This is a genomic window from Aquimarina callyspongiae (assembly GCF_034322225.1).
Lineage (GTDB): Bacteria > Bacteroidota > Bacteroidia > Flavobacteriales > Flavobacteriaceae > Aquimarina.
This window is the reverse complement of record NZ_JAXLPA010000002.1, coordinates 1-115,343: the sequence shown is the minus strand read 5'-3', so window position 1 is coordinate 115,343 and position 115,343 is coordinate 1. Positions and strand designations below refer to the sequence as shown.

Annotated in this window: 119 protein-coding genes, 1 other RNA gene and 1 pseudogene (1 of these 121 running past the window's edge); 100 read left to right on the top strand and 21 right to left on the bottom strand. The window is 30.8% G+C overall.

All coding sequences use genetic code 11. From position 1 onward, the window contains the following. The 10 genes from U0D62_RS07570 to U0D62_RS07525 all read left to right on the top strand — a co-directional run. Window positions 1-609, top strand: the final stretch of a protein-coding gene (locus U0D62_RS07570; protein WP_322195113.1) for a M20 metallopeptidase family protein. The gene continues 696 nt to the left of window position 1, outside the view; 609 of the gene's 1,305 nt are visible here — the last part of the coding sequence; its start codon lies off the left edge, out of view; its stop codon occupies window positions 607-609. A gap of 188 nt (window positions 610-797) precedes the next feature. Further along, entirely contained in the window at window positions 798-1,253 is a 456-nt protein-coding gene (locus U0D62_RS07565) for a hypothetical protein (protein ID WP_322195111.1), read from the top strand. A 193-nt stretch (window positions 1,254-1,446) separates the two neighbouring features. After that, window positions 1,447-1,860 (top strand): hypothetical protein, encoded by a 414-nt coding sequence (locus U0D62_RS07560; RefSeq protein WP_322195109.1) that lies wholly within the window; start codon window positions 1,447-1,449, stop codon window positions 1,858-1,860. A gap of 191 nt (window positions 1,861-2,051) precedes the next feature. Further along, window positions 2,052-3,140: a hypothetical protein gene (locus U0D62_RS07555; RefSeq protein WP_322195107.1), complete on the top strand. Its 1,089-nt coding sequence runs from the start codon at window positions 2,052-2,054 to the stop codon at window positions 3,138-3,140. Window positions 3,141-3,651: 511 nt separating this feature from the next. Next, the gene (locus U0D62_RS07550; RefSeq protein WP_322195106.1) at window positions 3,652-3,834 is read left to right on the top strand and encodes a hypothetical protein; all 183 of its coding nucleotides are present in this window, start codon (window positions 3,652-3,654) and stop codon (window positions 3,832-3,834) included. A 190-nt stretch (window positions 3,835-4,024) separates the two neighbouring features. Continuing rightward, complete coding sequence (locus U0D62_RS07545) at window positions 4,025-4,453, top strand: hypothetical protein (protein ID WP_322195104.1); 429 nt, start codon at window positions 4,025-4,027, stop codon at window positions 4,451-4,453. A 182-nt stretch (window positions 4,454-4,635) separates the two neighbouring features. Beyond that, window positions 4,636-5,025, top strand: coding sequence for a hypothetical protein (locus U0D62_RS07540; protein WP_322195102.1), 390 nt, complete (start codon window positions 4,636-4,638; stop codon window positions 5,023-5,025). Window positions 5,026-5,109: 84 nt separating this feature from the next. Then, on the top strand, window positions 5,110-5,904 hold the full coding sequence (locus tag U0D62_RS07535; RefSeq protein ID WP_322195100.1) for a hypothetical protein: 795 nt from the start codon (window positions 5,110-5,112) through the stop codon (window positions 5,902-5,904). Between the two features lie 80 nt (window positions 5,905-5,984). Next, window positions 5,985-6,845 carry an SH3 domain-containing protein gene (locus tag U0D62_RS07530; protein ID WP_322195099.1) on the top strand — a complete coding sequence of 287 codons (861 nt, stop codon included), beginning with the start codon at window positions 5,985-5,987 and terminating at the stop codon, window positions 6,843-6,845. Window positions 6,846-6,940: 95 nt separating this feature from the next. Next, the gene (locus tag U0D62_RS07525; protein ID WP_322195097.1) at window positions 6,941-7,729 is read left to right on the top strand and encodes a hypothetical protein; all 789 of its coding nucleotides are present in this window, start codon (window positions 6,941-6,943) and stop codon (window positions 7,727-7,729) included. Between the two features lie 848 nt (window positions 7,730-8,577). Here U0D62_RS07525 and U0D62_RS07520 read toward each other — a convergent pair. Further along, window positions 8,578-8,709 (bottom strand): hypothetical protein, encoded by a 132-nt coding sequence (locus U0D62_RS07520; RefSeq protein WP_322195095.1) that lies wholly within the window; start codon window positions 8,707-8,709, stop codon window positions 8,578-8,580. Between U0D62_RS07520 and U0D62_RS07515 the strand changes: the two genes are divergently transcribed. From U0D62_RS07515 to U0D62_RS07280, 49 genes and pseudogenes are all read left to right on the top strand, one after another. Then, complete coding sequence (locus tag U0D62_RS07515) at window positions 8,708-9,346, top strand: sensor histidine kinase (RefSeq protein ID WP_322195093.1); 639 nt, start codon at window positions 8,708-8,710, stop codon at window positions 9,344-9,346. The genes U0D62_RS07520 and U0D62_RS07515 overlap by 2 nt on opposite strands. Then, window positions 9,339-10,016, top strand: a complete 678-nt coding sequence (locus U0D62_RS07510) for a LytR/AlgR family response regulator transcription factor (protein WP_322195091.1) — start codon at window positions 9,339-9,341, stop codon at window positions 10,014-10,016. Before U0D62_RS07515 ends, U0D62_RS07510 begins: the two co-directional genes overlap by 8 nt. 239 nt (window positions 10,017-10,255) lie before the next feature. Next, on the top strand, window positions 10,256-11,050 hold the full coding sequence (locus tag U0D62_RS07505) for an alpha/beta hydrolase (protein WP_322195090.1): 795 nt from the start codon (window positions 10,256-10,258) through the stop codon (window positions 11,048-11,050). Between the two features lie 280 nt (window positions 11,051-11,330). After that, window positions 11,331-11,804, top strand: coding sequence for a CPBP family intramembrane glutamic endopeptidase (locus tag U0D62_RS07500; protein WP_322195088.1), 474 nt, complete (start codon window positions 11,331-11,333; stop codon window positions 11,802-11,804). A 209-nt stretch (window positions 11,805-12,013) separates the two neighbouring features. Beyond that, window positions 12,014-12,559 carry a hypothetical protein gene (locus U0D62_RS07495; RefSeq protein WP_322195086.1) on the top strand — a complete coding sequence of 182 codons (546 nt, stop codon included), beginning with the start codon at window positions 12,014-12,016 and terminating at the stop codon, window positions 12,557-12,559. Window positions 12,560-12,681: 122 nt separating this feature from the next. Next, entirely contained in the window at window positions 12,682-13,356 is a 675-nt protein-coding gene (locus tag U0D62_RS07490) for a hypothetical protein (RefSeq protein ID WP_322195084.1), read from the top strand. A gap of 142 nt (window positions 13,357-13,498) precedes the next feature. Continuing rightward, window positions 13,499-14,257, top strand: coding sequence for a nuclear transport factor 2 family protein (locus U0D62_RS07485; protein ID WP_322195081.1), 759 nt, complete (start codon window positions 13,499-13,501; stop codon window positions 14,255-14,257). A 154-nt stretch (window positions 14,258-14,411) separates the two neighbouring features. Further along, window positions 14,412-14,996: a Crp/Fnr family transcriptional regulator gene (locus U0D62_RS07480; RefSeq protein WP_322195079.1), complete on the top strand. Its 585-nt coding sequence runs from the start codon at window positions 14,412-14,414 to the stop codon at window positions 14,994-14,996. 95 nt (window positions 14,997-15,091) lie between these two features. Continuing rightward, entirely contained in the window at window positions 15,092-15,445 is a 354-nt protein-coding gene (locus U0D62_RS07475; protein ID WP_322195078.1) for a SnoaL-like domain-containing protein, read from the top strand. 10 nt (window positions 15,446-15,455) lie between these two features. Further along, on the top strand, window positions 15,456-16,340 hold the full coding sequence (locus U0D62_RS07470; protein ID WP_322195076.1) for an MBL fold metallo-hydrolase: 885 nt from the start codon (window positions 15,456-15,458) through the stop codon (window positions 16,338-16,340). Between the two features lie 44 nt (window positions 16,341-16,384). Further along, on the top strand, window positions 16,385-17,356 hold the full coding sequence (locus U0D62_RS07465; protein ID WP_322195075.1) for an MBL fold metallo-hydrolase: 972 nt from the start codon (window positions 16,385-16,387) through the stop codon (window positions 17,354-17,356). A gap of 162 nt (window positions 17,357-17,518) precedes the next feature. Further along, the gene (locus U0D62_RS07460) at window positions 17,519-18,103 is read left to right on the top strand and encodes a Crp/Fnr family transcriptional regulator (RefSeq protein WP_322195073.1); all 585 of its coding nucleotides are present in this window, start codon (window positions 17,519-17,521) and stop codon (window positions 18,101-18,103) included. A 76-nt stretch (window positions 18,104-18,179) separates the two neighbouring features. After that, entirely contained in the window at window positions 18,180-19,073 is an 894-nt protein-coding gene (locus U0D62_RS07455; RefSeq protein WP_322195071.1) for an MBL fold metallo-hydrolase, read from the top strand. Between the two features lie 30 nt (window positions 19,074-19,103). Next, window positions 19,104-19,649 (top strand): putative antibiotic biosynthesis monooxygenase, encoded by a 546-nt coding sequence (locus U0D62_RS07450; RefSeq protein WP_322195069.1) that lies wholly within the window; start codon window positions 19,104-19,106, stop codon window positions 19,647-19,649. Window positions 19,650-19,865: 216 nt separating this feature from the next. Beyond that, the gene (locus U0D62_RS07445; protein ID WP_416135537.1) at window positions 19,866-20,570 is read left to right on the top strand and encodes a M949_RS01915 family surface polysaccharide biosynthesis protein; all 705 of its coding nucleotides are present in this window, start codon (window positions 19,866-19,868) and stop codon (window positions 20,568-20,570) included. 77 nt (window positions 20,571-20,647) lie between these two features. Next, window positions 20,648-21,121 carry a hypothetical protein gene (locus U0D62_RS07440; RefSeq protein WP_322195065.1) on the top strand — a complete coding sequence of 158 codons (474 nt, stop codon included), beginning with the start codon at window positions 20,648-20,650 and terminating at the stop codon, window positions 21,119-21,121. A gap of 109 nt (window positions 21,122-21,230) precedes the next feature. Further along, window positions 21,231-21,698, top strand: a complete 468-nt coding sequence (locus U0D62_RS07435; protein ID WP_322195063.1) for a type II secretion system protein GspG — start codon at window positions 21,231-21,233, stop codon at window positions 21,696-21,698. 191 nt (window positions 21,699-21,889) lie between these two features. Next, the gene (locus U0D62_RS07430; RefSeq protein WP_322195061.1) at window positions 21,890-22,897 is read left to right on the top strand and encodes a hypothetical protein; all 1,008 of its coding nucleotides are present in this window, start codon (window positions 21,890-21,892) and stop codon (window positions 22,895-22,897) included. Window positions 22,898-22,964: 67 nt separating this feature from the next. Then, a complete protein-coding gene (locus tag U0D62_RS07425; RefSeq protein WP_322195059.1) occupies window positions 22,965-23,522 on the top strand; it encodes a hypothetical protein in 558 nt (185 codons plus the stop codon). 190 nt (window positions 23,523-23,712) lie between these two features. Beyond that, a complete protein-coding gene (locus U0D62_RS07420; RefSeq protein ID WP_322195058.1) occupies window positions 23,713-25,455 on the top strand; it encodes a CocE/NonD family hydrolase in 1,743 nt (580 codons plus the stop codon). A 152-nt stretch (window positions 25,456-25,607) separates the two neighbouring features. Continuing rightward, the gene (locus U0D62_RS07415; protein WP_322195056.1) at window positions 25,608-26,186 is read left to right on the top strand and encodes a nuclear transport factor 2-like protein; all 579 of its coding nucleotides are present in this window, start codon (window positions 25,608-25,610) and stop codon (window positions 26,184-26,186) included. A gap of 172 nt (window positions 26,187-26,358) precedes the next feature. Then, the gene (locus U0D62_RS07410) at window positions 26,359-27,186 is read left to right on the top strand and encodes a LytR/AlgR family response regulator transcription factor (protein WP_322195054.1); all 828 of its coding nucleotides are present in this window, start codon (window positions 26,359-26,361) and stop codon (window positions 27,184-27,186) included. A gap of 115 nt (window positions 27,187-27,301) precedes the next feature. Continuing rightward, window positions 27,302-27,952, top strand: coding sequence for a CPBP family intramembrane glutamic endopeptidase (locus U0D62_RS07405; protein WP_322195052.1), 651 nt, complete (start codon window positions 27,302-27,304; stop codon window positions 27,950-27,952). 616 nt (window positions 27,953-28,568) lie between these two features. Next, window positions 28,569-29,138 (top strand): imm11 family protein, encoded by a 570-nt coding sequence (locus U0D62_RS07400; protein ID WP_322195050.1) that lies wholly within the window; start codon window positions 28,569-28,571, stop codon window positions 29,136-29,138. Between the two features lie 98 nt (window positions 29,139-29,236). After that, the gene (locus tag U0D62_RS07395; protein WP_322195048.1) at window positions 29,237-29,671 is read left to right on the top strand and encodes a DUF1801 domain-containing protein; all 435 of its coding nucleotides are present in this window, start codon (window positions 29,237-29,239) and stop codon (window positions 29,669-29,671) included. Between the two features lie 192 nt (window positions 29,672-29,863). Further along, on the top strand, window positions 29,864-30,400 hold the full coding sequence (locus U0D62_RS07390; RefSeq protein ID WP_322195047.1) for a GNAT family N-acetyltransferase: 537 nt from the start codon (window positions 29,864-29,866) through the stop codon (window positions 30,398-30,400). Window positions 30,401-30,521: 121 nt separating this feature from the next. Further along, window positions 30,522-31,421 carry a polysaccharide deacetylase family protein gene (locus U0D62_RS07385; RefSeq protein ID WP_322195045.1) on the top strand — a complete coding sequence of 300 codons (900 nt, stop codon included), beginning with the start codon at window positions 30,522-30,524 and terminating at the stop codon, window positions 31,419-31,421. Between the two features lie 140 nt (window positions 31,422-31,561). Next, the gene (locus U0D62_RS07380) at window positions 31,562-32,650 is read left to right on the top strand and encodes a ligand-binding sensor domain-containing protein (RefSeq protein ID WP_322195043.1); all 1,089 of its coding nucleotides are present in this window, start codon (window positions 31,562-31,564) and stop codon (window positions 32,648-32,650) included. 81 nt (window positions 32,651-32,731) lie between these two features. Beyond that, on the top strand, window positions 32,732-33,460 hold the full coding sequence (locus tag U0D62_RS07375) for a hypothetical protein (RefSeq protein ID WP_322195041.1): 729 nt from the start codon (window positions 32,732-32,734) through the stop codon (window positions 33,458-33,460). Beyond that, entirely contained in the window at window positions 33,451-34,332 is an 882-nt protein-coding gene (locus U0D62_RS07370; RefSeq protein ID WP_322195039.1) for a hypothetical protein, read from the top strand. The genes U0D62_RS07375 and U0D62_RS07370 overlap by 10 nt, the downstream gene beginning before the upstream one ends. A 47-nt stretch (window positions 34,333-34,379) precedes the next feature. After that, on the top strand, window positions 34,380-34,670 hold the full coding sequence (locus U0D62_RS07365; protein ID WP_322195037.1) for a DUF7716 domain-containing protein: 291 nt from the start codon (window positions 34,380-34,382) through the stop codon (window positions 34,668-34,670). Beyond that, entirely contained in the window at window positions 34,671-35,123 is a 453-nt protein-coding gene (locus U0D62_RS07360; protein WP_322195035.1) for a hypothetical protein, read from the top strand. Between the two features lie 369 nt (window positions 35,124-35,492). Continuing rightward, window positions 35,493-35,720 (top strand): annotated as a pseudogene (locus U0D62_RS25525) (helix-turn-helix domain-containing protein); the annotation flags it as partial. 45 nt (window positions 35,721-35,765) lie between these two features. Beyond that, a complete protein-coding gene (locus tag U0D62_RS07355; RefSeq protein ID WP_322195034.1) occupies window positions 35,766-36,161 on the top strand; it encodes a VOC family protein in 396 nt (131 codons plus the stop codon). Window positions 36,162-36,219: 58 nt separating this feature from the next. Further along, window positions 36,220-36,786, top strand: a complete 567-nt coding sequence (locus U0D62_RS07350; protein WP_322195033.1) for a hypothetical protein — start codon at window positions 36,220-36,222, stop codon at window positions 36,784-36,786. Between the two features lie 226 nt (window positions 36,787-37,012). Next, window positions 37,013-38,197, top strand: coding sequence for a mechanosensitive ion channel family protein (locus tag U0D62_RS07345; protein WP_322195031.1), 1,185 nt, complete (start codon window positions 37,013-37,015; stop codon window positions 38,195-38,197). Between the two features lie 355 nt (window positions 38,198-38,552). Then, window positions 38,553-41,747: an AsmA-like C-terminal region-containing protein gene (locus U0D62_RS07340; protein ID WP_322195030.1), complete on the top strand. Its 3,195-nt coding sequence runs from the start codon at window positions 38,553-38,555 to the stop codon at window positions 41,745-41,747. A 590-nt stretch (window positions 41,748-42,337) separates the two neighbouring features. Further along, entirely contained in the window at window positions 42,338-42,580 is a 243-nt protein-coding gene (locus U0D62_RS07335; protein ID WP_322195029.1) for a hypothetical protein, read from the top strand. A gap of 351 nt (window positions 42,581-42,931) precedes the next feature. Beyond that, window positions 42,932-43,075, top strand: a complete 144-nt coding sequence (locus U0D62_RS07330; protein ID WP_322195027.1) for a DUF7151 family protein — start codon at window positions 42,932-42,934, stop codon at window positions 43,073-43,075. Between the two features lie 112 nt (window positions 43,076-43,187). After that, complete coding sequence (locus U0D62_RS07325) at window positions 43,188-43,460, top strand: hypothetical protein (RefSeq protein ID WP_322195025.1); 273 nt, start codon at window positions 43,188-43,190, stop codon at window positions 43,458-43,460. A gap of 97 nt (window positions 43,461-43,557) precedes the next feature. Beyond that, window positions 43,558-45,240 carry an SBBP repeat-containing protein gene (locus U0D62_RS07320; protein ID WP_322195023.1) on the top strand — a complete coding sequence of 561 codons (1,683 nt, stop codon included), beginning with the start codon at window positions 43,558-43,560 and terminating at the stop codon, window positions 45,238-45,240. A gap of 141 nt (window positions 45,241-45,381) precedes the next feature. Next, a complete protein-coding gene (locus tag U0D62_RS07315) occupies window positions 45,382-46,200 on the top strand; it encodes a hypothetical protein (protein ID WP_322195021.1) in 819 nt (272 codons plus the stop codon). Between the two features lie 156 nt (window positions 46,201-46,356). Further along, window positions 46,357-46,986, top strand: coding sequence for a hypothetical protein (locus U0D62_RS07310; protein ID WP_322195019.1), 630 nt, complete (start codon window positions 46,357-46,359; stop codon window positions 46,984-46,986). A gap of 61 nt (window positions 46,987-47,047) precedes the next feature. Continuing rightward, window positions 47,048-47,773: a hypothetical protein gene (locus tag U0D62_RS07305; protein WP_322195017.1), complete on the top strand. Its 726-nt coding sequence runs from the start codon at window positions 47,048-47,050 to the stop codon at window positions 47,771-47,773. 302 nt (window positions 47,774-48,075) lie between these two features. After that, window positions 48,076-48,777: a helix-turn-helix transcriptional regulator gene (locus U0D62_RS07300; RefSeq protein ID WP_322195016.1), complete on the top strand. Its 702-nt coding sequence runs from the start codon at window positions 48,076-48,078 to the stop codon at window positions 48,775-48,777. Between the two features lie 69 nt (window positions 48,778-48,846). Further along, window positions 48,847-49,233 (top strand): DUF4345 domain-containing protein, encoded by a 387-nt coding sequence (locus U0D62_RS07295; RefSeq protein WP_322195014.1) that lies wholly within the window; start codon window positions 48,847-48,849, stop codon window positions 49,231-49,233. Between the two features lie 204 nt (window positions 49,234-49,437). Further along, window positions 49,438-49,839 (top strand): ACT domain-containing protein, encoded by a 402-nt coding sequence (locus tag U0D62_RS07290; protein ID WP_322195012.1) that lies wholly within the window; start codon window positions 49,438-49,440, stop codon window positions 49,837-49,839. 130 nt (window positions 49,840-49,969) lie between these two features. After that, a complete protein-coding gene (locus tag U0D62_RS07285) occupies window positions 49,970-50,785 on the top strand; it encodes an AraC family transcriptional regulator (protein WP_322195010.1) in 816 nt (271 codons plus the stop codon). Between the two features lie 76 nt (window positions 50,786-50,861). Then, entirely contained in the window at window positions 50,862-51,359 is a 498-nt protein-coding gene (locus tag U0D62_RS07280; protein ID WP_322195008.1) for a VOC family protein, read from the top strand. A 50-nt stretch (window positions 51,360-51,409) separates the two neighbouring features. On the opposite strand, the gene U0D62_RS07275 is transcribed toward U0D62_RS07280, so the two are convergent. Continuing rightward, on the bottom strand, window positions 51,410-52,108 hold the full coding sequence (locus tag U0D62_RS07275) for a CPBP family intramembrane glutamic endopeptidase (protein WP_322195006.1): 699 nt from the start codon (window positions 52,106-52,108) through the stop codon (window positions 51,410-51,412). 245 nt (window positions 52,109-52,353) lie between these two features. Between U0D62_RS07275 and U0D62_RS07270 the strand changes: the two genes are divergently transcribed. The 10 genes from U0D62_RS07270 (at window position 52,354) to U0D62_RS07225 (ending at window position 60,615) form a co-directional block, all read left to right on the top strand. Beyond that, the gene (locus tag U0D62_RS07270; RefSeq protein ID WP_322195004.1) at window positions 52,354-52,500 is read left to right on the top strand and encodes a hypothetical protein; all 147 of its coding nucleotides are present in this window, start codon (window positions 52,354-52,356) and stop codon (window positions 52,498-52,500) included. Window positions 52,501-52,702: 202 nt separating this feature from the next. Further along, the gene (locus U0D62_RS07265; RefSeq protein WP_322195001.1) at window positions 52,703-53,278 is read left to right on the top strand and encodes a pyridoxine/pyridoxamine 5'-phosphate oxidase; all 576 of its coding nucleotides are present in this window, start codon (window positions 52,703-52,705) and stop codon (window positions 53,276-53,278) included. 137 nt (window positions 53,279-53,415) lie between these two features. Then, complete coding sequence (locus U0D62_RS07260; RefSeq protein WP_322195000.1) at window positions 53,416-53,859, top strand: hypothetical protein; 444 nt, start codon at window positions 53,416-53,418, stop codon at window positions 53,857-53,859. Between the two features lie 3 nt (window positions 53,860-53,862). Continuing rightward, window positions 53,863-54,612 (top strand): DUF1835 domain-containing protein, encoded by a 750-nt coding sequence (locus U0D62_RS07255; RefSeq protein ID WP_322194998.1) that lies wholly within the window; start codon window positions 53,863-53,865, stop codon window positions 54,610-54,612. Window positions 54,613-54,736: 124 nt separating this feature from the next. Further along, complete coding sequence (locus U0D62_RS07250) at window positions 54,737-55,441, top strand: CPBP family intramembrane glutamic endopeptidase (protein ID WP_322194996.1); 705 nt, start codon at window positions 54,737-54,739, stop codon at window positions 55,439-55,441. Between the two features lie 249 nt (window positions 55,442-55,690). Beyond that, window positions 55,691-56,098, top strand: a complete 408-nt coding sequence (locus U0D62_RS07245; RefSeq protein ID WP_322194995.1) for a GNAT family N-acetyltransferase — start codon at window positions 55,691-55,693, stop codon at window positions 56,096-56,098. Between the two features lie 60 nt (window positions 56,099-56,158). Beyond that, on the top strand, window positions 56,159-57,025 hold the full coding sequence (locus U0D62_RS07240) for a YihY/virulence factor BrkB family protein (RefSeq protein ID WP_322194993.1): 867 nt from the start codon (window positions 56,159-56,161) through the stop codon (window positions 57,023-57,025). A gap of 269 nt (window positions 57,026-57,294) precedes the next feature. Beyond that, on the top strand, window positions 57,295-58,416 hold the full coding sequence (locus tag U0D62_RS07235; protein WP_322194991.1) for a DUF418 domain-containing protein: 1,122 nt from the start codon (window positions 57,295-57,297) through the stop codon (window positions 58,414-58,416). 96 nt (window positions 58,417-58,512) lie between these two features. Next, window positions 58,513-58,704, top strand: a complete 192-nt coding sequence (locus tag U0D62_RS07230) for a hypothetical protein (protein ID WP_322194989.1) — start codon at window positions 58,513-58,515, stop codon at window positions 58,702-58,704. A gap of 426 nt (window positions 58,705-59,130) precedes the next feature. After that, window positions 59,131-60,615: a serine hydrolase domain-containing protein gene (locus U0D62_RS07225; RefSeq protein WP_322194987.1), complete on the top strand. Its 1,485-nt coding sequence runs from the start codon at window positions 59,131-59,133 to the stop codon at window positions 60,613-60,615. 230 nt (window positions 60,616-60,845) lie between these two features. On the opposite strand, the gene U0D62_RS07220 is transcribed toward U0D62_RS07225, so the two are convergent. Further along, window positions 60,846-61,307 (bottom strand): hypothetical protein, encoded by a 462-nt coding sequence (locus tag U0D62_RS07220; RefSeq protein ID WP_322194985.1) that lies wholly within the window; start codon window positions 61,305-61,307, stop codon window positions 60,846-60,848. Window positions 61,308-61,412: 105 nt separating this feature from the next. On the opposite strand from U0D62_RS07220, the gene U0D62_RS07215 reads away from it, so the two are divergent. From U0D62_RS07215 to U0D62_RS07155, 13 genes are all read left to right on the top strand, one after another. Next, on the top strand, window positions 61,413-62,258 hold the full coding sequence (locus U0D62_RS07215; RefSeq protein ID WP_322194983.1) for a helix-turn-helix domain-containing protein: 846 nt from the start codon (window positions 61,413-61,415) through the stop codon (window positions 62,256-62,258). 85 nt (window positions 62,259-62,343) lie between these two features. Continuing rightward, entirely contained in the window at window positions 62,344-62,781 is a 438-nt protein-coding gene (locus tag U0D62_RS07210) for an acetyltransferase (protein ID WP_322194981.1), read from the top strand. Window positions 62,782-62,891: 110 nt separating this feature from the next. Continuing rightward, window positions 62,892-64,019, top strand: coding sequence for a ligand-binding sensor domain-containing protein (locus U0D62_RS07205; protein ID WP_322194979.1), 1,128 nt, complete (start codon window positions 62,892-62,894; stop codon window positions 64,017-64,019). Between the two features lie 151 nt (window positions 64,020-64,170). Beyond that, complete coding sequence (locus tag U0D62_RS07200; protein ID WP_322194977.1) at window positions 64,171-64,602, top strand: PH domain-containing protein; 432 nt, start codon at window positions 64,171-64,173, stop codon at window positions 64,600-64,602. A 124-nt stretch (window positions 64,603-64,726) separates the two neighbouring features. Continuing rightward, complete coding sequence (locus tag U0D62_RS07195) at window positions 64,727-65,272, top strand: GNAT family N-acetyltransferase (RefSeq protein WP_322194975.1); 546 nt, start codon at window positions 64,727-64,729, stop codon at window positions 65,270-65,272. Between the two features lie 34 nt (window positions 65,273-65,306). Then, window positions 65,307-66,047: a hypothetical protein gene (locus U0D62_RS07190; protein ID WP_322194973.1), complete on the top strand. Its 741-nt coding sequence runs from the start codon at window positions 65,307-65,309 to the stop codon at window positions 66,045-66,047. A gap of 626 nt (window positions 66,048-66,673) precedes the next feature. Next, entirely contained in the window at window positions 66,674-67,183 is a 510-nt protein-coding gene (locus tag U0D62_RS07185; RefSeq protein WP_322194971.1) for a hypothetical protein, read from the top strand. A 138-nt stretch (window positions 67,184-67,321) separates the two neighbouring features. Continuing rightward, window positions 67,322-67,666 (top strand): 5-carboxymethyl-2-hydroxymuconate Delta-isomerase, encoded by a 345-nt coding sequence (locus U0D62_RS07180; RefSeq protein WP_322194970.1) that lies wholly within the window; start codon window positions 67,322-67,324, stop codon window positions 67,664-67,666. A 98-nt stretch (window positions 67,667-67,764) separates the two neighbouring features. Next, window positions 67,765-68,304 carry a dihydrofolate reductase family protein gene (locus U0D62_RS07175; protein WP_322194968.1) on the top strand — a complete coding sequence of 180 codons (540 nt, stop codon included), beginning with the start codon at window positions 67,765-67,767 and terminating at the stop codon, window positions 68,302-68,304. Window positions 68,305-68,416: 112 nt separating this feature from the next. After that, complete coding sequence (locus U0D62_RS07170) at window positions 68,417-68,965, top strand: AAA family ATPase (protein WP_322194966.1); 549 nt, start codon at window positions 68,417-68,419, stop codon at window positions 68,963-68,965. Window positions 68,966-69,118: 153 nt separating this feature from the next. Further along, window positions 69,119-70,522: an alpha/beta hydrolase gene (locus U0D62_RS07165; RefSeq protein WP_322194964.1), complete on the top strand. Its 1,404-nt coding sequence runs from the start codon at window positions 69,119-69,121 to the stop codon at window positions 70,520-70,522. Between the two features lie 144 nt (window positions 70,523-70,666). Next, the gene (locus tag U0D62_RS07160; protein WP_322194962.1) at window positions 70,667-71,371 is read left to right on the top strand and encodes a cupin domain-containing protein; all 705 of its coding nucleotides are present in this window, start codon (window positions 70,667-70,669) and stop codon (window positions 71,369-71,371) included. Between the two features lie 41 nt (window positions 71,372-71,412). After that, window positions 71,413-71,841 carry a DUF1801 domain-containing protein gene (locus U0D62_RS07155; RefSeq protein WP_322194960.1) on the top strand — a complete coding sequence of 143 codons (429 nt, stop codon included), beginning with the start codon at window positions 71,413-71,415 and terminating at the stop codon, window positions 71,839-71,841. A gap of 88 nt (window positions 71,842-71,929) precedes the next feature. Here the strand turns inward: U0D62_RS07155 and katG are convergent, their stop codons facing one another. Next, window positions 71,930-74,179 (bottom strand): catalase/peroxidase HPI, encoded by a 2,250-nt coding sequence (katG, locus tag U0D62_RS07150; RefSeq protein ID WP_322194958.1) that lies wholly within the window; start codon window positions 74,177-74,179, stop codon window positions 71,930-71,932. A gap of 634 nt (window positions 74,180-74,813) precedes the next feature. Between katG and U0D62_RS07145 the strand changes: the two genes are divergently transcribed. From U0D62_RS07145 to speB, 3 genes are all read left to right on the top strand, one after another. Further along, window positions 74,814-75,140, top strand: a complete 327-nt coding sequence (locus tag U0D62_RS07145) for a hypothetical protein (protein WP_322194956.1) — start codon at window positions 74,814-74,816, stop codon at window positions 75,138-75,140. 67 nt (window positions 75,141-75,207) lie between these two features. Next, a complete protein-coding gene (locus tag U0D62_RS07140) occupies window positions 75,208-76,047 on the top strand; it encodes a hypothetical protein (RefSeq protein ID WP_322194954.1) in 840 nt (279 codons plus the stop codon). 147 nt (window positions 76,048-76,194) lie between these two features. Beyond that, window positions 76,195-76,971, top strand: coding sequence for an agmatinase (gene speB, locus U0D62_RS07135; RefSeq protein ID WP_322194952.1), 777 nt, complete (start codon window positions 76,195-76,197; stop codon window positions 76,969-76,971). A 110-nt stretch (window positions 76,972-77,081) separates the two neighbouring features. On the opposite strand, the gene U0D62_RS07130 is transcribed toward speB, so the two are convergent. The 4 genes from U0D62_RS07130 to U0D62_RS07115 form a co-directional block, all read right to left on the bottom strand. After that, window positions 77,082-77,414 carry a pYEATS domain-containing protein gene (locus tag U0D62_RS07130; protein WP_322194950.1) on the bottom strand — a complete coding sequence of 111 codons (333 nt, stop codon included), beginning with the start codon at window positions 77,412-77,414 and terminating at the stop codon, window positions 77,082-77,084. 9 nt (window positions 77,415-77,423) lie between these two features. Beyond that, window positions 77,424-77,795 carry a hypothetical protein gene (locus U0D62_RS07125; RefSeq protein ID WP_322194947.1) on the bottom strand — a complete coding sequence of 124 codons (372 nt, stop codon included), beginning with the start codon at window positions 77,793-77,795 and terminating at the stop codon, window positions 77,424-77,426. 225 nt (window positions 77,796-78,020) lie between these two features. Beyond that, on the bottom strand, window positions 78,021-79,490 hold the full coding sequence (locus U0D62_RS07120) for an SMODS domain-containing nucleotidyltransferase (RefSeq protein WP_322194945.1): 1,470 nt from the start codon (window positions 79,488-79,490) through the stop codon (window positions 78,021-78,023). Window positions 79,491-80,197: 707 nt separating this feature from the next. Further along, on the bottom strand, window positions 80,198-82,390 hold the full coding sequence (locus U0D62_RS07115) for an endonuclease (protein ID WP_322194943.1): 2,193 nt from the start codon (window positions 82,388-82,390) through the stop codon (window positions 80,198-80,200). A 370-nt stretch (window positions 82,391-82,760) separates the two neighbouring features. Between U0D62_RS07115 and U0D62_RS07110 the strand changes: the two genes are divergently transcribed. The 5 genes from U0D62_RS07110 to U0D62_RS07090 all read left to right on the top strand — a co-directional run bounded on the left by U0D62_RS07110 (window position 82,761) and on the right by U0D62_RS07090 (window position 84,176). Further along, window positions 82,761-82,946, top strand: a complete 186-nt coding sequence (locus U0D62_RS07110; protein ID WP_322194941.1) for a hypothetical protein — start codon at window positions 82,761-82,763, stop codon at window positions 82,944-82,946. A 94-nt stretch (window positions 82,947-83,040) separates the two neighbouring features. Continuing rightward, complete coding sequence (locus U0D62_RS07105; RefSeq protein WP_322194938.1) at window positions 83,041-83,232, top strand: hypothetical protein; 192 nt, start codon at window positions 83,041-83,043, stop codon at window positions 83,230-83,232. A gap of 140 nt (window positions 83,233-83,372) precedes the next feature. Then, on the top strand, window positions 83,373-83,555 hold the full coding sequence (locus tag U0D62_RS07100) for a hypothetical protein (protein WP_322194936.1): 183 nt from the start codon (window positions 83,373-83,375) through the stop codon (window positions 83,553-83,555). A 157-nt stretch (window positions 83,556-83,712) separates the two neighbouring features. Further along, on the top strand, window positions 83,713-83,889 hold the full coding sequence (locus tag U0D62_RS07095) for a hypothetical protein (RefSeq protein WP_322194934.1): 177 nt from the start codon (window positions 83,713-83,715) through the stop codon (window positions 83,887-83,889). A gap of 101 nt (window positions 83,890-83,990) precedes the next feature. Then, entirely contained in the window at window positions 83,991-84,176 is a 186-nt protein-coding gene (locus U0D62_RS07090) for a hypothetical protein (protein WP_322194931.1), read from the top strand. 53 nt (window positions 84,177-84,229) lie between these two features. On the opposite strand, the gene U0D62_RS07085 is transcribed toward U0D62_RS07090, so the two are convergent. The 4 genes from U0D62_RS07085 to U0D62_RS07070 all read right to left on the bottom strand — a co-directional run bounded on the left by U0D62_RS07085 (window position 84,230) and on the right by U0D62_RS07070 (window position 90,222). Further along, the gene (locus tag U0D62_RS07085; protein WP_322194929.1) at window positions 84,230-85,411 is read right to left on the bottom strand and encodes an acetate/propionate family kinase; all 1,182 of its coding nucleotides are present in this window, start codon (window positions 85,409-85,411) and stop codon (window positions 84,230-84,232) included. A gap of 69 nt (window positions 85,412-85,480) precedes the next feature. Continuing rightward, window positions 85,481-87,574 carry a phosphate acetyltransferase gene (gene pta, locus U0D62_RS07080; protein ID WP_322194927.1) on the bottom strand — a complete coding sequence of 698 codons (2,094 nt, stop codon included), beginning with the start codon at window positions 87,572-87,574 and terminating at the stop codon, window positions 85,481-85,483. A 176-nt stretch (window positions 87,575-87,750) separates the two neighbouring features. Then, complete coding sequence (locus tag U0D62_RS07075) at window positions 87,751-88,851, bottom strand: DUF2911 domain-containing protein (RefSeq protein ID WP_322194926.1); 1,101 nt, start codon at window positions 88,849-88,851, stop codon at window positions 87,751-87,753. Between the two features lie 144 nt (window positions 88,852-88,995). Beyond that, entirely contained in the window at window positions 88,996-90,222 is a 1,227-nt protein-coding gene (locus tag U0D62_RS07070; protein ID WP_322194924.1) for a peroxiredoxin family protein, read from the bottom strand. A 251-nt stretch (window positions 90,223-90,473) separates the two neighbouring features. Between U0D62_RS07070 and pheT the strand changes: the two genes are divergently transcribed. The 6 genes from pheT (at window position 90,474) to U0D62_RS07040 (ending at window position 97,233) form a co-directional block, all read left to right on the top strand. Beyond that, window positions 90,474-92,900 (top strand): phenylalanine--tRNA ligase subunit beta, encoded by a 2,427-nt coding sequence (gene pheT / locus U0D62_RS07065; RefSeq protein WP_322194922.1) that lies wholly within the window; start codon window positions 90,474-90,476, stop codon window positions 92,898-92,900. 252 nt (window positions 92,901-93,152) lie between these two features. Further along, complete coding sequence (locus tag U0D62_RS07060; RefSeq protein WP_322194920.1) at window positions 93,153-95,012, top strand: outer membrane protein assembly factor BamB family protein; 1,860 nt, start codon at window positions 93,153-93,155, stop codon at window positions 95,010-95,012. Window positions 95,013-95,147: 135 nt separating this feature from the next. After that, window positions 95,148-95,867, top strand: coding sequence for a hypothetical protein (locus U0D62_RS07055; protein ID WP_322194918.1), 720 nt, complete (start codon window positions 95,148-95,150; stop codon window positions 95,865-95,867). Between the two features lie 9 nt (window positions 95,868-95,876). Beyond that, complete coding sequence (locus U0D62_RS07050; protein WP_322194916.1) at window positions 95,877-96,104, top strand: putative signal transducing protein; 228 nt, start codon at window positions 95,877-95,879, stop codon at window positions 96,102-96,104. Between the two features lie 5 nt (window positions 96,105-96,109). Beyond that, on the top strand, window positions 96,110-96,322 hold the full coding sequence (locus U0D62_RS07045; RefSeq protein WP_322194915.1) for a hypothetical protein: 213 nt from the start codon (window positions 96,110-96,112) through the stop codon (window positions 96,320-96,322). A gap of 311 nt (window positions 96,323-96,633) precedes the next feature. After that, complete coding sequence (locus tag U0D62_RS07040; RefSeq protein ID WP_322194913.1) at window positions 96,634-97,233, top strand: TetR/AcrR family transcriptional regulator; 600 nt, start codon at window positions 96,634-96,636, stop codon at window positions 97,231-97,233. A gap of 54 nt (window positions 97,234-97,287) precedes the next feature. Here the strand turns inward: U0D62_RS07040 and U0D62_RS07035 are convergent, their stop codons facing one another. Further along, window positions 97,288-98,913, bottom strand: a complete 1,626-nt coding sequence (locus tag U0D62_RS07035) for an ABC-F family ATP-binding cassette domain-containing protein (protein WP_322194912.1) — start codon at window positions 98,911-98,913, stop codon at window positions 97,288-97,290. Between the two features lie 163 nt (window positions 98,914-99,076). Here U0D62_RS07035 and U0D62_RS07030 point away from each other — a divergent pair, with 163 nt between their 5' ends. After that, complete coding sequence (locus tag U0D62_RS07030) at window positions 99,077-100,522, top strand: hypothetical protein (RefSeq protein WP_322194910.1); 1,446 nt, start codon at window positions 99,077-99,079, stop codon at window positions 100,520-100,522. A 107-nt stretch (window positions 100,523-100,629) separates the two neighbouring features. On the opposite strand, the gene fsa is transcribed toward U0D62_RS07030, so the two are convergent. From fsa to ffs, 3 genes are all read right to left on the bottom strand, one after another. Further along, window positions 100,630-101,283, bottom strand: coding sequence for a fructose-6-phosphate aldolase (gene fsa, locus U0D62_RS07025; protein ID WP_322194908.1), 654 nt, complete (start codon window positions 101,281-101,283; stop codon window positions 100,630-100,632). A gap of 79 nt (window positions 101,284-101,362) precedes the next feature. Beyond that, on the bottom strand, window positions 101,363-102,184 hold the full coding sequence (locus U0D62_RS07020; protein ID WP_322194907.1) for an SDR family oxidoreductase: 822 nt from the start codon (window positions 102,182-102,184) through the stop codon (window positions 101,363-101,365). Window positions 102,185-102,280: 96 nt separating this feature from the next. Continuing rightward, an RNA gene (gene ffs, locus U0D62_RS07015) (signal recognition particle sRNA small type) lies at window positions 102,281-102,379 on the bottom strand. Window positions 102,380-102,473: 94 nt separating this feature from the next. On the opposite strand from ffs, the gene U0D62_RS07010 reads away from it, so the two are divergent. The 3 genes from U0D62_RS07010 (at window position 102,474) to U0D62_RS07000 (ending at window position 106,334) form a co-directional block, all read left to right on the top strand. After that, entirely contained in the window at window positions 102,474-103,532 is a 1,059-nt protein-coding gene (locus U0D62_RS07010; protein WP_322194905.1) for a glutaminyl-peptide cyclotransferase, read from the top strand. Window positions 103,533-103,731: 199 nt separating this feature from the next. After that, a complete protein-coding gene (locus U0D62_RS07005; protein WP_322194903.1) occupies window positions 103,732-105,489 on the top strand; it encodes a DEAD/DEAH box helicase in 1,758 nt (585 codons plus the stop codon). Between the two features lie 80 nt (window positions 105,490-105,569). Further along, window positions 105,570-106,334 (top strand): carboxypeptidase-like regulatory domain-containing protein, encoded by a 765-nt coding sequence (locus tag U0D62_RS07000; protein WP_322194901.1) that lies wholly within the window; start codon window positions 105,570-105,572, stop codon window positions 106,332-106,334. A gap of 32 nt (window positions 106,335-106,366) precedes the next feature. Here U0D62_RS07000 and U0D62_RS06995 read toward each other — a convergent pair whose 3' ends face one another. The 5 genes from U0D62_RS06995 to U0D62_RS06975 all read right to left on the bottom strand — a co-directional run. Then, entirely contained in the window at window positions 106,367-106,732 is a 366-nt protein-coding gene (locus tag U0D62_RS06995; RefSeq protein WP_322194899.1) for a VOC family protein, read from the bottom strand. A gap of 504 nt (window positions 106,733-107,236) precedes the next feature. After that, on the bottom strand, window positions 107,237-107,899 hold the full coding sequence (locus U0D62_RS06990) for a TrmH family RNA methyltransferase (protein WP_322194897.1): 663 nt from the start codon (window positions 107,897-107,899) through the stop codon (window positions 107,237-107,239). 1,545 nt (window positions 107,900-109,444) lie between these two features. After that, the gene (locus U0D62_RS06985) at window positions 109,445-111,412 is read right to left on the bottom strand and encodes an OmpA family protein (protein ID WP_322194895.1); all 1,968 of its coding nucleotides are present in this window, start codon (window positions 111,410-111,412) and stop codon (window positions 109,445-109,447) included. Between the two features lie 113 nt (window positions 111,413-111,525). After that, the gene (locus tag U0D62_RS06980; protein ID WP_322194894.1) at window positions 111,526-112,482 is read right to left on the bottom strand and encodes a PorP/SprF family type IX secretion system membrane protein; all 957 of its coding nucleotides are present in this window, start codon (window positions 112,480-112,482) and stop codon (window positions 111,526-111,528) included. Between the two features lie 68 nt (window positions 112,483-112,550). Continuing rightward, the coding region (locus U0D62_RS06975; RefSeq protein ID WP_322194892.1) for a DUF7507 domain-containing protein at window positions 112,551-115,343 on the bottom strand (2,793 nt) is incomplete at its 5' end.

The window sequence follows — 115,343 nt, the reverse complement described above, 5'->3', positions numbered from 1 at the left end:
GCAATTATTGCATATGGCAAAAAAATTATTATGGAACTTCAAAATGTAACGCCCGAAAGTGAGTTTTGGAATCCTAATAGTTTAGGAAATCCTAACATTGGACTTGCAAACCCTAACACTATATTTAAAGATTTTCTTTTTGTAAATCAAAGAAGCTTTGATATCAAAAAAACCGAAAAGGGAGTAACAATTTCAGCGTATTTTGGCGCAAGTACAAAAGAAAAAATAAACTCAGTAATACCACAATTGAAAGATAAAATCAATCATTCAAAATATGCGAAAGAGTTAATTGATGTAGCTTACACTTACGAAAGAGCAAATCTATATAACGATAAAAAGCTTACTGAAAAGTCTTTAGCACATATTTCTAAAACTTTCGGTTCAGAAAACATCATATTATTATACGGAGAAATGCCTGATTATAGAGGAGATGATTTCGCTTATTATCAGGAACATGTACCAGGTGTTTATTTTTATTTAGGGGGGTCAAATTTCGAAAAAGGAATCGTTTCAATGCCACATGCACCTAATTTTCAAGTTGATGAAACTTGTATTAAGACAGGTGTTAATTACTTCTCTTCACTAATAGTAGAAAGACTTTTTAATTAAAGAAAAGGCCAGTTGCCAACAACATATATTTGATCATAGCAGTTAAATGCTGAATCGAATGGTTGTTGTATTTTTGGTAAGGTGCAATGCTTGCAAAAGTAAAAGTTAGCAACCAATGCACAGAAAGATCGAAAAGCAAGGTAACATTTTGCCCTGCTACGACACATATATTAAACGTTAGCAACAAGATGAAAAACCAAATTACTAATCAGAATAATTTGAATAATTTTAATAGAACGTTAATATCTATTTTTGTTATTATCTTGACAATTAGCTGCCAGACTAAGAACAAAAAAGCACCTAAAACCAAAAGTAGTTTTTATACAATAAAAGGAATTGGGAAGGTAAAAAAAGGCACCTACACCTTTTGTGGAACTGTTCCTACTCAAGTAGATTACTCATATCGCAAGGGAAAGTGGATATTTATAACCGATGACAAAATTAAAATTGCAGAGGGTGAATATGATATCACACTTATAAAAGATAATAGTGGCGGAGGTTGTGAGATTGAATATTTTGAAAATACAATTGATCTAAAAAAATGGAAGTTTTGGGGTATTGATGGAAAAGATATTAAACCAAACGAACGACTAATTAGTTTAATTGAATCGAAAAAAATAACCAACATTATTAGTCTGAATTAATAAACCAGTTGCTAACACGATATATGTGATCATAGCAGCTAAGTGATCAATCGATTGGTTCTAGTATTTTTGGTAAGGCGCAATGCTTGCAGAAAGTAAAAGTTAGCAACCAATGCGCAGATTTATCCAAAATTAGGGTAACATTTTGTTCTGCTACGACACATATATTAAACGTTGGCAACAATAAAAAATAATGAAAATACATTTTTTAATACTTTTTGTTTTTATCCAATTTTCTAGCTTCTCACAAAACTTTGAAGAAAGAGAAAAAATTACTTCTGAATTCGAAAAATCAGACGATATAAAAATCGAACTCTTTAATATAAAGTTAGCAACGAACAAACTTGACTCTATTCAACTAAATTCGAACTTTTTAAAAAGAAAGAATATTAAGTTTAAAATATTAGCATTTAAGATTTCTGGAATTGATAAAAATGATAAAACTTTATTCTCTATGAAATTTTGGAATAATAAAATTCCAGAAGAATTTAGAATGAAATTAAATGATTGTGCAGAGTGCAAGAGTATTAAAGTGAATGAAATAACAATAAACTGGTTTACTGGAACGTACACTTTGAACTCTAGCCAGATATGGAATATAAAATAATTACTGTTGCCAACAACATATATGTTGCTCATAGCAGCTAGGTGATCAATCGATCGGTTGTTGTACATTTGTGAAGGCGCAATGCTTGCAGAATAAAAAAGTTAGCAACCAATGCGCAGAAAAATCAAAAAACAAGGTAACATTTTGCTCTGCTACGACACATATATTAAACGTTACCAGTAATACCGAAAATGAACTTAGAATTAGAAAACCTGCAATCCACTATAAAAAGGAAATACAGTTTTAAATATAAACCTGAATTTTCAGAATCTTTTAAAACAGATATAGAAGATAACCAAATAATCCCATTAACAATTAAGGTTTTTGAGAAATTAGAATGGCCAATTGTATTTAGAGACAACAAGTCTGTAGAAGCCAAAAGAAAAGGTGATTGGAATAAGTTAACTGAAAAAATAACAATCACTAAAAAGGCTTCTGGGCGAATTGAAGTTCATAGCAAAACCATAGAAGGCAATTTCATTGATTTTGGAAAAAACTCTAAAAGAACAGGACTGTTCATTGTTCTTTTTCAAAAGTTAGCATCTGAATATCAAGAAAGCGGAAAACTTGCTGAATTAGAAACTGAATTTGAAAAAGAAAATAGTTGGGCTGATTATGAAATTCCATCAGAATTACCAAAACCAAAAGAATTTGGAAAACCGAATTTAGTTCTTTCAATAATTGGCGGCTTAATTATCGCAATTCTATTCGGACTATTAATTGCATTTTTAACTGTTAAATTCACGTATTTTATTGGAGTTTACGAACTCGGAATTGGATTCGGAATTGGATACTCATTTGGACAAATTTTAAAGAAAACAAACTATATTGAATTTAGATCAATCCAATTTATTATTGGAGGGATTATGATTGTTGTGTTTCTCTCTAACCTATTCACACAGTATCAATTAATAATCACAGAAAGTAATATTTCAGAACTTAGCTTTTTTGAATTTATGAAATTGCGTTTTGAAAGTGGATTAACTATAAAAAACTTAAATACTGGTTGGATAGGACTTACTTTGAGTTGGGTTTTTCAAATTGTTTTTCCGTTCTTCTTGGCTCAAGCCAAAGTTGCTGGAATTACAATGAACTATATGATTGAAAAGATTCCAGAGAAAGTTCTTGAATACACAATTTATCTTTTTGAAATGGATAAGTCTGAAAGTGAAATTAGAGCTGAATTAGCACAAAAAGGTTGGAATAAAAAATCTGACCAAGATGAAGTTTTTGAAGCTATCGGAGCAATAAGCGGATTTCATCAAAACAATCGTGAATAAAAAAAGTACTACTGGTAACATTATATATGAAATCAGAGCAAAAGTTTAGTGTTAGATCGAAAGGTCATTTCCTTTTTGCGGAGGCGCTAGATTTTTATAAATTGATTAAGAAATAAAAATGCGCAGATAGATCGGTTCAGGCTTGTTTGCCTTGCTCCGATTCATATATTTGGCGTTACCATATATTATGAGAAACTTATTATTAATGCTCTTAATTGGAAATTTTATGACTTTATATGGTCAAGATAAATTTGAAAATGCATTAGTTTCTCTAAAAACTGAATTGAAATTTGAACGAACAACAGATTCTTACCTAATTTCTGACAAATTAAACGAAAAATTACTTCAACGATTCAAAAAGTGTATCGAGTTTGAAAAGCTAGATATACTTTCTGAGTTAAATTTCTAGACGATTTCTAAAGTCAAATCTGTCGAACTTTTTACTTCCAAATGGAAAGGGAAATGGCAAATTGAATTTCAAGAATGGGAATTTGAGAACGAAAATTGCGCAATGGAGTTTATCAAAATCCTCAATGGACCAAAACGAAATCGAATTCAATTTTGTGTAAATAAAGGCGGGATTATGAGCTGGAAAGAAGGTAATAAAATTTATTTTGTAACTAGTCAAGCATATTTTGTGACATATCATTATGAAGAAATTAAAACCGCAATAAAAAGTGGTCTAAAAAAGTAACATATGGTAACAACATATATGTGCTCATAGCAGCAAAGTGATCAATCGATTGGTTGTTGTATTTTTTGTAAGGCACAATGCTTGCTGAAAGAAAAAGTTAGCAACCAATGCGCAGAAAAACCGAAAAACAAGGTAACATTTTGCCCTGCTACGACACATATATTAAACGTTGTAGATAATTAGAAAAAAGTTGAAGAAAAAGCTACTAATTTTTATATCGATTATTATAGTTCTATATATTATTGGAGGAAACTTCCCAAGAGGAACTTTTAAAATTGAGGACAAAAATGTCAAAATTAAAATGTCAATAACTGACAATTTTTGGGTCTTTCGAGATCCCGAATGTACGAAAAGAATTGAAATTCTGGATGGGAACGAAAAACTTAATATTAAATTCTGGTCTGAAGTATATGAAGTGAAAATTTTTAAGAGAGTTAACGGAGAAGAAACGTTTTGGGTAATTGACGAATATTATCGTGGAGCAACTCGATCTATAAACGGGGAATTTACCAGATTTACCTGTGCGGAACCTGAATGTTGGACTGTAAATACAATAGAAGGTAAAAACATTTTAAGTTTCGAATTCAAAAATGGAGAGTGGACTAAAATAAACTTATAAAACAGGCTACAACACTATATATGTGTTCATAGCAGTTATGTCATGAATTGAATGGCTGTTGTATTTTTGGTAAGGCGCAATGTTTGCAGGAAGTAAAAGTTTGCAATCACTGTGCAGAAAAATCAAAAAGCAGGGTAACATTTTGCTTTGCTACGACACATATATTAAACGTTGTGTACAATATGAAGAAAAATCTAGTTTTGATACTGATATTTTTACCGCTCACTATAATCGGACAACATCTCAAATGCTGTGAATCTGAAAAAGAAGTGGAATCTTATCTTAGTGGAATATGGAAAATTAAAGATTCCGATTCCAAAACCTGCTACAAATATTGGTTTGAAAAAGGGCAAGGTAATCTGACAGAAATTGAACTTACTGAGAATAAAGGTGAATATCTAATAATTGACAATCACCCTTTTGTGGATATTATTAAATATGATATGGGATTCAAATTAAGGTTTACAAATCTTGCTGGGAATTGGATTTCTGAATTGAAATATCTGAATTCAAAAAAAATGATTCTTGTGACGGATAAAAAAGAAGTGGAATATATTAAAGTATCTGAATAAAAAACTGTACACAACAACATATATGTGCCATAGCAGCTAAATGATCAATCGAATGGTTGTTGTATTTTTGGTAAGGCGCAATGCTTGCAGAAAGGAAAAGTTGGCAATCAATGCGCAGTTTTTGTCGAAAATGGGGTAACATTTTGCCCTGCTACTACACATATATTAAACGTTGGCAGTAATTTGCCCAAACTAATGAACAAAAAATTGATTTTAATATTTCTAATTACAATTGTCCAAAATTCTAGGGCTCAAGATTGTGATTTTAAAATACGAAATTTGTCAGATATTCTAAGTGTAAAATCGGAACTTATTAATAAATCGGAATACGATAAAGTTGATATGGTTTCTGAAAAATTTATTGAGCTTAGTTCAAAATCTGAAATTGAACTGACAAAAGAATACCCAAAAATTTTCAATCTTAAAGATTCTTGCTATACGTTTTTGGCAAATAAAAATATTGGAATTGGAATAAAAATACCTGAATTAAAAGCGTGTAAAAATAGAATTCAAACAAAAGAAAATTCCGATTATAAATTCCTAGGAACTTATTGCCATAATGCTCTAATTGAAATCAATGGCTACGAAAGTTGGGGTTTTTTATCAGTTGACTTGAAAAATGGACTGGCTTGTTTTACAATGGGAGAACCTTTGACTTCAGGCGGAGAAACGGCTATTTCTCACTCAAACTATTATGGAGAAGAAGAAATTGCATTAACGAATTTAAAAACTAAAGAACAGTATGTTATCAGAATTGAAGGTTGGAGAACTATGGAATCTATAGTTTCAAAAAATAACTACTATTTAAAACTTGAATCTGAATTTCAAACTGACTGTAAAAAAGAAGTTAGATATTTGAAAATAGAACCAAAAAACTAACCACAACAATTTGTATAGTTCATTTGCTCCCTTCGGGAAGCAAACGCAACATACAAGGAACGTTAGTATTATTAATGAGAATGAAGAAAATAATATTAATTATACTACTAATAATAACATATAGCCCTTTTTATGGACAAGAAATTCTATATGTTAGTGCGGACAACGGTTTAATAGTTAGAGAAGAACCTAATAAAAGTTCAAAAAGATTAGGCAAATTCAAATATGCTGAGAAAATTGAAGTTCAAGAAAAAACCGGCATTAAATTTTCGATTGTTGACAATGGAAAAATAATAAATGGTTCGTGGCTAAAAGTTCAGGGAATTGTGGATAAAAAACCAATAAATGGTTATGTTTTTAGCGGATTTTTGATAGATCGAGTTCTAAAGAAACGTTTAGAAATAAAATTTGATAATTTTATAGTTGAGATAGATAACATTCAACTTATGGGAGATTTAGTTGCTTTAACAAAAGTTCAAAAAGATACGGCTAAATTGAGTTTAGATCTATCTGGAACACCTGAAAACAAATTCCTTAAAATCATCCAGAAAAAATATAAGAAAGTAGAAGTTTTTCAACGACACGAAAATAGTATAACAATAATGGACGAAGGTCCTCATTGCGATCTAACTGAATGGAAACATTTCTACTCTGAATGGAAAAAGTTGCCATATGATGAATCTAAAAATTCATTTAAAACCTTTGAATACTCAAGGAAAGATTGGGAAAAATTTATTCCCGTAAAAATTAGTGAACTTAAAAATGCTGTGGACGAGTTTTGCGGACAAAGATGGTCAAACTTGGTGAAAAATATTAAAAAGGCAAATGAATATCCAATCGGAGTCTCAATGAGTAGGATATTTTTGAAAGTTATCCTGACTGATAAAAACAATCAGATCACTGAAAAAATCATTGAATTTGAAATTCCAATGGGATGTTAAAAAACTAATGCTAACAATTTGTATAGTGCATATGCTCCCTTCGGGAAGCAAACACACCATACAAGAGGCGTTAGGCAACATAAAAACAAACGATATTGACAAATAGAAAAACCAACTTCAAAACCTTCTGGCAAAGAGCCAAAATCAGACCAATTCTATTACTCTTTGCATTTCAAGGAATTGCATTTGCATTACTTCTTTTTCTTCCAATGGGCTTAATGATGAATTCATTAGGAAATAGTTTCCCATTTGTTGAAAACGCTGAAAAAGTTCAATCAGATGGAATAAAAGTAAATGCCACTTTAACTGGAATTAAAGGAATTGATAACATAACTATCAATGGAAATAATCCGCAAATTTTGACTTATGAATTTCACAATAACGGACAGAAAACAGAATCAAAATTTAGTGTTTTTGAACCAAAAAAAACTAATAATTTAAAAATAGGAGATATAATCCCAATTAAACATTTGAACGGCGAATCTATACCTACAGAATTTGAGCAATATTCATTTAGTATGGATTATATGTATTATGTAGCTGGAATTGTTCTTTTAATTGGGCTAATTCTTTGCTATCTTTTATACTCGCGAATAAATAAGGAAATCTTATTATATAAAACAGGCAGAATTATGGAAGGGAAAATAATTTCAATCAACCATAATAAAGGTTTTACATTTTCAAAATTTGGTTCGTCAATAGATGTGCACTATGAATATGGAAATAATGTTACGAAATCAAGAACCAATAATTTTGCATTAACAAATAATAAATCGATTGGAGATTCTATTAAAATTTTAGTTTCACAAGACGGAAATGAATCTTGTCTTTATCCAGAATTAATTGCTAAAACTAATGATTGGAAAGAAAATTACATTTCCTAACAAAGTGTATAGCCAATAGGACATTTAGAGATAAATTGAAAATCCTGTTCATTGAGCAGGCAACGCCAAAACAAAGTTTTGACGTTTAACATAAAGAAAATTAAAAGTAACAACGTTTGTTTTGGCTCAGTGGTAAACCGAAAATGAAGTGCTTCGAATCCACCCTACTGTCCATAAACAGAACGTTGGCATTCATTTAAAGACAAAGTAGTGAAATTCGAAACATAGATACGGTAAATTTTAAATTTAAGGACTGAATTAATACCAATCACAAAATGCTTTTTACTTAACTTAAATATGTGTTAAACTTCAAATGAATATGTTAAGAAATATTAAGTATAGACACTTCTTCTCTTTACGTTTGCAGATTTTTATGATTGGTATATTAAATACTTTTTAACACTATTATTAATTTAAATTTAGCATCTGAATTTGTTCAATCATATTAAGCTTTTTGATACCCAGTAGAATAAAGCTTTAAAAAAGAGAACTAATTTTACGTTAATAGTAAAAAAAGAACAGGTTTATTTTCTGTCATTTTGTTTTATAATTATGTTAATTAAAATAAGTAGATATATTAAAAAAAATAGAAAATTACTAGCTCATATTCTATTTTGGATGGCCATATTGGCGTACTACATGAGTTCAAAATGGACTTTTGAATCTAATAAGATTTTATTATTCGAAAAAACAATTTTTGTAATACTCGTTCAAATTACACTAAGCTATATAATTATTAAGCTTTTAATCCCAATATTATTAAGTAAGAAAAAAAGATTTCTATTTGGACTTAGTTGCTTATTTATAATTTATCTTACTTATGTAATATATATGGCAATTAGCAGCTATTATATAGTGCCCAAATATTCAGAAATTTTTAGTGTAAGAAGCGTACCTGTTTTTAAGGGACGCATCACAAATGGTTTTGCTTTTTTAAATAATATTCCCTCATTGATTTTTCCTACAATTATTCTAATCATGTTTGAGTATTATAGGCATCAAAAAGAAGTATTGACTTTAAAAGAGCAAAAAAAAACATCAGAATTAGAAGCATTAAAAAATCAATTAAATCCACATTTTCTATTTAACACACTTAACAACCTTTATGTACTTACTTTAGAGAAATCAGACGATGCGCCCGAAGTAATCGATAAGTTATCAGAAATATTAGACTATATCTTATATGGTTGTAACGAAAAATTTGTGCCATTGACTAATGAAATAAAATTACTTAATAATTATATTGCTTTAGAGAAATTGCGGTACGGAAAAAGATTGAAAATTAATTTTGAATACGAAGCAGGTAATGGAACAAATATTGCACCACTATTATTACTTACTTTCTTAGAAAATGCATTCAAACATGGTGTAAGTCAAGAAACAAATAAGGCCTTTATTAATATTAAATTAAAAGTAAGCAACGAAACAATCTATTTTCAGATAGAAAACACAAAACCTTTACTGAGTTCGGAAACTAACAACCAAAAAAGAATATCAATTGGACTTCCAAATATTAAAAAGCAACTCAATATTCTGTATCCAAATAATTATGTTTTGGAATTAAATGATAACGAACAAAAATTTTCAGCAAACTTAAATTTAATAACTAATGTATAGATGCATAATTGTAGATGATGAAGAATTAGCTAGAAAACTTATAAAAAGACATTTGTCTGAACTAAAAGGGTTTGAATTAGTAGCTTCGTGTGAATCAGCCTTAGAGGCTCTTAAAATCCTTAAAGAAGAAGACATTGATTTAATGTTTTTAGATATTGAAATGCCCTTACTTACAGGCACAGATTTTCTTAAAAACCTGATGGCACAACCAAAAGTCATTTTCACTACAGCTTATAGAGAATATGCGTTAGAGGGATACGAATTAAACGTTATTGACTATCTTTTAAAACCTATCAATTTCTCAAGGTTTTTTAAGGCTATAGAAAAGTTTTTAGAGACTCAAAAAAAAAGAAGTGAAAATTCAAAGGATGAACATATCTATATTAGAAGCAATAAAAAAAATATAAAAATCATTCTCAACGATATTTTGTTTATAGAAAGCATGAAAGATTACATTCAGATTCATTTTAATACTAAAAAAATCCTTTTTAAAGGTGGGATAACAGCTTTTGAACAAAAACTGAATCATCAATTTTTACGTGTACATCGTTCATATATTGTAAATCTCACTAAAGTAACAGCTTATACCAAAAGTGATATAGAAATTGGTAAAATTGAAATTCCCATTAGCAATTCTTACAAAGAAAAAGTTTTCAAGGAACTTAACTAATCTTCAGAGTATATATTAAACTTATTTACTTATAGACACTTATCCACTTAACGATTGCAGATTTTACTCATTGGTCTCTTTTGATGTTTTTTGTTATATAATTAATATAAATTTAGAGTTCAAAACCACTTAGCTAATCACTATTGCATAAAGGTGATATGGGGTTTTTGAATTAAACCTAAATAAAAAGAAGAGAGTAAGTTTAACTAAAAAGATTTCCGATTACTCGGAAAATAAATATGAAAAAAATATTTAAAATCAGTTTAATAGTCATTGGTAGTATAATCCTTGTTTTTATAGGACTTAAAATATATAGCCACATCAACACACCAGAATGTATAGTCGAATTTCATGGCGAAACTGTTCAGTTCGCGTCAAAAGATAAGGTACAAATAACTGCCGATGTTTACAAGGTAAATAATACGTCGACACCTTGGATTATTTTATACCATCAAGGTAGTTATAGCCGTGGAGAATATCATCCAATTGCTTCAGAATTAAATACGTTAGGGTTTAATTGTATTGCTATAGACCAAAGGTCTGGTAATACAATTAATGGTATTGATAACCAGACTCGTATTGAAGCGAGTAAACTGGATAAAGGTACACGATATTATCATGCGTATCCAGATATGGAAGCTGGTTTACAATATGTTAAAGATAATTTTAACCCAAAAACACTGTTGGTTTGGGGGAGCTCTTATTCTGCATCACTTGTCTTGGTACTTGGTAAAGAATATCAAACCGAAATAGATGGTATAATAGCATTTTCACCACCGGCATTGGAATATAAAGAGATACAAATAAATGAATATGCAAAAAGCGTAAAACTTCCAACTTTTATTGCGGCTTCAAGCTCGGAATATGAAGACGCTAAAACAATTTATGATTTAATTCAGACCTCAAACAAAAAAATTTATGCACCAGAAACAGGAGGATTACATGGTTCAAAATCGCTTTGGAATTGTTCTGAAGGCAATCAAGATTATTGGAAAGAATTACAATCTTTTTTAAGTCAATTTAAAAAACCGTAATTAATAAACCGAATAAAAACTTTCTTATTAAAACAGAAACAGTTGATTTGAATTTAAATAACCCTTCTTCAATTTAAAAACCGGCCAATTATAAAGGGTTTCTACTCGATTTAATTATTTATATATCCTTAATGTTTTTGGTAAGAGAAATTTATATACCAAAAATAGGTTTTATAGCTAATGGACTTTTTTGGTCATTTACAACTTTAGTAGTAGCAAGCTGGAGAATGAAAATAAGAGGCGTCTCTTGGAAAGGTTTGGGACTAAAAAACCCGACAACTTGTGGAAAACATTCGGTGTTTCTGTTATTATTTTCACAGCAGTAATGGCCTCAATAATTGTCTTTGAACTTATAAAAGATAATTTACCTATTTCCATTGAAGAAAATACTTCATCAGAAAGTGCAGTTTTTAAGTTTGGGGACCTAAAAGGGAATTGGTCTCATTTTTTTCTTATTATTTTCTTCATTTGGGTTGAATCTATGTTGGAGGAATTATTAGATAGAGGGTTCTTAATGAACTGGATTGAAAAATTCTTTTCAATGACCTCTTATGCAACAGTGATTGCTTTAGTGTTACAGGCAGTCATTTTTGGGTTTAGACACTCAAATGACCTGTCAGAAAGGTCAATAACAGTTGGATTAATTGGTTTAATTATGGGAATAGCATACGTGAAATTTGGATGTAATTTATGGCCTTTAATTATTGCTCATTGTATATTAAATAGTATGTCTATGGTGGAGAGAGTGATGTAACAAAAAAATTAAAAACGCATACCAACAACGTGTATATTTAATTGATATAGTTGGCTAAGACGATGGTTCTTCCCTACTTTTCACTATATTGTAAATACAGAAAAATAATCGTGTACTTGTACGCAACTAATCATACACGAACACGTTGTGATGCATCATTTGAAAAAGACCAAAAACCTAAAATTAAAGATAGCAGAATTAAAAACTAAATGGATCTAGTAAGACATTGTGATTTGTGTGATAATCAAAAAACAAATTTGAACGAGGGAACGACTTGTGGTTTGACTGGAAGAAAACCTGAATTTCATAAAACCTGTTCTAAAATCGTACTTACTGAAAAGTTTGAAAATAAATTAAAAACAGCAAATATTGAATACGATAAGATCAGGAAAAGAAAAAACTTAATATACCTCTATTTTGGAATTTTTATTACAATCGGACTTGCATTTATTATTTATGGTTACCTATTAGGAAAATATGTTTTAGATGATAGGCATATTATTTATAAACCCGGTTTATTTATTCAAGAAGTTCATATCACAATTATGGCAATTGGACTTTTACCATTTGGAATTGCATATAGGATTCTAAACAGATACCTAAAAAAAGCTGAAATAGCAAAAAGCAAAAGGGATAAAATAGATGAAGTATTGAATGAGTATCAGATTGAATATGATATTAACATAACGTACGGAAAAGAATTTCACGGAACTCGAAAAACTGTTGCGGAATTGAAAGTGAATGGAATATGTTAAAAAATGCACCACAACATTATATATAAAATCAGAGCAATTAAGTGCTGAATCAGGAGATCATTTCCTTTTTGCAAGGCACTAGATTTTTATAAATTAACAAGAAATAAAAATGAGCAGATAAATTGATTGGTTCAGGCTTTCTTGCCTTGCTTCAATTCATATATTTAGCGTTAGGTACAATTATGACAAAAACCATTTTTCATCACAAAGAATTAGAAATTAAAGGAATTATTGTACCTGAATTTGACCTAAACGAAGGAGAACTAATTAGAATTTACGTTCCTAATTTTAACTTTGAAAATTCTCCTTTAGGCTTTGATCTAACAATCGAACTGATAAAGCGATTTCAGAATCAAAAAAATGAATTTCCTTGGGCTAAATATTTTCAACAAAGTTCAATTTCATTGCTATTTTCTCCCTTAACCGTGGGTAAATATCTCATCAAAAAAATGAAAATTGATAAACAGACTGCGAAAGAAATTGCGGAAGAAATTGGAATTGAATTAAACGATAGATATGAAATAATAGATTTTATTGATAGAAGGGCGCTAATTATAAAAGCCTTATTTGAAAAAAATGAATCTATTATTATTGATTATTACGGAATCAGTGCGGAAGGAATAGGTAAATTAGAATCAGTTGTTAATTCTGAAATTGAAAAAGGAAAATCTGCTATTGCATTTGACAGATTGGAATTTAAAGCTGACAAAGAACCCTTTAAAAATATTATCCCAATAGAAATAAAAAACTGTACCCAACAAGATATATGTGATCATAGCAAGCAGTTAGAGTTTTAATTGAATGGTTCTTGTATTTTACCAAGGCACAAGGTTTGCTCAAGGGAAAAAGTTAGCAATCAATGCGCAGAAAAGTCGAAAAGCTAGGTAACATTTTACCCTGCTACGACACATATATTAAACGTTACCACACATTTGAAAAATGAAACGATTAAGACTAATAATAATATTTGTCCTCATAACTTGCTTAGAAAGTTTTGCTCAAAATAAAGGAGAGCTTTATGATACAATTTTGAAACTTGATAGTACCTTTTTTAAAGCCTTGAATGAATGCGACCTTGAAAAGTATGAATCTTTTTTAGCCTTTGACTATGAATTTTATCACGATAAGCAAGGATTAACTGTTTCTAAAACAAGTGAAATTAAGTCAATGAGCTTGTTTTGTGGAGAACAAAGAAAAAGACAGCAAATTAAAAGAGTGCTTATAAAAGAAAGTCTTGAAGTATATCCTATTGCAAATTATGGAGCTATTGAAAATGGAGAACATATTTTTCATCTTGTAATAGATGACAATACAAGTAAACCTATATCAAAAGCTAAATTCACAAGTATATGGAGATTTGACAATAATGAATGGAAACTTGCAAGAACAATTAGTTATAATCACATCCCATATGGAAAAATTCAGCTTGATGATAAAATTTTGAAATTATACGAAGGCGATTATCAAGCTACCGATAGAATCGTCAATATAAAAATAGATAAGGAAACTCTTAAAATGACTGATTTGGTTGATGAAAAAGCTGTTTGGAGTGCAGAAATGCTTTCAGAAAGCCAAAATACATTCTATTTGAATCAGAATAACATTCAAATAAAGTTTATCCAAAAAAAAGGAAAAGTTGAGAAATTAGCCGTTTATGAAAATGGAAAACTAATAGAAGAAATTAAAAAAATAAAATAAAAACGCGTGGTAACAATGGCTATATGTAATTGCTTGTTCTTGCCTACTTTTGAAAATCCTCGCGGATTTTCAGTTTGATGTGTACTTGCTAAGTTTAATGCTAAACCACGCAACTACTCATAGCCGAGACCATTAGACACAAATATCACAAAATATGGAGAAAAGCCCACTTATTAAATATATTAGTAATAGTATTGACTTAACACAAGATGAAGTAGATATTATAACAGAGTATACAAAACAAAGAAAATATTTAAAAGGTCAATTCATCGTACAGCAAGGAGATATCTGTAGAAATGAAAGTTTTGTAGTAAATGGCTGCGCAAAAACATTTCATATTGATAAAGAAGGGCAAGAACATATTGTCACCTTTGCCATTGAAAATTGGTGGGCTTCAGATTTTGGTAGCTTTATAACGCAAACACCAGCCGATTATAATGTACAGTGTTTAGAGAACACAGAAGTTGTACAATTCTCATACGAAAGTCTGCAAATAATGTTTGATAAAGTTCCAAAAATGGAACGCTTTGTTAGAGTTGTAAGTCAAAAAGCTTACGTCGCTTCTCAGAAACGGATAATAAGAAATTTTAGCATGTCTGCCAGAGAACAATACTTAAAATTTAAACAACTTTATCCGCAAATAGAACAGCGAGTACCTCAATATATGATTGCTTCTTACCTCGGTATTACAAAAGAGTTTTTAAGTAAAATTAAAAGTCAACTCATTTCAGAACAATAAAATATTAATCTAGTTTAACTTCTTTTTATAAACTAGTTTGTCGTACAGGCTTTCTATCTGCCTGAACTTTGTCATGAACAAAAAATAAAAAGTTTATGGCAATATTATTAGAAAAAATCAGCAACCTGAATGACATGATTCTTCAAGGAAAGGCATTGGAAGCCTTTGAAAAGTATTATCACTTAGATGTCGTGATGCAAGAAAATGATAATCCTCCCACAATAGGAAAAGATGTTAATAGAATTAGAGAAAAGGAATTTGCATCTGCAATTCTTGAATTCAGGGGAGCAAAACCACTAAAAGTTACTATTGGAGAACAAACAACAATCGTCGAATGGTTCTTTGATTATACCCATAAGGATTTGGGAGAAAGAACATACCATCAAGTGTCTGTTCAAGAGTGGAAAGATGGGCAAATCATCAAAGAAAAATTTTACTACAACAATTAAATTTCAAAAAATGAAAATTTCAAAAATCAAAGGATTACTATTCGTAACTCTATTAACAACATTCATTTTTGGATATAGCCAAGAAGCAAATGTTCAGAAAATAACAGATAATGTTTATTCCATTTCCATATTTGGTTACAATTCATTGACCGTGATTGGAGATAAAGGTGTGCTTTTAGTAGACCCTGCTAATGATTATAGAGCTGGATTGATTCAAAAAGAAATCGCAAAGCTAACTGAACTACCAGTAACACATATTGTATTAAGTCATGAGCATTACGATCATGCTGGTGGAACCGGAGTTTTTCCAGAAGCTCAAATTTATGCCCAAAGTAATGCGCGTTCAATTTTTAAATTGGATGTTACTGGTACTGTTCCAGAAAAAGTACACAATTGGTTTGACACTGACGCTACCATTATGATGGGTAATAAAAGAGTTGATCTTCATCATTATGGTGCAGGAGACGGCGTTGCAAGCACAGTTGTACATCTACCTATAGAAGGTATAGTTTATTGTGTTGATATGTTTGTTAATGGTGCAATCACAGATGGCAGATGGATTGAAGATTCAAACCCACTAGGAGTAAGATTAATACTTAACAATTTGACTTTATTAAAACCAAAGTTCGTTGTAAATGGTCATACAGATGGGTCAGAAGCCAATCCTTTGGATCCTAAATATTTAATCAAAGCTTCTCAATTTTACAATGATCTTTATGATGCTGTCGCACCAGTAATAATTGAAGCTTCACAAAAAGGATTTGCAGAAATCATGGAAGCCGTGAATATATTACCCAAAACTGTAGAGTTAAATCAACATAAAGATTTAAAAAACTATGATTCACTGCCTACTCATGTGCATAGAATGGCTATGGCTATTTTTCATGGAGGATAAACACATAATTTTCTATTACACTATTAATTTTAAAAAATAAAAAAATGAATTCAAAATTTATAAAATCACTCAAAATAATAATGTCTTTAAGCTTAATAACATTATTTGTAATTGCATGTAATAATGGTGACGATAATTCTACACCCTTAGTTGTAAATTTTGGTACTGCGCCAGATGCATCATTATTATCAACCGGAACTGTCGAAGTTATTACAGAAAATACTGTACGTTATCATGTGCTAAATTTTAATGCAGGTGGTTACACATCAACTATTGTTGAAACTGAAACTACTGCAACTTTAATAGATGTAGGTATACAAGGAATTGAAGGTCCAGAAATACGTTCATATGCGAATGCTTTAGGTAAGACTTTATCAGTTATTATTACTCATGACCATCCAGATCATTATGGAAACATTGGTAGTTTTACAGATATACCAGTATATGCACACTTAGAAGCAGCTGCAGATTTAGCAGTAAATACAGGCTTTACAGATTTATACTCTACAGCTATTAATGTAGTTAATGATTCTCAAACGATTGGAGATCTTGAATTTAGATTTGCAAACATACCAAATGCGGAAACTGCTGAAAACGGATATGTTTTTATTCCAAGCGTTGGTTCATTATTTCCAGGCGATTTAGTATATAACGGAAGACATAATTATATTCGTGAATACACACCATTAGATAGTGTTGACGAGTTAGATAACTGGATAACAGGCCTAAATCAATTAAAGACTGATTTTGGAAATTACAATCATATTTTTGTAGGTCATGTAGGTATGCGAACAGATATTTCTACTGTTATTGATGAAAATATAGCTTACCTATCAGATGCACAAGGACTAATTAAGGGAACTAAAGAATTAACCTCTGGAGGTTTCGCTACCTCTGTACAAGACGTTGTGGATGAATTGGCACTACTCTATCCTGACTTGATAACTGGAGCCTTAATTTTTGCTTTACCAGATGCATTTTTCCCTGGCGATCCTGGAGCTAACTGGTTTAATTAAAATACCAGTGTCTAACAACGTGTATAAGTAATAGCGATTTGAGTAATAATTCAAATCGCTATTCTTTTTTATTTTGTAATTTACTTTCCAAAAAGTAGTGTCTTTTTTTTCGCTACTACTCATACGCGAACACGTTGCACACAATTTCTTAAAACTTAAATAATGAACTCAAAAAAGGAATTTCTTTTTAACTATTACCAAAAGTACAAGGCCTTTAGTCGAGAAGAAATAGATACAATACTAAAACATTATGAATATATAGAAGTAGACAAAAATCAAATACTTCATAGTGATGCTAACCTATCTAAATATACATATCTGGTTATAGAAGGCATGTTGATTAACTATACCTATGATTATAATGGCAACAAAATAGTATTGAATTTTATCCCTGAAAAATATTGGGCTGGTGGAGGAGAAAAATACAATCTAAAAGGTGTTTCTATACAAAGTGTGGAACATACTAAGTTATTTCGCATAAAAAATGAGGTTTTGGAAAGTTTCTATGAAAGCAACGAAAAGTATGCTTTTACCGAAGTTCAATTAGTAAGAAATGCTTTCAAATCGCTTAAATTAAGAATGCTCAATAGCGTATCTAAACCAACGATTTATAACTACGAACAATTATTATTGAAATTTCCAGGTATTGATAACAGGGTTCCACAAAAGTACATAGCATCATTCTTAGGTGTTACTCCTCAATTTTTTAGTAAGATGAAAACTGAATATCTGCAAAACAAATCTTAACTTATAGAAAAGTTAATGTACATTAACTTTTAAGAATCAGTAAGGCTATAAATTTGAATATTTAAATCAAATAATTATGGCAACTAAGAATTTCAAATTAGTAAAAACGTCCTACTTACTATTCCTAATATTACTATTTTTTTCAACGACAGTTTCTGCTCAACATGGAGAGTTAGAGTTAACAATTAGAGATGCTGGAAAAGGCCTTTATAGTGCAGTAGATCTTAAAGGTGAATATTCAAGTGGATTTTGGATTGCAGATGAAGGCGTTGTGATTTTTGACCCAACAAATAAAGCATTCTCTGAAGCTATGTTCAAGGAAATTCGTTTGCGTACAGACAAGCCTATAAAATACGTTATCTATAGTCATAACCATTGGGACCACATATCAGGAGCAGCAATTTTTGCTAAAAATGGCGCACAAATTGTTGCACATATTGACGCTACAAACCATCTTATGCCAAACCAAAATGTAACCAAACCAACATTAACTTGGGGTGGAAAAAAATCGATTATATCGATAGGTAATCAAACCTTTGAGCTATTGTATTTTGGAGCGAATCATGGACACGGAATGACTGTAACAAGAATTCCATCTCTTAAAGCGGTTTTTGTTTCCGATCTAGTAGTTGCCAAACGTGTTGGTTTTTTGTATCTACCTGACTTTCAACCTACGGCTTGGATTAATTCTCTTGAAGAAATCAACAAACTTGAGTTTGACATTTTATTAACTAGTCACGATTTTGGAGGCGGTACTATATTAGGACACGAATCTGTAATGGAACAACAAACGTTTCTTAAAGATTTAATTGCTGCAGTATATACTTCCTTTAAAGAAGGTGCTACTATGGAAACTTTGGGCAAACATGTAAAAAAACATATGCAGAAGTATAAAGATTGGGCAAAGTTTGATGAATGGTTACCATTAAACGCTTATCGAATAGTTATGGAAATGGGTATTGGATATTAATATTCTTAATTTAGGAAAACTTCATACACGATGGCACACGACACTATAGTTTCTATTGTAGTAACAGATAAAGTACAAACTAATCATCTCACCGAATTCGAAAATTGGCAAAAAAGAATAATTTCAGACCTAAAAAAATTTGATGGTTTTATTAGTGTATCTACAAAAAAGTTAGATGGTATTGAAAACGAGTATATTACCTTATTTCAATTTGATTCAAATAAAACCCTGCATAATTGGTTAAATTCAGACACGCTAAATAAATATTTAAAAGAAGTTGAGCAGTATACTTTATCTAAACCTAAGATAAGCTTACATCAAGGTTTAGAATTCTTTTTTAACAAAGATACACTAACAATACAACCACCATTTTACAAAAAAGTAATAATGGGTATTGCAGCTGTTTATCCCTTAATAATTGTTGTTGGAAAATTATTGCATTGGATTATTCCAGGTTTCGAAAAATTACCGTTTGAGTTGGCTTTGTTTTTTGAAGTAATCGTTATTTCTAATTTAATGAACTATCCCGTTATGCCAATGCTTACGAAATGGTTTCATAAATGGTTATACAAGTAGTGTAAATAGTAGGAAAACTGTGTACAACAACACGTATAGCTAATTGCTTGGTCATAGCAACCGAGTGATTAATCGTTTGGTTCTTGTATTTTTGGTAAACGCAATACTTGCAGAAAAGAAAAGTTAGCAACCAATGCGCAAAAAAACCGAAAAACAGAGTAACATTTTGCCCTGTTATGACACATATATTAAACGATAGTAGCCATTAAGAACAAGATGAAAATAACATTAGCAATATTCATGACTCTTTTTTGGTCAGGTATAGGATTTGGTCAAAATTCTAAGGTGTCAAGCAGACAGTTGAATCAACATGAGATTGACTCGATTTTTACAGATAGCCTGAAAACTAAACTACAAATCGAATATTCCATTTACAGAATTTATCAATACAAGGATAAATCAGGGGAACACTTTATCGTAATGACTGAAAATGAATTTGAATGTAATGAAAAAGAAAAATGTTCTGATTCGATAAAAGCATTCTGCTACTCCTATAAAAGTGGGTTATATAATCTTGAGTGGAATTTAAAAGACTTTATATTAAAAAAAGGCAATGAAGTATCTGAAGAATATTCGATTTCATTTTGGACTAAATACTTTGAATTGAATGACTACAATGGAGATGGCTTAGTTGACCCGATAATAGTATATGGAACATTTGGAATGAACGGAGCAAATGATGGAAGACTAAAAATCATAGTTTATCACAACGGAAAAAAGAGAGCCATTAGACACCAAAACGGAACGCTGGACTTTGAAAGAAACACTCAAGTAGACGAAATGTATTATCAACTACCAATAGGAATACGCAATAGGGTTCGTAAAATAATGGAAAACATAACTGAAAATGATCACGGGATTTTTCCATACGGTTGGAAAACGGCAATGAAGAATCAAAAATTAAAGTTTGATGAAAATTAAAATAGAAACGGCTACCGACAAGTTAAATAGTGCATACCCTTCGGAATATGCACCATACACAAACCGTTGTATGTAATATGAACAAAATATTCAAAAATAAAAGAACCTTTAAATATGAAAGCTTGCTATGGCAATTTTTAGCCTATTTCATTGGTGCTATCTTATGGAATTTGTGGATTAATCTCGTAACTTGGTCTAAACCGGAACTAAATGAGATTATTGAAACAATAGTAATCTTCGAAATTGTTTTTATCATTAGGACAGTAATATTTATAGTTAGAAAACATTTGATTAGTATTCATATTGACACAGAAAATAATGCATTAATTATAAATCAATTAAGAATATTTCAAAAGAACTTGAGAACCGTTTTAAATCTTAACAAATTAAATATTTCGGAATTGAAAAATGGATGGTTCACATATTTTGAATTACAAGATGATAATAATCAAATCAGTATTTCATCAAGTAATTATGGATTATCAGAAAAAAAATTAAAAAAAATCTATAGTAAACTAAACACAATAGCAAGTATAGCTCATTGCGGCTGAATTCTTTAACGGAATTCATTGCAATTTTGTTGCCTAGCGACTCTTCAGAATGTTTCCTTTGGAAAATTCCGCAACAAGCCATACATAAAACGTTTTTGCATATCAAAGAATGATAGAACTTATTTTAGAATTATTAGTTGATATTGGATTTATCAGCGCTGACTATAAACATAGAAAACGGGTAAGAAAAAAGGAAGAGAAGGATGGAATTAAAAGAACTTTTCAAAAACACCTTTTACAACCATCAGTTATTGTAATGGTTAGTATTATAATAATTGGAATAATAGCAGGAGTTGTTTTTTTGACTTATCAAAAATTAGTAACATACCCCAAAAGAACTGAAAAAGAAATTTCTAAAATATCCGAAAAGATTGAGGGCTGGAATGAAAAGTATGGATATTATCCTGTAGATCTTAATGAACTAATTGGAAAGAATCCTCTAAGACAAGATTGGAAAACTGATGCCTGGAATCAACCCTATAAATATATAGTTGCGGTAAAGGGAGATGAATTTTCCCTAATATCTGCAGGATCTGACGGGAACTTTAACACGGAAGACGATATCAAATCGAAATAAAACGTGTTACAACAACCTGTATGTAATCATAGCTGATTTGTGATGAATCAAATGGTTGTTGTCATTTTGGTAAGGCGTAGCACTCGCAATAAAGAAAAGTTAACAACCAATGTACAGAAAAATCGAAAAGCAGGGTAACATTTTGCTCCGCTACGACACATATATTAAACGTTAGTAGCAATTTGCGAAAAATGAATATAAAAAGGATTGAGGATTTTAAGAAACTAAAAGGAGGTATTGAAATCAACACTTTAGAAGAATTGATTTCTCAACTATTAAATCTATTTTCAGTTAATAGCACCTCTTGGTCAGTAGGTATAGAGTCACTAAATGATTTGATAAGTTTAAAAAAACACGACGGCTCTGTGTTATCAAACAAAATAGGAATGTCTATACTTAATTGGGTCGATTCAAAATATAATAGTGAAATATTTAAAGATTTTTCTGGAAGTTATAGTTCAGAAGATCAAGAATCTAAAAGATTGGTTTTTATAATGGACTTGACTATAGATACCATCTTTAAAATTCATTACAACACAGATGTTCTCTCTTTTTTAAAATCGAAATTAAAAACATCTTCTAACGAATATGAATTATCTGAAATAAAATGGTTGATTCATTGGATTAATGAAACTAAGTCAAATCCCAAACAGAAAATTTCTGATTACATATTAGACCAAGTTTTGTTAAAAACTAATGAGTATTTTGAATTAGATTTTAAAACAAAAAGAAACCCTCATCTTCTTTGTGGATTAAGAGAATCCATACGAGAACATAAATTATGTTATTCTATAGATTGGTGTCCGAAATCAGAAAAACACCTATCAAAGGTTAAAAGAACTGGATGGGTAGGAGCTGGAGCATTAATGGTTTCAAAACTCTATGATAGATTTGAAATGATGGGTTCTGCTCCAGGAGTAGATTGGATTCATTTTTTTGAACTTGAAGTTCAAGATTTGGAGGAATATTTTTATTTAGAAGTTCCTTTCCAAAAAGAAAATATTTTAAAATTAAAATCAGTTATTAAATGCTCAACCAAAGAGCTTCTAAAAATGATAAACGATGATCAAAAAATAATTTACACTGAAAAGAAATATTGGAATAGCCATTTCCCAGAATTTCAAGAAATCGCAGATGGTTTAAATGAAAAAGAGATTGACTGCAAAGTAGAAATAAAAACAAGAAAAAAAAGCTACTAACAATGTATAACAAATCATAGCTTTCCAAAGGCAAGCTATGATTTGTTATACATTGTAGGTAATTAAGATGGAAAAATTATTAGAAGAAATAAAAAAAATTGAATTTACTACTGAGGCAAACTTTGATTATGATCTTGATAGGGAATTTCAATTAATTACTTCTAATCTTGAATCAGATCAGAAAGAACTTTTAAAAGAAGATTTTACTCAATTCTTTGATAAAGGGAAGTTTGTTGTAATGAATACTTTTGGAGGTGGAATTTTGTTTCTCAAAGTATCTGAACGAATAGAAAAAATAAGGATTGATTCACGAAACGAATCAAATGACTTTAGAGTATCAGTGACATTCGAATCTGACTCAAGGAAAATTGAGAACATTAAATACAAACCTTACGTTGAAAAAATAGAATCAACGGAATGGGATGTGAGAGCAATATTTCCAAATTTCTACAAATACCAAAAGACGATTCAAATAGCTTTGTTGATAGTAATAGGTAAAATAGTCAAAAGAATTTGCGAATATGGACGAACCAATTTTGTCTATATGAGAATAGAAAATGAATTCCAAATAGAACTATTGATTAACGGACAAGTGGAGTCAAAACTGAAGGTGGAATTAAAATAAAAACTACCTACAATGATCATAGCAGATAGATAATGAATCAAATGGTTATTGTATTTTTGGTAAGGCGCAATGCTTGCAAAAAAGTAAAAGTTGGTAACCAATGCGCAAGAAAAATCAAAAAGCAGGATAACATTTTGCCTTGCTACCACACATACATTAACCGTTATCTACAATATAAAAATCATACCGAATGAGACAAACTTTCATTATTATTATTCTGGCATTTATTAATTGGACATTAGTTTACACACAGAATATTGATATAAAACTCTACGAAAATATTCCTATGAGAGATGGTATCAAACTATCAGCAAACATATATTCCCCCAATAGTAATGAAAAATCTTATCCAGTAATACTCATATATACACCCTATGTTAATGATGAGGCAGTTGAGAGAGGAATGTATTTTGCAAAGGAGGGGTATATCTTTATTACACTCGATCTGCGAGGTAGAGGAAACTCGGAAGGTGAGTACAGACCATTTGAAAAAGACGGAATAGATGGCTATGACGCTATCCAGTGGATAAGTCAGCAAGATTGGTGCAATGGAAATATCGGTATGATGGGTGGTTCATACAGAGGGATGGTTCAATGGATGACTTTAAAGAATAAGCCAACGGCACTTAAAACAATTGTTCCCACCGCGGCAGTTGGTCCAGGAATTGATTTTCCAAAGTTTGATGGAATATTCGGTAACTATGCTTTACAATGGTTAAATTTTACAGGAGGCAAAAGCAGAAATAACAATTTGTTTAATAATGGAACCTTTTGGAATAATAAAGCGACTAAAAAACACAAAATGTTTATTCCATATAAGGATTGGGATCTTTTGGCACTTAACAAACGTAATTCCGTTTTTCAAACCTGGATTTCTCATCCAGACTTTGATGAATATTGGCAAAGTTTTTATCCTACACCCGAAGACTATAAATCTTTTGATCTCCCTATTCTTACCATTACAGGGTATTTTGATGCTGACCAACCGGGGGCGATGACCTATTACGAAGATCATATGAAATATGGTAATCCTACAGGAAAAACCAACCACTATTTAATTTTAGGGCCATGGTCTCATGTTGGTACACGTAAACCTGTAACAGAATTAGGAGGCCTTACTTTTGGAAATGATTCAAAGCTGGATATGAAACAACTTCATTTAGAATGGTTCAATTGGACACTAAAAAACGGAAAAAAACCAGAGTTCTTAAAGGATCGTGTAAGTTATTATTTGATGAATAAAAATAAATGGAAGTATCTAAATGAAATTGGTAACATCTCCAAAGATACCATCACCTATTATCTATCCAGTCCAGATTCTAATTCAAAATTGTTAATCGATCCCGGATATCTTTCCCAAAAAAAATCTTCTGTATTAGATGCAGATATCATTGTATATGATCCTTTAGACACAGAAGAGATAGAAGGGTATTCAGGCTTCGACTATTATACAGCTCCCATACCTATTGAAGAAAAAGGAAGAATAATTTATGTCTCAAATAAACTGGATACCAACACACGAATAGTAGGAAGGTTTGAAGTGGGATTGTATTTATCCTTGAATGTTCCTGACACAGATATACAAGTGTCATTGTATGTTGTCAATGAACTTGGAGAAACTAAATATATAGGATCTGATATGCTTCGATTAAGATATCGAGAGGGATTGAACCGACCAAAATTAGCAGTACCAGGTGAAGTTTTCTTTTGCAAATTTGACACACCCTATATAACGGCTCTTGAGTTAAAAAGAGGAAATAGATTTATTTTAACCATTAATTCTATGAATTTTTCCTACATCCAGAAAAACTATAATTCTGGTAAAGATGTTTCATTAGAATCAAAAATAGATGCTAAAACAGCTGAAATCACTGTGCACCATTCTTCTGAACATCCAAGTTACATAAAAATACCTGTAGGTCATAAAAATTAATTAGAGTTTGACAATTATGATTAATCGTAAATAAATTATTATTATATCCTGGGAATAATTAAAATATATAAAAGCAGATAAAAAGGTGTAAAAATACATTAAATCGCATTTTACATTAATCGTTGTAACACATTAAGACCAATCACATCAAAATGAATCGAATTCTAATAATTTCCTTTGCACTTTTAATCGGACTTATAAGTTGTAAAAAATCTGAAAAGACAAGTAACAAGCTTGAAATTGCTGAAAAATATTTCGTAGCTCTTGACAAATCTAATAGTTCTGAAATAAAAGATTTATTAGCCGATAGTCTTGTGACCATGATACCAAAATATGAATATGAAGTGAGATATTCCAAAAATGATTACGTGGAGAAATGGTTAAAATGGGATTCAGTTTTCGAACCGACTTATAAAGTTATTGAGATGAGATTGGAAAATGGAATTGTCAAAGCAAAAGTTTCAAAAACCGATAAAAGGATTCATTTTCTAATGCAAAAACCTTTTTTAACAAATGAGATTTTGAGGTTTGAAAACGATAAAATAATTTCTGTTGAAACGGAATATTTGAATTTTGACGAAGTGACTTGGGAAAAGAACAAAAATGGACTTTTAAGCTGGACTGAGGAGAATCATCCTGAGCTGAACCTAAATCGTTTTATTTACGACCAAACAGAATCTGGTGGAATGAAATTCTTAAAAGCAATTGAACTGTATAAAAACAAAAAATAACGCGCTACAACAACGTGTATAGCTCATTCTGGCTGGGTTCCTAACACGTTATTCACTACAATTCACTATCTTTCGGCTACATCGGAAAATCATAACTGATTTTACGCAACTAACCATACACAAACCATTATACATAAACTAAATAACCCAAAAAGACAGATTCAAATTTTTAATGGACATAATTATTAACTTTCTTAAAAAGAAAAAAGAGAAAAGAAATTTTTGGGTTAGAAACGGCTTTATAATTGTAATACTTTCTATTTTTATTAACCACCTTACTGAGCCAGAAAATTTTCCGCTAAATAAATCCTACGAATTTCCTTGGCTTCCTATTGTTTCCTCAATTATTGTAGGAAGTATAGTACTTATTATCGCCAGCTTTAATTTTAAATATTTTAAAAACAAATACTTCACTAAAAAAATTGATACACAAATACTAGTACGTTTCCTATTTTCAACTTTAGGTTATATTACCATACTATATATCCCTATATATTATGTTTTAAATGGTTTGATTAATGGAACTGAATCATACAGTATTTATCATCTACTAACGGGACTTTCAATCTCCCTACTAATGTGTACTCTTGGAGTTGCACTTTTATTTTTAAAAGATATTTATAAACTTCATAAACTTATCTCCATAAAAGGTACACTTAAAGTGCAACAAAGTGGTAAAATAACCTTGGTTAAGTATCCTGAAATTGCCTTTATACATAGTGAAAACAAAATAGTATATATTGTAAAAACTGATGGAACTACAATTATTACAGATTTTACTTTAAATGAAGTTGAAAGTAAAATTAGCCAACAAAGTTTTTTTAGAGTTAATAGACAAATAATTCTTCATGCTCGTTCTATAGAACAAGTACAATCCATAGAAAATGGAAAATTATCTGTAATACTCAAATCTACCTTTTCAGATAAAAAAACTTCTCAAATAAATATAAGTAGATATAAGAGGCAAGCATTTATGGATTGGTTTGATAAGAAATTATAAATTAAGGTTGATTATTCAGGTACTTTTTTGATACCATTCAGTAAAAGTTGCTGTTTCTCAGGAGTTTTTCTTACTTGATCGTTGTTATTTCGTTTAAAATTTAAAAACGAAAAAAATGAACAAATCTTCTTTAAAAACAAATTTGACACCTATAATTACTGTAATTATCTTATGTCTTTTATACTTATCAGGGTATTTTCAAATGATTATAGCCGGATTTATAGTATTAATTGCAAGTGCAATAGAATACAAAAAAGACCTCTTTAAATCATTAGGTTTTCAACGAAAAAGGTTAAACTTAAAAAGTCTCTTAGTTGTAGCACCTCTATTGGGTGCAGCTTTTTTTCTATTTTATTACTACATAATGGTGCCAAGTGTTGCTTATATTACAGGGCAACCTATAGATTTTTCTGTATTCGAACCCTATAAAGGAAATCTACCTGGCATATTGAATTTACTTGTTTTTATGTGGGCAGCAGCAGCGTTCGGCGAAGAAATTGTATTTAGGGGATATTTAATGAGACAGTTTACTAAGTTTTTTGGTTCAAGCAAAATAAGTCTGGTAATTAATATTTTATTATTTGGGTTTATTTTTGGTTGGGTACACGCATATCAAGGTATAACTGGTCAAATCGTAGCAGGTATAACCGGTATGCTCTTAGCAATTATTTTTCATATTCGTAAAAACGATTTGTGGTTTAATGTTGCTGTTCATGGTTTTATTGACAGTGTTGCTTTTCTATTTATATATTATGGGTGGATTTAATAGTTTAAAATCTACAGGTATGTATAACAATGTATCCTATATAAAGCCTTTTCCTAAATCCTAGATAATTAAAATAGGATATTTACTGAAAATGATAAAAACAAAATCAGATTATTATGTTCGAAAATACGAGATTGAATTTGAAGGTAGAATTTCCTATGTTTATTTAAAAGATTATAAACTTGCTATAAAAGATTTTAAAGCAATCCATTAAATACGATTATGAATTACCCGACAAACTTAGTTGGATTGGACAAGCATATTACAATTTAAATGATACTATAAATACAAGATTTTTTTTGACAAAAGCATCTAATTACGGAATCTTAAACCCAAAAGAAATACTAAATAAAATTAATTGAAAAGAATAAAATATGATATTAAATATTTTTAAATGGATTTTGATAATTTTATTCTTTCCTATTTCTTTAATATTTGTTGCATACTATCGACAGAAAAAAGCAAAAAACGAATATTGGAACGAAGGAAAATCAGAATAAAAACACCACTTACAACAATTTGTATATGGTATATGCATCCTTCGGGAGGCAAACTCTACATACAAGAGATGTTATGAGATATGCTAATAGTCAATAACAAAATAAATTAAAGAGATATGGCATTTTATATTATGAAACAGTATAAACTGATTGAAGGCTGCGCAGCTATTGATGGGGTACCTGACAACATTGATTCTCTTGATTGGACACAAGGTAAAGGTACGGCCGATCCAAGCAATAAAAATGCTCCTTTAACTTTAGACTTAACACTAGAAAGTGGTGATTATAGAGGAGATATTATCGATGGCCTATTAACTTTATATTCAGATGAATTAAAAGAAGGGTTAGAAAAGCTTGAAGTTAATAATATTATGTATTATCCCGTAAGATTAAGAGATCAAGAAACGAATAAAACCGAAGGAGGATATTGGGTTGCAAATATTATTGGTTTATTAGATTGTATTGATATGAATAAAAGTAAAATAGAATATAGGTCTTCTGGAATAGGTTTTAATTTTTTATCTATGGTGATTGATGAATCTAAAACAAATAATTCAAAGATTTTTCGTTTAAAACAATCCCCAACCAAAGTGATTATTAATGAAGAGTTAAAGCTCCATTTAGAAGAAAATGATTGCTTATATGGTGTCGAGCTGATTAAAACAGAAGATTATTCTGATTGGTAGAGTGCAGAATATCTCGGTTCTATAAATGAGTTTGAAAGACTCTGATTGGGCAAGTTTTTACCACTCAATAAAACAAACTAATAATAATTAATAGACACATGGCAAAGAACAAAACAACGCAAACTGAAGTCGATGTAATTGATTTTATTAATTCATATGTTGACAATGAGCAAAAGAAAGCTGATAGTTATAAATTAATAAAATTAATGAAGAAATGGTCTGGTTTTGAACCTAAAATGTGGGGGCCAACTATTATAGGCTTTGGCAGCTATCACTATAAATATGCTAGTGGTCATGAAGGCGATGCTCCTTTATTAGGCTTCTCTCCTCGAAAAGCACAGTTTTCTCTCTACGTCTATTCGAAAACAGAAAAAAGTGATAACCTTTTGAAAGATTTAGGTAAATTTAAAATGGGGAAAGCCTGTATTTATTTTAAGAAACTAGCTGACATAAATATTCCCATTGTAGAAAAACTTAGCGCAGAAACAATTGCATATCTCAACGAGCACCATGAATGTGCCTGTAGAAGCTAATAACAACATACCAACAACACGTGTATAAAACATAGTTAGTAAATACTAAGTTGAAAAGTTTCTGTATTAATTACAAAGTCCTCCATTTTTTTATTTGGTTTTTAGAATAAAAAAATGATTCTGTGTTAATCCGAAAAAACAATATCTTTTTGAATATTACAACCTTATAATCAAACAATTACAAACAACAAAATGAAAGCTTTGATAGAAACAGAAAGGTTATGGTTAAGAGAAATCACTTTGGATGATAAAGAAGAAATGTTTCAGTTGCATTCTAATTCTGATGTACAAAAGTATACGGGAGAACCTCCGGTTGAATCTATAGAAGTAATAGAACAGGCAATACAAACAAGAATTAACGACTATAAGAAATATGGATACGGAAGATGGGCTACCTTTCTAAAAAATGAGAAGCAGTTTGTTGGCTGGGCTGGTTTAGCGTATCTGCCAGAATTTGATGAAATTGATCTTGGATATAGATTCTCATCAAAATATTGGGGAATGGGTTTTGCAACAGAAGCATCTCAGGCAATTTTGACATACGGATTTGATAAACTCAAATTAAAACGGATAATAGCAATTGCTATGAAGGAAAATAAAGCATCTATAAAAGTGATGGAAAAAGTTGGGATGGAATTTGACAAATTTGCTCCTTATAAACCTGGAGGAAAAGATGTTGCCTGGTATTGGTGTGACAAAAAGCTTATATCAAAACACAAACAACTTTAAAACTGGCGATTATTCAAACCGTTAGAATACATTTATGACATAAAAAATGAAGTCAATTCAACTAATAATTTTGTTTCTGCTCACAATCTTTTTCGGATGCAAAAATTCGACATCTGAAAAAATGGAAAAAGCACTGGAAAAACCGCAAAAAGTTGTGCTATCAAAACCATTGGTAAGTTTTACATTCGACGACGGAAACACATCTAACTTAGCGGGTTTTCAATTTGAGGAATGGAACAAAATGATTTTATCACATCTTGAAAACGAAAATCTGAAAGCTGTATTTTTCATTACTGGATGGAATAAATCAAATACAAAAGGTCAGTTCTTGCTTAAAAGCTGGAACGACAATGGACATAAAATAGCCAATCATTCCTTTTCTCATCCAAATTTCAACTCCGAAAAAAATACCTCTCAGGTTTTTGAGAACGAACTAATTAAAACGGACTCGATTATTTCGAAACTTAGTAATCGTACCAAGCTTTTTCGATTTCCTTACTTAAAGGAAGGTCAGAACCAAGCAAAAGTTGATAATATTAGAAACATTCTTAGTAAACATAATTACTTGAACGGTTACGTAACAATAGATGCTTCTGATTGGTATATTGACCAACGCTTAATCAGAAAAATAAAAGAAGTTGGATTTGAAAACGTAGAAATCGATAAGTTTAAAGACTTTTATGTACAACATATCTTTGAGCGGGCGAATTATTATGAAAAGCTTTCTTATGAGATGAACGGAAGACATGTTAATCACACATTATTGCTTCATCACAATTTGACTTCTGCATTATTTTTAGACGACCTTATTAAGAAATTCAAAGAGCAAGGTTGGGAGATTATTGATGCAGATAATGCTTTTCAAGATGAAATCTTCAAAAGCATTCCAAAATCAAATTTTGCAGGAGAGAGTTTAATTTATTCAATGGCAAAACAATCTGGAAAACACGACCATTTATTGAGATATCCTGCTGAAGACGGTCAATACGAAAAGGGCAAAATGGATAAACTTGGTCTTTAAATTAAAAGAAAAAAAGTATGCTAACATTGGCTATAAGTAATTACTTGTTCTCCCCTACTTCTGAAGTTTAGTACTAACACGTGTAACTAATCTTATACCAATCGTTAACAGCAACTTAAAAACAAATCAAAAAAAGAGAAATGATCATAGAAACAGTTAAAAAAATCCTTATAGTTTTTGTTTCAAGTATCTTCCTTTCTTGTAATGGTCAAACAAAATTGGAAAGCAAACAAACTGAAATTAAAACAGGAGAAATTGGCAAAACTGTTTCAGAAGTTGACAATCAAATTTGGAGTGTTTTTCAAGATAAAAAAGGAAATTATTGGTTTGGAAGTAACGGAAGAGGTATTTACCATTTTGACGGAAAAACATTAAAACAATTCACAACAGCCGACAAATTGGTAGGCAATCAAATTCGAGGAATACAAGAAGATAATAAAGGTAATATTTACATTGAAACACCTCTAGGAATTAGCAAATTTAATGGAACGAAATTCACAACTTTAATAGCAAAAAAATCTTCTGATAACCAATGGAAACTTGAACCCAATGATCTATGGTTTGGATATAATGCTAACGATTTATATCGCTATAATGGAACTTCACTTTTTGAATTAAAATTACCAAGAAAAGATTTGAAAAAAGCATTTGGTAACAATACAGAAGGAGTACCTTTTGAAAGTAATAATGGTCCATATGCTGTTTATGGGGTTGATAAAGATAAGGATGGAAATATTTGGTTTGGAACAGTGACAGCTGGCGCTTTTAGATATGACGGAAAATCTTTTTTATGGTTTGATGAAAAGGAACTTTCAACACTTCCAGATGGTCGAGTACCAGGAGTACGTTCGATGATTCAAGACAAAGATGGATATTTCTGGTTAAGTAACTTTTATAGCAAATACAAGATTAACCCAAATCTACCCAATGGATATGAAAAGTTGAAAGCAGTGGATTTACCTCAAGAAATTGTAAAAGACAAAATACTTTACTTCAACTCTGGAATAGCAGATGAAAAGGGCAATTTATGGATGACAACTTATAGTGGTGGTGTCTGGAAATATAATGGAAAAACTCTCTCAAATTTTGAAATAAATAATGGAAAAGAAGATGTTTTATTGATTTATATTTATCAAGACAACAATGGAACAATTTGGCTTGGAACAAACAATGATGGAGTTTATAAACAAACAGGAGAGAATTTCCAAAAATTTGAACCGAAAACATAAAAAGCAACCTCTTGCAATATATATGAAACGTTACATCTAATTCAGAAATAAAGGAGGTACAAAACGCTACAAAAATTAAATATGAGTATATTTTCTTATCATCTTGTCAAGATACCCTTTTCATTGGCAATTAAAGGGTTATTCACAAATTTAATTAATACAAAAGCTAAAGGCCTAGTTCATTCTGAATATATGATGGCCATGACATTAGGCTCTCCGATTATATCTCCTTCTCGGTTTCTCATAAAACAGGTCGCAATTTTTGCACAATGGGAAAATGAAGAAGCTCTTGACAATTACTTAGAACAAGAAAAATTCGGAAAAATCTTGGCTAATGGTTGGCATGTTCGGTTAGCCTTTATGAGGGAATGGGGAAAAATAAGTGGGTTCAAAATTCCTAAACAGAAAGCAGAATTAGAAAGTCCATCATCTCCAGTTGTTGCAGTTACAATTGCAAGAATGAAACCTTTAGCTGTACCAAGGTTTTTACACTGGGGAAGACCCGTTGAAAAATTAGTTCGTGATCACTTAGGAACAGTACTATCATTAGCTTCATTTAGATTCCCTAATACTATTTCTACCTTTTCGATTTGGAAAACGGAAAAAGAAATGATCAACATGGTTCACGGGCATAGTGCAATGTCTAAACCAAAAAGACATTCAAATGCGATGAAAGAGAGGGAACGAAAGAATTTTCATTTTGAATTCACAACATTAAGATTTAAACCACTTTCTGAATTTGGATTTTGGAATGAAAAAGAATGTTACATTCCAAACCTTAAAATGGAAAAACCTAGAGGATGGGGATAGCACTTTTAAAACAGAGTTTTCAAGATTGGATAACTCAACAATGGGTTATTCTATTTGGCAAGAAAATCATTCGTGATCAAAATGAATGGTTATTAGGCCCTTTTGGTAAAACAAAGGGAATCGGACAAAAATTCATCGAGCAGTTAGCAATAAGTGAAGACTTAGAAATTGATAAAAGTGAATCTGAAAAAGGTTTAATACAATCAATAAACCAACTAAACTTATCTCAACAAGAACTTGAATCGTTATCAAAAAGAGTAATTGATTTTTATGAAAAAACAAGCGAATATGAACTTGACTTAAAAGTGAAATGGAATCCATTTTTTAAAATATTTGGTGGTTTATTAAAAATATTGTTTAGTAATAGAATTGAGCAATTAAATTTACCAATAGGAAACAGTAAAAACTCTGATGGTTTAAACAGTGAATTAATAAATTTAGTTGATAAAAAGACAAAAGAATTAAAAAGAACAGTTTGGCTTAGAACATTCAAAAAATCAGAACAAGTGGTTTATTCAGGTGTTTATGAAACCTGTACACTTCCAAAAGGAAAAACATGCATAAAAGCTATTTTTCCTTTACCAAACGGAAACGCCACTGTTATACTAAGTCCTAGTGTAGGTAAAAACGGAGAATTGATCTTAAAATCATCAGGGGAAAAAAATGGAGATAGTGGTTTTTATTTTTTACTAAATGACTCTAAAGGGAATTTATGGACTAAATACATTAGGTCTTTTAAAGACACATTAATTGTCAAGTCTGAAAATAATAGTATGATGGCAAAACAAACTTTAACTTTGTGGAATCTAAAAGTAGTAGAATTCAAGTATAATATAAAAAAAGTTACCTACAACAAGATCTATAAGCAATAGTTCCCTTCAAGATACTACTGCTCATAGCTGAACTATTCTTAACATTGATGAAACTAGTAGAAGTTATAACTAATATTGAGAAAGTCGACGAAGAATCTGTTCTTTATGTAAAAAGAATTGATGGCCAATTTACTTGTAATTCAGATGTTACAATTCTGAAATTAACCGAAGTAGAATTGGAATGGAAGACTTTTGAAGTAACCGAAAAAAAATGCCCTGGATTTGATTATTTCCTGGAAACCTTTCTAATAAAAGAAATTATCGGTAACTTAAAGAAAAATGAATCTATAGAAGTAAAATGCAATAGATTAATTCATTACGCAGAATTCGATGCTTAAATGCCAAATAATAAAGAAAATCTCGAACAGAATTTAAAAGAAGCCACCTCTTCCCTATTAGAAATGGCGAGAAATTCTTGTTGGAATAAAATTTCTGGAAATACAAACTACTTAATTTCTGAAATAAAGAATAATCAGTTAAATGTGTTTGATAAAAGAATAGAGCGAAAAAAAGAAAACGAAAAAAAAATAACAAAATCGCTCGAGCAAATATCGACTGAATTAAAAACTATCTATGAAAACCTGTATGATATAAATTTGTACATATATAAGAGCGAAAAGGAAAATACTGTAATTGAAATTCAATATTATCTTAAATCATCACTAGAATATGATTTTTATCAAACTGTAAAGAATAACGAACCAATGTTACACTGCAAAATTCCGATCCCTCCAGGATTCGACAATAAAAAAAATAAATTTGATATTAATTGGGAATTTAATGACCTTTAAAAATAAAGAACATTGAGGTACTCTATAAATGTGATCATAACCAAATAGAGGATTAATCGATTGGTTCTTGTATATTTATGATGGCACAGTGATTTTAAAGCTGAGTAATACATAAAATCTTAATAGAAGTGTCCAAATTTAGGTAACAACATAAATAGCTATGACACATATACTAATCGTTGGCAGTAATTTAAAAAAATGCAGGAAATAACGTTTTACGAAAAAGAACTCAAACGAATCAGAGGTATTGTTTATTCAAACCAGATTCAAATTGATATCGTAATTAGAACCAGAAACTATATCAAAAATAATTATGATACCAATTTGAATTTAGATCTCCTGTCTCACATTTAGTTTGTTTCCAAATACCATTTGTTACGCTTGTTCAAAAAATATTATGGACTAACGCCAAGGCAATACCTGGTGGATAAAAGAATTGAGAAATCTAAAGAACATCTAAAAAATGGAATGACAGTAACTGAAACCTGCTCTGCTGTTGGATTTGAAAGTTTGGGATCATTCAGTACCTTATTCAAGCGTAAAACCGGAAAGACGCCCACTCAATTCAAAAAGAGCAACTTTCGAGAAGCAATTTAAATTTTGTTTCCTGAACTTGTGAGCTTTAATCTTAATAGTACAACAATGAAAGTAACACTTATTAGCATACCAGTGCAAGACCAGGAAAAAGCTTTGAAATTTTATACAGAAAAACTAGGGTTTCTAAAAAAGAAGGACACACCATTAGAAGGAGGAAACAGATGGCTGACTTTGGTTTCAAAAAAAGCACAAGACGGACCAGAATTATTATTAGAACCAGCTCCAATCCATTTTGAACCATCTAAAGTTTTTCAGGATGCATTGATGGAGGCCGGAATTCCCTATACTCAGTTTGATGTTGAAAATGTTGATAAAGAATATGAACGATTAACAAAACTTGGAGTAGAATTTAGTGTAAAACCGTCTACAATGGGCACGGTAAAATTTGCTGTATTTAACGACACCTGCGGAAATAATATTCAACTTGTGGAAGAACTATAAAATACTACTCTCCACAAGATATAAAAAACACATTTTGCACTAACCATTATACTACAATATGAAAAAAACATTCGTCATATTTATAATGTTATTTACTTCTATAAAAGTTATAGCTTGTAGTTGTCAATGGAGTGGAAACTTTTTGCGAATTGCTAATAATTCAGAATTAATTATTAAAGGGAAAATTATCGAGCATAATTATCACACTGAAAATGGTAAGCGATTTACTGATTATGATGAATATTTTGCTGAAACTCTAAACAATGAGTTCGATCCTTTTTACGGAACTGGAGAATCTATAAAAGTAGAAATCATTGAAGTTTTAAGAGGTAAGGAAGAAAGAAAAGTTATTGAAATTTTTGATACTGATGGAGCAGATTGTAGAGCTAGTATTCGCAAATTTAAAACTGGAAAGATTTACATTTTTGCAATGTATAAACCTCGTAGAACTGGAACAAAACTACCAAATGAAACTGAAAATGATTACGCAATTACAAGTTGTTTCGAGAGTACTTTAGAATACTTCCCTAAAGAAAATAAGGTTTTTGGGATGATTAAAGGAAAATCATATAAACGTAAAAGCCGAAAGTACAGTTACGAAAAATTGAAAAGAAAAATAACATAATACAACATTAGTATGACCATAGTAACTAGATGATTAAGTGAATGTTCTGGTCATTCTGGAATGACACCATGCTTGTAGTGAAGAAAAGTTAGTAACCAATGCGTGCAAGCACCTAAAAGTAGGGTAACATTTTGCTCTGCTACGACACATATATTAAGTGTTCTAGACAATAAAAAAACAATATAATTAGATAAAGAATTAGACAAATTTCAATTACCAAAAAATTATGGAGCTAGAGTTTTTTCAAAAGGAAAGCACGCAGATTTTAATTAAAAATGCCTTAATAAGTCTTGCTATTATTTTAGTATTAGTCGTTGAAATCTACTATATATTGAAGTTTTCAAAATATCTAAAAACAAAAATAGATAATTCAAAACACTCACAGTTAAAGGATTTAAATATAGATTCAGTTAACCTAATAAAAGCAGATCGTAAAAAACTAATTTTAAAAAAAATAGTTGATATACTTACCCTTATAACTATTATAATAGATATTTATGTCACTTTAATTTTAATCCTGTATGTGTTCCCAGGAACAGAAGATACAGTCAATACTATTATAGAGTATACGACCACTCCTATTCAAAATATTGGTAATGCTATAGTTAATTTTATTCCAACTGCTGTATCAATAATTGTTTACATTATAATTTTCAGGTTTGCTATTAAAAGTATAAAAACCTTACGCGATGCAATTGAGAAAAAGAGTTTAAGTATTTCTGGTTTTGATGCAGATTGGGCTAAACCAACTGCCAAAATCATCATTTTTTTGCTCTATGTCTTTTTGATTGTTCTTATTTTTCCATTACTGCCAGGTTCAGACTCTAACGAGTTTAAAGGTATAGCTGCTTTAATAGGGATATTAATTTCAATAACTGGGGGTTCATCTATATCTAATTTTTTGGCAGGCATTGTTCTTACTTACATGAAACCTTTTAAGGTAGGCGACAAAATAATGATCAACGATACTGTTGGGGTTGTTACAGCTAGAAATCCATTTGCTATAAAATTACTAACCATAAAAAATGAAGAAGTTACTATCCCTAATAATGGGATAGTTTCAAGTAATACAACCAATTATTCTTCTAGCGGAAAAACGATTTTGCATACAACAATCTCAATTGGGTATGATGTTAAACATTCTAAAGTAAATGAATTGCTAGTAAATGCCTCAAGTAAAACTGATGGGATATTAAACAAACCCCAACCTTTTATACTACAAAAAAGCTTAGAAGACTTTTATATCGTATATGAGCTTAACTTTTTTGTAAGTGATGTTATAAAGCAACCCAAAATAATTTCAGAATTACACGCTCATATCCTTGATGAATTTAATGCTGCAGGAATAGAAATATTGTCACCACATTATGAAGCAGGTAGAGATGGTGAAAGTAGTACAGTTATTTCTTAAAAAAAGAAAAACAACTGGCAATTACAACGCAGATAAAATAGCCGCAAGGTTGCCTAACAAAATTAATTCTCTTACAAATAACTAGTTTACAACTAAATAAAACAGAAAAATAGCTACGTTTATTATACAAACGGTTCAGCAGTGATTATAAATTAAGTTTAAAAATTAAAGCCACAGATATTTATTTTTCCAAATCAACATAGCAGATCAATGCTTTAAGGAGAAATGACTTTAAAATATCTAGCCAATAAATGCGATTGACCCAAAAACTAAATCGCATGTTAAATAACATTTTATCATACTAATTCGTTATTTTTAAAGTCAAACATGTTTTCTAACCCTAAAGCCAGCTACTTTGAAGATTAAAAAATTCTGGAAACGAATTTTATTAGCACTAATCCTAGTTCCAATTTTATTAATAGGAGGTGTAATGCTATATATTCAGGGCAATCAATCTGAAATTATTAAAGAGGAGATTGCTAAACTAAACAAAGAACACAAGGGGCTTATTAGTGTTGGTAAAAGTGATTTATCCCTTTTTGGCAACTTTCCCTACATCTCTATAAAAGTTGATGATGTGCAAATTTTTGAGACAAAAGAAGACAATGCACCCATCATAATGAATGTAAAAGACATATACATCGGCTTTAACCTATGGGATATGATGAAAGGAGATTATGATATTCAGTCTTTAATCGTGGAAGAAGGTGTGTTTAATATTGTTATTCACGAGAATAACACTACAAATATTCAAAATTCCTTAGCAAGCACTTCTGAAACAGAAACATCCTCTACCAATATTCATCTAAAAAAAATCAAATTTAAAAATCTGGATGTCCATACCTTAGATGAAGCCACCAATACTGATGTCGAAAAGTTTATCTACTCAGGGAAAGGCGGTTTCAGTTTAAAGGATAGTATCATCGCCGGGCATATAGATACGGATTTTGAATTAAATGTTATAAAAGATGGAGATACAACTTTTATACATAAAAAACATTTTGAAGTTAATACAGACCTGATATTTAATGAATATACTGGCATTCTCGACATAAAACCTTCACGTATTGTCATGGAAAACGGCGATTTTGAGTTAGAAGGTTCAATAGATACAAAGAATGATGTAGATCTTGACCTTTCTATAAAAGGAACAAAGCCCAATTTTGATATGCTTATAGCCTTTGCTCCAGTAGATGTAATACCTGTATTAGAGAAATACAAAAATGCTGGTAAAATCTATTTTAATGCTAGTATCCAAGGACCAGCTAACAAAGGGAACAGACCATTTATCAATGCCCATTTTGGGGCCGGAAAAGCCTTTTTAGAAAATACTGAAAGGGGGAAAAAGATAGATAATATGGGATTCAATGGTCATTTTACTAATGGAGAAAATAGAGATGCGAGTACTATGGAATTTTCTCTAACCGATATGACTGCATCTTTGGAAAAAGGAGAATTTGAAGGTTCTATTTTTGTGAAGAATTTTGAATCCCCAGAAGTGGATATGAAAATAAACTCAAATTTTGATCTAGATTTTATAGCAGCTTTTTTAAACCTAGAGCAAGTACAAGATGCTTCTGGACAAGTTTCGCTCAAAATGAATTTTCACGATATTATCGATATAGACAACCCTGAAAAGGCATTACAAAAACTCAATCAAGCATACTTTACGGAACTGATTGTAAAAGATTTAAGTTTGGTTGCTAATGAGCTTCCTGCTCCCTTGCACAATTTAAATGTACATTTGGTAATGAATGGCAAGGAAGCAACCCTGAACAAGTTTGAACTATTGATGGGAAATTCAGATCTATCCATAAGTGGTTTTCTTTCTGATTTACCGGCAATCGTGCATCACACTAACATCCCAGTAAAAGCTCATTTAGATATTGCCTCCAATTACTTAGATCTTGCACAATTAACAGGTTTTACAAAACAGGACACTACCCAAACCGGTTTCGATGAACAAATAAAAGATCTAAGCCTGGGACTTTCTTTTAAAGCTTCTGCCAAAGATTTTACAGAATCTAAGTATTTACCGAAGGGTGAATTTTTTATCGATAGTTTATATGCAGACTTGGAGCATTATCCGCATAAACTTCATGATTTTCACGCTGATGTATTAATAGATGACAAAGACTTAGAAATAGTAGATTTTACGGGTTATATAGATGATAGCGATTTTCATTTTGACGGGCTAATACATGATTATGCTTTCTGGATGCAACCCCAACTTAATGGAGATGTAGATTTAGATATCAATCTTACTTCTAATAAATTAAGACTTGAAGATGTCTTTTCATATAAAGGAGAAAATTATGTCCCAAAAGAGTATCGACATGAAACTTTTGATGATTTGTCATTACATTTCGCCTCTAGTATGCATTATAAAGATTCTTCTTTACATTCCATAGATCTGGCTTTAGATAAGTTAGACACAAAAATGAAATTGCATCCACTTCGCTTTCATGATTTTAGAGGAAACATACATTTTGAGGACCAGCACATCGTAATAAAAGATTTTCACGGAGAAATAGGAACCACCAATTTTAATTTCGATTTAAACTATTACTTGGGAGAAGATCCGCAAATAAAGAAAAGAGATAATTATCTCGAATTAAAAGCAAATTATATCGACTTTGATGCACTTTTTAATTTCGATCTAAGTCCACCAAAACCAACAGAAGTTGTTACATCAAAAACTGCAGATGTAAAAGAACATGCAGATGCCTTCAATTTATATGAGTTACCATTTACGGATATGCAATTCAAAGTAGATATCGCTCACTTTATTTACCATAGAATAGATCTTCAAAATATAAAAGCAGATTTAAGAACAACACCTAACCATTATATTTATATAGATACGTTACATATGGATGCTGCAGGAGGAAATATTAGATTAGGCGGATATTTTAACGGAAGTGATCCAAAACATATCTATATGCAACCGGATTTGGTTATGAATAATGTTGATTTGGATAAATTACTCTTCAAATTCGAAAATTTTGGGCAGGACCATCTCGTTTCAGAAAATTTACAAGGGAAACTCACCTCCAGAATCAAAGGTAAGATTAGAGTATACCCGGATATGGTTCCAGATCTGGATCAATCTACTATAGAAATGGACGTAAAAGTATTAAATGGAAGATTAAAAAATTACGATCCAATGCTAGCGCTTTCAGATTATATGGGAGATAAAAACCTGCAAAACATTCGATTTGACACCTTACAAAATAGCTTGGACATAAAGAAAGGAAAGATTAATATTCCCGCTATGACGATCGAATCTACTTTGGGTCATATGGAATTGTCTGGTACGCATGATAATAATCAAAATATCGATTATTATTTACGTATTCCTTGGAAAACTGTAAGAAAAGCTGCCTGGCAAAAATTATTTAGAAATAAGAAGGATACCCTTAGTAATGAGGAGCAAGAAGATGAGATTTTAGAAGTAGATCCTAACAAAAAAATAAAGTATCTAAATTTAAAGATTAAAGGAAACATTGATAATTATAAAATTTCATTGGGTAAGAAAAAAGAAAAGTGACAAATATTAACAGTAACTAACGAGATATTGTGATGATTATAAGAACTAGATGATTAGTAGCATTTGCAAAATCAAAAATTAGCACCCAATGGGCACAAAAACAAAGCGATTTAGCAAACACTAAATCGCTTTTGTTATATCTTATTTTAAGGGTTCTCGAAATGGTGGGTTTATCAATTAAAATTGAATTGACATGTTTGATTTCTGCTAATTTTGGACTAAGTAGTTTGGAAAAGGAGCTCTAAAAATGTTTTATTCTGAAATAATTGAACATAATTAAACAAAAAAGTTTACCACAACCAATTACGAGAAAATCATTTAAACACATTAATGAAAATAGTCAACTATGGAATGGAGTTGGATTCTAGGAAAGCTTGATGAAGAATATTCTATTAATGATTACATTGATATGCATTTTCAAGTGACTTCACTATCAAAAAAAAACTAACGAACAAGATAAGAAAAGCTTAATTTATTATTCCCATTGTTTAAACTGTTTAAAGAAGGCGTTTGGTTTTGACTTAGTAGAGAAAATTGATTCTCTTGATGAAAGTAGTCGAGAAATAGTCGAGCTCTACGCCCAAAAAGCTTTGCAAATACGAACTCTGACTTCTGGTTATCAAATAGCTTCAATCTTTCATTCTGCACACCGAGAAGATTTAAAAGAAATCAATACTGGAGTTAGAAAACTAATTGAAGTTTATAAAGCGATGGTTGAGCAGGTTCTAAAAAGTAAATATGATACTAAAAATAGTGTATCAAAACAAGAAATTCTTGATTCTGGTTACGATAATTCTTTGCTCCCCAAAGATGACGAAGATGATATATTCTAAGAATAAGAACTATACACAACAACGGATATAAAATAGAAAGTTCACAAAAATGCTATTGCAATCGATGAACTTAAAAAAGAACTAAAAACAGTTGATCAAACAAGATTTGGAAAATCAAATATAAAGTTGACAACATTATAAACACATTATAATAACTAGAAAATCAATAAATTGATTATTGTATTAGTAATGTTCAATATCTGCTTAAGAGAAAATTTAGCACCAATACATAAAAAAATCAAAAAACAAGGTAACATTTTGCTCTACTACGACACATATATTAAACGTTAGGAATGATTATAAAGAAAATGAGGATGATAAAACCCAAAAAAAGTTGTTTTAACAAGTTTAATGTTAATTTTCTTAATTAGTTGTAGTTATGGAGAAAATGGAAGAATTAAAATTGATTCAGGTATTGCCAACAATAATAATGGAGCCTTGGATGATACTGAAATACAGTCTACAAGATTTATATATAATGGAATAAATAAATAAACAAATAAGATTATTTTTTAGTAATATTATTTCCAACTCTTCTTCGGACTAGATAATTAATAGCAACGAAACTGAACATTTACTTAAGTTTAATAAATTAAATTATACAAATGTGGATTCAATTGTAGTTTCTAAGGGTTTAGCAACAACTAATTGTAATATCAAATGTTTTAGTAAGTTATGTAATGTAATAGGAAATACTCCCATTCCAAATACTCAGCATGAATTTACAGTTTTAAATACCGGACCATCTGAATATGTCTTTTCAGGAAATATTTATGATGATTTAACTGAAGGTGAGATGAAGTTAGGACAAAGAATTCGAAGCGAGTTAGAAAGTACTACACTTATTAGAGGATTTCTAACCTATAGAAAAATTAAATAAAAACGAATTTCTAAAAAGGAATGTATGAGGTGCAATGTCCCGTTGGGATACTCTACCTCGTACTTTACGACATTAGAAAAAATTATAAACAAAATTTATGAAAAAAATCACACTTAGCATATTATTATTAGTAATGATTAAAGCTCAAAGCCAGAATTTTGAGTGGGTAAGACAAATAGAAGGTGGTAGTGGTTTTGCATTTGTAAGTACTCTTATTACCGATTTAAATGGGAATATATATCTTACAGGTTATTTTAACGGTACAGTCGACTTTGACACTGGATCTGGAGTGAATAATTTGACATCCAATGGTGATAATGATATTTTCATTCAAAAGTTAGATCAAGATGGTAACTTTTTATGGGTTAAACAAATAGGTGGAAACGGGTACGATGAGGTACAATCGATTACTATAGATAACAATGGATATATATATCTTTTAGGGCGATTTCGAGAAACAGTAGATTTTGACCCAGGAACAGGAATTAATAATTTAACATCTAATGGAGATCTTGATATTTTTATCGAAAAGTTAAATCAAGATGGTAACTTTCTTTGGGTAAAACAAATTGGGAGTGCTGACTCTGAGTTTGGAACTTCAATTACAACCGATATAAATAACAATTTATATATTTCAGGTAGTTTTCATGAAACTATAGATTTTAATCCTGGTAATGGGATTAATAATATGACTTCTAATGGAGATAGTGATATTTTTATTCTAAAATTAGATGATTCAGGAAATTTTTTATGGGTAAAACAAATTGGTGGTAGTGATTCAAACACTTTTCCATCAGTTACAACAGATATTAATGGTAACGTATATTTGGCAGATGAATTTAAGGGTATCATTGATGTTGATCCAGGTAGTGAAATCAATAATATTGTTGCCAACGGTTTTAGTGATTTTTTTATTGAAAAATTAGATCAAGACGGAAATTTTTTGTGGGTAAAAGTTCTTACATTTGATAGTGGTCAAGTAGATGCAAATTCCATTATTATTGATTCTAATGGATTAATAAATATTGGAGGATCTTTTTTTGGCACAATCGATTTTGATCCAGGAACAGGAATTCATAATTTAACATCTAATGGAGATCTTGATATTTTTATTGAAAAGCTAGATCAAGATGGAAACTTTCTATGGGCAAAACAAATTGATGGAAGTGCTGACAATTATCTTCAAGGAATGATTACAGACTCAAATAATGACATCTATATAACTGGTGGTTTTCAAGATACTGTTGATTTCAATCCAGGAACTGAAGTAGTTAATTTAACCGCAAATGGACTTTCTGATATATATTTAGAAAAACTAGATGCGTCGGGAAATTTTTTATGGGTTAGTCAAATTGGAGGCAGTAGTACTGATGCTGCTAATTGCGTTACGATAGACACCAATGATAATCTACACATTGTGGGTGCTTTTTCTGACACTGTAGATTTTAATCCGGATACAGAGACAAATAATCTAACTGCTACTGGTGTTTTTGATGGTTTTGTTTTAAAATTAAGAAATCCATTATTAAATGCAGTAGATGTTACTAATAATATTACCAACTTATACCCTAATCCTAATAATGGAGAGTTTAACTTAAAGTATAGTAATACAAATTCTAAAAGTATTAAGATCTTTGATATGACAGGTAAAGAAATTTATTCGGATTATAATTCTTCTACTGAAAGGTTTAACCTAGATTTATCTTCTGGAATTTATTTTATTAATATTAAATTGAATACATCTAATAAAGTGGAAATGTTGAAATTGATAATAGAATAACTTTTGTTAACAATCAAGCACAATAAGATTTAAGTATTTAATTAAAAGTAGCTTATACATTTTCAAAAGCGATTTACAAATCAAAACTAATAATAAGTCCCTTACTTTACTTATTCAAAACGGTTAGTAATAATTAGAAAAATGAATAAAACAATCCTAGTATTAATAGCTTTAATAACAGTTTTATCTTGTAAAACAGAAAAGACTACTGAAATAATTGTTATTGGAGCTTTACATAAACCTGAACCTAATTTTAATCCAGAGATTCTCTTCAATATATTAGAAGATGTAAAACCTGATTTTGTATTACGTGAACTAGATTCAGCAGCTTTCACTTCTGATTTTAAACACAAAAATGCTTCAAATAGTAATGAAGGTATAGCATCTGAAAAATATGTTGAAAAATACCCTCAAGCTCAAATCAGACCATATGAGTTTGAAGGTAGAAATGAATATAGAATAAATATTGGTTCACGCCCAACAGATGGATTTACAACAAAACTTTTAGATAGTTTAAATAAAGCTAATTTATTATCTGCCACAGAAGCAGAAATTCATAATAAATACAAAGCTCTTTTAGAACCTTTAATCGTGCTAGCTTCTAAATCTCCTGAAAACTTCAACAATCCCACAACAGATAGTATTTGTGCAGAAAGACAATATTATCAATATAAAATGCTGACAAAAATAACAAACAAAAGAAATGAATTTGCAACTCGTTTTCACACTAAACCAAATGGAGAAAAAATAAGTTATCGAGACGGATTTAAGTTAGCTGGTGACTTTTGGGATTTAAGGAATCAAACAATGGCCAAAAATATAATGCGTATTTCTCAGCAGAATCAAGGTAGTAGAATTGTTGTATTATGTGGATTTATGCATCGATATTATATTTTAAGTGAATTGAAAAAAATAACAAAAGGCAAAAACATCGTCATAAAAGAGTATTACGAAAAATAAACTACTGTCATCATCATATAAATTTAATTGTTATAAATCTACTTGCATAGAACCTCGTAGATTTTCTATTCAGTTTGTATTTAATAAATTTCATACTTAAATCAAGCAACTTATTTTGCTACAAAAAATATTAGATTTCATAAGAACATGTCAAGAATGAATGATAGAAATATTAAAACAATTCCCGAATCTTATGTCGGAGAAATCGATTTTAGAGTGTTAAGTTGGATCGAAGAACACAAAAATAAATTAGATAAATCGTTTTTATTTTTTATCAAGAAACATCACGGAACGATTCCTATAAATGGAGAATTTAAATCCAAAAAGGGACAAATCTATAAGATTGGACGTTTTTTAACTTTGGTCGATGAGACTTCACAGCTAGCCTCACCAATAATCCAATCTAAATTTAATAATCGAGATGCAAGAATTGACTGGAGTATTTACACATTAATTGATGAAGAAAGTACTACCCTAAGAAGTTTTATTGATGGAAAAAGATTAATTCCGTTTGCTTCTTTATATCAGGGGACCAATCATCCAGATGGCATGGATCTTTCAAGAGCCAACATAGATTTACTTTGTTTTTTCTACTCCGATGATGAGAAAAGACCAAAAATAGTTGTTTGGAATGGGCAAAAAGCTATCCAGGAAAGTTTAAGATCGGAAGAAGTTCTAGAAAATGAAGATCTAACAGAAGAAGAATATTATCAACGTATTAACTATTCGTCATTTACAGAATTAGTAGACATAAATTTTGACGACTTTCTTGATAAACTAAATTAAAAAACCTAATACAGTTATATAGATATTAAAACATATCATATACTAACTACTATGCTTAATTATGAAAAAACTAATAAATTTTATTGCTTTTATATTAATATTATCTTCCTGTAATCAATCCAATCCTAGAATAGGGATCGTTGAAGAAAAAGATCTTACTCAAACACAAATAGATTCAATTTTGAATGAATATAATTTTGTGTATGATGATTTAACTTTTATAGACAGCACCAATCAAGTATTGTTTCCAATAACAACTCAAAAAAGCTACAATAGAAAAAGATATAGTAGTTCTGGATATGAAGCAGAAGATTATCCTAGGTATTGGAATATTTTATTCTATGACAACGTTAATGATAAAACAAATTTACTTACAAATTATAAAATTCGGATTTCGGATTTCAGATGTAATATCAAAAATTCAGGCCCAATTTTAAGAAACAGAATATTATACAAAATTGGAGATACCGATTACAACAATGATAAAAGGCTTAATTTCAAAGATCCTCTTCATCTTTTTGTTTCGAATATTGATGGAAGTAAGTTAACTAGACTATCTCCATTAAATGAAAATTTAGAAACCTATAAAATTATTCCTAATACTGACAAAATAATTTTTAGAACAATTAGAGATGTTAACTCCGATTTAGATTTTGATAATGAAGATGAACTTATATGGTATCAAATTGATTTATCAATTACAAATTCTCTTAAAGAGATTGTTAAACCAACTGATAGAAAATTGATTGAAAAACTTTATTTTGAACAATGGCTCGTTAAAGAGTGAAAAAGTATAAAAATTTATACTTATCTATCCTTTAAGAATATCAACGAACTGCACAAAGGATATTGTAGAGCATTCAAATAAAAAAAATAACCTCAAAATTTGAAAAAAAGCTAATTAACTTCGGTTATTATATCTCTTGTTAAAAAATTAATCTATAACTATATCACTATTGTTTATTGCATCGAACTCCTTAACAAAATTCATTACAATTTTGCTACCTTAGTATTTAACCAGAATCTTCCTTCAGAAAATTCTGCTATAAGCCATATACAAAACATTAGTCACTACCAGAATAAATGCAGATGGAAGAAAAAGAAAAACCAAGACTTTCGAGATTAACTGCCATTCTCACTCAACTGCAATCCAAAAGAATCATCACGGCAAAACAACTTGCAGAAAGGCATGATGTAAGTGTAAGAACCATCTATCGAGATATTCGAACTCTTGAAAAGTCAGGAATACCTATTGTAACTGAAGAAGGAAAAGGATATTCTATAATGGAAGGATATCATCTCCCTCCCGTTCTTTTTACAGAAGATGAAGCCAATGCTTTAATCACAATAGAACAATTAGCAATAAAAAATAAGGATCAGTCATTTAGCGAAAATGTTTCTAGTGCTGTGGAAAAAATTAAAGCTATTTTACGATACTCTCAAAAGGGAAATACAAGTTTGTTAGCCGAAAGGATTTACTTTAGTGGAAATAACAATAAAGAAAAAACGAGTAATAACTTAATGCAAATACAATCAGCTATTACTCAATATAAAGTCTTAACGATAGACTACCTATCTTCTCAAAATAAACGAACAACAAGAAGCATTGAACCTTTTGCCATCTACAGCATTCACGGAGACTTCCTGCTAATCGCCTTATGTAGGTTACGAAATGATTTTAGGCATTTCAGAATAGATCTAATTGAAAAACTTACTATTGAAAATGAAACATTTAGTTCGCACAACATGACTATAACAGAGTATTTTGAGAAATATGTAAAGGATAAGTAGTACCCCTGACACACCTCTGTCGCAACGCCAATTTACATTTGCAGAAGTATTAATTAAAAACATCTAAAAATGGAAATTATCAAAATTGTAATCTTAGCATTATCAAGTCTAATGCTAATCTTTGTAGGCATAATGAGGTTGAGCAACCCAATAAAAACTTATTTAAATAATTCAGGAATCAAACTAGAAAATGACGCTAGTTTATTAAATGAAATGAGAGGTGTTAGCGCAGTAATGCTCTGTGCAGGAATCATTATTTTACTTGGGATATTTATCGAAAAACTAACATTTACATCACATTCTGTTGCTTCACTCATTTTTGTAGGTTTTGCAACTGGTAGACTAATTAGTTTAAAAGTTGACGGAAAACCAAGTAAACAAATTACTCAAGGAATTTTATTTGAAGTTGTATTGGGTATGGCAAATGTTTTTTGTTTGATAAATATTTTAGGTTAAGCCTAAAATAATTCTGGCAGGCAACATGGGAGGTACAAACTAAGTAGTGAGCAAATTACTTAAAATGAAAGTTAATTGCATTTAATTAATTTATAGCTTAGCATAAAAGTAGAGTTCCACTTTTATGCTAAACTTTAGACTCAATGATAAAAGTTCAATAGTTAGAAGTTTAAAAGAATCTATATAACGATAAAAGAATATTAAATGGCTGGTGAAACAAATATATCAGAATTAATAAAAGGAATGACTCCTAAACTCAATAAGGGAGAATATGTATTTGCAACTGTAACTGATTTAAGTAAAATTAACCGAGAGGATACCATTTGCGAATTTAAAGAAGAAGAAGGAACAACAATAGTTATTGATAGAGAAAAAGCAAACGAATTAGATCTTAAATATGAATATATTGCATCTTGGATTACTCTAATGATTCATTCTTCTTTGGAGGCAGTTGGTTTAACTGCGTTATTTTCGACAGAGTTAGCTAATAATAACATCAGTTGTAACGTTATTGCTGGATATTATCACGATCATATTTTTGTGAATCAAAAGGATTCGAATAAAGCTATTCAGGTCTTAACCAAACTATCTAAGAATTATAAATAAAAAGAATCGGTCAACAACGTTATAAATATTAACGGTTGGCATATAGTAAAATTAAACGTTTATCATTTTCTACTATTCTATTTATCTTATACTTATCATTATGGACCAATTAAGAAAAACGAACCGTTAAATGAACTATCAAACTTTTCAACCGCATCCAGATTTAGAATCTCTAATTAGTTGTTATTGGACTTTAGAAGTTCCTGCAACTGATGACGCTCAAAAACAACGAATAATTCCTGATGGTACCATCGAAATGGCATTTATACTTGGAGATGATATAAAACGATACACTTCCAAAGATAATTTCATTCTACAACCTCGTTCAATGGTACTAGGACAAACTATTGATCCCTTTTATATAGAACCTACAGGATATGTTAACACTTTTGCTATCCGTTTTTATCCTTATGGCTTTGCTAATTTCGCAACAGTACCTATCAAAACGTTAGCAAACAAGGAGACACCTATAAAAAAGTTATTTGGAGAAAAGATCGCTAGTAAATTAGAAGAAGAAATAATTCAGGCAACCGATACTAAACAAAGAATTGAAATCATCGAACAATTTCTTTTAAAAAAACTAAGCGAGCAATCAACAGTTGACAATATTGTTAGAACAACAGTAGATACTCTCTTATCTACAAAAGGAAATACATCTATAAGCGATATTCTTAAAGGAGACTTGTCCAAAAGAAGACAACTTGAAAGAAAATTCGTGAAACAAATAGGTATTAGTCCTAAACAGTTAGGTAAAGTAATTCGATTACAGGGTGCTCTAAAAATGTTACTTAATAATGAGGGAGAGAGCCTGACTAATATTGCCTATGAAAATGAATATTATGATCAGGCACATTTTATCAAAGATTTCAAGGAATTTACTGGAGTTAGTCCGTCAGCATTTTTAGAAAATGAAAATATGACTCTTTCTTCTATTTTCTACAAATGAAATAAGCGTGTCGCATTTTTACAATTTTGTATCTCCTTGGTTCTTTAATTTTATTCCAATATTCTATTTAAAAAATATGAAGAGAACAGTATTTATTCTTTCTACGGCTATAGCAATATTTTGTTTTACTGCTTGTAATAACAAAAATAACTCTGAATTAGAAAAACAAAAGATTGATGAAACCTTAAATCAAAGTACCGAAAAAATGAAAAGTTATGTTTCTATTTTTGAGATTCCAGCAACAGATATTTCACGAGCAATTAAATTTTACCAAGCAATTTTGAATATTAACATTGAGAAAATGGAAATGTCAGGATTAGAAATGGGGATATTTCCATATGAAGATCAGACGGTTACTGGAGTTATCATGAAAGGAGAAGGTTTTCAACCTTCGGCAAACGGAGTAACTTTATACCTAAATGGTGGAGATAACCTTCAGGTAATTCTGGATAAAGTTGAGAAAAATGGTGGAAAAATCAAGATCCCCAAAACACCTCACGCCGATGAAAGTGGCTATTTCGCAATATTTCTTGATTCTGAAGGAAATAAAATGGGGTTACATTCTTTAAATTAATTGAGAAAAAATAAATACACTTACTTCACTATTGTTTTTATGTTATGTGTTCACTCTGTATTATGAGATGACCTATACTTTTTTACCAAATACCATGTTACAATTCCAGGTATAATAACTGCCTGCAATAGAAAAAACAACAATTGTTCCCATCCTCCTAATTCAACTGCCTCACCTTCAATTATAAATAATGAATTTCCTAGCGGACCAGCAGAGAAAAGAACTATACTAATCACTATCCATCCAAAATGCAGACCTAACGGAGTAAATAATGATTTTGTTTTGGCAAAAGCATACGCAAACATCCAACCTCCAGCTCCCGTTAATAAAAAAACATAAATCATTGGGACAATACCACGACCAAGCATCTGGTAACTAAACCAATGATATATACCAAATGCTATTGCACTAATAATACAGGCCCAATTATTTCCTATCTTTTTTATAAGAAGATATAAAATCGCTCCACGAAAAATTAACTCCTCAAACAAAGCAGCCTTGAATGTCCACCATATACCACTTAAACTTTCCGAAAGTCCGTAATCCTGATTTTGTACATAACTAATTTCTTTAAAATAAGACTGACCCAATAAGTTGATCACACAAAACAAAGCCATAACTATTAAACCCAGAAAAAACTCTCTCAATCGTTGACTATTAGGTATTATACCTAGAGCAGTTATATGTTCTTTGGAAAATAGCCAAAGAATCACCCAAGAAAAAATAAATACCACTAAAACACCTAACATTACTTTGTGTAAATTTAAAATATCAACCTAATATACCTTTAATAATTGAATTAGTTATACAAATAAACTAGCACCAATAACACGCATTGTTCATCGCTCTAAAATTCTTCTCAGAAATTGCCTCTATACTTAACAAAAAACTAGCTTAATTTGCTATTTTAATGACATGACAACTAGTCATACACAAACATTATTATCACTATTAACAAATTAAAATCTAAAAAAATACTATGAAAATACAATATATGATTGCAAAAGCGAATAACCCAGATAGACTTGCTGAAGAAGTTCAATCAAGAATCGAAGAAGGTTGGATACCACAAGGCGGTGTTTGCGTAGCAAATGCATCAAATTATATTCTTACCCAAGCTTTAATTCTCAAAACAGAATAAATCACGATAAATTCTTACCTAAATATATAATTGAAATTCAACTGACCTTGTAGCACATTAGCAAAATAGAACTGAATTAAAAAATAAACGGGAGATATTTACAAAGTATTGCGTTCAATCCCAATTAAAACAAAACCATATTAATTCTTATAAATCCAAAGTATAATATCTTTTTAAATACAAATCGTTAATTACAAATAACATGAATCCCATAGAAAAATTTAACCAATGGTATAGTGAAGAGGTCAAAAAAAGCTCAGTTAGAATACCTTCTGCTTGTTGTTTGACCTCAATTGGAATGGATGGATATCCAAACTCACGATTTGTTTCACTTAAAGAAACTTTAGAAAACAAATTTGTAATAACTGGTCCTTTAAACTCCAAAAAAGGAGTAGAATTATTATCCAATCCAAAAACTTCTCTAACATTTTGGTGGACAGAAACAGAAAGACAAATTAGAATCCAAGGAGATTCAGTACAAATTGAAACTGAACTTGCTGATAGATATTTTAGTGAACGTAATAAAGAATCACAAATAGTCAGTCAAATTAGTAAACAAGGAGCTCAGACAGAGAATTTAAATGAACTTATTACATTGTTTGACAAACTAAAAACGGAATATGAAAGTATTGAAATAAATAGACCCAATGATTGGTCCGGGTTTTATATTATTCCAAAAAGAATTGAGTTTATGGAATTTAAAAAAAGTCGATTTCATTTCCGCGAATTATTCACAAACGAAAATGGTAATTGGAATAGGGTAGTTTTGCAACCTTAAATATTTGTAATAAATAGAAGTACTATCTGATTTCTGATTAGAAGATATCAATTATTAACCCTAATTAATAAACTCCTAAAACGGAGCTATTTTCTTTATTCAAAATAATCTAAATTTGGTTTTATTAAATAATCATTATGAATTATACGATTAAAAAAGGTTCCTCAAATACCTTGTATCTGTTTATTGTGATAGGAATATTTTTAATCTTAGCTTTTAGTTATCAATTATATGATTATCTCAATACAAATCAATTTGTATTTGAGTTTCCAGGTGATTGGGATAAGCCTTTAGGAATTGTAGTCGGAATATTTCTAATTGTTCGATCAAGAAAATTTGTTAATCGAGCAAAAGGGCTTTTCATTAAGATTTCTGAAAATGAATTGATATACAGAACTAAAGAATCAGAATCTGTTCAGAAAATTAAACTCTCTGATATCGAACAAATACAAGGTTCTGAAAATGGAGTAATTCTTAAAATTAAATCCTCTAAGAGTGTAATTATTGATTTGGATGAAATTAAATCAGGAAAAGAAAAGAGGCTTATTAGAAAATCGTTAATCGAATCAATTAAAAATTAAACAGTGAGAAAACAAATTCATATATTAAATGGAGATTCACTTAAGCAACAATTCCCTGAAAGTATTCAGGGAGATATTATTGTTGCCAGAGAATGCCTGGTTGATGGTAATGTAAAAGGAAAAGATCTTAATGAGTTATTTACGACAAGAGCTAAGTTTATTACTCAAAATTACGGAGGAACGGAGCAAGGTTATTATGAAAAAGCCGCTTCTGAATTTCTTAAAATCCCTGAAATTAATAACAATTCTGATATAAATCTTTGGTTTGAGGATGATTTATTCTGCCAAGTACATTTTTGGTTTATAGTACACCTATTGATGAAAAATAATAATGAAAACAATCAGGTTTTTCTAATACGACCAAAAATACATACACAATACGGTTTTGGCGGGTTGAATAAGTCTAAACTTATATCGATTTATAAAAATCGATTGGAGTTATCCGAGTTAGAAAAAATCGCAGACCTTTGGGAGTTTTATCAAAATGATGATATTAAAAAATTAACCAATACAGCACTGGAGTTAGAAAAAAAATATCCTTTTATACTTCCTGCAGTAAAAGCTCATATTCAAAGAATTCCTTCAAATGAAAATCTGGGAAGACCAACCGAATCTTTAATAACAATAATGAAAGAACTTAAAACAGAAGAATTCGGAACAGTGTTTAGAGAATTTAATCAAAGAGAATACATATATGGATTTGGTGATTTACAAGTTAAAAGGCTTTATGATCAAATAATAAATAATCATTAACTCAGCATAAATATGCTGTGCATTACTCACTTATCACTATTCTAAGAACTGTTTAAAGTTAAAGGATTGTAACCATTTAAAAGGATTGTCGTCCAATAGTAAATCAGCAAACTAAATAACCAAAATGAATACTGATAACTCTACGACACTTTCTAAATCAACCAATTTTAAAGGTTTTCTTATCGACTTAATTATATACATCTCTATAATGTTTTTAATTAGAGAAGTATATTTTTCTAAAATAGGTTTTCTTGCAAATGGTCTTTTTTGGTCTTTAACGACATTAGTTGTGGCAACCTGGAGAATGCGGGTAAGAAATGTTACCTGGAAAGAGTTAGGCTTAAGAAAGCCAAAAAATCTTTTAAAGACATTAGGTGTCTCTGTTTTAATTCTAATAGCTGTAATTGCTTCAATAATGGTTTTTGAAATTATAAAGGATAATCTCCCGATTTCAATCGCGCCAGATACTTCCTCAGAAAGTGCTGTCTCCAAATTTGGAAATCTAAAAGGAAATTGGCTACTCTTTTTTTCAATTATTCCTATAGTTTTGATAGAATCATTTTTAGAAGAACTATTAGATAGAGGTTTTTTGATTAATTGGTTTGAACGTTTATTTTCTTCAACTTCTTTTGCTACTATTTTAGCAGTACTACTACAAGCTGCAATTTTTGGATTTAGACATTCTTATGACTTATCTGCAAGATCCATAAGCGTTGGGATTATTGGACTAATTATGGGAATAGCCTATGTAAAGTTTGGGCGAAATTTATGGCCGTTAATTATTGCGCACTGTGTACTAAATACAATGTCTATGCTAGATCGAGTATAAAACCCTGATAAATTAAAACCCGAAAACATATTGACAAGCTAATTTTATAACAAGTATCTGTCTCATTGAATAAATGTTTTAATCAAAAAACATCTTTAAATCAATTAAATCCAAGTCATTACAAACAAAAAAACTATAATAAAAACCTAACAACATACAGTTTATTATAGTTTATGTTACCAGTGTTCATAGCTATTTTCCTATCTTCGGTTTTATAAGAATATTTCTTTAGAAAAAACTATCAGTAGAATGGATATTACTATTTTGGAAACAAAAGATATTGACCTAAAACCAATAATTGAATTATATAAAGCAAATAAATGGAGTTCTGCTGATAAACCAGAAGAACTCTACAAAGCTTTAATTAATTCACATTCTTTAATTTCTGCATGGAGTGGTAAAGAATTAGTAGGTTTAGGTAATGCGATTTCTGATGGATACTTAGTAGTATATTATCCTCATCTTTTGGTTCATCCAAATCATCATGGAAAAGGAATTGGGCAAAAAATTGTAGGCAAAATGCAAGAGAAGTATAAAAACTTTCATATGCAAATGCTAACAGCTGATGGCAAAGCAATTGATTTTTATAAAAAAGTTGGTTTTGAAAAAGCTGGGGAAACAGAACCTATGTGGATTTATAAAGGGACAGAACATTAAATCATTCTGTTAATTAGGATTCGTACTCTATATTAGTATAATCATGAAAATGAACTCTTAATGATAAAATTCTTAAAAGAAGTGTTTAATCATTTCTTCAATAGCAATACCTTTCAAAAAGGAGCATCATTAGCATATTATGCTGTGTTTTCTATATTACCTATGATCATTATCATTACATCATTTTTAGGAATATTTTTTGGGAAACATGCTGTTTCAGGAGAAATTTATTTACAATTAAAAGATATTTTAGGAAACGAGGCTTCTCTTCAAATTCAAAACCTTATTAAAAACCAACAAATAAATCACAACAGTGTTATCACAACGATTATTGGGTTTATTACATTAGGTTTTGGTGCCTCAGGAATGTTTAATCAGATACATAATTCTTTTAATAGCATATGGAATATAAAAGCAAAACCAAAAAATAGTATTCTTAAGTATTTCTCAAAACACCTAGCATCTTTTTTAATACTAATATTATCATTCTTTATTATTTTAATTAGTACAACTATTAATAGTTTTTTAATCAAACACGCTAAGAACTTGCATCATGATTATAAGCTATTATATGTATATGAACATTTTTTGTCATTTGTAGTTATGAGTATTGTTTTCGCAATCATGTTTAAATTTTTGGGCGATGCAAAAGTACACTGGAAAGTTGGGCTAACCGGTGGACTTATTACTTCATTACTTTTTCTTATCGGTAAAACTCTTATTGGATTATATATAGGCCATAGTCATGTCTCTTCAACTTTTGGTTCGGCAAGTGTTCTGGCTTTATTGATGTTATGGATATATTACACTTCTCAGATTATATTTCTCGGAGCATCATTTATAAAAATTATAAGTAAAAAGTTAGGGTATGAAATTTCACCTAATTCAAATGCTGTGAGAATTGATAATATCGAAATCAACGATTAAACCTACACAGTATTTAACGTGTACAATCCTAGTGGGAATTTTGATATTTATTAAAAATGGTAAACACAAAATATCTATATTTGACCATATACTAACCGTAAACTTGTACTCTCTCTACCCTACTTTTTGTACCGGAGATATTAGATACCTTCTGAAAAACACTTTCAAAATTGAACGAGCAACCCACCAAAGCAAAAAAAAGAATTGATTTACTAGATGTTTACCGAGGATTTGCAATTTTAGGAATTTTTGTTGTCAATATTGTTATCATGAATTCAACTTTTCTCAATCAAGATGAATTTGCAAAACAATGGACTTCTGATATAGATAAATTATCAGAGAAAATCTTGCAACTATTTTTTTATACTAAGTTCTTCCCTATTTTCTCTTTACTTTTTGGATTAGGAATTTCAATGCAGGCCTTAAAATTATTTGATGCTAATAAGCTTTCGTTTTCTTTTTTTTCAAGAAGAATGTTCTTTTTATTCCTTTTTGGAGCTATGCATATTATATTTTTATGGTCAGGAGATGTTTTAAATCTTTATGCTGTTATAGGGTTACTCACCACTCTTATGATAAAAAGATCGAATAAATTAATTCTTTCCTTATCAGTGATTTTTCTACTCTTCCCTTTTTATGACCATCTTTTTCAATATTTATTCAATCTCTTTAATTATAAACCAGAAATATATTTGAGTGAATATACAGGAGAAACCATTAATCAAATAATAAAAAATGGTACGTACCTCGAAGGAATTAAATTAAGGATATTAGAATATCTTTCGAATATACCTATGTTGTTTGGTTTTTTAGCGCCTGTAGCTATATCAATGTTCTTACTTGGGTTATATCTGGGTAAAAATAAAATTTATAATTCTATGGATACTTTTATTCAAAAAATAAAGACCCCAATAATCATAATGGCTATAACGACTAACATTTATAGGATTCTATTTTTATTTGTTTTACCAAATTATGAAATTTATTCAACCGAAACCTTCAGGTCTATATTTATTAAATTAATGGTCCTATCAGATACTGCAATGGGATTATTTTATCTTTGGGTTATAGGTTGGTTTTGGTATAATACAAAATTAAAATCTATTCTATCACCATTAAAATATGCTGGTAGAATGGCGCTTACCAATTATATAATGCATAGTTTTATAGGTCTACTCCTATTCTCTTCTATTGGATTTAAGCTTTATGAAACTCTTAGCCCTTCACAGACATTATTAACTGCTATTGCTGTCTTTATTTTTCAAATAATACTAAGTAAGGTTTGGTTAACCTATTTCAGATTTGGTCCGCTAGAATGGATCTGGAGAAGTTTAACCTATAAAGAATTATTGCCTATAAGAAAAAGTAAACCTCTTAGTAGAGAGTCTTAGTTTATAAAATCTAATAACAAATACAAAATCGCAATTATAAAAACACCTGTAACAAAAAGGTAAATCGAAACACTAATTATATAAAATCTGAATATAATGAATAGAGTTTCAAAAAGAAAATCGGCACTTCTAATATCAGCCGGAATACTTGTAATAGCTTTTACTCAAATAAGTTCACAATACATAGCCTTATCGGATCTTGCTAAGGGGTTATTGACCGGAATCGGAATTGGAACGTTACTTATACCATTAGCTCTTAAAAATTCCCGATCGATAAAATCAAATTAATTCCTATTAAGTGAATGATGGTATTAGTCAAATTACTCAAGCTAAACCTATATACATTTACAAAGAAAATGAAGAACTTCAAAAGTATGATGGATTTTAACTTGGCACAAAGATCCTGAAAAAACAATAGAGAGGTTATTTTTTCAACATCATTACCCTTGTAAGAGTTTTGTGGTAATCTCTAAAAAATGGGGTTTTATCAGTTATTTTGGAGAATTTGGAAAAGAACAAATCTGGAAAGCAGTCCAGCTTATGGATAAATAACTTCAATTCAATCCAAAAATTGATTATATAATTATTCCAGCATGATTTCTTTTTTTATTGAATTCATTTTCAATAATTATCTTTAACAACGATAAAAAGTATTCACGCACTTTTTAAAAACCAATAAAGAAGTAAACCTTTTTGTACATAATTATATAACCTATGAGATCTTTATTTGTATTTATTATTTCTCTAGTACTGTTTTTAAGTTGTTCTAAAGAAGAGAAAAAGAAACAACAGTTTAATCCAACAGAAAAATTCACTTCAGAACTCATAGAACTTAAAGAGTATTTTCAAATTCCCGGATTAGCTATTTCTATTGAAAAAAGTCAAAAAAATATTTATCAGAAATATTTGGGAGTATCTGATATAGAAAAACAAGTAAAATTAGATTCTACCGTATTATTCCCTATTGCATCTATAACCAAGGTGTTTTCAGGAGTTTTAGTCCTACGACTTGTAGAACAAGGAAAATTGTCACTTGAAGATCCTATTAACAAATATCTAACCGAATCTACACTCCTGGATTCGATTAAAATAAAACACGTACTATCTCATACTTCGCAAGGCAAAATTGGAGAAAATTTTTATTACAGTTCAAGGTTTGGGCTATTAACCAATGTAATTGAAAAAGCTTCTGGTCAATCTTTTGCTACAGCAATGAACGAGGAAATTTTAGTTCCTTTAGGACTCAAAAACACTTTTTTACTTAAAGATTCTGCTCAAATAACAGAGAAAAAACGAATATTAGCTAAACCATATGTCTTTAACAACAAGATAGAAAATGGTTTTATCGATTCTGGCTATTCATCATCAGCCGGAATTGTTTCTAATCTAGAAGATTTATCGGCTTTCAACAAAGCTATAGATGATAATAAACTAATATCAGAAAAGTCAAAAAAACTAATATTTTCATCTATAAAAAAAGGATTGCCATACGGTTACGGTATTTTTAATCAAGAATTAAATGGAGTCAAAATTGTTTGGGCATATGGTCAATACGACTGTTATTCAAGTTTATTTCTAAAAGTTCCCTCAAAAAATATCACCTTAACAATTTTAGCCAATAATAACTTAATGAGTGATGCAGCAAGATTAATTTATGGTGATGCCTCCTCTTCCTTATTTGTGCTGAGTTTCTTAAAGAATTATGTGTTTGAATATAAAGATATGGACCTGTTTGAAAAAGAAGATTCTATAACTTCTTTTGATCTTTCTACTAACGAATTTTATCGAAAAAAGATATTAGCAGAAGCCTTAGCAGAATCTTTTATGGCAAGGTTTTACTCTGAGAAGGTTCAATCAAGTTCCAGGTTGTTAGAAAGAGTATTTTCAGAAGATCCAAATTATTTAAAATATGCAAACCTAAACTTACTTCATAACCTTTCCTTTTTAAAAGATGTATCTTTTTATAAAGAACTAGGTGAATTTAATAAGTTTGACTCTCAAATAGAGAATATAGGTAACAAATTAATTTCTATAGACCCAGAAAACCCATATTTACATATATATCTGGGCACCTATTATTCTAGGAAAGGTGATATCAAAAAAGCCAAATTTCATTTTGAAAACATTGTAAATACAGCTAATTTTTCAAAAAACTGGTATACTCAAGAAGCTCAGGATTGGTTAAATGATAATAATTAATTTTTGATAACTGAGTATAAAAATAAAATGGTTTTGATTACAACAAAACTCTTTTAAAAATTATTAAACAAAAATATTTTGCAACAACCAGTATAGCTCATTGCGGATGAATTATTCTAACTAATTCTTTGCATTTTGCTATCTTGGGGTCATAGCAAAATGCTTTTGATAAAAATTCCACAAAGAGCTATACATTTAGCGTTGCACCTATTTAGGGTTGGGGTTTTACATTAAGTCTGAGGTCTATTTTTTATTCTTCTTTTCTGTATCAAAGGTTTAACTATCCCTCCTACTAAAGGACCTAGAATTATTATTCTGGTTAAAAAACTATAGACAGTTTCCTTCCATTTTATAATAAATTCTGATAAAGTTGTATAATCATTTGAAAGAACTACCAATGCAGTGCTTAATAATACACCAACACTTCCTGACATTAAAATCCCAAAACATATTCCGTTTATATAAATGTTTTTGATTTTCAAATGTTTATTTAACAAAATATCTATTGCCTTGAAAATAAAGAATGCTAACGGTGCAATTATCAGCAAACCCACTAAATAAAAAGGCAACCAATTAGCAATAAATGATTCATTTGATTGAAGTCTAAAATATGTTATTAATAGAGAAATAACTCCAAAGACTACAGGTATAAAAATTATTATTTTGTATTTTTTTATGATCGCATTACTCATATATTTCTTAATTAATATTAAGTTCTGCAAATTTCTATTTTATGTTTAAAATAGAATATCTCAAACAATTCATAAATTTGTATATTCTGGTCAACATAAAAGATTATGGAAAAAAAGAAGTACTCTATTGCCAAGGGTAATACATTATTACATTTAAAATTCTCTCCTCCTTATAAAGCTCAAAGCACTTTTAACAATGGATTACGAATAGTTTTTGTCATCAAAGGTTCTTCAACCTATTATACTCCGAATGGTTCTACCGAACTAAATGAAGGAGATATGATACTTTTTAATAATGACAACTTCATAAACACCTGGAAAACAACAACAAAAAAATGTGAAGTAGTTGTTTTCATTCTTACTACAGAATTTTTGAATACTATATACAAATTAGATAAGTATAAAGAATCGGTTACTAAAAATCAGTTTCCTTTTATTGTTATTTCATTAGAAATAATAAAATCTTTTATACAAGGTTTTAGAGCGTATTTAGAAAAACCTAACTACTTAACTGAAGATTTATTAAACTTAAAATTACAAGAACTTGTATTTATTTTATCTCAAAAAGAAGACTTTATATCTTTTATGAAACAAATAAATTTCAATTCATCAGGAAACAATATTAAGTTTAGAGATACCATTTCTACCAATATATTCAACCCTATAAATATTGAAGAACTTTCTTTTTTATGTAATATGAGTTTATCAACGTTTCAACGTAAGTTTAAAAAAATGTATCAAACTACCCCTGCCAAATACATAGAAGAACAAAGGATAGAAAAAGCTACGTTTCTTTTGATAGGTTCAGAAATTAGTATTTCAGAGGTATGCTACCAAGTGGGATATACCAGTCTTTCACATTTTTCAAAAGTTTTCAAGAAGAAATACAAAATTTCTCCCAAAAACTATAGAGCAAATAAATCCAAAACAGATCCTGTCCAACCTACTTAAAAACTAATTTTGGTTTACATTAAAGTGGTAATAATTGACCAAATAAAAAACTTTCAACAAATCATTAGTAAGAATCAAAAAATAAATGAAATATCAAATAGATAAAATTGATAAAACCGAGTTTTCTAACGTGGTAAATGTATGGGAAGCTTCGGTAAGAGCCACCCATCATTTTTTAAAAGAAGAAGACATTGAATACTTTAAACCTTTAATTTTAAATAACTATTTAGATGCCGTCGAACTAAGGTGTGTACGAAATAACAAGAGAGAAATTATTGGTTTTCTGGGTGTCGCGGATCAAAATCTTGAAATGTTGTTTATTCATCCGGATTATAGAGGTCAAGGAATAGGGAAAGTATTATTAAATCACTCTATCACTCAAATGAAAGTAAAAAAAGTAGATGTAAATGAGCAAAACGAACAGGCAGTTGGATTCTATAACCATTACGGATTTAAAACTGTTAATAGATCAGAGCTTGATTCTTCAGGAAAGCCCTACCCTATTTTACATATGAAACTATAAAAAGTAATAATCATAACATTTTAGTAAATTTAGTAGATTCATTGAAAGCTCTATATTCATTTAAATAATTATTCTGAATGTGTATAAATTGAAACAAATCATTAAACCTAATGAGCAAAGTAATACATATAAGATCGCATAAAATAGGAGTATCAATTTGTATTATTATTATTTTATTTTCAGCTTTTACAATTTCTTGTAAAGGACAAGACAATACATCCGTATCAAAAGAAAAATCAATCGATTCTTCAAAAAAAGAGAATGTAGTAACATCTGTAGATTATAGAGATTCATTTATGAATTTTGACAAAGAACCACTCATGTTAGTTTTACGAAGGATATTTCAGGATAAAAACCAAAATATTTGGTTTGTAGGTGATGGAGTTTTCTGTTATAATGGAAAGTCTCTTATCGATTTATCTAATAATGAAGTTTTTAATAAAACCACAATTAGACAAATTGTAGAAGATCAAAAAGGAAATCTTTGGTTCGGAACTTCTGATGGAATAGTCAAATATAATTTTTCTCCTAAACTTACAGTTGCATCTAAATCATTTATAAAATATACCAAGAAAGATGGTCTGATTAATAATGATGTTTGGAGTTTGGCAATTGATCATCTGGGAATTATTTGGATTGGCACACTGGAAGGAGTAAGTAAGTTTAATGAGAAAGAATTTGTTTCTTTTACTATTCCTGAGTCGATACCAGACAATTCTAGAGGAGTTACAAGTACCAGAATAGTGCATAGCATTATAGAAGACAGTAATCAAAATTTATGGTTTGGAACCAATGGTGGTGCTTATATCTATGACAGAAAATCTTTATCTAATATTTCTGAAAAAGATGGACTTTGTAATAATGTAATAAATCATATTTTAGAAGATCAAAAAGGAAATATATGGTTTGCAACTCATAATAATGGAGTTTGTTATTGGGATGGAACCTCCTTTACTCATTTTGGAACAGAACAGGGAGTCATAGGAACAGAAACGTGGAGTTTATATGAAGATCAATCAGGTAACATTTGGTTTCCTATAGAACACGCTGGTATATATCAATATGACGGAACATCTTTTAATAATTTTTATAAAGAGGAAGGTTTACAATTGAGTGCTGTACATTCAATGATTGAAGATAACAAAGGACAATTCTGGTTTGGTGGTTTTGGTGGACTATATCGTTATGACGGAAAATCTTTTACTCATATTACTATAAATGGACCCTGGAGTAATTAATACCTCCATCATAAGTTAGGCGATCATGGATATTTACTTAATTATTAAAACCCTTAGTAACATTTTATCTAACTATAATACATATAAAATAAAAAGCAAGAAGCTTATTCAAACAATTCTATAATTGATTTATTAAATCAAATAAGAAATTATGGTAAAAAAATACAAAGCCAAAGTATCATATGGGATGCTTGTTATAATATTTTTATTGTTTTTTATTCCTGTCACTTTTGGAGTAATTAGTAATGGTATTAATAAAGAATTTTATATCATAACTGGGATTTTAGTTCCATCCTACTCTTTCATTTTATTTTTGTTTTTTAAAACTAATTACTCGGTAGAAAACAACACACTTATAATTAAATGCGGATTCTTATTCAAGAAGAATATTGACATCAATACGATTAAAACAATTAAAAAAACAACTAGCTTATTGTCTTCTCCTGCTCCTTCTTTTGATAGAATTGAAATTAAGTATGGAAAATACGATGAGATAATAATATCACCCAGAAACAAAATCACTTTTGTAAAAGATTTGACTTCTATTAACCCTAATATTGAGATTGATATAAGTGCTGATTAACTTATTATTTAGTTTTTCTGTTAATATTTCTATACAATACCTATTTTTAAGTACGACAAAAGCGATTGCCTATATTCAGGTAATTGACTAACTAATTATAAACACTGTCAATAAATAAAAATATATGAATACTGGACTTGATATCAATGTTAGAGAGATCGAATTAAGAGATATTGATTTAATTGCTGATTACTGGCTTACGTCTGAACCAGATTTTCTTATATCATTGGGAGTTGATCTTAAAAAATTACCTTCAAGAGAAGGATTAACTAAAATGTTAACAGCACAAATCAATGCGCCATTATCAGAGAAAAAATCGTACGCTTTGATTTGGGAACTTGAAGGCAAACAAATTGGGCATTCAAATGTAAATGCGATTGAATATGGTAAAAAGGCAACTATGCATTTACACCTATGGAATATCAATAATAGAAAAAAAGGTATGGGGACTGAATTGGTCAAACAATCGCTTCCTTTTTATTTTATGAATTTAAAAATAGAAAAATTAATCTGTGAACCCTATGCTCTAAATCCCGCTCCCAATCATACATTAAAAAAAGTGGGATTTGATTTTATAAAAAAATATAAAACAACACCTGGTTCTCTTAATTTTGAACAGGAAGTAAACCGCTGGGAGTTAACTAAAGATAAATTTAACAATCTTCAATAACCCTATCTCTAACATTAAGATTAAACAAAACATTATGATAGAATTCTTAAGGAAACTCTCGCCTTTATTAATACTATTCGTTATTAGTTGTAATACTTCTTCTCTATCAAAAAAAAATACTGTTGACCTCTCTGAAATAGGCTCTTCTATCGAAATCAACCAGGATCCTTATGATCATAATAAAAATCAAATCAGTGTACTTTTATTTGACTATAAAGGAAAACAAATTGGTAATGATAAAATTAAAATTCTTGTCAATAAACAAGAACTTGATCTTGATATTAAAGAAGAGCTTTATTACACAAAAAAAATTAGATATAAAGGGGGTAATATTCCTGTTACTGACTCCTTTGATTTTGAGATTAAACTCCCTGATGGTTCTATTTTTCCCTTGAGTTATACAAAAGCAATCCAGACAATTCAAAAAGACAACATTTTATTTAAAGAAGAGATCCCTCTTGATTTGGAAACAAAAATCACCTGGAAAGAGATGAAAGAATTTAATAACCTTATTATCTGGAAAAGCTATAATCTTAATAATACAAATTCTACTAAAGGTGGGCGTTATGATAAATCTACCTTACATTTAAAAATAAAAGAAAATGGTAGTCATATAGTTCCGGTTTCCTATTATAAAGATTCAATATCTACAATTAATTATTTGAGTATCGAATTTCAATCAATCAAATCAGGATTAATACATCCAGATTTAATTCCGAACAGTAATTTAAAACTGATTTCAACCGTAAAAAGAAATATAAAATATATTAAATAATACTTAGAAGGAACTACCTATAAAGCCTTAGAACACCATAAATAAATTCTTAACAAATATTTCATTACCTTCCTATCTTGTTTTATGCATTAAACATCTGATTACCTTTTAAACAAATTAGATCTTATGAAAAGAAAGATTATTTTTTTGAGTCCAGAGATATATTTAATTTGTGCAACTATATACTACTGGTTTTTGACTTCTAATTTATTCAATCCAATTGCTATCTCGTTGCTAGCTATTTTAATGTATCAGATTATTGTTAAAAAATTAGCTCTCGGATTAATCATATCATCACTATTTATTTTGTTGAATTTATACCTGGTTCTTGCTTTAATCTCTGAATTAGCAGAGTTTACAGAGTCGAATAAAAATTATATCAATTTGTTAATTTTCGGATCACTTTTTTTAGGGTTAAATTTAGTAGTAGCCATGTTTATGTTTTGGAAATATCTGGTACAAAAACCCCAAATAACTAAATAAAGCTTTAGATCATTTCCCTATTAAAAACATTTACTGCCAAAACCTAATCCCAAAATTCTTTATTATACTAGCTCTATATTTTTCACCTAATCTTGATGTATCAGTTATTATCTTTTAACTTTGTGTCTATAATTAAAAACATAATGACTAGAACTTCAATATTACTGCTTCTTTTAGGCTTGCTCATTTTTACTGAATCTTGTCAACATCAAAAAAGTGATTTAACAAAATCTGAAAAAAAATCTATCATAGATTCAGCAAAAACTACAGTACAAAAAGTATTTGATTCTTCAAACAATCTTAAGTTTATAGAAGGTTTAAATTATTACTCTGCAGATGCGGATGCTTTTTATGTAAGTAACGGCACCATACATAGTTTAAGCGAATTAAAAGAATCTTATAATCAAATCGGTTCATCAGTAGAGCTTTTAGAAAATTCTATTGATAGCTGGAACTCAACAATCCTATCAGAGAATACAGTTGCTTTTACACTACCAATTCATTTAAAAATAAAACTCATAGGAATTCCAGAATATAACGGACAGCTCGTTTGGTCAGGAATTGTACAGAAGAGAAATGAAAAATGGGTAATCATCCAAAGTCATGAATCCTGGCTTAATTGTGTTGAAATGACATCTGCATTAACCAAATAATACTCTAATTCCCATTCGTATTAATTAAAGTATAAAAAGTCACAAAATTTATACAAAATAGATCTACTATTAAGTACAATTTTCGTTATTGTACTATCTATCCGTTAATCTCAAATATTAAACTTCTTAAATATATTTATGCCACATTTTGTAATTGATTGTTCTGAAAATATCATAGAAATTAAATCTCCCGAAGAAGTTATTCAAAAAGTATATGATACTGCAGAATCAACAGGTCTATTTGATAAAGGAGATATCAAAGTAAGAATTAATCCCTTTAAACATTATACGATCGGAAATACCAAAGATGACTTTATTCATATTTTTGCAAATATTATGGAGGGGCGAACAATAGCTCAGAAAAAAGATCTTTCTGAAAGAATCGTATCTGAATTAAAATTGATGTTTCCTAATATTCCTATCATTTCTATCAATATTAGAGATTTTGAAAAAGCGACTTATTGTAATAAAACTATGGTCTAAAATTTATTGTTATAAAATATCTATATTAAAAAACAATCAATTTAATTATATACTTTGCATACATTTAGGTATTGATAAATACTAAAATGGTTACAGATATGTCCAAAGTAACTTTACATATGGTTTCCAGTCTTGATGGTTTTATAGCCAAAAAAAATGGAGATGTTTCCTGGCTTCAATCTACAGATAATTATGAGAAAGGTATTACTCTTACCGAAGAAGATATAACAGCATTTGTTAAAGCTATTGATTGTTATATTATGGGATCAAAAACATATGAACATGCCTTAGAACTTGGCTGGCCATATGGCGACAAACCTGTTATTGTTCTCACTAATAGAAACTTAAGTTCTAATCGAGAAAGTGTTACGTTTTATTCTGGTGATTTAACCAAACTAATACATGATCAATTAAGACCCAGCTATAAAAATATTTGGATGGTTGGTGGAACTAAAACAACCAAAGATTTCATTAGGTTAAAATTAGTCGATGATATAATTATATCAATAATGCCAATCCTATTAGGAGATGGTATTTTGTTTTTTGACTATATCAAACAGGAACAAAAATTACATCTTAAAGACGTAACTACCTACAAAGATGGAATGGTAGAATTATGGTACGAAATAAAAAAATGAATCTATAACTCTTTTACAATTCTTCAGTAGTGATTTAGCTTTAGTACAAAAACTTTAATACTATAATTTATAAAAACGTTTCTCTATAATATATTAGAAGTAATTATACAATATGAAAATTTTAATTTTTGGAGCATCGGGTTCTGGAACAACAACATTAGGAAAAGAACTTGAACTAAAATTTGACTTTGTTCATTTGGATGCAGACGATTATTATTGGAAAGCTACCCAGCCTCCTTTTCAGGAAAAGATATCATTATCAGAACGAAACAAAACGTTAACTAAAGATTTTAAAAAGAATAAAAATGTAATAATTTCTGGTTCTATGGTAAGCTGGGGTGAAGAATGGAAAAGCGCATTTGATCTTGCAATATTTATTTATTTACGTCCAAAGATTAGAATTGAACGTTTAAAAGAGAGAGAAAAAATTCGTCTCGGAGATAAGCTTTTAACTGATAAACAAACACAGGAAAGCTCTGTAGAATTTATTGAATGGGCAAAAAAATATGATGATCCTAATTTTCTAGGACGTTCTCTAAAAGTCCATAATGATTGGATTAAATTACTTAAATATCCAGTTATTAGAATAGATGGTGAAATGAATTTAACTGCCAAAGTAAAAAAAGTGTTATCAGAATTAAAAATCATCAATCGTAATTAACTGATTTACAGATATAATTATTTTCAAAAATATTTTAACTCAAAAAAAAATCTTAAATTAATTACCCTTCAGGCAACTATTTTTAGAACTTTTACATCTTTGTAAATAGGGTTTAACACGAAGTAACCCCTAATTAATTCAATCAATTCTATAATGTCAAAAAACATCAGTCTAATTTCATTACTATTTTTTCCTATTGTCATAATCGCTCAATTTGCATCTTGTCCAGATCAAGAGAAATTTGACACAACTCTATCACCTAAATGTATTACTTATCAGGCTCCTCTATATCACCAATCTGATAATAATGAAACGATTGAGTTATTTGTTAGAAAATTCCCGGCAGTAAAAGACAGACAGGGATCTATTTGGTTAATTCCTGGAGGTCCTGGAGAATCAGGAGCTAGTTTATATCCTTTAATCAATCAATTCTCAAAAATATTCCCTCATTTGGATATTTTTATTCCAGATCATAGAGGCACCGGATTATCTGGAAAAATATGTCCCAAAGAAGAAAAAGTAAGTTCGCCTGGTGGAATCAATTTGGTCAATGAAGAATGGGGTTCTTGTTTTGGTCAAATGTATGGAAATCAAAAATATGTACAGGCTTTCTCAATAACCAATGCTGCAAAAGATCTTCATTTACTGATTAATGATTTAAGTGGTAAAGGTAAACGTTATATCTATGGGGTTTCTTATGGCACACAATTAGTTTTAAGATTACTACAGCTTGATTCGTCCAATTTTGATGGAGTATTATTAGATTCTATGGTTCCATTACAAAATGATAATGAATATGATTTAAGTCATCGATCTTTTGTGATGAATGATGTCGGTCGTTCTGTTCTGGAGAGTTTTGATAAATTAGAACCCAGCAATACCGTTTCATTAATCACTCAACTAGAAAATATTATTAAACGATCTCGCAATGATCAAAACTTTGCAAACAATTTACCTAAACAAGATTTGTCTATAATTTTTGGGATGATGTTAGACCTCCCTGAAGTGCGAAAAGAAATGCCCGAGATAATAAAAGCATTATCAAAAGAAAATTTTACTCCCTTAAACAATGCTATAAAACAAATCACAGATTTTTACAATTCTTATGGAGGTGAATACGAAACAGCTCCCATTTCAATTCCTTTAACACAAGTAATTACCTCTTCAGAAAACAACCTAAGGCCTGATTTAAAAAAGAGTGACGTGAAATCAGAATCAAAAGATCTATTATTTACAAGTCCTCTACCAAATTTGATTGCTGAAAACAAAATGCCGACGTATAAACAAGACAGGTACTTTGGAAAGACTCCCAAAAAAATACCTCCAACATTAATTATACAAGGTACTTTAGATCCAAAAACTCATTATTCCGGTGCTGTTCGCCATTATGAGGTACTATCAAAAAACAATCAGGTTACATTTATAAGTATTAAACACGCTCCACATTTTATAGCCCTATTTGCACCTAATAGTTTTGCTAAGGTAGCTTCGGCATTTGTAAAAGGAGATTCTCTTAAAAATGAAACTTTAAGTGATGAAAATATTTTAATAAAATAATGTTTTTCATTTTAACTTATTAAATCCTGTATAGGAAAAGACTCTAAATATATGATATGTCAAGACAATCGTTTTTAATCAAAAGCAACAGTTTGTCCTCTATTTTTAATATCATATATTTAGAGTTATCATTTCTATATAAAAATGAAACTATTTAAAGAGAACAGCAAACATTATAATTGGGGAGATAATTGCAGTGGTTGGCATTTAGTAAAATCTGAAAACCTAAGCGTAATAGAGGAGCTAATGCCTCCTAATGCTTTAGAACAAAAACACTATCATAATTTCTCAGAGCAATATTTTCATATCTTAAAAGGAACTGCCACTTTTGAAATTAAAGATCAAATTGTAGAAGTTGAAAAAGGAGAAGGAATTCATATACCTCCACAAACAGTTCATAGAATTAGAAATAACGAAACATCTAATCTAGAATTTATAGTGATTTCTCACCCCTCTACAAGAGGTGATAGAATTAATGAGACTCTTAATGTAAAACCTCTAAACCTCAACGGTAAAAAATTCAGATCTGCATCAAGTACTACTAATGGAGAAGTAAATAGTGAAACTATTTTTCATTATCGTCAAAATCAAAATGTCATTTGGGCGACGTATGAAGGAGGTAATATTTTATTCGGAACATTATCGGGGCGTTTAGAAGAAAGTAAATTGATTTTTACATATCAACATCAAAATCTTCAAGGAGATTTTAAAACTGGTAAATGTGAATCTATCCTCAAGATAATCAATGAAAAAATTCAACTACATGAGAAATGGCAATGGACTTGTGATGATTTTTCTAAAGGAGAATCTGTATTAGAGGAAATAAAAACCGATATAGAGAACATTTAATAATCCTAATCACTATCTCTAAAGAGGAAAACTAAAAATCAATGAAAAATTTAAAGATAACGACCAATCCTGATGTTCAATCAATCTTTAATAATTATCCTGATTCTGTAAAAAACAAAATGTTAGAGCTTCGCGAATTAGTTATCGAAACTGCTAAAGAAATAGAAGAAATAACAAAATTAGAAGAAACTTTAAAATGGGGAGAACCAAGTTATTTAACAAAAATTGGAAGTACTCTAAGAATAGATTGGAAACCTAAAACTCCCGACCAGTATGCTATGTATTTTCAATGCACTAGTAGATTGATATCTACTTTTAAAATAATTTTTAAAAACACTTTTGATTTTGAAGGTAAAAGAGCCATTGTTTTTCAAGTAAAAGATAATATTCCTGTTGAAGAATTAAAGTATTGTATAAAAGCTGCTTTAATTTATCATAAAGTAAAACATTTACCTAGGCTAGGTATTTAATAAAACTTACACTATAAAAAATAATAAGGCGATCTTAAAAAAAGATCACCTTATTATCAAATCATATAACAATCACAAATTATCTAATTTATGCTACATCAAAACGATCTAGATCCATAACTTTTGACCAGGCCGATACAAAATCATTTACAAATCGTTTTTTAGAATCTTCACATCCATATACCTCTGCCAGAGCTCGTAGCTCAGAGTTAGAACCAAATATTAGATCTACCCGTGTACCTGTCCATTTAAGTTCTCCGGTTTTTCGGTCGCGTCCTTCAAATACATCTTGAGTGTCAGAAGTAGCTTTCCAGGTAGTTCCCAGATCCAATAAGTTAACAAAGAAATCATTCGTTAATATTCCTGGACGTTCTGTAAAGACACCATGTTTAGATTCATCAAAATTTGCATCAAGAACTCGTAAACCTCCTACAAGAACTGTCATCTCTGGTGCAGTCAAAGTCAATAATTGCGCTCTATCAACTAGCATTTCTTCTGCAGATGCTGTAAATTTTGTTCTTAAATAATTACGGAAACCATCACCCACCGGTTCTAAGATAGAAAAAGACTCTACATCGGTTTGTTCTTGTGATGCATCAGCTCTTCCTGGAGTAAAAGGAACAGTTGTTTCGTGACCTGCATTTTTTGCAGCTAACTCCACTCCTGCCGATCCACCAAGAACAATTAAATCTGCGAGTGAAACCTCTTTACCATCAGATTGTGAGATATTAAAATCCTTTTGGATACCTTCTAATATATTTAATACCGCTCCTAGTTGAGTTGGGTTATTAACTTCCCAGTTTTTTTGAGGTGTAAGACGAATACGTCCACCATTTGCGCCTCCTCTTTTATCAGACCCACGAAATGTAGATGCTGATCCCCAAGCTACTGATACTAATTGTGAAATCGATAGTCCAGAAGAAAGTATTTTATCTTTTAAAACTACTATATCCTTATCATCAATCAATTTATGCGATACCTTAGGAATAGGATCTTGCCAAATCAACTCTTCACTAGGTACTTCTGATCCAAGATATCTGGCAATTGGTCCCATATCACGATGTGTCAACTTGTACCAGGCACGAGCAAAAGCATCTGCAAACTCATCAGGATTCTCATAGAACCTTCTGGAGATTGGTTCATAGATAGGATCCATAATTAGTGAAAGGTCTGTTGTAAGCATAAAAGGTGCATGACTCTTTGAAGCATCATGAGCATCTGGCACTAAACCTGCTCCAGCTCCATTTTTTGGTTGCCATTGGTGTGCTCCTGCTGGACTTTTTGTTAATTCCCACTCGTAACCAAATAAGTTTTCGAAGAAATTATTACTCCATTTGGTTGGTGTTGTTGTCCACGCTCCTTCAAGTCCACTAGTAATTGTATCTCCAGCATTACCGTTTCCAAAATTATTTTTCCAACCTAAACTTTGTTCTTCTATACCTGCAGCTGCAGGTTCTCTCTCTACATATTTATCAGGGTCAGCTGCTCCATGAGTTTTACCAAAGGTATGTCCTCCTGCAATAAGTGCCACAGTTTCTTCATCATTCATCGCCATACGACCAAAAGTTTCTCTAATATCTTTAGCCGCTGCGACCGGATCAGGATTTCCGTTTGGTCCTTCAGGGTTTACATATATCAATCCCATCTGAACTGCTCCTAATGGGTTTTCAAGTTCTCTATCCCCTTCGTAACGTTTATCTCCTAACCACTCTGTTTCAGATCCCCAATATATATCCTCTTCTGGTTGCCATACATCTTCTCTTCCTCCAGCAAATCCAAAGGTTTCAAATCCCATAGATTCAAGAGCACAATTACCTGCTAATATCAGTAAATCGGCCCAAGAAATCTTCTTACCATATTTTTGTTTGATTGGCCACAATAATAAACGAGCTTTATCTAAGTTAGCATTATCTGGCCAACTGTTTAATGGTGCAAAACGCTGAGTTCCTGATCCTGCTCCACCACGACCATCTGCAATTCTATAGGTTCCTGCACTATGCCAAGCCATACGAACAAACAAAGGACCATAATGACCATAATCTGCCGGCCACCAATCTTGAGAATCAGTCATAAGTTCAAAAAGATCATTTTTCAATGCAACCAGGTCAAGAGTTTTAAATTCCTCAGCATAATTAAACTCTTCTTCCATAGGATTTGATAAAGCAGAGTTTTGACGAAGAATGTTCAATTTTAATTGATTTGGCCACCATTCGCGATTCGAGGTACCTCCTCCAGCACCTTGTTTAAGAGTTCCATTTAAAAATGGGCATTGACTCTCATCCGCTCCATGATGACTCTTTGCACCTACCGATGCATTTTGACTTGTGTTATTTTCCATCTTGTTAGATTAAAGTTTATTTTACAATCTAAATTTACAATAATATTTACTTATTATTTTTAAATATTCAATAGACAAATACTATATTAAAATAAAATCAGCTTATGCCTTATTCTAAAAGCGCGTAAATCACTTATTTACGACGGTATTATCTATTTAATGAAAACCTTAAAAATCTTTAATATTACTACCAAAGTTGATCAAACACTTCATATACAATAAACACTAATGATAAAAGCTAGTAAATGAGATGATAAGATCTGTTATCTATATCAAAAAAGGATAATCAATGACTTTTTACTTGCTATGTTACTAAATATAAAGTATCTGTAATCGCTACTATAAAAGATGTCTTTTCAACGTAGAAAAAACTTGTATAAAATACTCTTCTTAAAATTAATAAATTAAAATCAACAAAACACGGTTATCATTATAAATAATAGATCATACAATTTCATCTAATAATCTTGTAAAAAAATTATTAGAAATCATAAGTCTCTTCAGGTAAATTGGAGGATATATATTTTATAGATCATTATATTATTAAAGTAAGTAAAAAGCTTTAAATTTAATTCTTACTTGAGAATAAGTAAAATACAAATCAAGGATTGTCGTATTACATAAAACTAAAAGAATGAATTGGGAAGAAAAGCTTAAAACTTATGATGAATTAGTTGCCAAATGTTCACGATTTAAAAGAAAAGGAAAGACTATGCCTTATACTTCTGCAAACGGATATATGTTTTCCTTATTTAATAAAGCCGGAGAAATAGGTATACGATTTTCTAAAGAAGTACAGGAAAAATACATCAAAGAACTTAATACTACTTATTACAAATCATACGGAGCAACAATGAAAGGATATATTTTGATTCCAGACAAGATGCTCGAAGATCTGGATGCTCTTGCAAATTATCTGGATGAAAGCTATGATTATGTAATGACTCTTGAACCTAAATAATTAAAAAAAATATTGTGATAAGATCTTATTATATTACTTAAACAAATCATCATCATAAAACATAGTTATGTTTAAAGCAAAAAAAATCGTCTTAAGTATTATAGGTGTACTTATTATAATGATTGTTTGGGGATATTTTAATATCTGGCGCTCTCCTAAACATTATCTTGAAGTTAACAATTGCAATAAATTTAATCACATATTAAGTATGCAAGAATATGGTCAATTAGCTGACACCCATAAAAGACCATATATAATAGAACGCAAAGATGTACTAGTTTTTGGATCTGAACACATAAAAACTCCAGAGCACCAGCAAAATAAATTTATCGAAGAAGCTTTTGATATGTTTAAACCAACTGTTGTTCTTGTTGAAGGTCGTTTAGGGTTTCTTATACCCTATTTTATGGATCCTGTCAAAAAATTTGGGGAGATGGGTAAAGCATCAGAATTAGCAAAAAAACACAGCCTCCTTCTTTATTCCTGGGACCCTCCTAAAGGAAAACAACTGGATGAGTTAAAAAAGGAATTTAACCCAGAGCAATTAGCAATCAAAGAAATTCTCACTCCTTATTTTGGCAACCTGCGTTTTGGAAAACCAGAGTCTCCCGAAAAATTTGTTGAGCAATATTTACAAAGAGCTCAATGGCTAGGTGTACAAAATAAAATAAAATCCATAGATGATATAGATCGAATCTGGAAAAGGGATTTTCCTAATGAAAAAGATTGGAGAGATACTGATGATCAATGGGGGCTTCCTGGCTATCTATCAGAAATAGCTGATACTTCTAATTTAATTAGAAATCAATATTTACTTTGCGCAATTAAAAAATTAACAGCGCAAGGTGAAAAGGTATTCGTTGTTTGCGGTAGTAGTCATGCAGTTTGTATTAAAAATGAGATTTGATAATCTCATTTTTCGTAATAAATTTGTTAAGGATACATTTTAATGCTCAGCCAGTATTATAGAAAATATAAATCATATTCTTATGGAAGAATAACTTAATAATAGTGTTCAAAAACTTATTAATTTTTCACAAATAGACTAAAACCTATGTCCAAAATACTAATACAAGGAATTCAGTATGACGAGAAGTCTTCATTTCAAAAAGGACCTGCACTAGCTCCTCCTCTTATTAGAGAAATTCTTAATTGCGGTTCTCTTAATCTTTTTGCCGAAAATGGAACTACTATTGAAAACTCTGAAATAATAGACAAAGGAGATTTTGAGATTTCTGAATATTTTGAGATTGAAAAAATAACACAAAGACACTTAGATCAAGATTGTAAAATTTTGACACTTGGAGGAGATCACTCTATTACCTTTCCTATTATAAAAGCTCATCATAATAAATATAAAGTATTAGATATTTTACATATCGATGCACATTCAGATTTGTATGATAATTATGAAGGAGATCCTTATTCTCACGCTTGTCCTTTTGCCAGAATTATGGAAAATGGATTTGCAGCTAGATTGGTACAAGTAGGTATCAGGACTTTAAATACTCATCAAGCTGAACAGGCAGAAAAGTTTAATGTAGAAATTCATCAAATGAAAGATTTGAATATATCTGATATAGGCACGTTCAAAAATCCTTTATATATCTCTTTAGATATGGATGGGTTTGATCCTGCATACGCTCCTGGTGTGTCTCATCACGAGCCTGGAGGTCTTACCTCAAGACAGGTTATAGAACTGATACAAAATATAAATACAGAAGTTATAGGTGCTGATATTGTAGAATACAACCCTACCAGAGACTTTCAAAATATGACTGCTTTTTTAGCAGCTAAGATGATGAAAGAAATAATTGCTAAGATGGTTTAAAGATTAAGATCTATGATTCTGCTTTCTTATTTAAGATAAACAGTTAATTAACGTTAGTTATAAATTCTACATAATTCTTTATTTATTGATCAGATATTAACATTGCATTTTTACATTGCCTTTCTTTGCAATACATCTTTAATATTTTGTGAAAATGTATAAGGTTCTCCATCAATTTGTCCTACTGTACATTGTACCACAAAACTTCCCCAGGCTTTAATATCTATTTCGAATTGATTATGCTTTGATTTAGCAATACGAGTTCTGTTTTTAAAACTCTTATGTAGTTCGTATTCTACATAGGTAACCTTTTCTAATTTTTCATCAAATTCTTTTGATTCTATACGTAATATAATTTGATAGTGCTTTTTTCCTTTTAACCTGAAAGTAACGGGTTGGAAATTAGTATTTAGAATGGCTATTAGGTTATATTTCTGTTCCATGATCTCTACTTAAAAGGATTCTATATCTGTATCTTCTTCTTCTGTTGTAGGGGCTTCGCTATCCAACAACTTTAATTTTTCTTCGGCTTCTTTTAATAATTGTTCTGCATTTGATTGCGCTACTTCACTACCTTTATTTCCAAAATAATAACCAATTAATGTAGTTAATGCACCACCTAACAACAAAAATCCAGTATTAAAAATGTCTAACCATATCTGACCTTGCTCAGAAGATTTATCACCAGGAGTACCAGAAAACAGACTGGCTGCCTTGTAAAGTACAAATGCCAAAAAAGCACTAAATACAATTAACACTATATAAGCGATAGCATTTGTAGTTTGCGTATTTTTTTTGGACAAATAATCTCTAATGTTTTCCATTTTATACTATAATTTGGTTAATCAATCATTCAGTTGTAACCGTAATAATTCAGTTATATTATTCTTCCTCTAATCTACAAACAAATTGTAAATCTAAGATATGATGAAGAAGATTTTATAAAATCCTAATTACATTAACCAATACAACAACAAAAAGCCTCACAAACGACAAAGCATTTATAAGGCCGGGCATTACACAATAAGTTAAAGTTTGTATTTAGTTATTTAGTTTTTAAAATTCATCAGATTAGGAACATCTTTTTCCATATAAAATTTATTTCCTTGCCACACCGGAAGATTTAATTTTGAAGCTGCAGAACCTGATACTTTTTCTTTTATCTCAATTGATTTATTAAGTGCTTTTACTGCTTCAAGGTATCCTTTACTAATAAACAGAGATGTACCTTTATAGAGATTAAATAAGCTATTTTGTAATTTATCTTTTCTTGTTTGAAGTACAGAAATATCGACATTGCTGTTATTAAGGTCATCCAATAATTCATCGTATTGTTCTCTTATATCAGATAATTGTAAAGCAGATTGTTTATGTTTTCTTATAACAGATCCCAAATTAGATTTCTGAATATACAGATTAACTAAAAATAACATTGATGATATCCCGAATACAATAAGTCCTGTATTAAGTTCATTGGTATACCCTATAGTCATAACACCCATCACCATAATTAATCCCAAACAGATCTGAAATGCTTTTGCTACATAGCTTTTTTTGATAAGAATATTAGCACATCTAATCTGAGTTTTACGCATCAAAATTATCTTATCTAATTGTTTTCTAAGTTGCGAATCCAATGCTATAGATTCTGGAAATTTACTTCCAAATACCTCTCTCCATTTTTGTCTTGCTAACCAACACTTATTGTTTTGTTCTAAATTTATGGCGCTCTCTGCTTTATGATAAGCGATAATAGCTTTGTATCTAAAATTATCAGGATTCGATATTTTTTGATTACTCGCTATCACACTCCAAACAGTTTGAGATGCGTCTAAATCTTTTAGGTATTTAAAAAAATCTCGACACATAATATCATAACAGGAATACGATTCATCTTTGCGATCCCACTGAATCAAAAAATTATACACAAAAGTATCGAGAAGAATATCTTTAATAGATACTTTACAATGTCTTTTCCAGGCATGTACCATTGTACATAATCGCGCGAGATTGTTATTAGTTATAGCGTTACCAAAATTCATGGTTTTGATTTGTGCTATTGGATCGATTATCTCCCATTTTCTGTTGATCGTATTAGCATATGTATAGCTTTCGTCTTTATTTCTAAATACTGGTTGGATATAAAAGCACAATTTATCAGAAAAGTTTATCTCAATACTCCTACCAGTTGCGTCTATCTTTGCATTAGGGTAAATCTCTGCGATAGATCTTTTTATATTATTAAGGAAGGCAGACTGGCCCTTTTTGCCATAGTTATCATACTTATCTCTGACCGCACTGGGCATTTCAAAAATCATCTCAATGTCATTTGCCCAAACATTTGCTGTCTGCCTTCCAAAATTACCAACATAGATTCCCCCATATGTTGAATTTAAATTCCAATAATCCTTATTTAACTTTTCGCAAATAGAGTTAAACCTAAGAGATATGATAGCATTTTTCTCGTCAGGTATTCTCAGGTTATAACAAAACGTATTAAAGTTAGCTGAAACACTCATAATTCTATAATTTCTTTTTCATAGCAATTTTTATAATCGGTCACACATCTGTCAATCTATATTCATAAAATATATTATACAACAGATGTATTGCTTCAGAGGATATATGGAAATTTGTTACTTTTTTCTGTCTTTCAAACCCTATTAGGGGTTATAAACATGTGTAAGAAAAAGATTATTAAGTGCTTTGTATACCAATTACAATAAATATTCACTCATTTACATTTAAATCTTACCTAGCTTGATGTATCATTTTAAGTAAAAACGCAGATGTAGTTTTATTCCATTTTTATTATTTTAATCATTAAATTGTTTATAATAAAAGTGACATATCCTATTCACTTCTACGAATGTACGAATTAAGTCACAAAGTTGTATACGGTAAACCCGTAATAAATTAGGGGAAACATCCCCCAATTATACTTTATAACAATCTAAAAACAAGTGTTTTACTTGGTTTTTCATAAAAACAAACAATAATGTTAAAATTCAATATTTAGTGAAGTTAAACTAGTAAAAACAAATAAAATAAACGATTAAATACAAAATAATAAGTTAAAAAACGCAATTTATGATAAATTACATTCACAAAACTTATTTTAAAAATAACTCTTTTTTTTCTTTGTTTCTAATAATGATCCATATTATAAAAATTGCCTGAAATTCAAATTTCAGGCAACTTCTATAAAATATTCTTAACATTTTAATTATTCCTTTGTAAACTTTTTTGTAATGGTTTGTTTTTCATCTGATAACGAAATAAAATACAATCCAGATGTTAATGTATTTAATTGTAAATTTTCATTTTTTAAATGACCTTCTTTTACAATTTGTCCCAAATGATTAACAATCTTAAATGCTACGTTTTGTTGTACTGTTGATTGGATAAACATGTTATTTTTAACAGGGTTTGGGTAAAAATAAAAATCAAAGACTCCTAATCCTTCATTGCTATTTAAAAAGTTTTTTGAAGAAGCGCCTACACAGAAGTTTTTTACTTCTTGAGATCCAAAAGATGCTCCAGAGGCTAGTGTGGTTCCCGATCCATTTGTCAAAGCATAAGAACCATTACCATAACTACAACAGATTCCATCTCCGTATACATCTTTTATCGTTAATGTATAACACCCTTCATCCAGAGTTCTTGATATATTAATAGTAGAACCATCTGCTTGGGATCCATAAGCACCTCCTGAATACACAATTTGATTACTTGCATTTTTAATTTCCCAACTTGTTTCTTCTGGATAATTATCAAAGGTAATACGAAGATTAACCTCATCAGTTGTAGAACCTCCTCCACCTCCATTAGTAGAAAGATCTATTTCGTCCACAGCCATATCTCCCTGCCAAGTAGCACCTGTTACTCCATTAAATCGCAATTGTACTTTTTTACCAATATAATCTACCAAATTAATATTTGCTGTTTTCCAAGAATTACCTTGATTACCAGATATACTCCATACTGATGACCAGGTTGTTCCATTAAGACTAGCTTCTACGGCAAGACTTCCCATATTTGAAGCACCGTATAAATGATACTTGAATGAAAATACCGCTTGCGTTTCACTTGTTAAATCAAAACAAGGAGAATATAAAATGGCTCTTTTATTCGAATAATTTGGACTAGAAGATTCCATATACATATAGTAGGATCCTGAAGCAGCAGCACTTGGACCAGTGTTGTTAGATGGTGTACCTCCAGAACGTCGATCCCAGTTAAAGTCGTCAGAGGAATTCGCCTGACTCCAGGCACCAAAATTGGTTTCAAGATCTTCTTTATAAGGAAGAGTTGTCACTGTAGAATTACAGAGGTTATTTCCTCCACTCTGTGTTGTTATATTTACCGTATTACTATTTGATGACACATTACCTGCTGCATCTTTTGCACGTACATAAAACGAATAACTTGTATCTGACGTTAAACCAGATACTGTATAACTAGTTGTTGTAATAGTCGTTAATAACGATCCGTTTCTATAAATATCATACCCCGTTACGGCCACATTATCGGTAGATGCACTCCATGATAATTCGGTACTAGTTTCTGTAGTATCAGAAGCTATTAAACTACCTGGAACAGTTGGTGCAGTAATATCATCTCCTCCTCCAGTATCACCAAATCTATCTTCTGCTTGAGGACCTCCCCAAATCTTTGTAGCAAATGCAGGATTATCAATAAATGGGTTTCTATTACCTTGAATATTTTCTAAAATAGGATTACGTTGTAATTCTAATGTAGATACCGGATCCTCAGCGTTCCATTCTAAAAACAATTGAAGCATATTATTATCGCTTGAAGCTACTGTACCAACTCCAACATTAGTAGGTAAACAACGATTACCATATCTTATATACATATACATCATCATCCGCGCTACATCTCCTTTAAATTCATCTCCTGGATACCAATGTCCTTGTGATGTAGTATTTGAATTTCCTGAACCATCAGCAAATTTTCTATTACCTCTTGAGGAATTTCTACTTACATCAGCTGGCCTAAGGTGATGTGCATCAGCACCTGGTCCTGAAGTACCTAAATTAGGGTTTCCTAAAGATTTAGGATAGACATGTTCTCTATTCCAATCAGAAGATCCTCCTCCATTATTATTAACTCCTCTGGTTCTATCTGTATTCAAATTTCCATCGGTATCATTATACCCATACACCAAAACTACCTTTGATGAATTTGTAGGATCTAAATCGGTTTGTTTTAAAGCATCCCATACTCCAGGTGTATATGATAAAAATGTGGTATGAGTATTAGTGACTTTTGTTGCTAATTCATTTTGCAATGCTTGTCCCGATAAAGTAAGATTAACATCGGTATAATACCCTGGGATTTGGCTATAACCATATAGCGAAATCAAAGCTATTATCCTTATTACTATTTGTTTCATTATGTTGAGTTTTAGTTTGTTTATTCGGATTCGAAGCTAAAATTATTTCATAAAACCAGCCAATACTCCATGTTACTAAATCATTATGTAGATTGTTGACAACCTGAAAATTAGCTTCAAAATACAATTTAACCAATTGATAATCAATAAAATAATATCTTAAAATAATGTTAATAAGTTATTTCTTACATTTTCTATCGCAGTTATATCAAACTACCTTCTAATACCTAAATAGTTAATAAACCATGTAATTTTTAAACAAATACCATTCATGATTACAATTAAAACTTACTTTTTTTGAGCTTTTTGTGTAAATGATTTACAATATTTTGATTTACATTTAAAGACTAACTTAAATACATTACACAAAATGAAGAAGATCTTAAATTTAACAGGGGTTCAAAAATTATCCAAAGACGAACAACAACAAATCAAAGGTGCTGCTTTTCGCGCTACTTGCTGCCCTAGTGGTAGAGGTTGCCTGATTAGTTTTGGCGGACAAAGTTTCTGTGAACCGGGATTCTGTGACCGTTGGGGAAGATGTATCTTTTTTTAAAATACACCTAATTAAAAATAAAAAGCAAGCTTAAAAGGTTTGCTTTTTTAATGTTATTTATCTCAAAATACCAACTTAAATATATTACGTAAAAATGAAGAAAATCTTAAACCTAACAGGGGTTGAAAAATTAAGCCGAGAAGAACAAAGTCAAATAAAAGGTTCACGTGCCTGGATTTCTTGTTGCCCAACCGGAAGAGGTTGTCAAATTAGTTTTCCAGGAGGAAGTTTTTGTGAGCCAGGGTATTGTGACCCATACAGACCTGGACGTTGTATCCTATATTAACAAGACACAAATCTTAAAGCCTAAAAAAGGTAAACTCAAAATAAGTTTACCTTTTTTTTAGCTACTCTAAACAGTATAAAGTAAAAACAAACACTGCTTTTTTACTTTATTATTTTAATACTAACTTAAATATTTACATCATGAAAAAAATCTTAAATCTTAGTAACGTCAAAAAATTAAGCAAAGAAGAGCAAAAGTCCATCTCAGGAGCTGGAACATCTATTAGTTGTTGCGGTAGAAACAAATGCCGTATTAGTTATCCAGGAGGAAGTTTTTGCGAACCTGGACGTTGTCTAACTTGGGGAGGATGTATTCTATACTAATTCTTTGAAGTCATTCAAATATTTAAAACCAGGCTTATAAATAAGCCTGGTTTTTTATTTTATTCTATAAGAATCGATTATCTTTTTTAAGTTTTTCATGTGATTGATTTTAAACACTTTATCATACATTTAAGTACTAACTTAAATATAATTATAAATGAAGAAAATTTTAGATTTAAACGGTATTAAAAAACTAAGCAGAGAAGAGCAAAAAGAAATTAAAGGATTAGCAGGTAGTAGAGGCATTTGTTGCCCAAGCGGAAGAGGTTGTCTAATTGCTGGTTATTGTGAACCAGGAATTTGCTATGGATGGGGGCGCTGTGCTTTTCTTTAAAGTCTAATGATTATTCAATTTGCTATTTTTTTATGAAAATGATAAGATTTCTTTACAGAATTTTGGATTACATTTAAGAACTAACTTAAATATAATTACAAATGAAGAAAATCTTGAATTTATCAGGTATTCAAAAACTTAGTAAAGAACAACAAAAAGAAATCACTGGAGCTGCTCGACCTAGAGTTTATTGCGGTGGTCCGAGACAATGTTGTATCAACCACGGTGGTAATGAGTTCTGTGATTATGGATATTGCATGCCAAACGGTAATTGCATTTGGGCATAATCCACTAAACCTATCTAAGATAAAAGGATGTAGTTTCTACATCCTTTTTTTATTTATAACAAATCAAATGATTGTTTAGCTATTTCTAATTCTTCATTAGTAGGAATAACAAGTATTTTAACTTTTGAAGATTCTTTACTAACATCTCTTATTTCTTTATTACGTATATTATTTTGTTCTACATCTAGATGAATTCCTAAAAATTCTAAATCCGTACATACCAACTCTCTTATAGTACTAGAATTCTCGCCTATTCCTGCTGTAAAAACAATAGCGTCAAGTCCGTTCATTATTGTAGCATATGAACCAATAAATTTCTTTATTCTATATGCATTCATCTGTAACGCTAACTTACAATCCTTATTTCCTTTCTGTGCTTGGGCTTCAATATCTCTAAGGTCACTATAACCTGTTAACCCTAACATTCCACTGTTTTTCTGCAAAAGTGCATTTACCTCATCCAAAGAATATCCTAAAGAATTAACCATATAAAAAATTACTGCAGGGTCAATATCACCACTTCTTGTACCCATTATTAATCCATTCATTGGAGCAAACCCCAAAGTATGATCAATACTTTTTCCATCTTTAACAGCTGTCATACTACAACCATTTCCTAAGTGAATTGTAATTATTTTGGACTGTTTGTCTTTGATATATTCTATTGCCTTTTCAGATACATATTTATGACTGGTTCCATGAAAACCGTATAAGCGTATATTATTCTCATCTAAAAACTTGTTTGGAATAGCGTATTTATAAGCTTCTACAGGAATAGTTTGATGAAAAGCCGTATCAAAAACCGCTATTTGATGAGCTTCTGGAAAAATAGTTTCGGCTACTTGAATACCTTCAAGATTTGCAGGATTATGTAGCGGAGCTAACGCTGAAAGTTTCTCTATTTTTTGTTTTACTTCAAGAGTAATTTCTACAGTTTTTGTAAATGTGCTTCCTCCGTGCACTACTCTATGACCAACTGCTTGAATCTGTGAAGAAGATTGCAGCACTCCAATCTCATCATCCATAAGATACATTGCAATAAGCTCGAGTCCTTTTTTGTGGTCAGGAATAATTTCGGTCTTTTCAATTTCGTTAACTTCTGTTTTATACGAAATTTTTGGATTCTCCAGGCCAATACGCTCTACCAATCCTGAGCAAATTACTTTTGCCTCTGGCATTTTAAATAATTGAAATTTTATTGATGAACTTCCAGAGTTTAATACGAGTATTTGCATATTTTTTTTGAAATTAAATCCTTAAGAAATTATAAAAAACTATTTTATTTTTAAATCTAAACTACACTTTTACAAGCCCTGCGCTTGAATTGCAGTAATTATAACTGTATTATAAACATCATCTACGGTACAGCCTCTACTAAGATCATTTACAGGTTTATTTAACCCTTGTAACATAGGTCCTATTGCCAGCGCTCCTGTTTCTCTCTGTACTGCTTTGTATGTATTGTTTCCGGTATTCAGATCCGGAAAAATCAATACACTTGCTTGTCCTGCCACTTCAGAATCAGGTAACTTGCTTTTTCCTACTCTCATATCTACCGCAGCATCATACTGTATTGGTCCTTCTATTTTAAGATCAGGGCGTTTTTCTTTAACGATCGCTGTAGCTGCTCTTACTATTTCTACATCTGCTCCTTTTCCTGAAGATCCAGAAGAGTATGATAACATTGCTACCTTAGGTTCTATCCCAAAAGCTGCCGCAGATTCTGAGGAAGAAATAGCTATTTCTGCTAATTGTTCTGCATTAGGGTTAGGATTAATTGCACAATCCCCAAACACAGATACTCTATCCTCAAGACACATAAAGAACACCGATGAAACCACTTTAACATCTTGTTTAGTTTTTATAAATTGCAGTGCAGGTCTGATCGTGTGTTGAGTTGTATGAATAGCTCCTGAAACCATACCATCTGCGTGCCCCTTATAAATCATCATAGTCCCAAAATATGATACATCTGCCATCATATCTTTTGCCATATCAAGATTCACATTTTTATGCTTTCTTAATTCATAAAATGTTTGCACATAATCATCATAATAAGGCGATTCTGTAGGGAAAATAATACTCACTTTATCAAAATCAATAGGTATATCCAACTTCGTTGCTTTACTCCTAATCTTTTTTTCGTTTCCTATCAAAGTGATATCTACAACATCAGAAGCCAGTAATCTCGAAGTAGCTCTTAAAATTCTTTCATCTGAACCTTCAGGTAATACTATATGTTTCTTATGTTTAAGTGCACGCCTCAATAGTTTATATTGAAACATACTTGGTGTAATACCATCTGATTTAAATGTCACCAGTTTTTCTGCCAACCTATCTTCATTAACATACTTTTCAAAAGTACTAATGGAGGTGATTATTTTTTGAGGATTATCAGCGTGAATTTTAGGCTTTATAGCGCCAATCTTATTAGTAATTGAAAAAGTACCTGAAGGCACAGAAATAATTGGAGCAGAAAGAGACACTCCTTCAATAAGTTTTAAAATAGGTTCTTCGGGAATAATTCCTCCTGTCAAGATAATTCCTGAAATTTTAGGGTAATTATCCGAAATATTTGCTTGTAATACTCCTAAAATAATATCTGCACGATCACCGGGTGTGATCACTAAACTGTTTTCTTTTAGATGTGTTAGATAATTACGAAGTTGCATTGCTCCTACTCCAAAACTACCTGCTTGATTATTTAAATATTCTTTTCCAAAAAGGACTTTACCATCAAGTTCTTTTACAATCTCTTTTATTGAAGGGTTACTTAGAGAATTAATTTTTGGTATAACTATCTGTTCTATCTCATTATCAAAACTATTAGCAAGCTCAGATCTCAGCCCTTCTTCGTTACTTAGATCTACTTTATTACCTACTAAAGCTAGTACATCAACATCTTTACTCCTAAAGGTATCACAAGCAAGCTTGATATTACCCACGATTTCATCATTAGTCTTATCAGCACCACTAGCTACGATAATTGCAGGAATCCCAAGGTTCTTTGCTATAACCACATTGATATCAAACTCTATAATACTACCTTCATCAGAAAAATCTGTTCCTTCTACCAATATAAAGTCAAACTTTTCTTCCAGGTTTTTGTATTTCTGTATAATAACATCAATAATCTCATTAGGCTTACCCTGGTTATATTTCTGAAGAACTTCACTTCTGGTAAATGCATAGGCATTTTTAAAGTTTATATCCAGTTCAAAATGCGATATCACGGTATTGATATGGTTATCTACTTCTCCCTCTGCGGGATCATCAATGATAGGTCTAAAGTATCCCACCTTGGCAACCTTACCAAGAAGCATTCTCATCATTCCTAAAACTACAATAGATTTACCACTATTAGGTTCAATAGTAGCTACATAGACTGCTTTACTCATGTATTAAATTTTGGTACTACAAAGATACGTTATACCCGTAAATTAACATATAATCATTAGGTTATATAGGTTCTTTATTCGAAGTCAGAAAAAATTTAACTCCTCTATAATCAAATCAACAAAAAAAGGCTCAGAAAATTCCTGAACCTTTTAATAACTCGGTTTATTTTTGACACCTAATTGATGTCTTCTCCTTTTTTAAGCTTTTCAAGATCTCCGTTAAGTCTTCCTTTAAATCTATCAGGAGCATTACCTAAGGAGGTGTTTATTGCCTTTATAGCATTTTTATAATCTCCTTTAGCAGAATATGCTCTTGCTAATCCATAATTTGAAGGCCAAGCCCCTTTATTATTTTTCACATTGTTTTTCAACACTTCTAATGCCTTATCTTTCTGGCCCTGACCAATCAAACCATTTCCTAATTGAAACACTTGTGTTGCATTTCCAAGTTTAGCAGCTTTATCTACAAATGTCATCGCCTCATTCGCTTTTCCTTGTTTTGCTAAAATCTGAGATTTTAAGGATAGATTACCAAAAGTTTCTTTACTAAAAAAGTTTCCACTAATAGAACCATCAACCCATTCTAGTGCCTGATCCAAATCTCCTGCGTTAAAAGCATAATTTGCTGCATTATCCCAATTAGATTGAGTAAATCCGGCAGAACTACGTAGATCATCTTTGATCCCTTTCATTACAATATCTTTTACATTAACTTCTATCTTAAAAGGAATTTCCTTTTTCTCCCATCGTAATGCAGCTACCGTACTGTTTGCTTCAAATGAAGGGAATACGTATGTTAAAGTCTCTGTATGATTTGTTTCTTTGGTTTGAACATCTACTCGAAGCGCATCTTCCTTCTCGTCATAAAAATAGCTTCCCCAGGAAGTAGAGTTATTAGAGAGTATAATAGTAGCTCCCCCATCTTCTTTAACTGCAATATGAAGCCCATATTTACCAGCTTTGATATCTTTTCCTTCAATCTTTACATCATGAGTAAACTCAATAGTCGAATTTGTATTAGCACCAGCTCTCCAAGGCGCTGCTGTCGAAGTACCAAAACCCAGATTGTTATAACCATAAGGCACTAGTTTACCCCAGACTTCACGTTCTTTTACACTCGGTCTTCCATAATCTATAGTAATATCTGTTACACCTACTCGTTGTGTAACTTTGGCTCTCTGACTTGCTTCGGGAGTATTGAGCTGTGCACTTAAATTAATAGTAAACAGCAACATTGTACTAGCAATGCACGTTTTAATAAGGTTGAAATGTTTCATGTGATTAACTTTTTGAATAATTTATTTAACTGACCACGTAAAAAAAGAATTACGCTTCTAACAATATTAAAAGGTTATTCTCAATTCTGATGTTACGGTAGTGTTAAACTAAAATGGAAAGTCATAATTGATTGTTAAACAGCGTTATTCATTTAACAACTGATTAACAAACCCTTCAAATTCCTTCTTGAAATCTATATATTTCTGACCAGTTGCAGGACCATTAAATCCTGTATGAATTTTACGTACTTCTCCTTTTTTATCAATAAAAACAGTAGTAGGGTAAGAAAGCACATGATTAAGCATAGGTAGTTTTTCTTGCGCTTTTTGTTTATCTGATGTACCGTATTGAGCTAATAAAACAGGGTATTCTACTTTGAGTTTACTTTTTAACCTATTTATAGATTTATAAGCCCTTTCTTCTGTTTTTGCATATTCAAAAGCTAGCGATACGATTTCAAAATCTTTGTTTTTATTTTTATTATAAAAATCAACATAATACTTAGTTTCATCCATACAATTTGGGCACCAGGTACCCATAATCTGAACTAACACTACCTTATCTTTAAACCTATCATCGCTTAGGGATACCACATTACCATCTGTATCAGGAAAACTAAAATCAAATCGATCATATCCTTTTTTAATAAAGGTTAAAGAATCTTCTGATGGCAACTCATATTCCTCATTACGTTTTGCAACAAATGGTTCTTTCCAGTGATTTCCTGAATAAAAATTTCCATTTAAAGTACTATCAGTAACCTGAGCTGTAAACAAAAAAGCATGGGCTCCATCAAAGGCAGATAGTTCTAATTGATCTTTATTTAATACGCCTTCCAAAAACCTATAATCTCCTGTTGTTGTTCTAAACGTTCCTGTAACAATATTACCATTTTGTTTAAAAATACCTTTTGCTATATATTTATCTTCTTCAGAATTTGGGCTAAAGACAGTTTCCCAATTACCATTAATATCAGATAAAGGTTTCGAAGTGATATCAAATCGATCTTGTTCTCCATACACTGCTTTAAAAGGTACTACTCTATCCAGGCTTTCTTTAATAAAGCTTCCCGAAATTGTAGTAGAATCTATAAATTTTCCAGCTACATAACCTTCAAAAACCGGAAATTTTATAGTAATAGAATCACCTTTTACTTCTACTTCATCAATATTTATTACTTCTTCTGCATTGAAAATTTTTAATGTTTCATCCTCCATCACTTCTATTAAAAACGGAAGTTCCTTATTATCCTGAACTTCTAAAGTCGCTCTCCAGGGACCACTTTTAAGATGTAGGCTTTTATCAGTTTTTTCTTCCTGACAAGAAAATAATAGAAACCCTGTTAAAAAAAGAAGGAATATATTTTTCATTATTAAAGTATTTACGAAGGTGAAATTTTGTTGTGAAAGTAAAAAAACCAAGCAGAACAAACTAATAATGCCATTTAATTTATCGATTATTAACTTTTACAATGATTCCTCTATTTACAATTTTTAAGATTATCTATAGTTTTTTCAGAAACTATAAAGTTCTTGTATTTTTTTACATATAAGGCTTCTATACAATTTGTAACCTCTATCCAATATATTATCTTTACCGCCTGAATTTAGAAAGATCACAAATGAAAATTTCATATAACTGGTTAAAACAATTTATTAACCTTGATTGGGAGGCAGAAAAAACAGGAGAACTCCTTACTGACTTAGGGCTTGAAATAGAAGGAATTGAATCCTACCAAAGTGTAAAAGGAGGACTTGAAGGAGTTGTTATTGGACAAGTCTTAACTTGTGAAAAGCACCCTAATGCTGATAAATTAAAGGTTACTAAAGTTGATTTAGGGCAAGATGAACCGGTTCAGATTGTTTGCGGTGCTCCTAATGTAGCGGCAGGACAAAAAGTTCCTGTAGCAACTATCGGCACAAAATTATATGATGCTGAAGGTAGAGAGTGGGTCATTAAAAAAGGGAAGATCAGAGGAGAAGAAAGTCACGGTATGATCTGTGCTGAAGATGAATTAGGATTAGGAAGTGGTCACGATGGTATTATGGTCCTTGATGCCGATATAGCAGTAGGAGCTTTGGCTTCAGAAGTATTTGATATTGAGAATGACTCTGTTTTTGAAATTGGATTAACTCCAAATCGTGCAGATGCTATGGGACATTGGGGTACTGCCCGTGACCTTAAAGCCGGATTATTACAAAAAGATATTAACCTAGAACTTATAACTCCTTCTGTTAGTAATTTTCATGTAGAAAACAGAGCTCATAAGATTGATGTAGAGGTTAAAAATTCAGAATTAGCGCCTAGATATTGCGGAGTAACCATTTCTGAAATCAAAGTAGATGAATCTCCTGCCTGGTTACAACACCGTCTTAAAGCTATTGGGCTTACTCCTATAAATAACGTAGTAGATGCTACTAATTATGTTTTACATGAATTAGGGCAACCATTACATGCCTTTGATGCGCAACACATAGAAGGAAATAAGATCGAAGTAAAAACTCTGGAAGCTGGTACCAAATTTATCACATTGGATGAAGTAGAGCGTGAATTACATCAGGAAGATCTTATGATATGTGATGCTAATAAACCTCTATGTATTGCAGGAGTTTTTGGTGGCATCAACTCGGGAGTTACCGAAAAAACAACCTCAATATTTCTTGAAAGTGCATATTTTAACCCTGTAAGTGTTCGTAAAACAGCAAAAAGACATGGACTTAATACAGATGCCTCTTTTAGGTTTGAGCGCGGTATCGATCCTAATGCTACTGAGTATGCCTTAAAAAGAGCAGCTCTTTTGATTCAAGAACTTGCTGGAGGACATATCAGCAGTGAAATCACTGATATCTACCCTAAAAAGATTGAAGACGCTCAGGTATTTTTATCATATGAGAATACTACAAAACTTATCGGAGAAGAAATTCCGCCAGAGACAATAAAGAGTATCTTGACGTCACTAGAAATAAAAATTAATAGTGTTACTGAGTTAGGTATAGGACTAACCATACCAGCATATCGTAATGATGTTACAAGAGAAGCTGATGTAATAGAAGAAATCTTAAGAGTATATGGCTACAACAATATAGGTTTCACTCAGAAACTAAACGCATCCATCTCTAACATTGATAAATTCTCTGATCACAATGTACAAAATACTATTGCGAATCAATTGGTGAGTCAGGGCTTTTATGAGATGATGGCCAACTCTTTGACCGCTCCTGAGTATGTAGAATTAAGTGATCAATTAAATGCAGAAAACAGTGTAGAAATGCTTAATCCGTTAAGTAATGATCTGGCAGTAATGAGACGATCCATGTTATTTTCTGGTTTAGAGGCAGTATCCTATAATATAAACAGGAAAAGAGCTGACTTAAAGTTATTTGAATTCGGAAAAACGTATCACCAGTACGAAAACAACAGGATTGAAAACAAACATTTAAGTATTTTAATCTCTGGAAATAAGTCTAAAGAAAGCTGGAAAGTTGAGCAGCAAAAAAGTGATTTCTTTTATTTAAAAGGTGTCGTTTCTGCAGTATTAGACCGTTTAGGTATAAAAACTTCCAAAACATCACCTATAAAAAATGATGTATTTGCAGAAGGTGTATCATTAAGCCTAGGAAAATCCAAACTGGTAGAATTTGGTATTGTTAAAAAATCAGTTCTGAAACACTTCTCCATCTCGCAAGAAGTACTGTATGCAGATTTTGACTGGGATACTATTTTAGAATTTGCAAAACGTAATAAAGTAAAATTTAAAGGGATTCCTAAATTTCCTGAAGTACGAAGAGACTTTGCTTTATTATTAGATCATTCTGTATCTTTTGAAGAGATTCATACTATTGCCAAACAAACCGAAAAACAATTATTAAAAGATATTAATTTGTTTGATGTATATCAAGGTAAGAATCTTCCTGAAGGTAAAAAATCCTATGCAGTGAGTTTTACTTTACAGGATGAAAACAAAACACTTACCGATAAACAAATCGACAAAATTATGAATAAGCTTCAAAACAATTTTGAAAACAAATTAGGAGCTGAATTACGATAAACTTAAAAGTACAACGCATTTTTTGTCATTTTAAAAACTGTCAGAAATATGCGTTGTGCTATTTAATAATTATACCTAAAACTATAATTATTGATTCATTAGTCATTTCTTTTCTAAAAAGTTGCATAAAAACTATCAGAAACGGATAGGGAATGTTTTCTAAAGAATTTATACTTTTAAATTTTTAAAAATGTTAGTAAAGAGGTAACATTTTGCTTCTTTGTGACATTATATAATAAAACTATACTTAACATGAAAAAAAATTACCTAATTACCCTACTCCTGCTAATTTCAGTTTCTTCATTACTATCTCAAAATCAATTATGGCAAGTTGATCTTAAGGAATCACTTTATGAAGTTGGTTGGATCAAGCAATCTAATGATGGTACCATCATCGCTTCTGGAGCAAAAGGCCTTATTGGTTTAAATAATCTCACAGGAGAAACTAAATGGCACAATAAAGAACTAAAAGCAATAGATAAGAATACCTTCTTAAATATTGATGGACTCCCTTTATTTTATGTAGAATATACTCCTTTAGCAGGAAAAACTCGTGGTTTAATCATAAATTCCAGTAATGGAAATGTTGTGTTTGACACAAAAGATGACGGGTATAAAATCAGAAATTTCACATTATTTGCTGATAAAGAATTAATTCTTTTTGAACTAATAAAAGACAAAGAACAATATTTAATGTCTTTTAGTCTTAAAACCTGGCAAAAGAACTGGGCTACTTCTTTAGGCGAATCCAAAGGTCTTTTACAAAAACTAACCAAAGCTTCTTTTATCAATCACGGTCCTCATTTTAATAAAGAAAATAATATTATTTTAGGATTAAAGGATAAAATATATGCTCTGGATATCAAAACTGGTGATGTCATATGGCAAAACGAAACAGATAAAAAAATCAAAGCTCTTGTATATTCTGAAGTAAACAACAGTTTATATCTAGGTATCAAAAAATCCAAAAAATTAACTGTACTTAACCCTTCTACAGGGGAAGATATCACTCCAGGAAAATTAAAATTAAAAGGTACATTAATAGATGTGAGACCTGATGACAGTAACAATCTTATACTGGTAGAGACTGAAGGTTTTAATATTATCGATCCACAAACCAATGAATTTAAGTGGAAGAAAAGTTTTAAAATTGAACATCTTAATGAAGTTATCCCTCATGAAAAAGGTTTTGTAGCAATTGGTAAAGACGAGAAAGATGGGACAATTTCTTTAGTTGATAATGATGGTAAGAAAATCTGGACAAGTAAAGTAAAAGGATATTCATACTATGTAAACCCTACTAAAAAAGGAATTTTATATGTATCCACAGAAAGATCTAATATCTTAGATTATGAAAAAGGGAAAGATGTATGGGATAAAGATGTGAAGTTTAAATCTATCCCAGCAGTAACCTATGATGAGCAGGAAGATAAAGTAATCTTATTCGAAAATAAAAAAGGATATAAATTCGATCTAAATACTGGAAACATTGATTTATTTGCTGAAGATGTTGCACTAGAAAATGTAAAGAAAAAAACTCCATTAGTAGCAGAATATATTAGTGGTGCAGGATATTTACTAAACACAAGTCAGCATATTTCATTTTTATCTTCTTCAGGAGATTTAGGTTATTCAAAATATTACGATCCCCCAAGTTCTGTGGATGGATTTCTTAAACTAGCCCAAACAGGATTAGATATCGCAGGTGTAGATCTTGACATCCAGGGATCTTTGGATAACATAAATACATTAACAGCCTTATCTAATGGAGCCTACGTTAGATCAAAAGATCAAACTGATGGTACTACAGAGACTAGCCTTATTGCTGGTATGTATGTAGGTCCAGATAAAAATAATATGGCTACAGTTTTTGAAATCACAAAGAAAAGATTCTTTAATTCTAAAGCTATTCGTACTCATAAATTTATTGTTGCTAAAATTAAAAACGATAGTGGCGCAAAGCACTACATATATATGATCAACAAGAAATCAGGTGCCATAGATACGCAAATCGAATTATTAGACAAAACACCTAATTATCTTATCGATGAAATCGATAGTGTGATTTTTGTGAATGAGAAAAATCATCTAATATCTTCTCATAAGTTTTAAAAAAATATAGATCGACAAAAAGGAGCTATCTAGATAGCTCCTTTTTTTTATTATAAATCACCCCAACAACTGTAACAAGTTCTTTTTGTAATCCTAAGCTTAAATCCTTAATTTAGTGAAGCTAAAGAAAAGGAAATGAAATTCTCCAGGACAAATATTCAAGATAAGTTAACTAATCAAAGAAAAAAGGAGTTTGACATATCTTCATGGAAAAAGCAGGTTAAAACCATTTTTTCACAAGATATAAATCACGAAAAACGAATACTTCAAAATTTAAATACCTCCAATAACAAAACAAGTAATTCTTTTAACTTTGACCTTTTGGAGACCGATAAGATTTATCATCTAGATCATATCAAAAAGATCTGTATAGATTATCGATTACGATTTTTGGATTCAAAATATTTTAAAGGAAAACTACCTAAATCCGCAATTTCTGCAATTGACGAACTTGAAAAAAAGCATAAAACCGAATTACAAGGCTTTAAAATAATAGCTCCGTCAAAATTATTCAAACTAGAGAATGCTGATGATCCTTTATTATTTTTTCCTATGGGGAATGATTATTTTTATTTGATACATAAATGGGGTAATGATCTCCATCCCTTACGTAAAACTATAATGTGGTTTTTTAAAAGTTTTGAGAATCTGTTAATATTGACTTTTTTAATAAGTCTTTTGATTACTTTTATGGTTCCGGATGGGTTATTTACAAAAGAGAATACAACCTCTACATTTATAATGATATTTTTATTTATGTTTAAATCGGTAGCAGCAGTAGTACTGTTCTATGGTTTTGCTTTGGGTAAAAATTTTAATACTGCAATCTGGAATAGTAAATATTTTAATGCTTAAAACAACTTTATGTTTCCTGAAAGTGAATATGAACGTGTCTATACCGGTAGTTTAATTAATGTACAGTTTTTACAGACTTTACTTCAAGACAAAGGTATTAATTCTATAACTCGAGATGATATGAAATCAGGCATGCTAGCCGGTTTTGGCGGTGGTATCCCGGATCATATTCAACTCTTTGTAAAAAAGGTTGATATAAACGAAGCCATACCTATCATAGAAAAAAGCATCTCATAAAAAACATGAAAGAAGAAGAGGAAGAAGAAAACAAAAATCCGCGTAGGACCTGGGACTTAATGATCGGAATTGCTTTGGTTTTATTTGGCAGTTTACGTCTTTACACTAGAATACAAACAGAAACCGGATGGGGTATTAATAAGATAATAACAGTTTCTTTTATCCTATATGGAGTTTTCCTTATTTATAGGCATTTTCAAAGTTCCTCAAATAATTAAACCTTTTCATAAGAGGTTTTACTTCTTACATACTATAAAATAGTAAGGTATTTTATCCCCTTATTTCTTATTGCGAAATATAATCTTTGGTTTATTCGTTTAGTAAAAAACCCAATTAAGTGTTATGTTTGGGGACTTATACTTTTTACCCTTTGAATTTATTGTAATAAAATGCTCTTTTTTCATCTCTGTTTTCTGAGGTAAAAAAACTTAATTTTCTTTTACAGTAAACTCAAACAACAAATGGTATTAACTTTTTTACATCAAGCTATACAAATAATTATAGCTTAATCTTTTATGATTTATTATCTATGGGAAGAAAATCTATTGCGAAAGACAGAAAGGAAAAAAACAAAAAAGTAGAAAAATGGACACAAGCTTTGCTTCCAAAATTAAAAAATGCTGATCTAGGTAACCTCACTATGGATAATCTGGCTATTTTAATGAATAAGAGCAAGTCTACAATCTATCAATATTTTACTACCAAAGAAGAAATATTTGAATACATTACCCAGGTTAGAGTAGATCAGTTAAACACCTACAAAAATGAAATTTCGGGAGATAACCTACAATTAGATTATCATTATCAAGCATTAGCGAGTATCTTAACAGAAGGCGCCAAAGATATATCTCCTATTTATCTGAAACAATTACAAAAACACTATCCTGATGCCTGGAAGATCATTGAAGATTTCTTAAATGAGTTATTAATAGATCTTAAACAGTTTTATGTTTTTGGGATAAAAAATGGCTTATTCAAATCAGTTTCTGTAGATCTTTTGGCCAAATTAGATGAATATTTTATTATGCAGTTAATCACTGATCATTCATTCTTTAGCCAGACCAAAGAGACTATGGAATCCGTTATAAAAGATTATATGTCCTTAAAATTTGAAGGATTAACAAAATAGTAATACAAAAAAACCTGCAGTTTTGCAGGTTTTTTTCTTGTTATTATAATATCGTTATACATTTACTGCATACATCTTCTCACGTAACTCTTTAATTTTAGAATCATTCATATATTCATCAAATGTAGCATATCTATCGATGACTCCATTTGGCGTTAATTCTATTACACGGTTACCTACTGTTTGTGCAAACTCATGATCATGAGTTGTAAACAGTATCGTACCTTTAAAGTTTTTTAAGGAGTTATTAAATGCGGTAATTGATTCCAGGTCCAAATGGTTTGTTGGTTCATCTAGCATGAGAACATTAGCTCTGGTCATCATCATTTTTGACAACATACATCGCACTTTTTCTCCTCCTGATAGTACATTCGATTTTTTCAAAGCTTCTTCTCCACTAAAAATCATTTTTCCTAAAAACCCTCTAAGATGCACCTCTTCTCTTTCTTCTTCGGTTGTTGCCCATTGACGCAACCAATCAACTAACGAAAGATCATTCTGGAAATATTCACTATTATCTGCAGGTAAATATGATTGAGTAGTTGTAATTCCCCAAGCTAATTTACCAGCATCTGCTTTTTGTTTTTCATTGAGAATTTGATAAAATGCTGTTGTTGCTCTAGAATCCTTTGAAAACACGACAACTTTATCTCCTTTAGCTAAATTAATGTCTATATTTTTAAACAAAACCTCCCCTTCTAAACTTGATGCTAATCCATCTACATTAAGAATTTGGTCTCCAGCTTCTCTATCTCTTTCAAAAATAATAGCAGGATAACGACGACTAGAAGGTTTAATATCTTCGATATTAAGTTTTTCTATCATCTTTTTACGAGAGGTAGCTTGCTTCGATTTTGCTACATTGGCACTAAATCGTGCAATAAACTCTTGTAACTCCTTTTTCTTTTCTTCGGCCTTCTTATTCTGCTGAGCTCTTTGTCTGGCAGCCAACTGTGAAGATTCATACCAGAAAGTATAATTACCACTATAATGGTTAATTTTACTAAAATCGATATCAGAAATATGAGTACATACAGAGTCTAAAAAGTGACGGTCGTGAGAAACTACAATTACCGTATTATCATAATTGGCCAAAAAAGATTCTAACCAAGAAATTGTTTCATAATCAAGATCATTGGTAGGCTCATCCATAATCAGCACATCAGGATTACCAAACAAACATTGGGCAAGCAACACCCTTACACGTTGTTTTGTATCCAAATCAGCCATTTTTGTATAATGAATATCTTCTTTAATCCCAAGATTGGATAACATCGTTGCAGCATCACTATCCGCATTCCAACCATTCATCTCCTCAAACTGCACTTGGAGCTCTCCTATTTTTTCTGCATTCTCATCAGTATAATCAGCATATAAAGCATCAATTTCTGTTTTGATTTTATATAAAGGCTTGTTCCCCATTATCACAGTTTCCAAAACATTATATTCATCATATGCATAATGGTTTTGTTCTAAAACTGACATACGCTTACCTGGTTCCAGGTGTACATGTCCTGATGTAGGTTCCTGAGTTCCAGAAAGAATTTTTAAAAACGTAGATTTTCCAGCACCATTAGCCCCAATAATACCATAGCAATTACCCTGAGTAAAGGCAGTATTTACTTCATCAAAAAGTACTCGTTTACCAAATTGAACCGAAAGATTAGAAACTGATAACATGATATAAAATTTGTATAATTTAAATTCGCCGCAAAAGTAGAAAAATGGATTCAGAACCTGAAACAATATAGCCGTTATTATAGAATTAACGAATCATTAACAAGCCTAAACCGGGTTTCCCTTTATTTTTGAGCGATTTAGTTAGTATTTAATAGTTCCCAAAATGCAATTTTCGTTATTACGACACCTATTTTTATTTCCTGTATTAGCTTGTTGTTTATGCAGTTGCGATTCTTCTGAAGAAAACAATCGTCAATACACCTATTTTGGAGGCGAAATTGTAAACCCAAATACCAACTACATTGTTCTTTCGAAAGAAAATAATACCTGGGATACTATATACCTGGATAAAAACAATAGATTCTTACATCGAATTGACAATCTAAAAGAAGGGTTATACTCCTTCAGACATAATCCTGAATATCAAATTGTAATTCTTGAAAAAGGTGATAGTGTACTTATTAGATTAAATACTCTGGAGTTTGATGAGTCATTAGTTTTTACTGGTGACGGAGCAAGAAAAAACAATTTTATGATTGACATGTTTTTGCAAAATGAAACTGAAAGAGAACAATTAAGAAAAAATGATTTTAAGCTATCTCCTATTGATTTTAAGAAAAAACAGGATTCATTGTTACGTTTAAGATCTGAAGCTTATAATAGACTCATTAATAAATATAATATTAGTGATCTATCCAGAAAAATTGTAAACTCAAGTTTTAAATACGATTTTCATTCAAGACATGAAATGTATTTTTATAAACATTATGGAATAACCAATTTAGACTCTATTAATGATATGCCAGAGTCTTTTTTTACTTACAGAGAGGCTGTTAATTTTAATGATAATGAATTAAAAAGATTATACTCATACAATAGGTTTTTAAATCATTATTTCACCAATTCTACATATACTCACTATGCAAAAGGTCAATCTTATAGAAAAGATCCGGTTGGTAATATCATATATGAATTAGATCTTATTGATAGTTTGATTCAACACTCTTATATCAAGAATAATTTATTAAAAGGAGTTACATATAAGTTTTTATTAGAAAGTAAAGATGATTATGCTTCTCGTAAAGTTCTTAAACATTATCTATCTGTTAGTACTAACAAAAAATTTCAAAAAGAACTAAAACGGCTTGCCAGAGCAACCTCCAGATTAAAGCCTAATAATACAATCCCTGATCAGGATTTGATTGCCGCTACAGGAGAGACGGTTAAACTTTCTTCTCTTTTTAACAAACCAATTACAGCAATGTATTTTTGGTCTGTAGAAAACAAAGATCATTATATGAGAGCTCATAAAAAAGCTTCTTACTTAAGTGCTTTATATCCTGAAATTGATTTTATTGGAATCAATACAGATGATGATCAAACAAAAAACTGGGTACATACTATAAAAAGAAATCAGTTTGATTTGAATCGAGAATATGAGTTTAAATATCCTAAATGCTCTTCTGAAGAACTTATTATACACTATAGAGATAAAGTAATCCTGGTAGATAATAAAGGTAAAATCATTAATGCAAATGCTAATTTGTTTTCTTCTTATTTTGAAAAGCAGCTTATCCAATACACACGTTTAGCAAGCATACAGAACTAAAAAAACCTATGCATTGAAATACATAGGTTTTAATTCATTACGTATATTATAATTATCTTTATAATACAGTACAATACATTAAAGTATATTTTATTATACTTTAATAATTAATTTCCTTTCTTATAATCTGCTAAGAATTTAGCCAATCCTATATCTGTTAAAGGGTGTTTTAACAATCCTTCTATTGAAGAAAGAGGACCGGTCATTACATCTGATCCGATTTTTGCACATTCTAAAACATGCATTGTATGTCTTACAGAAGCTGCCAAAATCTGAGTTTCAAAACCGTAGTTATCATAGATCAACCTGATTTCTGCAATTAGATTTAAACCATCTGTAGATATATCGTCTAATCGACCAATAAATGGAGAAACATAAGTTGCTCCTGCCTTTGCTGCTAATAAAGCCTGCCCGGCAGAAAAAACTAGTGTACAATTAGTTTTAATTCCTTTATCGCTAAAATACTTAATAGCTTTTACTCCATCTTTTATCATTGGCACTTTTACAATGATTTGGTCGTGAAGTTTTGCTAACTCTTCTCCTTCTTTAATAATTCCTTCAAAATCTGTAGAAATTACTTCTGCACTCACATCTCCAGTAACAATATCACATATTTTCTTGTAGTGATTTATTATGTTTTCCTTACCAGTGATACCTTCTTTAGCCATCAATGACGGATTGGTAGTAACACCATCAAGAACTCCCAGATCTTGAGCCTCTTTAATCTGATCGAGGTTTGCGGTATCAATAAAAAATTTCATATTGTTGTGTTTAAATTTATTACTATTCTATATCGTTGCGAATATAAAAAATACTCGCGATCACCCTATACAATGAAAATTATAATTTATAATGATTCATTAATAACTTTTCATATACTTTATCCGGTAGAATTCTTTTAAGTACAATTGAAAATTTTTGCATAAATACACCTACCTTATAATGTACTTTAGGGTTTTCTGAGCTTATTACCTTAAAAACTGCTTTTGCCATTTCTTGAGGATCACTGCCAGAATCTACATGAGTATCCATAAGTTTTAACGTATCTCCGTATTGCTTTTTATAAGGAGAGTCTTCAAGTAATGGAGCATGATATCGTCCTGCGGCTATATTTGTAGCAAAATCTCCTGGAGCCACATTACTCATAGTTATATTAAAACTCTTTAACTCCATTCTCCAGGCCTCAGTTGTAATCTCTAATGCTGCTTTAGAAGCACTATAAATCCCTCGATAAGGCAATCCCATATACCCAGCTATAGAGGTAATGTTTATGATTTGACCACTATTTTGTTTTCGCATTAAAGGTAAAACAGCTTTGGTCACATTAATTGGCCCAAAATAATTAGTGGTAAAATTTCGCAAAATTTCTTCTTCAGGAATTTCTTCGATAGGTCCTGTAATTCCAGCTCCCGCATTATTGATCAATATATCCAATCGACCTTGTTCTTTTTCGATCTCACCTACTGCAGATTTTATACTTTCAACATCAGCAACATCGAGAGGTAAAAGTTTAAATGATTTAAAGTCAGTAAATTTTGATGGATTACGACTTGTACCATAAACGATGTATCCTTTTTCTGTTAAGTAGATTCCGATAGATTTTCCTATTCCTGAAGATCCTCCTGTAATCAGAACTACTTTTTTACCCTCGTTTTTACTCATAGGTGCAAATATCTAATAATTTGTTTCGTTTTAATATAGTTATACGTCAAAATCAACAAATTCAACGAAAATTTTAAGTTAAATATCGGGTACAAAAAAAGGCAAGCTACCTACATCACACCGCTACGACCGTATACCTTTGCTGCGTTCCCGCCCTGGAGGATTCAACAGGAGCTGGTTGTGTAGGACTTGCCGCTGCAAAGATACAATCTTTGGTTAATAAAACAATCATTTTTTAAACCCAATTAAAATAAATATCTTGCTCTTAAATCTATCAAATATAAAGATTATGCGTAACCTATTCGCCTTCATAATATTAAGCTTTACTTTAATTTGTTGTGGAAGCAATTCTGATAAAAAAACTAAGAACTTTTCGCTCTCTATTTCTAATAAAAAAGGGGTTTGTTATGTGGGAGAGACTTTAAAAGCAACAATAATTAACAAAAAAAACATCACTATTGATTCAATTGCATACACAATTGATAATGTAAAACTCAAAACTTTATCGGCGACCGAACCCTTTACAGAAAAAATAGATACAGAAAAACTAGGTCATCATAAAATTAAAGCAATTGTATATTATGATAATACCTCACAGGAAACTTCTAAAAAAGTAACCTTTTTTAATGATAAAGCTCCTAAAATTTATAATTACAAAATAATTAATTCTTATCCTCACGATAATAAAGCCTATACACAAGGATTAGAGTTTGTTGGAGATACACTATATGAAAATACTGGAAAAAACGGAAAATCATCTTTGCGAAAAGTAAATTATAAGACAGGTGAAGTACTTAAACAAGTAGATCTTGATCAAGCATATTTTGGCGAAGGAATTACGATTCTTAATGATAAAATATATCAACTCACCTGGCAATCCAAAACAGGGTTTATTTATGATTTAAAAACTTTGAAGAAGACTGGAAGCTTTGCATATAATAAAAGTAAAGAAGGATGGGGATTATGTAATAATGGTACAAAAATCTTTAAAAGTGATGGTTCAGAAAAAATATGGACCCTGGATTCAAAAACATTAGCAGAACAAGATTACATACAAGTGACTACTAATAAAAGTGTAAAATCTAAGTTTAACGAGTTGGAATGGGTAGATGGAAAAATTTATGCCAACACTTATCAAAAAGATGGTATTGCTATTATCAACCCTAACAATGGTGCTATTGAAGGTGTAATTAATTTAAAAGGATTACGCCCTAAAGCAACTCCTACTGGTAAAGAAGAAGATTCTGATTATGTACTTAATGGTATCGCTTATAAAGCTGATACCAAACAACTTTTTGTAACAGGAAAATATTGGGATCAAATATTCGAAATAGAAGTTATTGAATAGACCATATTATATATAAGATTGTTTTCTGCATAACAGATAACATAACTTACTGAATCTGTTTATGTTTATATTTCTTATTCCTTATTTTATAATAATCAATATACTATAAGATATCAGTTAATTTGCAACACTATAATTAATCCCACGTTATTGTAATAGACAGATAATAAACCGTACCTTTGCGGCTTATTTAAAATATATGAACAAATTTGAAGCGTTAGGCCTAGGTGAAGCCATCATAAAGGCGGTGAATGAAATGGGTTTTGAAACCCCAAGTGAGGTACAAGAAAAGGCTATTCCTATTTTGCTTACAGAGGATACAGATATTGTTGCATTAGCGCAAACCGGGACAGGAAAAACAGCTGCTTTTGGTTTTCCGTTAATCGAAAAAATAGATAGTAACAGTAGAATTACGCAAGGTTTGATCCTATCGCCTACGCGTGAACTTTGTTTACAAATCACTAACGAACTTAAGAACTACTCTAAGTTTATTCCAGGATTAAATACGGTAGCCATCTACGGAGGTGCTAGTATTACAGATCAAGCTAAGCAAATCAAAAGAGGAGCTCAAATAGTTGTAGCTACTCCAGGTCGTATGCAGGATATGATCAATAGAAAAATGGTAGATATATCTAATATTGGCTATTGCGTACTGGATGAAGCAGATGAGATGCTTAATATGGGGTTTTATGAAGACATAAATGCAATTTTGTCGCATACTCCAGAAGATAAAAATACTTGGTTGTTCTCTGCAACCATGCCTAAAGAGGTTTCTACTATTGCAAAACGTTTTATGCAAAGTCCCGTAGAAATCACTGTAGGACATAAAAATACGGGATCTAAGAATGTCTCTCATGAATATTATCTGGTAAATTCTCGAGATCGATATGCTGCTTTAAAGCGTTTGGCAGATGCTAATCCTGATATCTTTTCTGTAGTATTTTGTCGTACGAAGCGGGATACACAAAAAGTAGCAGAAAACCTTATCGAAGATGGGTATAATGCTGCTGCTTTGCATGGAGATCTTAGTCAAAATCAGCGAGATCTCGTCATGAAAAGCTTTAGAAACCGACAGATACAAATGTTGGTTGCAACTGATGTAGCAGCTAGAGGGATCGATGTAGACGATGTTACTCATGTAATTAACTATCAATTACCAGATGAAATAGAAACCTACACACATAGAAGTGGTAGAACAGGTCGAGCTGGTAAAAGTGGAGTTTCTATGGTAATTGTTTCTAAGAGTGAGATCAGAAAGATCAAAGCTGTAGAACGAATTATCAAAAAGACATTTGAGAAAAAAGAAATTCCTGGTGGTGAAGAGATTTGTCAAGTACAATTATTTCATTTGGCTAGTGACATTGCCAAATCTGAGATCAATCATGAAATAGATAGTTATTTACCATCAATCCATGAAGTACTTGAAGATTTTTCAAAAGAAGAGTTAATTAAAAAATTCTTCTCTGTAGAGTTTTCCCGTTTTCATAATTATTATAAAAGCGCGAGAGATCTTAATGCTGTAAGAGAAAGTGGTGGTGATTCTGGAAGTGACGGAAGTACTCGTTATTTTATTAATGTAGGAGAGAAAGACGGTTTTGACTGGATGACTTTAAAAGATTTCCTAAAAGACGTTTTAGAATTAGGAAGAGACTCTTTAAGTCGTGTTGATGTAAAAGAGAATTTTTCTTTCTTCAATACAGGATCAGAGCATCAAGAAAAAGTTCTTGCCGTTTTTGAAGATTTCAAAATGGAAGGAAGAAAAGTCAATGTAGAAATCTCTAAAGATTCTGGAAGAAGACGAGGTGGAGGAAGACGCGGTAGAGATGGCGGTGGTTTCAAAGGAAAACGCCGAAGCGAAGGATTTAAACCTAAAGGAAAAAAACGTAACGACAATGATTTTGGAAACAAAAAAGGTGGCGGACGAAGAGATAAAAGAAAACGTAGCGATCGTAGATAATCAATATTTAACAAAGTAATATGATTTTTGGCGCGATTTTTATGTTACATTAAATTAAAAAACTGAAGGTCATATACAATATGAGGAAAATACTATTATACATATTACTTATTGCCGGTATTACTACCTATGCGCAGGATACTACTACGGGTAAAATTTCTGGAAAAGTACTTAACGCTGCCAATGACCAAAAGTTAGAAAGCGTTCACATCGTAAACTTAAGTCAGGTAATCGGTACCATTACCAATGATGAAGGAAATTTTACAATTCAGGCAAAAGTTAATGACACCTTATATTTTACTTATATTGGATATAAACCTTTAAAAGTTAGAGTTACTAATGACTGGACAAAGTTTGGTGAAGTTAAAATAAAAATGACCGAACTTGGTATTGCCCTCGAAGAGGTCGTAGTAGCCGATGTACAGCTTACAGGATATCTGGAAATAGATGCAAAAAGAATTCCTGTGTATAACAATTATCGATATAGTATTTCAGGACTTAATTCTGGTTATGAAGGTGGAAATCGACAACCAGGAGCTGTAAACAAAGTATTGGGCGCGATTTTTAATCCCGCCGACTTTCTCTATAATATGTTTAGTAAACGTTCCAAAGAATTAAGGAAGCTCAGGAAAATGAAGAAGGATGACGAAATAAGAAATCTTCTGGAGACCAAGTTTGATCGCGCTACACTTATGGCATTATTACAGGTAGAACGTCTTGATATTGATGAGATTCTAAGAAATTGTAACTACTCTGCAGATTTTATAAAATTTGCAAATGACCTTCAAATATTAGATGCGATTAGTGAATGTTATGAAGAATATAAAGCACTTAACAGAAACTAGTAAAGGTTTTAAAAATTTAAGAAATATTCATTCTATTGTGAAGAATGCAAGGCAATACGATTCCCTTCAGAATCAATAAAATATGCCATGTAACCATGCTCTTCTGATATCTGTGTTTTATCTGAAACTACTTTTCCTCCAGCGGTCGCTACCCTACCGATTTCATTAGCTACGTCATTACAAGAAAAATACACTAATATTCCGTCCTGACTTGGTTTATAGTGTTCTCCTGCACTGATCAGACTTCCGGTAGCAATTCCTGTTTCATTTTTATTAGGGAACCATCCCATTTTAAGACCTTCCATTTCGTGTAAACTAATTTCTATATCAAAAACTTTTTCATAAAAAGCCTTTGCTCTATTCATATCAATAACCGGAATTTCGAACCAAGCAACCATATTTTTTTTGTAAAAATTAGAACTCTAATTTACGATTTGTTTTTAAAATCAATCTTGTTTACAAATCAAAAATTCGTAATTATACACCTCTTATCTTAAGTACAGAAAAAAGTTAAGTAATAAATATTGTTATAATTTTAAATTAGTGTGTAGTTCTTTTTTGAAAAATATCATGTACCTCTTTATGATATTTAATTTCAGGTTTATTGGTTTTAAAACCACTTTTCACGCGTTTAATAAGGAACAAAATTTTATCGGTTGTTGACTGATTTTTATCCATGACAGAAGTGTTTTTTAGGGTATCAATACGTTAGTTAGGCATGTATCAAATATAATAAATTAAATACCAAGACTTATACGTGAACTCCTTCAAACAAATGACAGTAAACCATTGTTCACAAGCAAGTTAAAGCGCTCACCCAAGTAAAAAAAATTGATTTATCTATTTGATTTAACAACTATTTAATTATAAAAACAGGATAACTGTGTAGATCTTTTTATTAATCAGTTTTTAATTTCCTTTTTATATCTTTCTATAATCTGCTCGTGGCTTTTAATAACTTTTTTGGCCCAATCCATACGTTTTTCCAGTTTTTCATTCTTGGATAATTGCCATGGTATATCAGAGTTTTTTAATAGCGTAGTTACATGTTGTAAAATTATGGCTGCAGAGACTGAAATATTTAAACTTTCTGTAAAGCCAACCATAGGTATATGCAACATACTATCTGCTGCCATTAATACCTCTTCACTTAAACCTTCTTGTTCTCTTCCGAAAAAAAAGGCAGAAGGCTTACTTATATCAAAATCTTTTAACTCAACAGATTGATCATGAGGTGTTGTAGCTACAATCTGATATCCTTTATTTTTTAATTCGTTAATACATTTTTTTGTCGTATCATATCGATTAATATCTACCCATTTTTGAGCACCCATTGCAATTTCTCTATCAATACGCTTTTTATTAACCTCTTCGATCACATGAACATTTTGTACCCCAAAAACATCACAACTACGTATCACAGCACTAGTGTTATGTAACTGATATACATCTTCTACAGCAACCGTAAAATAATCTGTGCGTTGTTCTAGCACCTTTTTATATAACCCTAAACGTCTAGGTGTAAGAAATGATTCTAAATATTCTAATAATTGTATATCTATCATAGGCTGCTAAAATAATAAATATCCAAAGTAGATACTCAAAGCTTTTAGACATCATCAACATTTTTTATAATCTTCAAAAAAAATAATCCAAAACGCAATATGAAAATATACTAAAAAGAAAAACTAAAAAATATCAAATCATATATTTGCCGAAAGTCTGCTTAAAGGACAATAAAATGTTTTTAATACACGTTTTACACTTTCGGATTCTGGTGACATCATTAATAGATTCTCAAAATAATCCAATAATCACTGAAAAATATGCTTTTATACTTGTTAAAAATGTATTAAAAGTTAAAAGACATGCTTTATAAATGATAAAGAATTGTTAATTTTCGGTTTAAGGGATATGTCAAAAAAACTATATCATTTCACTATTTTAAATCAATATTTTTAATCCTACAGAGAATTATATATCTACAATAACTTTCTCATAATGATTGATTTGTTAATTGATCGTTATTCAAACCCTGCTTTTGTTGGCTCGCCAAAGTTTCGCAATTGCAGGGTTGTTTTTTTATTCAGCTTATACTTATATCATTATTTATTGCTCTTATGTCAATATAGAATACTATACATTATACCAACAAAAAACCTTCCGCAATTACCCCTAAAAACGGAAGGTTTGAAAAACACATCATTGAATTGAAAAATATAATCTTTAGTTACATTTTCTGATTGTAATGATAATCTTAATTCACTTTTTATCCATACAATTCTAAAATTGACGTACCGTGAATTCTTGAAGTACAATACTTCTTAAAAAAATTATCTAATGAAAATAAATTATAATATCTACTGAAGTAATTTTTATTCATAATGATTATATATAATTTATCGTTATTCAGTCCTTACATTGCTGGCTCGCCAAAGTTTTACAATTACAGGACGTTATTTATTAACCTCTGGTCAGCTAATTAGCATAACTAACTTTTAGTTTTTACATTTTTATTTATAGAACAAATTGCACTTTTATAAGCTTCATAATTCTATATAATTATGATTACACTTATCTATTTTTGTGGGGTAAGAATTTTGACTTTTACTATTTCTTGACTATTGAAATATCAAAATCGTTAGTATAAAGATAGGTACAAATTCCCCAAATTAGTATATTTCAATACCTCAAAATTGTTATTGTTTTACTGTAAATAGCTTCATTTTATTCACTTTTAAGATCAATTTCAGGCTAAAAATCATTCTTTTTAAAGTTTTTCGTAGATTTGAATAAGATAGATTTAGAAAATAAAAATAAAAACCTCCCGATGACTACCCCATAATCTTCAGGAGGTTTAAGTAAACACATCATTGAAAAAGTCATCTCGAAATTTATACAAGCAATCGTCACTTGCTATTTTTTTTGATACTTTCGCTTTATCAACTAATGATTACCCTAATTAAAAACCTCTTGCCTCATACATTAGCAAGAGGTTTTATTTAAAAAACGCATTTAGAGAAAATTTAATTTCTCCTCAAACTCCATAGCATAGCATTATTCTTCTTTTTCATATGGTAATATTATTCTCAAAATTTAAATTGTTTTAATCATTGTTGCAATACAATAAATTGACTTCTTCTATTTAACTGATGTTCTTTTTCACTACAGTTCACTCCATTAGCACATTTGTTAACAAGAAAGCTTTCTCCATATCCCCTGCCGCTTATTCTAGATGCTTCTATACCTCCTTTTTCTATAATATATTTAATTGTACTTTTTGCGCGTTGTTCACTCAAATACATATTGTAATTATCTTCTGCTCTACTATCGGTATGAGAACGTACATCAATCTTAAGCTCTGGATATTCTTTCATCACTGCTATAATCTTTTGCAATTCTACTTCGGCATCTGATCTGATAAAAGATTTATCCAGATCAAAATAGATAATTTGTAATTGTAATATGCTAGAAAGGTCATCTCCAGGACGTACTACTTTTCCTGTCAACGCATTCTGACCTAATTGCAACGGAAGCTGGTATTTATATTCCAATACTGCACTTGTTGTTAACGGTGCTTCAGTAGGGCTATATGCGTTTTTTGAACCTCTAACGATATATGAAGTTTCACATTCAATATCAAACTTGTAGTTTCCTTTGGCATCAGTAACGGTACTCTGTAATTGTTGATTATTATCATCAAGTAATATAACTTCTGCATTAGCCAATGCTTCTCTAGTAACCGCATCGGTAACTGTTCCGGTTACGTACTGGTTACAGTTTGTAATTAATTCTTCTGTTTGTTTAAAACTATAGATATCATCATTACCTTTTCCTCCTGCTCTATTACTTGCAAAATAACCTATTTTGGTATCTTCATTTAGAACAAAAGTAAAGTCATCTTCAGAGCTATTTACTGGTTTACCTACATTATATGGTCTGGAGAATAGTCTATTTTCAGGAACCGCCACAAAAATATCAAGGCCTCCCAATCCTACATGTCCATCACTAGAAAAATATAATCTTCCAGAGTCACTTATATATGGAAAGGTTTCTCTACCTTCTGTATTAATTTTATCTCCTAAATTGAGAGGTTGTCCATAAGAACCATCATCATATATGTCAACTACATACAGATCAGAGAGCCCTCTAGTCCCAGGCATATCGCTAGCAAAATATAATTTTTTACCATCCTTACTTAAAGCTGGGTGAGCTACAGAATATTCACTACTATTAAAGGGTAATTCTTCTATATTAGTCCATTTTTCTCCTTCAAGAGTCGCTCTATATAACTTTAATAAAACTGTTCCTACCTCATTAGATCCCAGTTTCTTTTTTGTGTAATTGTTTCTTGTAAAATATACCGTAGTTCCATCACTACTGAAAGATGTAGAAGACTCATGGAAACGAGTGTTGATCTTTCCTTTTATTTTTTTGGGACTTTGAAGAATTCCATTTTTTTCTATAATATTAGAAGTATATAGATCTAAAAATGGCATTTCATTCCATTCATGTACTGTTTTAGTTATCCCGCTTCCTCCTCTAGACGATGCAAAAATCAATTGTCCCTGGTTATTAAAACTTGGCGCATAATCAGAGAATTTTGAATTAACATTTAGTTTTAATAATCTAAATTTTCCAGATTGCATCTCGATAAAATGTAAATAATCACGAGTATTCATAAAATATTCTGCTCGTTGGTCATTACCGGTAAGCTCGTTGAACCTTTCCATAATCTTATCGGCTTCATTATAACGCTCTACACTTTTTAAACTCTGAGAATATCGAAATAAATACTCTGGTTCTATCTCATCTGCATAGGTATCATTTAACTTTTCATACCAGGTTGCAGCATCTTCCAGTTCTGCATTAAAATAATATGAATCTGCCAATTTCTTATATAAATCTGAAGAAAAATAACCACTCTCAGCTACTTGAAGATAAATTTTTCTGGCATCTACAAAGGCAAAGCGACTAAAATCCTCATCTGCCTGGGCCAAACGTTTCTCCTGAGCAAGTGTCGGAAACAATAACAGTATATTTATTACTATTATCGATATAACGTATTTGTTTAACATAATTCTTCTTGTTTTATTAACCCTATTATCTGCTTTTTTTCATTAAACAGTTTTACAGGAATGATCATTTTTATCTTTTTAAAGACTATTAAGTGCGATACTTATCTAATTAATTAGAAGAAACGAGGTGTTAATAGTCTATTATATTTTCTAAACAATTCAAAACGAAGCATTACTTCATAACTACCATCATTGAATAAAGTATTTCCTAACTCTGTTGTTTCTCTATCATAGGCAAAACCTATCATCATAGAATCCGATATTTGAAAACCTGCCATGGCACTTACCGCTGCGCTCCATCGATAAGCTACTCCCAAAGTCAATCGGTCATAGGCTAAGAAGTTTGCAGATATATCTACCTGAAGTGGCGCTCCAAATACTAATTTGCTTAGTACTGCTGGTTTAAATTTTAGATCATCATTAATATCAAATACATATCCAGCTATCCCATAATAATTAATTCGCTCTTCTGCTAAGAAACTAATAGCTTGACTGCTACTGCTTATAGCACTATCATCAAAATGATCTGTTTCTAAAAGATTGGGAGCGCTTAATCCTAAATAGAATTTTTTTGAATGGTAATACACGCCTATTCCTACCTGAGGGCTAAATTTATTATCTATGTTGCTGGCAAAAAGAGCATCATTTTGATTAAATCTACTTAATCGCTGAAGATCTACATTGAGTAAATGTCCTCCTCCTTTAATTCCAAAACTTAAACGTCCTTCATCTGATACTGGTATTGTATATGAAAAATCAATACCGATATAAGTTTCATCAGTTGGACCAATTTCATCATTAACCACAGATAATCCCAATCCCACACGATTATTATCCCCTAGAGGTGTATTTATTGTAAGAGTTTGTGTACGTGGAGCTCCATCAAGTCCTACCCACTGGCTTCTGTGCAATCCCATAATACTCATTACTCCTCTGCTACCAGCATATGCCGGATTGACGCTAATTGTATTGAACATATATTGGGTATATTGAGCATCTTGCTGTGCATAACTATTATGTAACACAAAGCTCAAAAGTATCGTAGCTATTAGTATGTATGCTTTTCTCATCCGATATTGTTTAATTTTTTTAATCAACCCCGTGAGTTTAGCACTCACGGGATTTTAGCTTTGGTTGATTATCTATTAATATATAGGTATCCTGCTCTACTCTTACGTTCTCCTGAATCTAAAATATATTCAAGGATATAGTAGTAAGTTCCGACAGGCAGTCTATCTTTTTCCTCAATAGTTGTTCTTCCTGTAGATATTCCTCTAAAGAAATTATCGTTTCTTCCATAATTGGTAGTACTATATACTTTTACTCCCCAACGGTTATAGATCTCTACTGTATTTTCAAAATTTTCAATTCCGCGAATTACAAATACATCATTATCACCATCTCCGTTAGGCGAAATACCTGTATATATTTCTACACCATCCTCGGCATCAGGGTCGATATCATTTGGTTCCAGATAATCCGGGGTTCCGTTATCATCTGTATCTATAGCATCATCTGGATCACCATCTCCGTTTGGATCTGGATTCTCATCTTCGGTTAGAATACCATCCCCATCATCATCTATATCTAGATAATCCGGTATAGTATCACAATTATTATCAATCTCACAATCCGTGTTTTGCGTATCTCCAGTATTTGGATTACCGTCACCATCTGGGTTTGGTCCTTCATTTATTGTATCAACTCCATCACCGTCATCATCTACATCTAAATAATCTGGGATACCATCTCCATCACTATCTTGATCTGTAGGATCGTCATCTCCATCATAATCTTCATAAACAGTATTTACTCCATCGCCGTCATCATCCATATCCAGATAATCTGGAATACCATCTCCGTCGCTATCCTGTGTATCTCCTGTATCAGGATTACCATCTCCATCTGGGTTTGGATTTTCATCCACGGTTAAGACATTGTCTCCATCATCATCTATATCCTGGAAATCATCTACACCATCACCATCAGTATCTTGAGGACTATAATTTACTGTTCCTCCATCAGGATCATCTTGTACTTCATCAGGAATACCATCGGTTCCATAAGGTCCATCCAAAGTACCGTCGTTATCTAAATCTAATTGACCGTGACCAGCTTCAGCCACATCATTTACTCCATCCCCATCAGAATCCAGATCCTGACTATCAATAATACCATCTCCATCAGTATCTAGATTAGGATCTCCATTTTGTTCTTCCACATCAGTAATTCCATCGTTATCATCATCTAAATCAATAATATTAGGAATACCATCTCCGTCGGTATCAAGTAAGCTAACTGTTGGATCATCAGGATCTCCATCTCCATTAGGATCTATATCAGTAGGATTATTAGGATCATCTGATGTTTCAGAAATATTTTCTCCCAATGGTGTTGTTCCCGAAGCTATAGCTGTATTTATTACTTGTCCGGATACCATATCCGCTTGGGTTACTACATGTTCTGCTATCACTATTGCTGTATCACCAGGAATTAATGAAGTAATCGGTGAGCCAGAAATAATAGTGGCATTAGCATCGCTTACTATTACATTGTTCATTGTTACATTTCCTGTATTGGTTACTTCAATAGTATATGTAATCACATCACCAACAGCTGTAAACTCAAGAGGACTAGCAACTTTAGTTACACCAAGATCTCCTCTAGGTGTTAATGTAGTTTCTGTAACAGTTGCATCATCTGGATCCGGAGTTGTAGGGTCATCTGAAATATCTGTGACTTGACTACCATCTGGAGCATCTCCTATTACATCTGCTTGATTAATTACAATACCTGCGTCTAAATCTGCTTGAGTAATCGTATGAGCTGCTGTTAATGTTGCACTATCACCTACAGCAAGAGTAGGTATCACGGCTGGAGTAATACTTCCTGCATCTGCATTAGCATCATTTACTATTACATTTGTTAATGTAGTATTACCTGTATTAGTTACAACCAAAACATAAGTAATTAATTCTCCTACGGTGTCGTATGCCCCATCAGCTGGAGGATCATGAACCTTGGTCAACTCTAATTCTGGTGTTTGATCTATAATTGTCACAGTAGGGTCATCTGGTGTTGGTGTATTAGGATCATCTGATGCCGTATCTTCTACGGTATTACCAACAGGATCTTCTGATGTTACCATTGCTACATTGGTCACACTACCTGCATCTATATCTGCTTGTGTTAACACATGTGTTGCGGTAACTGTAACTGTTTCACTTGGAAGTATTGATGGAATAGTGGCAGGTGTTATAGTATCTGCATTTGCATCTGTAATTATCACATTGGTTAATGTTACATTTCCATCGTTCGTCACTTCTATTGTGTAGGTAATATCTTCTCCTACCGTATCATAAGAACCATCGGCTGGAGGGTTAGTTGCTTTGGTTATACTTATAGCTGTATTAGCCGGCAAAGGAATTACTGTTGGATCATCAGGACTTCCGTCATTATTAGGATCTACATTGGTTGGATCATTAGGGTCATCTGAGTTATCAGTCACCGTAATTCCGCCAGGATCGAGCCCAGTTGCAACTGCTTGGTTTGTATAACTACCTGAATTAATATCGGCTTGTGTTAATGTATGCGTCGCAGTATAAGTACTATTATCACTCGCTCCTACTACCAAATCAATAGTTGTAGCAGGTGTTACAACGGCATTTGGGTCACTAACACTAATACCTGTTAAATCAACATTACCAGTATTAGTCACAACAAATGTATAAATGATATCTTCTCCAATATCCGCAAAACCATTTAAATTAGTATCATCCAATACTCCTGCCTTAGTGATATCCAGTAGTGGTTGACTCAGGTCGGTTACTGTTGGATCATCAGGACTACCATCATTGTCCGGATCTACATCGGTAGTGTTATCTGGATCATCGGAGTCATCGGTGATATCTGGGCCTCCTAGTGGGTTCGG

What these genes read in the sequence shown, in the direction of transcription:
- U0D62_RS07565 (WP_322195111.1), top strand. Translation starts at nt 798, where the DNA reads ATGAAAAACCAAATTACTAATCAGAATAATTTGAATAATTTTAATAGA.
- U0D62_RS07560 (WP_322195109.1), top strand. Translation starts at nt 1,447, where the DNA reads ATGAAAATACATTTTTTAATACTTTTTGTTTTTATCCAATTTTCTAGC.
- U0D62_RS07555 (WP_322195107.1), top strand. Translation starts at nt 2,052, where the DNA reads ATGAACTTAGAATTAGAAAACCTGCAATCCACTATAAAAAGGAAATAC.
- U0D62_RS07550 (WP_322195106.1), top strand. Translation starts at nt 3,652, where the DNA reads ATGGAGTTTATCAAAATCCTCAATGGACCAAAACGAAATCGAATTCAA.
- U0D62_RS07540 (WP_322195102.1), top strand. Translation starts at nt 4,636, where the DNA reads ATGAAGAAAAATCTAGTTTTGATACTGATATTTTTACCGCTCACTATA.
- U0D62_RS07530 (WP_322195099.1), top strand. Translation starts at nt 5,985, where the DNA reads ATGAAGAAAATAATATTAATTATACTACTAATAATAACATATAGCCCT.
- U0D62_RS07515 (WP_322195093.1), top strand. Translation starts at nt 8,708, where the DNA reads ATGTTTGAGTATTATAGGCATCAAAAAGAAGTATTGACTTTAAAAGAG.
- U0D62_RS07520 (WP_322195095.1), bottom strand. Translation starts at nt 8,709, where the DNA reads ATGATTAGAATAATTGTAGGAAAAATCAATGAGGGAATATTATTTAAA.
- U0D62_RS07510 (WP_322195091.1), top strand. Translation starts at nt 9,339, where the DNA reads ATGTATAGATGCATAATTGTAGATGATGAAGAATTAGCTAGAAAACTT.
- U0D62_RS07505 (WP_322195090.1), top strand. Translation starts at nt 10,256, where the DNA reads ATGAAAAAAATATTTAAAATCAGTTTAATAGTCATTGGTAGTATAATC.
- U0D62_RS07495 (WP_322195086.1), top strand. Translation starts at nt 12,014, where the DNA reads ATGGATCTAGTAAGACATTGTGATTTGTGTGATAATCAAAAAACAAAT.
- U0D62_RS07485 (WP_322195081.1), top strand. Translation starts at nt 13,499, where the DNA reads ATGAAACGATTAAGACTAATAATAATATTTGTCCTCATAACTTGCTTA.
- U0D62_RS07480 (WP_322195079.1), top strand. Translation starts at nt 14,412, where the DNA reads ATGGAGAAAAGCCCACTTATTAAATATATTAGTAATAGTATTGACTTA.
- U0D62_RS07475 (WP_322195078.1), top strand. Translation starts at nt 15,092, where the DNA reads ATGGCAATATTATTAGAAAAAATCAGCAACCTGAATGACATGATTCTT.
- U0D62_RS07470 (WP_322195076.1), top strand. Translation starts at nt 15,456, where the DNA reads ATGAAAATTTCAAAAATCAAAGGATTACTATTCGTAACTCTATTAACA.
- U0D62_RS07465 (WP_322195075.1), top strand. Translation starts at nt 16,385, where the DNA reads ATGAATTCAAAATTTATAAAATCACTCAAAATAATAATGTCTTTAAGC.
- U0D62_RS07460 (WP_322195073.1), top strand. Translation starts at nt 17,519, where the DNA reads ATGAACTCAAAAAAGGAATTTCTTTTTAACTATTACCAAAAGTACAAG.
- U0D62_RS07455 (WP_322195071.1), top strand. Translation starts at nt 18,180, where the DNA reads ATGGCAACTAAGAATTTCAAATTAGTAAAAACGTCCTACTTACTATTC.
- U0D62_RS07450 (WP_322195069.1), top strand. Translation starts at nt 19,104, where the DNA reads ATGGCACACGACACTATAGTTTCTATTGTAGTAACAGATAAAGTACAA.
- U0D62_RS07445 (WP_416135537.1), top strand. Translation starts at nt 19,866, where the DNA reads ATGAAAATAACATTAGCAATATTCATGACTCTTTTTTGGTCAGGTATA.
- U0D62_RS07440 (WP_322195065.1), top strand. Translation starts at nt 20,648, where the DNA reads ATGAACAAAATATTCAAAAATAAAAGAACCTTTAAATATGAAAGCTTG.
- U0D62_RS07435 (WP_322195063.1), top strand. Translation starts at nt 21,231, where the DNA reads ATGATAGAACTTATTTTAGAATTATTAGTTGATATTGGATTTATCAGC.
- U0D62_RS07430 (WP_322195061.1), top strand. Translation starts at nt 21,890, where the DNA reads ATGAATATAAAAAGGATTGAGGATTTTAAGAAACTAAAAGGAGGTATT.
- U0D62_RS07425 (WP_322195059.1), top strand. Translation starts at nt 22,965, where the DNA reads ATGGAAAAATTATTAGAAGAAATAAAAAAAATTGAATTTACTACTGAG.
- U0D62_RS07420 (WP_322195058.1), top strand. Translation starts at nt 23,713, where the DNA reads ATGAGACAAACTTTCATTATTATTATTCTGGCATTTATTAATTGGACA.
- U0D62_RS07415 (WP_322195056.1), top strand. Translation starts at nt 25,608, where the DNA reads ATGAATCGAATTCTAATAATTTCCTTTGCACTTTTAATCGGACTTATA.
- U0D62_RS07410 (WP_322195054.1), top strand. Translation starts at nt 26,359, where the DNA reads ATGGACATAATTATTAACTTTCTTAAAAAGAAAAAAGAGAAAAGAAAT.
- U0D62_RS07405 (WP_322195052.1), top strand. Translation starts at nt 27,302, where the DNA reads ATGAACAAATCTTCTTTAAAAACAAATTTGACACCTATAATTACTGTA.
- U0D62_RS07400 (WP_322195050.1), top strand. Translation starts at nt 28,569, where the DNA reads ATGGCATTTTATATTATGAAACAGTATAAACTGATTGAAGGCTGCGCA.
- U0D62_RS07395 (WP_322195048.1), top strand. Translation starts at nt 29,237, where the DNA reads ATGGCAAAGAACAAAACAACGCAAACTGAAGTCGATGTAATTGATTTT.
- U0D62_RS07390 (WP_322195047.1), top strand. Translation starts at nt 29,864, where the DNA reads ATGAAAGCTTTGATAGAAACAGAAAGGTTATGGTTAAGAGAAATCACT.
- U0D62_RS07385 (WP_322195045.1), top strand. Translation starts at nt 30,522, where the DNA reads ATGGAAAAAGCACTGGAAAAACCGCAAAAAGTTGTGCTATCAAAACCA.
- U0D62_RS07380 (WP_322195043.1), top strand. Translation starts at nt 31,562, where the DNA reads ATGATCATAGAAACAGTTAAAAAAATCCTTATAGTTTTTGTTTCAAGT.
- U0D62_RS07375 (WP_322195041.1), top strand. Translation starts at nt 32,732, where the DNA reads ATGAGTATATTTTCTTATCATCTTGTCAAGATACCCTTTTCATTGGCA.
- U0D62_RS07370 (WP_322195039.1), top strand. Translation starts at nt 33,451, where the DNA reads ATGGGGATAGCACTTTTAAAACAGAGTTTTCAAGATTGGATAACTCAA.
- U0D62_RS07365 (WP_322195037.1), top strand. Translation starts at nt 34,380, where the DNA reads ATGAAACTAGTAGAAGTTATAACTAATATTGAGAAAGTCGACGAAGAA.
- U0D62_RS07360 (WP_322195035.1), top strand. Translation starts at nt 34,671, where the DNA reads ATGCCAAATAATAAAGAAAATCTCGAACAGAATTTAAAAGAAGCCACC.
- U0D62_RS07355 (WP_322195034.1), top strand. Translation starts at nt 35,766, where the DNA reads ATGAAAGTAACACTTATTAGCATACCAGTGCAAGACCAGGAAAAAGCT.
- U0D62_RS07350 (WP_322195033.1), top strand. Translation starts at nt 36,220, where the DNA reads ATGAAAAAAACATTCGTCATATTTATAATGTTATTTACTTCTATAAAA.
- U0D62_RS07345 (WP_322195031.1), top strand. Translation starts at nt 37,013, where the DNA reads ATGGAGCTAGAGTTTTTTCAAAAGGAAAGCACGCAGATTTTAATTAAA.
- U0D62_RS07330 (WP_322195027.1), top strand. Translation starts at nt 42,932, where the DNA reads ATGTTAATTTTCTTAATTAGTTGTAGTTATGGAGAAAATGGAAGAATT.
- U0D62_RS07320 (WP_322195023.1), top strand. Translation starts at nt 43,558, where the DNA reads ATGAAAAAAATCACACTTAGCATATTATTATTAGTAATGATTAAAGCT.
- U0D62_RS07315 (WP_322195021.1), top strand. Translation starts at nt 45,382, where the DNA reads ATGAATAAAACAATCCTAGTATTAATAGCTTTAATAACAGTTTTATCT.
- U0D62_RS07310 (WP_322195019.1), top strand. Translation starts at nt 46,357, where the DNA reads ATGAATGATAGAAATATTAAAACAATTCCCGAATCTTATGTCGGAGAA.
- U0D62_RS07305 (WP_322195017.1), top strand. Translation starts at nt 47,048, where the DNA reads ATGAAAAAACTAATAAATTTTATTGCTTTTATATTAATATTATCTTCC.
- U0D62_RS07300 (WP_322195016.1), top strand. Translation starts at nt 48,076, where the DNA reads ATGGAAGAAAAAGAAAAACCAAGACTTTCGAGATTAACTGCCATTCTC.
- U0D62_RS07295 (WP_322195014.1), top strand. Translation starts at nt 48,847, where the DNA reads ATGGAAATTATCAAAATTGTAATCTTAGCATTATCAAGTCTAATGCTA.
- U0D62_RS07290 (WP_322195012.1), top strand. Translation starts at nt 49,438, where the DNA reads ATGGCTGGTGAAACAAATATATCAGAATTAATAAAAGGAATGACTCCT.
- U0D62_RS07285 (WP_322195010.1), top strand. Translation starts at nt 49,970, where the DNA reads ATGAACTATCAAACTTTTCAACCGCATCCAGATTTAGAATCTCTAATT.
- U0D62_RS07280 (WP_322195008.1), top strand. Translation starts at nt 50,862, where the DNA reads ATGAAGAGAACAGTATTTATTCTTTCTACGGCTATAGCAATATTTTGT.
- U0D62_RS07275 (WP_322195006.1), bottom strand. Translation starts at nt 52,108, where the DNA reads ATGTTAGGTGTTTTAGTGGTATTTATTTTTTCTTGGGTGATTCTTTGG.
- U0D62_RS07270 (WP_322195004.1), top strand. Translation starts at nt 52,354, where the DNA reads ATGATTGCAAAAGCGAATAACCCAGATAGACTTGCTGAAGAAGTTCAA.
- U0D62_RS07265 (WP_322195001.1), top strand. Translation starts at nt 52,703, where the DNA reads ATGAATCCCATAGAAAAATTTAACCAATGGTATAGTGAAGAGGTCAAA.
- U0D62_RS07260 (WP_322195000.1), top strand. Translation starts at nt 53,416, where the DNA reads ATGAATTATACGATTAAAAAAGGTTCCTCAAATACCTTGTATCTGTTT.
- U0D62_RS07250 (WP_322194996.1), top strand. Translation starts at nt 54,737, where the DNA reads ATGAATACTGATAACTCTACGACACTTTCTAAATCAACCAATTTTAAA.
- U0D62_RS07245 (WP_322194995.1), top strand. Translation starts at nt 55,691, where the DNA reads ATGGATATTACTATTTTGGAAACAAAAGATATTGACCTAAAACCAATA.
- U0D62_RS07240 (WP_322194993.1), top strand. Translation starts at nt 56,159, where the DNA reads ATGATAAAATTCTTAAAAGAAGTGTTTAATCATTTCTTCAATAGCAAT.
- U0D62_RS07235 (WP_322194991.1), top strand. Translation starts at nt 57,295, where the DNA reads ATGAATTCAACTTTTCTCAATCAAGATGAATTTGCAAAACAATGGACT.
- U0D62_RS07230 (WP_322194989.1), top strand. Translation starts at nt 58,513, where the DNA reads ATGAATAGAGTTTCAAAAAGAAAATCGGCACTTCTAATATCAGCCGGA.
- U0D62_RS07225 (WP_322194987.1), top strand. Translation starts at nt 59,131, where the DNA reads ATGAGATCTTTATTTGTATTTATTATTTCTCTAGTACTGTTTTTAAGT.
- U0D62_RS07220 (WP_322194985.1), bottom strand. Translation starts at nt 61,307, where the DNA reads ATGAGTAATGCGATCATAAAAAAATACAAAATAATAATTTTTATACCT.
- U0D62_RS07215 (WP_322194983.1), top strand. Translation starts at nt 61,413, where the DNA reads ATGGAAAAAAAGAAGTACTCTATTGCCAAGGGTAATACATTATTACAT.
- U0D62_RS07210 (WP_322194981.1), top strand. Translation starts at nt 62,344, where the DNA reads ATGAAATATCAAATAGATAAAATTGATAAAACCGAGTTTTCTAACGTG.
- U0D62_RS07205 (WP_322194979.1), top strand. Translation starts at nt 62,892, where the DNA reads ATGAGCAAAGTAATACATATAAGATCGCATAAAATAGGAGTATCAATT.
- U0D62_RS07200 (WP_322194977.1), top strand. Translation starts at nt 64,171, where the DNA reads ATGGTAAAAAAATACAAAGCCAAAGTATCATATGGGATGCTTGTTATA.
- U0D62_RS07195 (WP_322194975.1), top strand. Translation starts at nt 64,727, where the DNA reads ATGAATACTGGACTTGATATCAATGTTAGAGAGATCGAATTAAGAGAT.
- U0D62_RS07190 (WP_322194973.1), top strand. Translation starts at nt 65,307, where the DNA reads ATGATAGAATTCTTAAGGAAACTCTCGCCTTTATTAATACTATTCGTT.
- U0D62_RS07185 (WP_322194971.1), top strand. Translation starts at nt 66,674, where the DNA reads ATGACTAGAACTTCAATATTACTGCTTCTTTTAGGCTTGCTCATTTTT.
- U0D62_RS07180 (WP_322194970.1), top strand. Translation starts at nt 67,322, where the DNA reads ATGCCACATTTTGTAATTGATTGTTCTGAAAATATCATAGAAATTAAA.
- U0D62_RS07175 (WP_322194968.1), top strand. Translation starts at nt 67,765, where the DNA reads ATGTCCAAAGTAACTTTACATATGGTTTCCAGTCTTGATGGTTTTATA.
- U0D62_RS07170 (WP_322194966.1), top strand. Translation starts at nt 68,417, where the DNA reads ATGAAAATTTTAATTTTTGGAGCATCGGGTTCTGGAACAACAACATTA.
- U0D62_RS07165 (WP_322194964.1), top strand. Translation starts at nt 69,119, where the DNA reads ATGTCAAAAAACATCAGTCTAATTTCATTACTATTTTTTCCTATTGTC.
- U0D62_RS07160 (WP_322194962.1), top strand. Translation starts at nt 70,667, where the DNA reads ATGAAACTATTTAAAGAGAACAGCAAACATTATAATTGGGGAGATAAT.
- U0D62_RS07155 (WP_322194960.1), top strand. Translation starts at nt 71,413, where the DNA reads ATGAAAAATTTAAAGATAACGACCAATCCTGATGTTCAATCAATCTTT.
- katG (WP_322194958.1), bottom strand. Translation starts at nt 74,179, where the DNA reads ATGGAAAATAACACAAGTCAAAATGCATCGGTAGGTGCAAAGAGTCAT.
- U0D62_RS07145 (WP_322194956.1), top strand. Translation starts at nt 74,814, where the DNA reads ATGAATTGGGAAGAAAAGCTTAAAACTTATGATGAATTAGTTGCCAAA.
- U0D62_RS07140 (WP_322194954.1), top strand. Translation starts at nt 75,208, where the DNA reads ATGTTTAAAGCAAAAAAAATCGTCTTAAGTATTATAGGTGTACTTATT.
- speB (WP_322194952.1), top strand. Translation starts at nt 76,195, where the DNA reads ATGTCCAAAATACTAATACAAGGAATTCAGTATGACGAGAAGTCTTCA.
- U0D62_RS07130 (WP_322194950.1), bottom strand. Translation starts at nt 77,414, where the DNA reads ATGGAACAGAAATATAACCTAATAGCCATTCTAAATACTAATTTCCAA.
- U0D62_RS07125 (WP_322194947.1), bottom strand. Translation starts at nt 77,795, where the DNA reads ATGGAAAACATTAGAGATTATTTGTCCAAAAAAAATACGCAAACTACA.
- U0D62_RS07120 (WP_322194945.1), bottom strand. Translation starts at nt 79,490, where the DNA reads ATGAGTGTTTCAGCTAACTTTAATACGTTTTGTTATAACCTGAGAATA.
- U0D62_RS07115 (WP_322194943.1), bottom strand. Translation starts at nt 82,390, where the DNA reads ATGAAACAAATAGTAATAAGGATAATAGCTTTGATTTCGCTATATGGT.
- U0D62_RS07110 (WP_322194941.1), top strand. Translation starts at nt 82,761, where the DNA reads ATGAAGAAGATCTTAAATTTAACAGGGGTTCAAAAATTATCCAAAGAC.
- U0D62_RS07105 (WP_322194938.1), top strand. Translation starts at nt 83,041, where the DNA reads ATGAAGAAAATCTTAAACCTAACAGGGGTTGAAAAATTAAGCCGAGAA.
- U0D62_RS07100 (WP_322194936.1), top strand. Translation starts at nt 83,373, where the DNA reads ATGAAAAAAATCTTAAATCTTAGTAACGTCAAAAAATTAAGCAAAGAA.
- U0D62_RS07095 (WP_322194934.1), top strand. Translation starts at nt 83,713, where the DNA reads ATGAAGAAAATTTTAGATTTAAACGGTATTAAAAAACTAAGCAGAGAA.
- U0D62_RS07090 (WP_322194931.1), top strand. Translation starts at nt 83,991, where the DNA reads ATGAAGAAAATCTTGAATTTATCAGGTATTCAAAAACTTAGTAAAGAA.
- U0D62_RS07085 (WP_322194929.1), bottom strand. Translation starts at nt 85,411, where the DNA reads ATGCAAATACTCGTATTAAACTCTGGAAGTTCATCAATAAAATTTCAA.
- pta (WP_322194927.1), bottom strand. Translation starts at nt 87,574, where the DNA reads ATGAGTAAAGCAGTCTATGTAGCTACTATTGAACCTAATAGTGGTAAA.
- U0D62_RS07075 (WP_322194926.1), bottom strand. Translation starts at nt 88,851, where the DNA reads ATGAAACATTTCAACCTTATTAAAACGTGCATTGCTAGTACAATGTTG.
- U0D62_RS07070 (WP_322194924.1), bottom strand. Translation starts at nt 90,222, where the DNA reads ATGAAAAATATATTCCTTCTTTTTTTAACAGGGTTTCTATTATTTTCT.
- pheT (WP_322194922.1), top strand. Translation starts at nt 90,474, where the DNA reads ATGAAAATTTCATATAACTGGTTAAAACAATTTATTAACCTTGATTGG.
- U0D62_RS07060 (WP_322194920.1), top strand. Translation starts at nt 93,153, where the DNA reads ATGAAAAAAAATTACCTAATTACCCTACTCCTGCTAATTTCAGTTTCT.
- U0D62_RS07055 (WP_322194918.1), top strand. Translation starts at nt 95,148, where the DNA reads ATGAAATTCTCCAGGACAAATATTCAAGATAAGTTAACTAATCAAAGA.
- U0D62_RS07050 (WP_322194916.1), top strand. Translation starts at nt 95,877, where the DNA reads ATGTTTCCTGAAAGTGAATATGAACGTGTCTATACCGGTAGTTTAATT.
- U0D62_RS07045 (WP_322194915.1), top strand. Translation starts at nt 96,110, where the DNA reads ATGAAAGAAGAAGAGGAAGAAGAAAACAAAAATCCGCGTAGGACCTGG.
- U0D62_RS07040 (WP_322194913.1), top strand. Translation starts at nt 96,634, where the DNA reads ATGGGAAGAAAATCTATTGCGAAAGACAGAAAGGAAAAAAACAAAAAA.
- U0D62_RS07035 (WP_322194912.1), bottom strand. Translation starts at nt 98,913, where the DNA reads ATGTTATCAGTTTCTAATCTTTCGGTTCAATTTGGTAAACGAGTACTT.
- U0D62_RS07030 (WP_322194910.1), top strand. Translation starts at nt 99,077, where the DNA reads ATGCAATTTTCGTTATTACGACACCTATTTTTATTTCCTGTATTAGCT.
- fsa (WP_322194908.1), bottom strand. Translation starts at nt 101,283, where the DNA reads ATGAAATTTTTTATTGATACCGCAAACCTCGATCAGATTAAAGAGGCT.
- U0D62_RS07020 (WP_322194907.1), bottom strand. Translation starts at nt 102,184, where the DNA reads ATGAGTAAAAACGAGGGTAAAAAAGTAGTTCTGATTACAGGAGGATCT.
- U0D62_RS07010 (WP_322194905.1), top strand. Translation starts at nt 102,474, where the DNA reads ATGCGTAACCTATTCGCCTTCATAATATTAAGCTTTACTTTAATTTGT.
- U0D62_RS07005 (WP_322194903.1), top strand. Translation starts at nt 103,732, where the DNA reads ATGAACAAATTTGAAGCGTTAGGCCTAGGTGAAGCCATCATAAAGGCG.
- U0D62_RS07000 (WP_322194901.1), top strand. Translation starts at nt 105,570, where the DNA reads ATGAGGAAAATACTATTATACATATTACTTATTGCCGGTATTACTACC.
- U0D62_RS06995 (WP_322194899.1), bottom strand. Translation starts at nt 106,732, where the DNA reads ATGGTTGCTTGGTTCGAAATTCCGGTTATTGATATGAATAGAGCAAAG.
- U0D62_RS06990 (WP_322194897.1), bottom strand. Translation starts at nt 107,899, where the DNA reads ATGATAGATATACAATTATTAGAATATTTAGAATCATTTCTTACACCT.
- U0D62_RS06985 (WP_322194895.1), bottom strand. Translation starts at nt 111,412, where the DNA reads ATGTTAAACAAATACGTTATATCGATAATAGTAATAAATATACTGTTA.
- U0D62_RS06980 (WP_322194894.1), bottom strand. Translation starts at nt 112,482, where the DNA reads ATGAGAAAAGCATACATACTAATAGCTACGATACTTTTGAGCTTTGTG.